This is a genomic window from Polaribacter sp. Hel1_33_96 (assembly GCF_002846595.1).
Lineage (GTDB): Bacteria > Bacteroidota > Bacteroidia > Flavobacteriales > Flavobacteriaceae > Polaribacter.
Genome location: NZ_PJMV01000001.1, coordinates 1,261,200 through 1,376,542 on the forward strand (window position 1 = coordinate 1,261,200; position 115,343 = coordinate 1,376,542).

Genomic DNA, 115,343 nt, shown 5'->3' on the forward strand with positions numbered 1-115,343 from the left:
TTTTCACTCATATAAATTATAATACGGTAACTCTTACTTTTTTCTTTTTTAAACGGGTATTGTTTAATTTTTCGACCAAATCATCTGCAAGTGCTAAAGGAATTGCAACAAAAGCGCAATCTGGTTTCAACTCAATAGCACCTAATTGATCTTTAGAAATACCTCCTTGTTTAAAGAATAATCCTGCGATATCACCTTTAGATATTTTATCTTTTCGTCCACCAGAAATAAACAAAGTTTCCCAATATTGAGGCACATACTCTGCTTTTTTGGAGATGTTTATCCCTTTACTAGTTTTAATAAAATCTGGTAAACGTTCATTCTCCCATTTTAAAATATAGGCCGTTCCTTTTTCATTGACTCTTGCAGTTCTTCCATTTCTGTGGATAAACTCCTCCTCATGTTTTGGCAATTCGTAATGAATAATAAATTTCATTTCTGGAATATCTATTCCTCTCGCCGCTAAGTCTGTAGCAATTAATAATTGACAGGTTCCGTTTCTAAATTTAATTAAAGCACGTTCTCTGTCTTTTTGCTCCATTCCTCCAGAGAAACAAGCATGACTTACTTTGTGTTGGTCTAAAAAAGCACTTAATTGTGTAATGGTATCTTTTAAATTACAGAAAACAATACCAGGTTCATTCCCAATATGTTGTACTACATCTACCAAGGTTCTCATTTTGTTTTTATTAGGAGAAACCACTGTTTTAAAAGTTAGTTGAGAGGTTCTTTTTCCTTTTAAGTAATTGATAATTCTAGGCTCCTCTAATTGCACAAAATCAGGTATCTCAACACCTTGGGTAGCAGAGGTTAAAATGCGTTTATTTACAGTAGATAATTGATTAATTATATTCCGCATTTCATACTCAAAACCTACTTCTAAAGACTTGTCAAACTCATCTAAAATTAAGGTTTTTATATTGTTTTTAGAAAAACGATCGTTTGCAAAGTGATCAGATATTCTACCTGGTGTTCCTATTAAAATAGCAGGAATATGTTTTAATTCAATTTTATCTTTAGACATTGGTCTACCGCCATATACCGCGTTAACTTTATATCCAGATCCCATAGAACGAATAACTTGTTCTATTTGTATGGCCAATTCTCGAGACGGCACTAATATTAATGCTTGTAGGTCTTTACATTCAGGATCTAATGATTTTAACAAAGGCAGAGAAAAAGCCAATGTTTTTCCGGTTCCTGTTGGAGATAATAAGATGGTATTAGCATTCTTTTCAATTACTGAAACAGCCTCAATTTGCATAGGGTTCAAAGCTTCTATTTGTAACTTTTCTAGAATATCCTGTTGCGTTTTTATAATATTTGCCATACTTATTTCTTTTTCTTCTTTTTAGATACTTCAGGTTTTGTTTTTGCAGTCGCAGTTTGTGCTAAGTAATATGCAAGTATTTTATCCACCAATTCTTCTTTTGTTAAATGATGAAATATTGTTTTTATCTGCGCTTTAAAATCTTCAGATACATCGCGATTTGGTTTAATTTTAAATATTTTTTTAGCCCACAGCAAACCATTGTTCTCTTCAATACTTTGTGCATCTGCCTTTTTATATTCTTTAAAAACCAACCCTAAATCTTCTTCAAATTCAGGAATCTCTTCCAATTCTTCTTTTTGTATGATACTTAAAGAAAGCCCTTCTGCTACTGCCCTCGCAGTACGACCACTTCTATGCACATATGTATCATATCTATCTGGTAAATGATAATTGACCACATAAGATATTTCTTTTACATCTATTCCACGGGCAGCTAAATCTGTCGCTACTAAAATATCGATATGACCTTCTCTAAATTGCCCCATAATACGATCTCTTATCCCTTGGGTTAAACTGCCGTGTAAAGCTCCAGAAGAGAATTTGTTAATGGCTAAGTTTTTTGCTAATTTATTAACAGCAGCCTTCGTTTTACAGAAGATAATTCCACGTTCTCCTTCTTTAGAAGATAAGAAATGAAGTAAAATATTTAGTTTTTCTATGGGTTCAACGACCACATATTGATGGTCTATTCCTTTATGCCCTAAAGTTGCCATATCTGCTTCTACATGTACAACATGTTTCGACATATAGTTTTGTACTAATTGCTTGATAGCACCGGGCATTGTAGCCGTAAACAAGAATGTTCTTCTAGTTTTAGGAATCTCTTTGATAATGGTATCTACTTCTTCTTTCAAGGCACTAACCATTTCATCTCCTTCATCTAGGATAAAATAGTTGATGTTTTTTATATCTATAACGCCACGCTCTACTAAATCAACCAAACGTCCTGGTGTTGCAACAACGATATGAATCGTTTCTTTTAAACGTTCTATTTGAGATTTTATAGGGATACCTCCGCATATAGAGGCAATTGTTGCTTTTTGATCTTCTGCAGCAAAGGATATTAGGTTATCGTATATCTGATGTCCTAATTCTCTCGTTGGAGCTAGTATTAATGCTTGTATATCTTTACTTTCTGAATCTACTAATTGTAAAATAGGCAATCCAAAAGCAGCTGTTTTTCCTGTTCCTGTTTTTGCTAAAACCACAACATCTTCCTTTTTATGTAGAATTAAAGGAATAGTTTTTTCTTGAACATCTGTAGGTATAGAAATTTCTAATTTAGCTAAACTCTTCTGCAATGCTGCATGAATACCTAACTCTGAAAACGTTGTTGACATTAAATAAAATTTTTGCAAAGGTACTGATAACGTTCTTGTAAAATGGACAAATAATTACTTGTGAATTTAAAATGTTTCATTTGAAAATAAAATAACAATTATATACTTGCATTTCTTTTAGTGCAGCTTTTATGAATCCTTATATTTGTATTTATAAATCAATAGGAATAAAGGATTTGCAACAGATAAAAGCATACTTAGATCAAATAGCAACAATATCTAAATCAGATTGGGATTTTTTCACTTCAAAGTTACATCGTCGTGTCATTCAAAAAAAAACTATTTTTTTAAAACTAAATGAGATAGAAAATTACATTTCTTTTATTGAATATGGTGTTGTTCGATTATATCTTCCCAAAGAAAATCCAGAAAAAGAAATCACGTTTGGATTTAGTTTTAAAAATCAGTTTATTAGTGCTTATGATTCATTCTTAACACAAGAACCATCAGTATATCAACTACAAGCATTAACAGAAACAACCCTTTTAAGTATTACGTATGCCGATTTACAAGAAGTTTATAAAACAACTCAAATCGGTAACCTTATTGGCAGATTAACTGCAGAACGTCTTTTTTTAATAAAATCTAAACGAGAACAAAATCTTTTGAATCTTACTGCAGAAGAACGTTATCTGAAATTATTTAAAGAGCGTCCAGAGCTTTTGAAAGTTATTCCACTCAAATATATTAGTTCTTATATAGGAGTTACGGCACAGGCGTTAAGTCGAATTAGAAAACGAATTTAATTGATTTAGGTTCATTGTTTCGCTTATAGTGTCGAACTATCTTTGTCAAAAAAATAAAGAGATGCTTATTGTTACTTTCGTTTTAGTGCTTTGGTATGGAGGTCTGTTTTTTCAATCGTTCTTTTTACATCGGTATGCGGCACACCAAGTGTTTACCATGTCTAAAACCATGGAAAAAATTGCATTTATTTTAACTTGGATTTTTCAAGGGTCCAGTTATTTAAGTGCTTATGGTTATGGAATTATGCATCGTATGCACCATGCATATACAGATACGGAAAAGGATCCACATTCTCCATCGCATGATCCGAATTTGTTTGCCATGATGTGGAAAACAAAAAACACTTATCAAGACATCAATAATCAACGTATTTTTATTGATGAGCGTTTTACTAAAAATGTGCCTCAATGGAAATCTTTTGATTTGTTTGCTGGTTCTCGTTTTTCTCGCTTACTCTGGATTACGGGTTATATTTTATTCTTTGCATTCTTTGCGACCGCTTGGTGGCAATGGCTATTATTACCGATAACATTTTTAATGGCGCCGATCCATGGTGTAATCATCAACTGGTTTGGTCATATTTATGGTTATGTCAATTATAAAATGAAAAACACGAGTAAAAATCTCTTTCGTTTTGATTTTTTAATGATGGGAGAAGGATATCATAATAATCATCATAAACATGCCAGTAGGGCTAATTTTGGTGTAAAATGGTATGAGATTGATATAACTTATTTAATAATTAAACTATTAAATAGATTTGGTGTTATTCAATTAAAACCGATAAAACTTAAGAATTTAAAATAGTAATAATGTTTATTTTATTTATTTAAAAAAGACTTTAATATTGTTAGTCACTAGATTGTTTACAAACAATTTTAAGTAATACTAATTTTTTAAAAAAATATTTTTCTAAAAGAAAGAAAGCATAGTATTTTGTGTAATTAAGATATATAATTATGCTCTTTCTTGGTAATAATAGTATCTTGCACAAAAAAAGAAATGAAGTATATTTTAAGTATTGCATTTTTCTGCACTGTATTTCAAGGAGCCTCACAAAATTATTTTGATATTGCAAATTTAACATATATAGATACCCCAGCAAACAATTTTAAAGTATCAAATGACCAAACTGCAGTAAATGAGTTAAATTTAGAAGTTAATTTTCCAGTAGTACTGAGTAAAAAAACAATTTTATTAACAGGTCTTTTTGCAAACAAAACAAGGGTAAGTTTAGATGCTAATGTATCTAATTCAAATTTACAAGTTTTAGGGTTTAATCTAGGAATTAATAAAACGTTTAACGATAAATGGTCAGCTACATTTATGGCTTATCCTAAAATTTCCTCAGATAATCTTGCACTTTCTAGTGATAATTTACAGCTAGGTTTTTTATCTTTATTTATTAAAAAAAAGCGCACAAACTTAAAATATAAATACGGAGTATTTGTGAATACTGAAGAATTTGGATTAGCAGTAATTCCAATTTTTGGTTTATACTATTTAAGTCCTAATAAAAAATTTGAAACTAAACTCACATTGCCATTTCTAGCAGATATTAATTATGAGTTAAATAAGAAACTCTGGTTAGGATTTAGATTTGATGGCATAGGTACTAGTTATAATTTAAATAATCAAAATTACAGTAATAATGGTGCTTATGTTTCTAAAAATTCTATTGAATTTGCGCCCTATTTAAGATTTAAAATGAGTAAATCGTTATATTTAAATACTAAACTGGGATATGCTTTTGGAAGAAACTATAAAGTGTTTGATGCTGATGATAAAATAGACTTGGCTGTTACCTCTTTTTATTTTGGGGATAACAGAACACGGTTAAATGAAGGCTTTGCAGATGGCGCTATTTTTAAAATAGAGCTGTTTTACAGACTTCATTTTGATTAGAATAAACAATTTATGATACTGCATTCTTGATTATTTTTTAGTTAACTAACTAGTGATTAGTTCAAAATAAAATGAGTTTAATCTTGTTAAAAAATAATTTAAATATTATTAATTAATTACTGTTTAGTATTTTTTTCATTCTAGTATCTTCGTGCGCATTATGTGGATGTACTTAGGACTTTTAGCTGCTCTATTTTTAGGGTTACACAATTTATGTAAAAAGCATGCACTGCAGGGAAATGAAGTTTTTCCTGTTTTGTTGGGCACTATTTCTGCAGGTTTTATATTAATTGTTCCTTTTTATGTGGGGTCCATTTGGTATCCTGACTATATGCTGAAAATAGGTTTCTATATTACAGATATTACCTGGGAAACTCATGGGTTTATAGTTATAAAGTCTATGATAATGGCATCTTCTTGGATTTTGGCTTATCAAGCATTAAAACATTTACCCATCACAATTGTAACTCCAATTCGTTCTGCAGGTCCTTTTTTTACTTTTATTGGTGCACTAATTATTTACCAAGAAAGACCAAGTTATCTACAATGGATTGGTTTTATTCTTATTATAACATCCGTATTATTATATTCTAGAATAGGAAAAAAAGAAGGAATTCATTTTAAAAAGAACAAATGGGTTTATGCTATTATTGGGGCTACTTTTTTAGGAGCTTCAAGCGGTTTATACGACAAATTTTTAATTCAGAATTTAGCTTTAAATCCGCAAACATTGCAATTTTGGTTTTGCTTTTACACCATGCTTGTTTTATTTGTAATATTATCTTTGACATGGTTTCCTTTCGCTGCAAAAAGAAAAGTTTTTAAATGGAGATGGTCTATACCTGCAGTTGGAATATTATTGCAAACAGCAGATTACTTTTATTTTAAAGCGCTGCAGGACCCAGAGGCCCTTATATTATTATTATCTGCCATAAAAAGAAGTCAAATATTGATAGCTGTTGTTGCTGGTGGCGTCATTTTTAAAGAACAAAATAAGCGAAAAAAATTAGTTCCTCTTTTTGGGATTTTAATAGGTGTTTTTTTGATTCTATTTTCATAGTTACAAAAGCATAAAAGCTAAACACAAATTTATTCGAAAATGAATACCAATTTTAAGTGCATTCGGTTTTAATAGGAATTATAAGTATTTTCTATTTCCTTTTTCTAGAAGTAATAAAATAAACACCCGTCAATAAAACAATCGATGCTATGACGGATTGTGTTGATAAAACTTCATCTAAAAAATACCATCCCATAAACAAAGCAATGACAGGATTTACGTAAGCTGAAGTTGAAACCTTTTCTGGTGAAACTACTTTTAATAAATAATTAAAGGCTGTAAAAGCAAAAATACCTCCAAAAACAATTAGTATTAGCATTGATATTTGAACATTTGTACTCCAAGTTAATGGAGAGCTCCATTGTTCATTTAAACTAATACTAACTATGAATAAAATAAAACTCGCTGCTAACATTTGGTAACCCGTGCTTACCATAAAACTTTTAGGTAAATCCGCTTTTGAAACAAAAACACTACCATAGCTCCAGCTTAAGACGCAAGTTAGTATCATAAAAATACCCAGTAAACTTCCTTCAGAGGTTCTTAATTCTACCTGACTTACTAATAAATACATTCCTATCATGCCCAAAGCCACACCAATTAGTGATTTTTTTTGAAAGGGTTTTCTATCGATCAATCTTAATAAAAACAAAACAAATAAAGGCTGTGTAGATGCCAATAGTGCTCCAAAACCACTATCAACAAATTTTAGAGCCCAAACGAAAACACCATTTCCATAAACCATAAAGAAGAATGCTGCTATCACTGAGTTTGATAATTGCTTTTTAGAAATAGCTAATTTTTGCTTTGAAAGTAAAGCTAGACCAGACATTAATATGCCCGCAACAAAAAAACGAATGGAAGCTAAAAAGAATGGTGGTAATTCTGTAACCGCAATTTTATTAAATAAATAGGTAGACCCCCAAATAAAATAAATAGCTATAAACGCTAAAATTATAAGTGTTTTTGAATTTTTCAATTAATTAAATTGTTTTCACAAAAGTACTATTATTAAGTATTGTATTTAAAAAAAAATGTTAGTCCGAGAAGAATAAATTAAATTATGATTGAAAATGAAAATTATGATAAGTCAAGAGTCAAGAGTCAAGAGTCCATAGCTTTAGCGATGCAGTATTCTCCATTGCAATGACTTTATTAGTTCTTGAAGTATTTATTCCTAACTATAAAGAACTTCAAACTGGCAATACATTACAAATTTTACAAAATAGGATCCCCAGTTTTATTGGTTTAATTGTTAGTTTTATGGTTACTGCTTTATATTGGATTGCTAATATGAGAATTTTGTAAATTTGCATCTACAATAGATAGTAAAATATTGTGATATAACTTCTTACTTCTTTTTTTTATTGTACTACTACCATTCTCAACAGCGTTTTATGTAAAAGGGTTTACTTATCAAGGTTTATTTGCTTTTTGCTGTTTTAGTTTATCAGCAATCGGTTTTTTTAACCTATTGTTAAATATTTATATTGTTAAAAAAGAAAAAGGTAAAACAGGAATTACGCCAACATTAGGGAAATTCATGAAAATTGGTTTACAAAAAGAATTTAAAGGAAACTATCCAAACTTAGAGGTAATTCTAATGAATGAGTATTAAACTTTCTATTCTATTCAAAATTAGAAAACCCTCGCCAATGGCGAGGGTTGTTTTTTAAACCTCACAAGCCTACACTTATGAGGTTTTGGTTTACAAAACCATTATCAAACTAACTGTTTTCTTCTTCATTTTTAGCGTTGATAAAATCAATATCTCTAATATTTTTTTGAACCGTAATTGCACCAAAAAGACTCAAAAGAAACGAAATAGCATAAAATCCTTTTTCACTTAATAACAAGTCTGCATTTCGTAAACCTATAATTAATAAAAGTAAAGAAGTGATAACAATAACCCAGCTTATGCCATAATAAATATCACTTACTTTAATATTTTCGGCCTTGTCTCTAATTGCTTTTTGCAACGAAATAACAGCATAAATTCCCATTAAAAGAATGGCAAAATAATATCCTTTTTCGTTGAGCTCCATATTTGCGTTCCACAAACCAATACAGTAAGATAGCAATCCAATAATAACTACTCCCCAAGTTGCGCCAATATAGGCTGATGTTGGTTTCATGTTGAATTTGTTTTTTAATTTGTTTGTTTTTGTTTGTTTTTTTGTTCCTTCATTTGTAGAAGCTGTAGTTTGATAATCCATAATGTTTAGTTTAATAATTAGTAGTAATAATTTGATAATTAGTAATTAATAGTGATTCCCTTTTCAGAATTTTTACATATAAAATTGATGCCTTTTGATATTTGATTTTCAGTTGTTTTTTTAATGGAATTAAATCCTATAACACCTATTGCAAATGCCACGATTACGATTATTTTTTTTAGATCTTGTTTCATACTATTTGTTTTTAATTACACTACAAATTTGCGTCATATATACAACTCTGTAAAATCTATTTTTTAAAAATACTGACGAATTAAATAATAAATAATTTATAATTTACAAACTATATCATATATTTGATTAAATATTACTGACGATATAATGATTGATTTAAGAGAAATAATAAATTCATTTACTAAAGAACAACAACAAAATTTTGTCAGTTATTTGCATAAAAAGAATAAAAGAAAAGATGCAAAAAACGTACAATTGGTGCACCTTTTAATCAATTCAGAGGCATCTTCAAAAGAAATTTGTATTCAATTATATCGAAAGGATAATAAAGTAGCATTCCACGCTTTAAGAAAGCGTTTGTTTCAGTCTTTGATCGATTTTACTGCAAATTCTAGCTTAAAAGAAGAGAATTCTATTGATATACAACTCATTAAATTTATTTTATCTGCACGAACTTTTCTACAAAAAGAGCAATATGAAGTAGGCTATAAAATTTTAGAGAAAGCCGAAATTATTGCGAATGAGCATCAACTTTTTTCAATATTAACTGAAATTTATCACACAAAAATTGAGTATACGCATCATATTTCAACGTTAAATATAGATGATTTAATAGAAAAATTTAAGGAGAATCAAAAACAACATCAGTTAGAAGAATATTTAAATATTGCATATGCTAAAATTAGAATTCTATTAAATCAAGTAAATCATCAACATAAAATTATCGACATAAAATCAATGATTAAAGAGGTTTTAGAAGAGAGTTCAATTACAATTTCTGATTCTTTATCCTTTAAATCGTTATATCAAATTATAGAAATTACCAATATCTCTTCATCTCAAAATTATGAATATTGGAATATTGAACCTTTTTTATTAGAAACATATGAAATATTAAAATATCATAAATCAAAAGACAAGCAATTGTATTACCATATAAAAGTGTTGTATGTAATTGCCAATACGTTATTTAGAAATAAAAAGTTTTTAGTTTCTTTGAACTACTTAGATTTGATGAATTTGTATATGCATAAAAACAGCAACAAATACTTTAAAGAGTTTCATTTAAAGTATCGATTACTGCTAGCTTTAAATCATAATTATATTCAAAATCAAGATTTTGCAATAAACCAATTAACACCTTTTATCAATAAAAAGAATATTGATATTGTTTCTCAACTAGATATTTATTTGTCTTTAATTGTGTTTTATTCTCAACAAAAAAAGTACAAAGAATCGCAGCGTTTATTTTCAAAATTTTATCACACAGATAAATGGTATATTGAAAAAGCTGGAATTTATTGGACTATTAAAAAAAGCATATTAGAAATTTTACTCCAAATCGATATAGGAAATATTGATATTGTAGACTCTAGAATTTTAAGTTTTAAAAGAAACTATTTTAAGCACCTTAAAGAAATTAAACAGGAAAGAGTTATTACCTACTTAAAATTGGTGGAAACTTATTATAAAAACCCTGAAATTGTGACTTCTGATGCGTTTCATAAAAAAGTAGAAGATTCTTTTGATTGGATTGAAAGAAAAAAAGAAGATATTTTTATAATGAGTTTTTTCGCTTGGTTAAAAGCAAAAATGACCAAACAGGATGTCTATTTGGTCACTTTAGATTTGATAAACTCCTAAGTTTATGCATGTATAAGCGTTGTCAAAAACTTTTTTTATTTATTAATCTTTCGATTGCGATCGACGTAATAAGCTGATTATTATTTATGTCTACCTTTTAACTCTGCCTCTATATCTTTTAAAGTGAACCCCTTGGCTTGTAATAGCATCAAGTAATGAAACATCAAATCTGCTGATTCATATAAAAACAACTCATCATTGTTATCCATAGCTTCAATAACTGTCTCTACAGCCTCCTCACCTACTTTTTGAGCTACTTTATTAATTCCTTTAGCAAATAATGACGCTACATAAGACTTCTGAGTATTTTTATTTGAAACTCTTTCAGTAATTACATTTTCTAACGTTGAAAAGAAACCGTAATTGGATTTATTTTCTTCATTCCAACAAGTATCAGTCCCTTTATGACAGGTTGGTCCATTTGGATTTACTTGAATTAACAATGTATCGTTATCACAGTCTAATTTCATGTCGACTAAATTCAAAGTATTTCCACTTTCTTCACCTTTTGTCCACAAACGATTTTTAGTTCTGCTAAAAAAAGTAACCAATTTAGTTTCTTTAGTTTTAGCAAAAGCTTCTTTATTCATATAACCGAGCATCAATACATTTTTTGTTATTGCATCTTGAATGATTGCAGGCACTAATCCGTCATTGTTTTTATTAAAATCTATATTCATTATTTTAATTTTAATTCCATTTTTATATCTGCTGTTACAAAGTGAGTATTTTTAACTTTTATATGTTGAAAACCGAATTTTTCATACATTTTTAAAGCATCTTTTAATTTACTGCTAGATTCTAAAATTATTGTTTTTACCTTATTTTGTTTGCATATATCAATGCCACAATTCATTAATTTTTTTCCTATTCCTAAGCCTTTATAACCATCTATAACTGCAAATTTTAAAATTTCATTTGAAGTTTTTTCAATTGGATTGACACAAATAGTACCTACAATTTTGCTATCTAAATGAGCCAATAATATAGTTGCACCATTTTTAATGAATACCTCTGGATGATTTAATAAAGCATCATCTGCTTTTTCATAAAGTTCGAATTTATTTAACCAATGTAAGTTGATTTTTTTAAAATCTTTATGATATTTATCTTCATAAGGTCTAATTTCTAAATCATTCATTTATACAGTTTTGAAATTAAATTCGGATAGGAATATTATTTTCTTTTAATTCTTTTTTTAATTCCATAATTGGAATTTCACCAAAGTGAAAAACACTTGCTGCTAACGCTGCGTCTGCTTTTCCTTCTTTAAATGTATCTACAAAATGCTCGATAGTTCCTGCACCTCCAGAAGCAATTATTGGAATATTTAATAATTCTGATAAACGAGCCAAAGCTTCATTTGCAAAACCAGTTTTTGTTCCATCGTTATTCATTGAAGTAAATAAAATTTCACCTGCTCCACGTTCTTCTACTTCTTTTGCCCATTCAAATAACTTTATATCTGTAGGAATTGTTCCTCCTGCCAAATGCACAAACCATTCTCCATCAATTTGTTTTGCATCAATAGCCACAACCACACATTGACTTCCGAATTTTTCTGCTAATTCGTTTACTAGTTCTGGTCTTTTTACCGCAGATGAGTTGATAGATACTTTATCTGCGCCCCATTTCAATAATTCATTTACATTTTCTACGGATGAAATTCCTCCACCAACGGTAAACGGAATATTTACTTGCTCGGCAACTTGATGTACCATTTCTATCATGGTTTTTCGGCCTTCTAAAGTAGCAGATATATCTAAAAAAACCAATTCGTCTGCTCCTAATTCAGCATATTGCTTTGCTAAAACCACAGGGTCTCCCGCATCAATTAAGTTCACGAAATTAACTCCTTTTACAGTTCTTCCGTTTTTAATATCTAAACAAGGTATTATTCTTTTCGTTAACATTTTTTGTTCATATTTGTAATTTCGAGGAAGAATGACGAAGCAATCAATCTATAAATAACGAGATTGCTTCGGTTCCATCAATGACATTTAGTTTGTTAATATAAAATTTTCTAACTGTTTTAAGCTTATTCTATTTTCATAAATTGCTTTTCCAATAATAACTCCTTCACAGCCCATTTCTGCTAATTTAGGAAGTTCATTAAAAGTTGAAATTCCTCCTGAAGCAATTAGTTTTATATCTTTCACTTCTGATAATATTTCTTGATATACATGAAAACTTGGACCTTGTAACATGCCGTCTTTAGAAATATCTGTACATATTACATATTGAATTCCTTTTTGCTGATATTCTTTTATAAAAGGAATTAATGCTAAAGAACTTTCTGCTTGCCAACCATTTATAGCTATTTTTCCTCCTTCAGTATCTGGGTAAAAGTCAGCTCCTAAAATAATTTTTTCCGAACCAAATTTTTCAATCCAACTTTCAAAAATTGTTGTATTTTTCACAGCAATACTGCCACCCGTTATTTGACTAGCACCAGAATTAAAAGCGATTTCTAAATCTTTATCAGATTTTAATCCACCACCAAAATCTATATTCAAATTGGTTTTTAAAGCAATTTTTTCCAGTACTTTGTAGTTGATAATCTGATTCGCTTTTGCCCCATCTAAATCTACCACATGCAAGTATTCTATACCTGCATCTTCAAATTCTTTCGCAACCTCTAACGGATTTTCATTATAAATTTTTTTAGTAGTATAATCACCTTTGGTTAAACGAACACATTTTCCGTCGATTATATCTATTGCTGGAATAATTCTCATATTATAATTCTAAAAAATTTTTTAATAATACCTCACCCTTAAGTCCACTTTTCTCCGGATGAAATTGTACTCCGTAAAAATTATTATGCCGCAATGCAGATGCATAATTTAATCCATAATCTGTCGCTGCAATAGTTTCTTTACAATGCTCTGCATAAAAACTGTGTATCAAATACATAAATTCATTTTCATTTATTCCTGAAAATAAACTAGATTTTAAACCCTTGATAACATTCCATCCCATATGAGGAACTTTAAGCTCATTTGAAAACTTTTTCACAGTAGTATTAAAAATACCTAGGCCTTTCGTGTTTCCTTCTTCAGATGAATTACACATTAATTGCATTCCTAAACAAATACCTAAAACAGGTTGTTTTAAAGTAGGAATTATTTTATCTAGTCCACTTTCTTTGAGCATTTTCATTGCTGAGCTTGCCTCTCCAACTCCCGGAAAAATTACTTTATCGGCATGTTTTATTTCATCAATATTATTTGACAAAACAGCATCTATACCCAAACGCTTAAAAGCAAACTGAATACTTTTAATGTTACCTGCTCCATAATCTATAATGACTAATTTCATCTATAACATTCCTTTTGTTGATGGTAAAAACATTTTATTAGCATCCCTTTTAACGGCCATTTTCATTGCTTTTGCAAACGCCTTAAAAATACCTTCTATTTTATGATGTTCGTTTACTCCTTCAGCTTTTATATTTAAATTACATTTTGCGCCATCTGTAAAAGATTTAAACAAGTGAAAAAACATTTCTGTTGGCATATCACCAACTTTTTCTCGTTTAAATTTAGCATCCCATTCTAACCAATTTCTACCACCAAAGTCAACCGCAACTTGCGCCAAACAATCATCCATGGGTAAACAAAAACCATACCTTTCAATACCTAATTTATTCCCAAGTGCTTTGTTGAATAATTCACCAAAAGCAATCATGGTGTCTTCTATTGTGTGATGTTCATCAACTTCTAAATCTCCATCAACTTTTATGGTTAAATCCATAGCACCATGTCTTCCAATTTGATCGAGCATATGGTCGAAAAATGATAAACCAGTACTGATATCATTTTTACCCGAACCATCTAAATTTAATTTTATATAAATTTTGGTTTCATTGGTGTTCCTTGTGATTTCTGCAACTCGATCTTTTAATTTTAAAAACTCATAAATTTCAGCCCAATTCTTACTAGTTAAAGCGATGCAATCTGAAATTTCTTGTTTTGAAGTTTCTATTTCATCAAATCCTAATAAAGGGTTTTCAGATAAATAAATTCCCTTAGACCCTAAATTTTTAGCCAATTCCATATCTGTAATCCGATCACCTAAAACGAACGAATTTTCTAAATCATACTCTTCAGAAAAGTACTTGGTTAACAAACCTGTCCTTGGTTTTCTAGTTGCAGCATTTTCATGCGGAAAAGTCTTATCAATGAGAACATCAGAAAAAATCACGCCCTCTTTTTCAAAGGCACTCATCACTTTATTTTGCGCTGGCCAAAAAGTATCTTCGGGAAAAGAGCTTGTACCCAAACCATCTTGATTTGTAACCATTACCAATTCATATTCCAATTCTGAAGCAATTTTTGCCATGTATTGAAATACTTTTGGGTAAAATTCTAACTTTTCTAAACTATCTAATTGATAATCTACAGGTGGCTCAATAACTAAAGTTCCATCTCTGTCAATAAATAATACTTTTTTACTCATTTTATTTTCTTTAATAACTCCGAGGCATGCTCGGAATAATGCTTTATGATATGGATTTTAAAGTTCTAATCAAACGTTGATTTTCTTCAAAAACTCCAACACTTATACGTAAACAATTATCACATAAAGGCTGTGTCGTTCTATTTCTTATGACAATTCCATAGGCTATTAATTCATTGTAACGTTTTGTAGCGTCGTCAACTTTTATTAATAGAAAGTTACCATCTGAAGGATATACTTTTTCAATAAAAGGAACACAATATTCCAACTCTTTTTTCAGGCGTTTTCTTTCACTAATTAATTGAGCAATTTCATTTTTAATCTCAGTCATTTTTTGCAATCTTATCATTGCTCTTTGCTGGGTTAGCTCGTTTATGTTATAGGGCGGTTTTATATTATTTAAAATTTTAATAATTTCTTTTGAAGCATAACAGATCCCCAAACGTATTCCTGCAAGACCATAGGCTTTTGATAAAGTTTGTGTTATTATTAAATTAGGAAATTCGTCTAATTTTGTTAACCAAGTTTCTTTATTTGAAAAATCAATATAAGCTTCATCTAAAACCACTAAGCCATTAAAATTTAAAAGTAATTCTTCAACGGCATCAGCAGTAAAACTATTTCCTGTGGGATTATTTGGAGAACACAAAAACAAAATTTTACTATTTGAATCCGCTGCCTCTATAATCTGACTCACTTTAGGCTGAAAATCTTCGTTTAATAAAACGGTTCTGTTTTCAATAGCATTTAAATTTGCCAAAACGCTATACATGCCATAAGTTGGAGGTAACGTGATAATATTATCTCTATTTGGCTCACAAAAGGCTCTGAAAATTAAATCTAAAACTTCATCACTACCATTTCCTAATAACATGTTTTTCTTGTCAATTCCTTTAATTTCAGATAACAAATCTTTTACCGTATGTTGTTGTGGGTCTGGATATCGATTTACACCGTTTTGAAATGGATTCTCATTTGCATCCAAGAAAATCATTTCAGCAGCAGATACATCCTTATACTCGTCTCTTGCAGAGGAATAAGGTTTTAGAGATTTAATATTTTCTCTAATTAGGTTGTTGATGTTAAAAGTTGTTTTCATATTAATAAAAAAAGTTAGACAAGCTTAGCATTACAATTAAGATGTTACTTTAAATCTTTTAAACGAATTGAAACTGCATTCTTATGAGCTTGTAATCCTTCTGCCTCTGCCATTACTTCAATAGCCTTTCCTATATTTTTTATTCCTTCTTTAGATATTTTTTGAAATGTAATACTTTTTGTAAAACTATCTAAATTTACACCCGAATACGCTTTAGAAAATCCGTTTGTTGGCAATGTATGATTTGTGCCTGAAGCATAATCACCAGCACTTTCTGGAGTATAATTTCCAATAAAAACAGAACCTGCATTTTCTATATTATCAATATAAAAATTATTGTTATTCGTACAAACAATGAAATGTTCAGGACCATATTCATTAATTAGAGCTAAAGCAGTTTCATCATTCTCAACAAAAATAGATTTTGAGTTCGCGATTGCTTTCTGTGCAATGTCAACTCTGGGCAATTCTAAAAGTTGTTTTTGTATTTCTATTGAAACTTTATCTATCATCTTTTTTGAAGTAGAAACCAAAATTACTTGGCTGTCTGCTCCATGTTCTGCTTGACTCAATAAATCTGATGCAACATAACTTGCGTTTGCGGAATCATCGGCAACCACCAACAATTCACTTGGGCCAGCAGGCATATCGATTGCAACACCATATTTTGTTGCTAATTGTTTAGCGACCGTTACAAACTGATTTCCTGGCCCGAATATTTTATATACTTTTGGAACTGTTTCTGTACCAAATGTATAGGCTGCAATTGCTTGGATTCCACCAACTTTTATAATTTTTGTAACGCCACACAAATCAGCAGCATACAAAATTGCAGAATGAATTTTTCCTTCTTTATTTGGTGGAGAGCATAACACAATTTCTTTACAACCTGCAATCGTAGCAGGAATAGCTAACATTAAAACAGTGGAAAACAATGGTGCTGTTCCTCCAGGAATATATAAACCAACCTTTTGAATGGCTTTTTTTTCTTGCCAGCAAGAGATTCCGTTTGCAGTTTCTACAAATAATTTATCTGTTTTTTGAGCTATATGAAACTTGGTGATATTGTCTTTTGCAAGTTTTATAGCTTCCTTTAATTCTTGTGAAACTTCTGTAATTGCTTCATCAATTTCTTCAACAGAAACAATGTTATTTTCTAAAGAAACACCATCGAATAAGTCTGTATATTTTTGTACTGCAGCATTTCCATTTCTAAGAATATCCTCAAAAATTTGATTCACAGTCTTTTCAATATCATCAACCGTTTTTGTTGGTCTTTCTAATATTTGAGTCCAATCTTTTTTTGATGGGTTTTTAATTATTTTCATTTTATAATACCATTTTTTCAATAGGACATACTAAAATACCTTCCGCTCCATTAGCCTTAAGCTCGTCTATAATTTCCCAAAATTCATTTTTGCTAATTACGGTGTGTACTGAACTCCAGCCTTTCTCAGCTAATGGTAATACCGTAGGGCTTCTCATTCCTGGCAACAGTTTCAGTATACTCTCTAATTTATCATTAGGTGCGTTTAGTAAAACGTATTTAGAATTTCGTCCTTTTAAAACCGACTGAATTCTAAATTGAATCTTTCTTAAAATAGCCATTTTGTTCTCAGATATTTGCGAAGAAACGGCTAAAACTGCTTCTGACTTTAGTAGAACTTCTATTTCTTTTAATCCGTTTTTAAAAAGTGTAGAACCACTTGAAACAATATCACAAATTCCATCTGCTAATCCAATATTTGGCGCAATCTCTACAGAACCATTTATAATATGTAATTCTGCCTTTATATTTTGCTCTTTTAAAAACTTTTTTACAGTTTCTGGATACGAAGTAGCAATTCTTTTTCCGTCTAAATCTTTTAAGGAATTCGCCTCGGATTCTTTTGGTACTGCAATAGAGACTTTACATTTTGAAAAGCCTAAACGTTCAATAAACTGAATATCAGCTCCTTTTTCAATTAAAACATTCTCACCAATAATAGCTGCATCAACCACTCCATCTTTTAAATATTGCGGAATATCACCATTTCTTAGGTAGAAAACTTCTACCGGAAAATTTCTAGCGGATGCTTTTAATTGATCTTTTCCATTGTCTATAGCGATACCAATGTCTTTTAAGATTCTCATTGAATCTTCATTTAATCTTCCTGACTTTTGTACTGCAATTCTTAAATTACTCATTTTTGTTTTATTTTATGCCTGAGCAAATACGGTTTAAAATTAAAAAACCCGCTTGATTTGCTCAAACGGGTTTATAAATATCTTGATATTATTCAATACATCTTTAAATCGCTTGACTGCAATTGTAAAAATGATGATGATGTAATTGAATAAAATTCATGTACTGTTTATTTCTTTGCAAATATTCAAATTTAATTTTTAATTACACAAATAAACTTCTTAAAAATAATGTTAAACTTAAATATTTATCAACATTTAAGTATTTGTTTAAAATTTATTTGAGGGCATTTAAGTTTCAAATAATTACATGATAAAAATCAGATAAATATAGAATTTGCAGTCTTACATTTGTAAACGTATTATCTCCCAAAAAAAATGGCTTTTAGAATAGTTATATGTTTCAATGGTTACAAAATATAGCAGATTGGTTCGTTTATAATTTACTAAATTTAGAAAGAGGAGCGCATTTAGCAGAAGCGCTTAATTTTTTCATATATGATGTTGTAAAGATTTTAATACTACTTTTTTTTGTTATTTTTTCTATGGGAATTGTAAATAGTTACTTCCCCATAGACAAGGTTAAAAACTATTTATCTAGAAATAAATTACATGGTTTAGAATACTTAATGGCAAGTCTTTTTGGTGTTGTAACGCCTTTTTGCTCTTGCTCATCTGTACCCTTATTTATAGGTTTTGTAAGAGGTGGAATTCCTTTAGGAGTTACTTTTTCTTTTTTAATTACTTCTCCTTTAGTAAACGAGGTTGCCATTGGTTTGTTTGTTGGCTTATTCGGACTTAAAACCACCATTATATATGTAATTAGTGGTGTTTTATTAGGTACTATTTCTGGAGTTATTCTTCAAAAATTAAAATTAGATTCCTTTTTAACTCCTTGGGTAAAAACAGTATTAGAAAATGCACAAAAAGAGCAAGCTATTTTTGTTGTCCAAAAACAACCGTTATTACAAAGATTGCCTATAATTTGGGCTGAAGTTATAACGATACTCAAAGGCATTATACCTTATGTAATCATTGGAATTGCCATCGGCGGTTTAATACATGGCTATATTCCTGAAGGCTTTTTTGAAAAGTATATGGATAAAGATAATTTGTTCGCAGTTCCTATCGCTACTATTTTAGCTGTTCCTATGTATTCAAATGCTTCGGGTATTTTACCAATAGTACAAGTATTAGTAGCAAAAGGTATCCCTTTAGGAACCGCAATTGCATTTATGATGGGTGTAGTTGGTTTATCCTTACCAGAAGCAATGCTCTTAAAAAAAGTAATGACGTTAAAACTAATTGCCATCTTTTTTGGAGTGGTAACATTATGTATTATTATTTCTGGGTATTTGTTTAATCTACTTTTACAATGAATATAGATGTTAAACATTGCAGTTTATATAGTTTAGAGAATTTGGGGTCTAATATTTCTGAAATTGTTTTGGTTAAGAAGAAAAGGTTTAAATGCCTTTTTTATTAACGAATGATATCAAAAGATAAAAGAAATCATTACCGCAGAATGACAAAATGATCTTTTTTTTGTCAGTATTTAGCCTACTTCTAAAAATAAAAATAATTTATTACTTTTTAATAATTTTCGAAATAATAGATAGATGTAAGATATTACATAGTAGAGTACAACATATAGAAAATAATTACGCTTATTTTTTATCAAGATCAGTGACTATAAATTCATAATTTATATTCTTTTTAAGCTTGGTGTTTTGTCAACAAAATCTTCCAGAACTTTAAAGAAATTTAAGATGTCTTGTTTTTCATTGTTTGCATTAATGGTTACTAATCTAATAAAAGTATCTTCTTTAAAAGAACCAAAACCAACAACTGTAATTTGATGCTCATACAATGCAGTGCAAAGCGCCATTGGTTCAATGTTTTTATAATTAAAACAAATAGAAATCGAATCATCAAAACTATACAAAGTATAATTAGGATTGCTTCTAATATAGTCTAAAGCAACATTTGCTAAATCAAATTGTTGCTCTACAATTTTCTTTAAACCTTTTGTTCCAATAGATTTCCAAAGTGTCCAAAATTTTAAGGCATCGTTTCTTCTTCCGCATTGGAAAGAAGTTTTACCCAAGTTAAAATCATCACCATCCGTTTGATATAAATAATCTGCATCATTGCTAAATGAATCATGTAAATATTTTTTATCATTGACCAATATAATTGAACATGTTAAAGGTGTTCCGAGCATTTTGTGAGCGTTATAGCTAAAAGAATTTGATCTCTCTACTCCTTTTACAAGATGGTTATAATTATCACTAAATATTACACTTCCACAATATGCACCATCAACATGCAGCCAAATCTTATACTTTTCTGTAATATCAGCAATTTTATCAATAGGGTCAAAAGCACCTAAAACTGTCGTTCCAGCAGTTGCGTTTACATACGTTGGAATCTTGTCGTTTTGGAGATCTTCTAGTATCTGTTCTTCCAGTTTTTCTGGAATCAATCTTCCTTTAGAATCTGCTTCAATATAACGAATATTATTTCTTCCAATTCCAGCAAAACTTGCGTTCTTGGAATTAGAATAATGCGATTCTTTAGAAGTATAAATAACCATGGGTTTGGTCATTCCATTTAATCTACAAGAAGGATCTTTTGTGTCACGCCCCATGACCAAAGCCATATAATTACTCATAGAACCGCCAGTTGGAAACGTACCATTACTTTTTGAACCGTATCCAATTAAGTCGCAAGATTGTCTAATAATTTCTTGCTCAATTCCTACCTGTGGACCGGCTACTTTATATGTGTACATGCTGTTATTCAGAATAACAGCCAATAAATCTCCCAAAACTGCTTTACTCTGTCTTCCACCAAAAAGTTGATTAAAAAACAAGTTAGTTGCCGTTTTTGGAGTAGAAACAATAACATCACGCAGTAAGTTTTTAAACTCGTCATCAATCATTGCAGCATCATTCAGCGAAAGATCGACGGATTCGTACAATTTATTCGAATCTATTCTTTCTGCTACCGGGTTTTTTTCTTCTTCAGTAATTAAAACTTCTACGAGTTCATTAAATAAAGCTAGATCATTATTTATATTTGACATACTGTTTTTTTCTGTTTTATTATTGATTATGCAATGGTATCATAACCCAAATCTTTATTCACAAAAGCTTTTGATTTTTCATCAAATATTCTGCACTTACGAATTGGTTTTGCATAAAGGTGAAGTGACATGCTTCTTTTATTAGAGACATTTTCTAATCTATGGAATCCCATAAAATCTTTCATATAAGTAACTTCATTCGGTTTTGAAATAGAAGTTTTTAAAATATTCAGCTCGCCTTTATCATCTTCTTTGTAAATCGTTTCTTTGAATTCACCGTTGATTACTTTTACCCAACATTCTTCTCCATCATGATCATGAATTGGCGTAACATGGCCCTCACACCAGCAGATTAAAATTATTTCAAAGTTGTCGTTATTTACAATGCAATTTCGGGTATAACAATCGTTAGACCAGGAAGCATAGTTCTCAAAAGTGTTTTCTTGAAATATTATTGAATGTATTATGTTGTTGTAAGTCGTCCTCTCTCCTTCTGAAAGAGCCGTTATTAAATCATTTAATGTTTTGAGTTCTGAGGTGCTATCTTTTTTAGAATTCACAATAATGTATCACTTTTTTTTGTTCATTTAATGTACAAATCCAAGGTCATTCCCCAAATCTAACTAAATAATTGAGTGAATTTATTAATTCATTTCAATGATTCAAATATAGTAAATTTTAAACTTTTTAATTCTGTTTAAATAATTATTCAAACGATTGAAGCAAAAAAACTGACTATTTCCTATTTATTTGACTACTTTTCATAAAAATAAAAAATAAGTTTGTTTTATTCTCTCTTTACAGACAAACCAAAAAGTTAATAACTATGCAAGACCAAAGTTTTATAATCAAAATAGCCATATTGGCAATTTATGTTGGAATTTTATTCCTAATTGGAATTTTAGCTTCTCGGCGCATAAAAAGTATGAGTGATTATTATGTTGGCGGAAAAAAAATGGGTTTTTGGGCTGTTGCTTTTTCTGCAAGAGCAACGGGAGAATCTGGCTGGTTACTTATAGGACTTACAGGAATGGGTGCTATGGCGGGATATTCGGGCTATTGGGTAGTTGTTGGAGAATTACTTGGTGTCTTCGTTTCTTGGCAATTTATGGCAAAACGTTTCAAAAAAAGATCTGATGCATTTGGTGCAATAACAATTCCTGATTATTTGAATAGTCATTTTAGATCAAAAACAAATACATTAAGAATTATATCTGCAGCAATTTTGGTTGTATTTATAGTTATTTACGTAGCCTCACAAATAGATGTTACTGGTGTTGCCTTTAACTCAATGCTGGGTATAGATTATAAACTGGGCGCATTAATTGGGTTTCTAATTGTACTCGCCTATATTTTTATCGGTGGTTTTGTAGCCGCTGTTTGGTCAGATTTATTTCAAGGTTTACTGATGTTTTTTGGATTGGTTTTATTGCCAATTGTTGTTTGGTTTTCTATGGATCATGGAGCTGGAGTTACTGCAGGGTTAAATGCTATTGATCCAACTTTAACGCAAGTAATGGGCAGAAGTACTGACGTATGGATGAATCTTTTTACAATTCTAGGATTCTCAATGATTGGTCTTGGTTTTCTTGGTTCGCCTCAGGTATATGTTCGATTTATGTCTATAAATGATGAAAAAGAGATAGATAAAGGAAAATGGGTGGCAACTACCTTTACATTATTAACAGATGCTGCAGCTGTAACCATTGGTATTCTTGCTCGTATCTATTTTACAAAAGAAGGACAAGATCCTGAAGCTGTTTTGGGAAATAATGGTGCGGATGTTTTAAGTATGGTTACAGAAGAGTTCTTACCCACAATCTTAGTAGCCATCTTTGTTGCCATAGTTTTATCTGCAATTATGTCTACCATAGATTCTCTTTTAATATTGGCATCAAGTGCGATTACGCGTGACTTTTATCAGAAAATATTTAGACCAGATATTAAAGACGAAAGTTTAACGAAAATTTCAAGAATAGCAACAGTTATAATGGCCTTTACTGCTTTAATAATTGCCATGGTTATGAATTATGTTTCTCCTGATAGGCAGATTTTTTGGGTGATTCTCTTTGGTTGGTCTGGCATTGCAGCCGCTTTTTGTCCAGTAATTATTCTTACACTTTTTTGGAAAGGATATTCTGAAAAAGGAGCTATTGCCTCTATGATATCAGGTTTTGCAGCTGTTGTATTATTCAATTTTGTATTTAAAGAAATAGAAAGTATAGGACAATACTTTGTTGCTATGGATGTCCTTTTTCCTTCTTTTGTCGTTGCAATGGTAGTTGGTTTTGTAGTCTCTAAAAAATATCCACCGAGAGCTGAAGCTATAAAAATGATTGAAAAAATTGATATCTCAAATGAATAAAAATGCACTTTATATAACTCCAGATAGAAAGCTCAATTTACTTGAGCTTTTTATTTTATTTTGATTTTAACAAAATTTCTGGTAATTTATTTTTAAAACTTGGGCTATTTTCTCGATACGAAACAGCTTTCTTTTTAGAAACCATTACTAATAAATCTTCGCTTAAAGTAAATAGGGTTCCAGCCCTAAAGGATACAATTAATAATTTTTCTAACTCAGTCTTTACGTCTTCTAAAGAAAATTGCTGATACTTTTCTTCTGTTGGATAACGATATTTTAACTGAAAAACTTCTTTTTTATCAACTACAAACAAACGTACATAGACATTTAACAAGCCTTCACTCTTTCTTAGTGGCTTACTTAACGTTAGCTTTACAAATTTGTTACTGGCTATACTATGTTCTAAAATATTGAAAAGATGCTTAAAATCACTCATATGGCAAAGATAAAAAAAAGCTCAAGTTTTAAACTTGAGCTTTTTGGTTTTATTATTAAATTCTGAAACGAGTACAGAATTACGAAATAGTTATTCTCTGTTATCCTTTAAAAGTAATCTTACGCATACGTAAACTTTCTGGCGTAACCTCTAAATATTCATCTCCTTTAATATACTCCATGTTTTCTTCTAGAGAGAAATCTACTTTAGGAGCAATTTTCATAGCGTCATCTGTACCTGATTTACGCATGTTTGTTAATTGCTTTCCTTTAATTAAGTTTACTGCTAAATCATCTGATTTAGAGTTTTCTCCAATTACTTGACCAATATAAATTTCTTGGTTAATATCGATAAAAAAACGTCCCCTATCTTGTAAACGGTTTAATGCATATGCTGTTGCTTTACCCGCAGCAGAGGATACAATAGCTCCTTTTATATCTTCAGTAAAGTCTCCTTTATAAGGACCGTATTCTGAAAAACGGTGGTTAATAATTGCTGTACCAGCAGTTGCAGTTAAGATTCTATTTCTTAAACCGATCAAACCTCTAGATGGAATAGAAAATTCTAAATGTTGTAGATCTCCTTTTGGCTCCATTATTAATAAATCTCCTTTTCTAAGAGATACTAAATTAATTGCTTTAGATGCTGCATCCTCAGGAACATCAATTGACAATGTTTCCATTGGTTCATGCTTCTTTCCATCAATTTCCTTTAAAATTACTTGTGGTCTTCCCACTTGTAATTCATATCCTTCTCTACGCATGGTTTCAATCAAAACTGATAAGTGTAAAACTCCACGTCCAAAAACATTAAATTTATCTTCAGAATCTGTAGTTTCAACTTTTAAAGCTAAGTTTTTCTCTAATTCTTTAAACAATCTGTCTCTTAAATGACGAGATGTTACATATTTACCTTCCTTACCAAAGAAAGGAGAATTGTTGATGGTGAACAACATACTCATTGTAGGTTGGTCAATTTCTGTTCTTGGCAATGCTTCTGGGTTTTCTAAATCAGCAATAGTATCACCAATTTCGAATCCTTCTATACCTGTAATTGCACAAATATCTCCACATGGAACTTTATCTACTTGAACTTTACCCATTCCTTCGAATACGTGTAGTTCTTTAATTCTTACTTTTTTAGTAGAACCATCTGCTTTACACAACATGTAATCTTTACCTACTTGTAAATCGCCTCTAAAAACACGTCCAATAGCAATTCTACCTGTAAATGAAGAGAAATCTAAAGAAGTAATTTGCATTTGTGGAGTTCCTTCATTGTATGTAGTTTCTGGAATAGATTCTAATACAGCATCTAGCAGAGGAATAATATTATCTGTTTCATTTCTCCAGTCTGTGCTCATCCAATTATTTTTTGCAGAACCGTAAACAGTTGCAAAATCTAATTGCTCTTCAGTTGCTTCTAAAGCGAACATCAAATCAAAAACTTTTTCATGTACAATATCTGGCGTACAGTTTTCTTTATCTACCTTATTTACAACAACAATTGGAGTTAATCCTAACTCTAAGGCTTTACCTAATACAAAACGAGTTTGAGGCATAGGCCCTTCGAATGCATCAACTAATAATAAAACTCCATCAGCCATTTTTAATACACGCTCAACTTCACCACCAAAATCGGCGTGACCAGGAGTATCAATTACGTTAATTTTTGTGTTCTTATAGTTTACAGATACGTTTTTAGAAAGAATAGTAATTCCTCTTTCTCTTTCTAAATCATTATTATCTAACAATAAATCTGTACGTTCTTTTCGATCGTCTAAAATTTTTGCTTGATCAATAATTTTATCAACTAAGGTTGTTTTTCCGTGATCTACGTGAGCTATAATAGCAATATTTCTAATTGGTTGCATGCGTGTTTCTTAAATTTCGTGCAAAAGTAATTGTTTCTATGGTATTTATACGGATTCTAACGATTTATTTTTATTTAAGAGTAATCGAATGAAGAACTGTTGGAACCTAAGAGTGATATTTATATCTTTTTAAAGAATTTTTATTTGTTGCAACATTCTAAAATATTAATCTTTTGAAACAAGAGTAAAATTTGAAAATAGTCTGAAAAATAATAATTTCCAGACTTTTTAGGAGTAATTTACCTTTCCGATAGTAAACAAATAACTCTTATTCTTCAAAATTTTCTTGAAAAGCAGACGGTAAAATATCAGGAATTAATTTTATTAAAAGCGGTAAGAGTAAAGCGCCGCCAGGGAGTAAAAAAACTGCCAATGCTGGTATTGCTTTACAAATATCTAACAACTGTATTTTAACCTTTTCTTTTTCTTCCTCTGTTAATGAAGAATGAGTCCCTTTTTTTATAAGAAACACAGCTTCTTTACTTTGCTTTAATTCTTGAGCAAGTCTTAATTTATTTCTATGAAGTAACGTTTTTATTTCTTCTATACTATTCATTATAATTTTCTGCGCTTTCTCTCCGTTTTTAAAAGATTTAGTTCTCTACTAGTTTGTCCAGCAACGGAAGTGTTTTCTTCCGCTCTTCTTATTAAATAAGGCATTACATCTCTAACGGGACCAAAGGGTAAATATTTTGCTACATTATAACCTTCGCTGGCTAGATTATAGCTAATATGATCACTCATACCAAATAACTGACCAAACCAAAGGCGGTTATCATCTACTTTAATATTGTGTGTTTTTGCTAAATCCATCACTAAATAAGAGCTATTTTCATTGTGGGTACCTGCAAAAAGTGCCATTTTTGGTTGTTCCATCATATATTTTATAGCAGTATCATAATTAAGATCTGTGGCTTTTTTGTCTGTGCAGATTGGAGAAGGATACCCTTTTTCTTCCGCTCTTTCTCGTTCCTTTTCCATATAAGCGCCTCGCACCACTTTTATACCAATATAAAAATTTTTCTCTTTTGCTCTTTTGTGAAGTTCTTTTAGGTAGTTCATTCTATCATGTCTATACATTTGTAATGTATTAAAAACAATAGCTTTTTCTTTGTTGTAGAGCTCCATTAATTCTTCAATTAACTCATCTGCAGATTTTTGCATCCAGCTTTCTTCTGCATCAATTAGCAAAGGAACATCTTTTTTAACGGCTAGTTTACATACTTTATGAAAACGTGCTACTACTCTATTCCACTCTTCTTCCTCTTTAGAGGTTAACTTTTTTCCTTCAGATAATTTCTGATATAAAGCAAAACGACCAAAGCCCGACGGTTTAAAAACGGCAAACGGAATGGATTGTTTTTCTTCACAAAAGTTAATGATTCTTATAATTTTTGCTAAAGCACCATCGAAACTTACTTCTTCATCTTTACCTTCTACGGAATAATCTAAAACACTATGAACTTTGCCGTTATTATACATATTATCTATAATTGGCAAACAATCATCTTCTGTTACTCCTCCGCAAAAATGATCGAAAACTGTTGAACGGATTAAACCTTCTATAGGTAAATGTGCTTTCAATGCAAAATTAGTAACTGCGCTACCAATTCTTACCATTGGTTGATTTTGTATCATCCTAAACAAAAAATAGGCACGCTCTAATTGGGAATCGGATTTTAAAGAAAAAGCAATTTCTGTATTATCAAAAAGTTTCATTCAAGGTCATTTTAGTTAAAACAAATATAACTATTGAATAGTAATAATTGAATTTTTTATTTTTAATTTGCATACCTAATAAATTACAAATGAAAACCATACAAGCAGTAACATATCCTGTTCATTTTCATAAAGATAGTTACCAAGAACTCTCTAAATTAATTGAAATAAAAAACTACTCTACAATCTTTATTTTGGTGGATGAGAATACTTTTGAGTATTGTTACCCAAAGTTTATTCAAAATTTATCTATTGATAAAACTATAGAATTGATAGAAATTGAGTCCGGAGAAATTAATAAAAATTTGGAAACATGCATTGGAGTTTGGAATGCAATTACTGAATTAGGTGGAGATAGAAAAAGTTTGTTAATCACCTTAGGCGGGGGTGTAATAACCGATTTAGGTGGTTTTGTTGCTTCTTGCTTTAAACGTGGAATTGATTTTGTAAATATTCCAACCACTTTATTGTCTATGGTTGATGCATCTGTTGGTGGAAAAACAGGTGTAGATTTGGGAGTATTGAAAAATCAGATTGGGTTGTTTGCTAATCCTGAGATGGTATTGGTAGATACTGATTATTTATCAACGGTTTCTGATAGAGAAATTAAATCTGGAACCGCAGAAATTATTAAATATGGTATTACTTATGATGTTAAATTATTTAAGGAGATAAAGAATAATAAGTATTTAAAAATCAGTGATTTAATATTTCGTTCTGTAGAGATAAAAAATGAAGTAGTTTTGCAAGATCCTAAGGAACAGAACATACGTAAAATTTTAAATTTCGGTCATACTTTAGGTCATGCAATTGAATCTTTTTATTTAGAATCTGATGAGAAAGAAAACCTGACACATGGAGAAGCGATTGCTATTGGAATGGTTTGTGAAAGTTACATGTCTTTTAAATTGTTAGGTTTTCCTAAAAAGAATGTAAATGAAATAAAAGAAGTAGTTCTATCCATTTATAATAGAACTATTTTATTAAAAAAAGATTTTTGTAACATTATGGAGTTGCTAAAACACGATAAGAAAAACATAAACGGACAAGTAAATTTTGTACTTTTAAATGATTTTGAAGACTTTAAGTTAGATTGTAAAGTTTCTGAAGATTTAATTATAGAAAGTATGGAGTTTTATAATTCTTAAAGCAATATATATACATATAATTAAAAAAACCTATTACTTTGGGCAGTAATAGGTTTTTTTAGTTATCACAGAGAAACTAGTATTCTCTAAATTTTCTTCACTTTTACTGCATTCATTCCACGCATGCCTTTCTCGAGTTCAAAAGAAACTTTATCATTCTCAGTAATTTCATCAATTAAACCACTAACATGAGTAAAATATTTTTCACCATTTTCATGGTCAATAATGAATCCAAATCCTTTTGAAGAATCGAAAAAGTTTACTTTTCCTTTTCTAACAGGATCTTCTTCTGGTAAATCTTCTTTTTTTGTTACTGAAATCTGAATATCTTCCAATTCGTATTCCACTTTTAAATCTGGATCTGGCGGAGTATCTGCTAAATTTCCATTATGATCTACGTAAGCAAACTGAATTCCTGTCGGTCCATTTTCTTCTTTTTCTGCTTTTCTAGCCTCCATTTTCTTTTGCTTGTCTAAACGTTTTTTTAAACGTTTTTTTTCTTTTTCACTTTTACTAAATGTTTGTTGCGATTTTGCCATTAAAAATATAAGAGTTTTAAATTATTGTTTCTGATAAGATAAAATACCTAACTGAAAATTTAAAATCAAACTAACGCTAACTAGTGTAATAACTGGAGTGTATTCTTTCTTACTCTGCAAATATACGATTTATTCAGGAATTATTCTTAATTGAAATGATGTAGATGTTAAATAATTATTAAATTTTAGTAATACTATTAATTTATAATAGTATTACTATTAGATTTGCTATAAATTATAAAGCATGAAAAATTTATTAACTGTCTTAAAAATTTCTGTTTCTGATAAAATTTTTATCAAAGATCCAGAAACATCAGAATTAGGAAAAAGAATCATTGAGCGAAGTATTATATTGATAAATGAGATTGGCTTTGAAGGTTTTACTTTTAAGAAATTAGGAATAAAAATAGGTTCTAATGAAAGTTCGATTTATCGTTATTTTGAGAGTAAACATAAACTACTTCTTTACCTATCTTCCTGGTATTGGGCATGGTTAGAATATCAATTAGTCATTGAAACTTTTAGTATTTCTAATCCTTTTAATAAGTTAGAAAAAGCAGTTACCATTGCAACAAGAATCATAGAGGATGATAATAATTTCTCTCACATTAACGAAACTTTATTATACAGAATTATTGTAAACGAAAGCTCTAAATCATTTTTAACGAAAGAAGTAGATACAGAAAATAAAGAAGGGTATTTTGAAGTTTATAAGAGAGTAATTATTAGAATTAGTGAAATGATTTTAGATGTAAAAAAAGAATATCCCTATGCGCTAAGTTTAGCAAGTACAATTATTGAAGGAGGTTTATATCAACATTTTTTAAACGAACATTTCCTATCAATTACCAATTGTAAAGAAGGAAAGACACCAACAAATTTCTTTATTGATTTAGTGAAAAATACTTTAAAATAATGATAATCTATTTATGGACTCTGGAAGAGAATTATAGACAGAAATAGAGTATTCTATAATAATAGAGATATCTCCTTTCTTTATATTTTTCTAATTAAATTCTAAAAAAGTAGTTGCAAAAGGTTGTCTTTTTTAAAAGAAATTATTCATAAATTAAAAGCTGTGATTTGTTACTTTTTTTATTCAAATAAAGCCGCAATAAATTCAGCAACACAAGCTGGTTTATCTTGCCCTTTAATTTCTATGGTGCATAGAAAGGTAACTTTAAATCCGTTGTTAGAAATCTCTTCTATGTCTTTAACCATCGAAATCATTCTTAATTGACTATTTACAGGAACTGGGTTTGGAAAACGAGCTTTGTTTAATCCATAATTTAAACCCATTTTTATACTTTTTACAGAAAAAGATTCTTCCAATAACTTAGAAATCATCGATACAGACATAAAACCATGAGCAACTGTACTTTTAAAAGGACTCTCCTTCTCTGCTCTATTTTCATCAACATGAATCCATTGTTTGTCTAAAGTAGCATTCGCAAAATCGTTAATCATTTGTTGTGTGACTTTATACCAATTACTTTCAGGCAGTGCCTTTCCTTTCATTGAAAGAAAGTCTTTCATAGAATTAAAAATTAATGTATTCATTAGAGTTATCTTTTTAGTAAAAATACAGTATTCGTTTCAAATTTAACATTGTGATTATAAGTTTATATATTAATTTGTTAGCTTAGCTAAAATTTACTAAAAATGAAAAAATTACTATTATTTTTATCTTTAATTGCATTCTCAATAAATGCTCAAGATAATCCACAATGGATGCGTTATTCTTCAATTTCTCCAGATGGAACTCAAATTGCATTCACTTATAAGGGTGATTTATATAAAGTGCCAACAACGGGTGGAAATGCCACTCAACTGACTTTTCATAAGGCTCATGATTTTATGCCAGTTTGGAATAAAAACGGCTCTAAATTAGCTTTTGCATCTGACCGTTATGGAAATTTTGATATTTATGTGATGGATTCTAATGGTGGGTCTGCTGCCAGAGTAACTTTTCATTCCACAAATGAATCTCCATTTTCTTTTTCTTCGAACGATAAAGAAATTGTTTTTGGAGCAATGCGTCAAGATGATGTAAATCATAGGCAATATCCTACTGCATCGCAACCAGAGTTATATAGTGTTCCCGTTAGCGGAGGAAAAGTAAAACAAATACTTACTATTCCGGCTGAATATGTTCAGTTCTCAAAGAATGGTAAGACAATGATTTATCATGATAAAAAAGGAGGGGAAAATGAATTCAGAAAACATCATACTTCTTCAATTACCCGAGATATATGGCTGTATGACCAAAAAACAGATACCCATAAAATGATTACTTCTTTTGGTGGAGAAGACAGACAACCAGTTTTTAGTGCTGATGAAAAAAGTATTTATTATTTAAGCGAAAAAAGTGGAACGTTTAATATTCACAAATTATCATTAGACAATCCAAATCAAGATCTGCAATTAACAGATTTTAAATTACACCCAATTCGGTTTTTAAGTTTTGGCAATGGAATTATATCTTTTGGATTCGATGGTGAATTATATACCATGAAAGAAAATGAAAAACCTAAAAAATTAAAAGTTAACATTAAAACTCAAAATATAGACAATGACGATAAGTTTATTTCTATAAATGGAGGAATCAATGAAATGTCAATTTCTCCTAATGGATTAGAGATTGCTTTTATTGCTCGTGGTGAAGTCTTTGTAACTTCTGTAGATAAAACCTTTACCAAAAGGTTAACTAATACACCAGAACGAGAACGTTTTGTTTCTTGGACGCCAGATGGAAAATCTGTTGTCTACAGCAGCGAAAGAAATGAAAAATGGAGCATTTTTAAAACGGAAAAAGTAAGAAAAGAAGAACCTTTCTTTTATGCCGCAACAGTATTAAAAGAAGAATCAGTAATTGAAAATAAACATGATAACTATCTTGCAGAATATTCACCTGATGGAAAAAAAATAGCTTTTGTTGAAGGAAGAAGAACTATAAAAGTTAAAGATATTGCAAGTAATAAAGAAACAATATTATTATCACCTAAAGATTTATATCATATGCGTGACGGTGATCAATATTTTACTTGGAGTCCAGACAGTAAATGGCTTTTAATTGATTGGGGAAAAACCTTAAGTAATGGTGAAGTATTATTAATGGCTGCTGATGGATCTAAAAGAATAAATTTGAATGAAAGTGGATATTATGATTCTAGTCCGAAATGGGTAAATGGTGGCAAACAAATGATTTGGTTTAGTAACAGAAATGGATTAAAGTCTTATGCTACCAGTGGTCGTTCTCAAAATGATGTGTATAGTATGTTCTTTACACAGGATGCTTGGGATGAATTTAATTTAAGTGAAGAAGATTATAAATTAATGCAAGCCATTAAAGACGAAGCTAAAAAGAATGATAAAAAAGATAAATCAGATAAAAAAGACACTAAAAAAGATAAAGATGAAAAGGATAAAAAAAAGGAAGTGAAACCACTTACTTTTGATTTTGATCATATGAAAAATAGGACAAAAAGGCTTACTATTCATTCTTCAAGTCTAGGGGATGCAGTACTTTCTAAAAAAGGAGATGAATTATATTATTTAGCAAGGTTTGAAGGTAAGATGAATCTTTGGAGCACTAATTTACGTACCAAAGAAACAAAAATGTTGATAAAATTAAACACCAACTTTGGTAGTTTAAAATGGGACAAAGAAGTAAAAAACTTATACCTATTAAGCAGTGGTAAAATTTCTAAATTAGATTTAAGTACTAAGAAGAATAAAGCTGTTAAAATTAATGGTGAAATGGAATTTAATGCAAGTGCAGAAAGAACTGCCATGTTTAATCATGTTTGGATACGTACAAAAGCTATTTTTTATGAACCAACTTTTCATGGAGTTGATTGGAATAAAATGAAGAAAGAATATACCAAGTATCTTCCGTCAATAGGAAACGCTCACGAGTTTTCAGAAATGTTATCAGAAATGTTAGGAGAATTAAATGTGTCACATTCAGGTTCAGGCTCAAGAGGAAATGGAATCTCCAATGGTGATGCAACAGCATCTCTTGGAATTTTTATGAATTATAATCATAAAGGTGATGGTATTTTAATTGATGAAATTATTTCTGGAGGACCATTAGATAAAGCAAAGTTTAAGATTGTTCCTGGAATGATTATCGAAAATATTAATGGAGAGACTATTGATAAAAATCAAGATGTTGCGAAATATTTAAACAGAAAAGTTGGTAAATTTATGTTATTAGATATTACAAATCCTAAAACTAAAAAGAAACAAACTATTACTGTGAAGCCAGTTTCTTTAAGAGATGAAAATCGACTTTTATATAAAAGATGGGTAAAAACTAACGAAAAAGAAGTTGACAAAAAAAGTAATGGCCAACTTGGTTATGTTCACATTCCAGGCATGGGAGATGGTCCTTACAGAAGCATTTATCAAGATATGATGGGAAAATATACGGATAGAAAAGGAGTAATTGTAGATACTCGTTTTAATGGTGGAGGTGATTTAGTAGCAGATTTAGCAATGTTTTTTACAGGTGTCCCTTTTATTACATATGAAACTGAAGATAAAGTTGTTGGTGGAGAACCAACTTCCAGATGGACAAAACCAACTTTATCAATTTTTAATGAAAGTATGTATTCTGATGGGCATTGTTACGCTTCTGGATATACTGATTTAAAAATTGGAAAAACTGTGGGTATGCCAGTACCTGGCACTTGTAGTTTTGCTGGTTGGGAAAGCCTACCGAACGGTTCTTATTGGGGAGTTGTTCCTGTAAGTGCTAAAAATAAAGCAGGTGAATGGATGGAAAATAACCAAACCGAACCAATGATAAAAATAAAGAATATGCCTAGAGTTATTTCTAAAGGAAGAGACCAACAATTAGAACGTTCTATAAAAGAGTTATTGAAAGATGTAGAATGATCGTTATAACTTTTCTGTGAAGTAAAAAAGTGAAGAGATAATTTTCGCTTTTTTATTTCCCAAAAATGTCGTTATTAATTTTTGGTAATTCTAATTTGTATTTTACAGCGACTAGCCTGATTACAAAAATCACTAATCCTGATAAAACAAATTGAATATTTTCGGATACATCAAGGAATCCTAAAGATAAATAGACGACACCACCTATTAAACAGGCTGAAGCATAAATCTCTTTCTTAAAAATCAAGGGTACTTTTCTAGTCAGAACGTCACGAATTACTCCACCAAAAACAGCCGAAACCATTCCCATAATTAAGGCTAAAAAAGGATGTAAATTATAGTCCAATCCTTTCTGTAAGCCAAGCAAAGTAAATACACTAATACCTATAGTGTCAAATAAAAATAAGGTTTTACTTAAATGGGCGACTTTGCTTCTGAATAAATACATTGTAAGGACAGCTATTAAAATTGTCCAAACATAATTTAAATCACCTATCCAATTAATAGGATGTGCATTAATTAAAACATCACGAATCATTCCTCCCCCAACAGCAGTAACAAAAGCGATAATTATTACTCCAAAAATATCAAATTGTTTCTTTTTAGCAACCTGTGCTCCGCTAATCGCAAAAGCAAAAGTTCCTAAAATGTCTAAAACATAAATCAGTTCCATTTACACTGTAACTTCTGTAAATTTAATATTTAATTCTTTTTGAATTTCATGAATTTTATCCAATTCTGAAGGTAAGATAAAAGCAATTGAAACTCCTGTTTTTCCTGCTCTAGCGGTTCTTCCGCTTCTATGTGTATAGTATTCTAATTGTTCTGGTAATTGATGATGAATTACAAATTCTAAACCACTGACGTCAATTCCACGAGCAGAAACATCTGTTGAAACTAAATACTGTAAATTCTCTTTTTTAAAAGCCCTCATCACTTTATCGCGTTCTTTTTGTTGCATATCTCCTTCTAAAGCGGCAGCAGAAAACCCTTCTTCAATTAAGTAATTGGCTAAGTTCTGTGCACCGGCTTTTGTTCTGCAGAAAATAATTCCTCTTTGAGCTTGTCTCTTCTCTAAAAATGAAATAATATCATTTGTCTTTTCTTTTAAGGTTGTTTTAGCAAAATGATGTCGAATATTCGCGTTGACCAAAGAACTTCTATTTATTTCTATTCTTGGAGCATTAGAATCCATATACGTCTTTACAATCCTTTTAATTTCTTCTGGCATTGTCGCTGAGAACAACCAAGTTTTTCTATCAGTTTTAGTCGTAAATTTTAGAATTCTATTCAAATCTTGTTTAAAACCCATGCTTAACATTTCATCGGCTTCATCTAAAATCACCGTTTTTACGTGACTAATATCGACACTTCCGCGTTCAATTAAATCAATTAACCTTCCCGGAGTTGCCACAACGATATGCGTGGTTCTTTTAAGATTATTCATTTGACGATCGATTTTTTCTCCTCCAAAAACAGCTTCTATGAAAATTTTATCTTCACTAAATTTCGTGAATTTAAATAATTGTTTTTTAATTTGCTGAACTAACTCTCTTGTAGGTGATAAAATTAACGCTTGTATATCGTTTGAACTAGCATCAATATGATGTAAAACTGGCAAGCCAAAAGCAGCAGTTTTTCCAGTTCCAGTTTGTGCTAAACCAATAAAATCTGTTGCAGAATTCAATAAAATAGGAATCGTTTTCTCTTGAATTTCTGAGGGTGTAGAAATTCCTAATTCTTTAATTGCTTTAATATAATTTTTATGAATTCCTAAGGAAGAAAAAGTTGACATTTTATCTAAATTTTGTGCAAATATACTTTTATTTAGGAGCTTGTAATACTTTTAAAACATTTTCTCTAATTCTTGCGGGCTTTAAAGTTTTGGAATCTAACATTGCCCAAATAGTTTTAGCTTTTACCAATAGCACATCCTTTTTATAAAACTCCATAAAACGAATAGAGGTGATACCTTTGGTCTCTCCTACCCATGTTTTTACAATAATTTCATCTCCTAAACTAGCTTGTTTTAAATAATCTATCTCATGCCTCATTACCACCCAAACGTACTGAGGTAAAGGATTATTTTTTGTTAAATGAGTCCAATGAGTAGTTGCAATTTTATCCATCCACTTTAAATAGACTAAGTTATTTACATGTTGTAAATTGTCAATATCTTCAGCAGAAACTGTAATTGTTAATATAAAAACGTTTTCCATTTTAATGAATTTGGACAAACTTATAAATTTTAATATATCTATAAGAATTATTGATGATAGTTTTACAATGAACTTCATATTTATGATAATCTTTACAAGATCTTATGACAAATTTAGCAAACGATTTAGGTACCGAAAAGATTACTAAATTACTTATTAAACAAGCGGTTCCTGCCACTATTGGAATTCTTGTAATGTCTTTAAATATGATTGTTGATACTATTTTTGTAGGTCAATGGATTGGTGTTTTGGCTATTGCAGCAATTACTGTTGTATTACCAATCGCTTTTTTAATTTCTTCTATTGGAATGGGAATTGGAATTGGAGGAAGTTCAATTATATCAAGAGCTTTAGGAGCTAAAAATTCTGAAAAAGCTTTTCTAACTTTCGGGAATCAGATTTCTTTAACAGTCATTTTGGCAATCCTTTTTGTAACTGTTGGAAACATTTACAGCTTGCCAATTCTTAATCTATTTGGCGCTAAAGGAGAGATTTTACCCATTGCTTCAGAATATTTTGGTGTCATTATTTATGGAGTTCCATTTTTGGCTTTTGCAATGATGGGAAATCCAACTATTAGAGCTGAAGGAAAACCAAAATTTGCCATGTATGCCATGATGGTTCCTGCTGTTTTAAATGTTTTGCTCGACATTTTATTTATCAAATTTTTTGGTTGGGGAATGTGGGGAGCTGGTTTAGCAACTTCTTTTGCATATGCAAGTTGTGGATTATATATTTTATATTTCTTTTTATCTTCAAAAAGTGAGCTGAGAATTATTCCTAAAAATTTTAAATTAGATTTTAAAATTGTTCTTGAGATTTTTCAATTAGGAGGGGTGTCAATCGTTAGACAAGGCACAATAAGTATTTTAATGATTGTTTTAAATTTTTCGCTTTTTAAATATGGAGGTGAAATATCCATTGCTGTTTTTGGTATTATTAATAGGGTTATGATGTTTGCTTTATCGCCCGTTTTAGGAGTTTGTCAAGGTTTTTTACCTGTTGCTGGTTTTAATATAGGAGCTAGAAAAAACAACAGAGTTCAAGAGACCATTAAAAAATCTATTTGGTTTGGTTCTATTTTAGGCTCTATTATTTTTATAGGGATTTTACTTTTTAAAGAAGAGGTTATTTGGGTTTTTACAAATGATACAACTTTGTTAAATAAAACACCTAATGCAATGTTTATTGTGTTTTTGGCAACGCCAATAGTCACGATGCAACTCATTGGTTCGGCCTATTTTCAGGCGGCAGGAAAAGCGTTACCGGCATTATTTTTAACACTTTTAAAACAAGGAATTTTCTTAATTCCTCTAGCCTATTTTTTACCAAAATATTACGGTATAGAGGGAGTTTGGTGGTCTTTTCCTATTGCGGATGTTTTGTCGACTATTATTACTGTTTTGGTATTAAAACGTGAAATTGATCAGAATTTAAAGTAGAGGAATGTTGATAGTTTATGCAGTCCACCTAAAGATTGAAGTTAGAGCTGTTCTAAGAGATTACGATTGATTTAATAATCATTTTATGATGAGTTCTTTTATCTTAATAAGTTTTAAAGAACAGAACAAAACAGAACAGAATATAAGATTCTTGTCTATACGTTTTCCGCATTATATTTACCGTCTAAATTAAAGATTCCCCGTTTAAATTAGTACTTAATATATCACTAAATAGATTAAAGAAAGGACGTAGAGCTCTAAAGCTTTCATCAACGCTATCTATGAAATCAGGAGATAATACTTCAGCATCGGAAAATTTTTTAGAGGCAATAAATCCCTTTTTACGTAATAAATTTATATTAGGATGCCCCTTATCAAAACCTCTTGGAGCCGTTTTTAATTCAGAAAAACTTTCGAACTTTCCTCCAAAATTTGTTTTATAATTTTCATCTTTTAAAATATCTTTTATTTCTGACGCATCTAGCTCTATTTCTTTTCTAATTCTGAATAAATCTTCCTTACTAGGTTCCCAAAACCCACCAGCCAAAAAAGATTCTCCTGGTCTAATTCTTAAAAAATAGCCTCCCCTTAATTCTTTGCCTAATCTCGAAAATGAATTTGCAAAATGAGCTTTATAGGGTGTTTTATCTTTAGAGAAACGCACATCTCTATAAATACGCATCATTTTAGATTTTTCAATTTTATCATGCTTTTGCAAGTTTGCATGAATTTCTACAAATATATCTTTCGCATTTTGCTGCCCTCTTAAATAAGTTTCTTTATGATCTGCAAACCAATCTCTATTATTGTTTTTTTGTAAATCTTGAAGGTACTTGAAAGTAGATTTTTCTATTTGCATTTTAATAAATTTTAAAAGTTCAATTTACAAAATAGATTTGTAACTTCGATTTTAAGATGTATCAAAAAAGAAAAGATATTCAGAAAAGATATGAAGGATTTTTGCAAACAAATTGTTTGTGGAATGGCGCTATTATCTATGCGTTAAATCAATTTGATATTGAATCAAAATCCACGAAAATCGATGCCGAAATAAATGAAAAATTACGACTTGGAAAATATATAGAGCGCCTCGTTTCTTTTCAATTAAAGCAAGAAGAGTCTATTTCTATTATTTGTGAAAATATTCAAATTCAACAAAATAAAATTACTTTAGGGGAATTAGATTGCATTATTAAAAAAGAGAATACAGTTATTCATTTAGAAATTATTTACAAATTTTATTTGTTTGATGAAAGTGTGGGAACAACCGAAATTGACCATTTTATTGGACCTAATAGAAAAGACTCTTTAAAAGAAAAACTAGAGAAGCTATCAAAAAAACAACTACCTCTACTCTATTCTGATGAATGCAAAACGTATTTAAACAGTATCAATTTAGAGGCTTCAGAAATGGAGCAACAAGTATATTTTAAGGCACAATTGTTTGTTCCTTTTCAACATCAAAATAAACTTTCAACTTTAAATAAAAATTGTATTGCTGGTTTTTATTGCAATTTAAAAGAATTGCATCAATTTACAGATTGTAAGTTTTATATTCCTATTAAAAAAGATTGGATAATTATACCTCACAAAAATGTTTCATGGTTAAAATTCGATGAATTTGATATTGAATTAATAGAATATATAAATAGAAAATTTTCTCCACTTTGTTGGTTAAAAAAACAAAATGGAGAAATTTTAAAATTCTTTATGGTTTGGTGGTAAAATAAAAAGACATTCCTTTTGGGAATGCCTTTCAATATTGAGCTTACTTTAATTATTAATTAAATTGATCTTCATCATCTTTTTCAGTTTTCTTGTTCCATACCTTTATTTCATCTTCCATGGTTAAACCTTTTATAATTTCAACATTAACGCCATCAGAAGTTCCTAATTCTATAAATTTCTTGTCAAATTTGCCTTCTGCATTTTTAATCTCTACAAAAGGTTTTTCTGTTTTTCTATCAAATTGAAGCAATGATTCTTTGATAGACATTACATTATCTTTTTTCTCTAAAACTATTTCTGCATTTGCACTGTAACCTGCTCTAATAAAATAATTTTCATCTAAAGCAACATCTGCTTTAATTTTAAATTGAACAGCACCAGCTTCTTCTGTTCCTTTTGGAGCAATAAAATTTAAGTTTGCTGGAAATTTTTTACCCTCAATTGCTCCTAAAGAAATTTCAATAGCTGTTCCATTTATTAATTTACCAACCTCAGATTCATCTACTTTACCTTCAAATATCATCTTATTCATATCAGCAATTGAAGCTATAGTGGTACCCGCATTAAAATTGTTAGATTGTATTACTTGATCTCCTTCTTTAACTGGTATTTCCAAAATAGTACCAGACATTTGTGCAATTATACTTGTATTGGCGGCACTTCCAGAACTTGCTGATCCTCTTTTAATAATCATGTAATCATTCTCAGCATTTTTTAAATCTTGCTTAGATTGATTGTAATTAAGTTCAATCTGTTCAAATTCTTGTCTGGAAATAACCCCTTTGTCAAAAAGGTTCTTATTTCTATTATACTGAATTTTAGCATTATTTACACGGATTTTAATATTGTTAACTCTACCTTTAGCACTAATTAAAGATTGCTCATTAGGCACTACTCTTACAGTTGCAATTAAATCTCCTTTTTTTACTTTTGAACCTTCTGTCAATAATATTTTATCAATAATTCCCGTAATTTGAGGTTTTATTTCAATTTCTTCTAGCGGAGTTACTTTACCAGTAGCCACAGATTTTTTTATAATAGTAGTTTTAAAGGCTTTTTCAGTTTCATAAGTTATTGGAGAGGCGCTATTTTTTTTACCAAACCATATTAATACAAGTATTAATGCGACTGCTATGCTTCCAAAAATTAATATTTTTTTCATGTTTATTTACTGTTTATTATTATTGGGTTGTTATTCTTCTCTTAGTGCGTCAATTGGTTTCACAATCGTTGCCATATATGCAGGGATAAAACCTATGAGTGTGCCTAAAAAGACTAATACACTATAAGCAATTAATATTATAGGGATGTTTACTGTTGGATTTGTGAGCCAATCTTGAGAATCAATTAACATCAATATTAAGCCTCCTGCAATTATACCTAAAGAACCCGCTAATAAGGTTAAGAACAGAGATTCTAAAATAATCTGTTGTCTTACTATACCTGGTGTTGCTCCTAAGGCTCTTCTTATACCTATTTCTTTTGTTCTTTCCTTAACAGTTATTAGTAGAATATTACCAATTGCAAAAACACCAGCAATTAAAGTAGCGATACCTACAAACCATGTTAAAAATTGCATTCCTGTTAAAAAACCTGTAACTTTTGATATTTCTTTACCAAGATTAAATCCCCTAAAAGCTCTATTATCTTTAGGGTGTATATTATGAATATTTTTTAAAAGTAGTTTTACATCTGCTTCTACTTGAACAATATCAAATTCTTGTTTACCAGTAACCACCATCCATTGAAATTTATCTCCTTGGTTATAAACCAATTTAAATGTGCTAAATGGAATGTGTAAATTATTTTTACCTTCAAATCGTCCTGATTTATATACGCCAACAACTTGATATGAAATATTACTGACTTTTAAATAAGTACCAACTGCCTCTTCATCTTTATCAAATAATTCTTTATAAATTCCATCAGAAATCACACAGACTTTTCTGTTTTCATTAATATCTTTTTGATTTAAAAATCGACCATCGGTAAGTTTTTTCTTCTGAACTTTATCCAATAAGGGAAAATCACCAAAAACTGTAAAATTACCAGTTTTAAACCCATTAGTAACTTGACCACCAGTTGCGTTTCTTGGAACTACAAACTGAATTCCTTTAATTTCACTTCTAATTAAATCAACATCTCTAGTTGTTAATTTTATTTGTCTACCTTCTTGAAATCCTTTAAAAGGCATAGAAGTTCTACTGCCACTAATAAAGACACTATTAGTAGCAAAGTCTCCAAACATGCTATTAAAGCTATTTTCAATTCCTTTTGCTGCACCTAATAAACCAACCAAAAGTAAAATACCCCAAAAGGCACCAAAAATGGTAATTGCTGTTCTGGTTTTATTTTTACGAATGCTTCCGTAAATTTCTTGCCAAGTGTCTTTTTCGAATAAAAATTTCATATTAATCTGCGCTTAATGCTACTACTGGTTTTATTCTTGCTGCTCTTTTTGCTGGTAAATAACCTGCAATCATACCTGCTATTATTAAAGTAATAGTTGCACCTATTACAACTGGCCTTGAAACTCCTGGATTTAGAATAAAAAATGACTCTAAACTAGGACCTGCTAATTCTAAAATCCCAACACCTAAAATTAAGCCCAAATATCCTGAGAGTGCAGTAATAAAAATCGCTTCTTGCATGATCATTGCAATGATTGCTTTCGGTGTTGCACCAACTGCTTTTCTTATACCTAGTTCTTTTGTTCGTTCTTTTACGATGTAAACCATTATATTACTAATACCAACTACACCTGCTATTAAAGTTCCAAATCCAATAATAAAAATCAGAATTCCTAATCCAACCATCATTCCTGAAACTTCTTTGTTACTAGAAGCATAATTGTTAATTCTTATTCCTCTTTGATCATCAGGAGAAACGTTATGTTTTTTCTTTAACTCGCGTTTGATTTTATTACCAAAGGCTATAGCTTCATTTATACTTAAACTCGGATTGTAGGTAATACCAAAATCATCAACATAATTATTATTACCATATAATCTTTGCATAGTTGTAAATGGTGTATAAATGTATCTCTCATCACTATCTCCTCCAGAATCAGAGAAGACTCCAATAATTTTATAAATAATACCTCCAATTTTTAAATCTTTGCCGAAGGCACTTAATTGACCAAATAAATCTTTTTCGACCATTTTACCAATTACTATTACTTTCGATCTTTCGTTAATATCTCTATAATTTAAAAATCTACCTTCATTCATTTCTACTGACTCCAAAACTTGGTATTCTGGATAAACACCTCTAATTGTGTAGTTGTCTTTTTCATTTTTGTAAACAACATTAACACCTCTTTGAATTCTTGGACTAATTGTTTGAATTTTGCTTCCAAAGTTTTCTTTTAAAAACTTAAAATCGTCATTTTTAAATTGAACTCTTTTGCCTATTTGATTTCCTTTGTATGCTATTGTAGTATAATTAGACCAAATGTAAATGGAGTTCATGGAATCACCAGCAAATTCTTTTTTAAATGTATTTTGAAGACCATTGCCAATACCAAATAATAATGTAAATAATAAGATTGCAAAAGTTACTGTAAAGCCAGAAAGTAAAGAACGTAACTTGTTTTTACTAATACTCTGAAAAATTTCTCTCCAACGATCTAAATCAAACATATGTTAGACGGCTTTAGCTACTTTAGTTAATTCATCACTAATAATAATACCATCCTTTAAGCGAACAATTCTTTTTGTTTGCTCTGCCACTTCTTCTTCGTGCGTAATTACAAAAACAGTCATTCCTTCATCATTAATATCTTTCAATAAATCCATCACAGAATCTGTAGTTGTAGAATCTAATGCTCCAGTTGGTTCATCTGCTAAAACAACTTTTGGCTTTGTAACTAAAGCTCTTGCAATTGCAACTCGTTGCTTTTGACCACCAGAAAGTTCGTTGGGTAAATGATTAGCCCAATCTTTTAAACCTACTTTATCTAAATAATCCATAGCTACTGTCAAACGTTCTTTTCTGGCCATTCCTTTGTAATATAAAGGCAATGCAACATTTTCTAAAGCTGTTTTGTATGATATTAAGTTAAATGATTGAAAAACAAATCCTAAAAATTTATTTCTAAGAATAGCGGCTTTTTTTTCATTTAAATCCCTAATCAACTGCCCGTTAAGGAAATAATTTCCTTCATCATGTCCATCTAATAAACCAACAATATTTAATAATGTAGATTTACCAGAACCAGAAGATCCCATAATAGATACAAATTCACCTTCTTTGATATGTAAGTCAATACCTTTTAATACATGTAATTTTTCTTTTCCTATGGGGTAAGATTTATGTAGCTTTTCTATTCTAATCATTCGTTGGCTATTTTTTATGCAAAATTACTGATAGCTTTTAATAGCAGTTATTAATTTTTTGTTAAATCAATTACCAATAAAATACAATCATAAGACGCTTCTAATTCTATTATGTTACAAGAAAACTAAAAAAAGATGAAGTATCTTTGTCAATAATAAAAATTATGAAGCTTAAATGATTGATATTCCAAAAAATAAGAAAATAATTTTGTTTGATGGTATTTGTAATTTGTGTAATGACGTTGTTTTAAAATTGATTAAAATCGATAAAAAGAACACTTTTATGTTTGCTTCTTTGCAGTCTAAATCAGGTCAAGAACTTATAAATTATTTAAATATTGATGTTTCTAAAGTAGATTCTATTATTTTGTTTGAACCTGGAGTTTCTTATGATATAAAATCTACAGCTGTTTTAAAAGTGTTGCATAATTTTGGAGGTCTTTGGCTTTTATCACAAACTCTCTTCGTTTTTCCTGAAGGATTGAGAAATTTGATTTATGATTTTATCGCTAAAAACCGTTACCAATGGTTTGGAAAAAGAGAAAGTTGTATGCTACCAACACCAGAAATAAAAGCTAAATTTTTAGAATAATTTATTGAAATAAATGAAACTACCAAAAGAAGTAAAATGTGTGATTTTTGACATGGACGGGGTAATTATAGATTCTGAAGAAATTCATAAAAAAGCCTATTATGAAACCTTTGGTTCTATTGGTGTTACTGTTTCTGACGATTTATATAAAACTATTACGGGTTCCTCTACTATCAATGCTTTTCAAAAATTAGTTACCTATTTTAATTTGACTTTGAATCCTGAGGATTTGGTTTTGGCAAAAAGAAAGCGTTATGTGAATTTCTTCGAAAATGACCCAACTTTACATTTGGTAAAAGGTGTTGAAGAATTAATTAAGCATTTTTATGATAAAGGTTTCACTTTAATTTTAGCTTCTTCTTCTGCGATGGTAAATATTGATAGGGTTTTTAATAGATTTAAGTTAAACACCTATTTTACAGCAAAAATTAGTGGAGCAGATTTAAAAGCTTCCAAGCCACATCCCGAAATTTTTGAAAAGGCTGCTATTTTAGGTAGCACACCAAAAGAAAACTGTATTGTTATTGAAGATTCTGATAATGGTGTAAAAGCGGCAAATGATGCTGGTATTTTTGTTTTTGGCTATAGAAATCCCATGGCTGAAGACCAAACTTTAGAAAATGCTGATTTTGTAATTGAGGAGTTTAATGAGATAAAAGAATTAATTTAAAGTTATAAATGTTCAATGTAACTTTTAATAAAAAAAATCTTATTGAGGTTTGACAATTTTTAAAAATTTAACCTGAAATTATGTTGAAACATTAGATTATTTCATTTTAGTATGTATACATATTTTAGAAGTTAATTTCCTTTTTCCTAAAGATCCAGGTTTTTCTTCAGTGTCAAAATAAGGATAAACTTTACAGACTTAAACAAGTTCATTTTTTTAAAATATTTAATCAATAATTTTCTTTAAAAGATGGAATACTTTTTTTTCAATTACATCGACAGAGCCATCAGCAAAAAAAACATTTTTGATATCTCTAATTAAATCATCTTTCTCTTTTTGATTAAACTTATTTTCTGATACATATTGTTGTATTTTATTTAAATTATTTTCATCAGAATCAACAACAACTTCTGTGTGTATTCTATGAAATGTTTTTTTATCAACCTTAGAAAAAATATATGCTTGTTCCTCTTTTGATTCAAAAAAATTGCAATGAGCTGCATATAAAAGCACATATGCTTCAAACTCTTTTCTAGTCCAATTTAGTGTTTTCATTTTATTTTTTTATTGGCAAACCTTCTGTACTTGACCATTCTGTCCAAGAACCATCATATACAGCGTGATTTTTAATTCCTGATAATTCTGCTCCTAATGCTAAAATTGAAGCGGTTATTCCTGATCCACAAGAAAAAATAAATGCTTTCTTTTTTTTGTTTAATGTATTAAAAATTAATTTTAGTTCTTTTTCAGATTTTAGCATTCCGTTTTCTATAATTTCCGTGTAAGGTAAATTTACGGAGTTAGGAATATGTCCCCCTTTTATAGTAAGTCTAGGCTCTGGTGCTTTTGTATAAAAACGTCCTTTAGAACGTGCATCTACTATTAAAATGGTTTTATTTTCAATAGCAGAATATACATCATTTGTGAATTTTATTCTTTGAGGTTGGTAACTTGCTGTAAAATTACCTTTTTTAGAGGGATAATTTTCTAGATATTCAGTTGGATATTTTTTATATTTCCAATGCGAAAAACCTCCATCTAAAACAGCTATGTTTTTAAAGCCCATTAATTGAAACATCCACCAAACTCTTGGTGAGGAGTAAATGCCTAAATCATCATATACAACAATACAACTATCTTTGCAAATACCTATTCTCTGGGCACTTTCTTCAAATTCTTTAGGTGATAATACAGTATTAGGAAATCCAGCCTTTTGGTCAGAAAATGTATTTTTTATATCAAAATAAATAGCTCCTTTAATACATTGCTTATTATAAGCCGAAATTTCTTCATTTCCAGCTATTACTTTCGAAATAGAAGCATCTAAAATAACCAGATTTTCATTGTTTAAGTTTTTAAACAACCAATCTGCAGAAACTAAAGCTTTATCAATTTTTAAAGACATTTTGTATGCTAACTGTTCATTTTATTTTACTTCATCATAATGATCGTCCCATTCTTTTGGCTGTGGATTATCATGTAATTTACCAACAGATTTAGCCACAAGTGATGCTACTGTTGCGTCTCCTGTTACATTTATAACAGTTCTGCACATGTCTAATGGCCTATCTACAGCAAATATTAAGGCTAAACCAATGGCTAATTTATCAGCAGGAAAACCTACAGATTCCAAAACTATAACTAGCATTACCATCCCAGCACCGGGCACTGCAGCAGAGCCTATAGATGCTAATAGAGCGGTTAAAATAATAGTTAATTGATCTGCAAAAGTTAAATCGAAACCTAAAGCTTGAGCAATAAAAACAGCTGCAACTGCTTGGTATAGAGATGTTCCATCCATATTTATGGTAGCGCCCACAGGCAATACAAAACTAGAAACTTCTTTGTCTACACCTATATGTTCCTCAACTCTTTCCATAGTTACAGGTAAAGTTGCTGCACTAGAACTCGTAGAAAAAGCTAATAATTGTGCCGGACTTAATTGTTTTAAGAACCAAAATGGATTCTTTTTTGTAAAAACACTCACCAAAATCATATAGAAAACCACCATTATCAATAAACCACCAACAACCGTAAATGCATATTTTAATAGTGCCAATAATAAATCTGGATCATTCGAAGAAACTACCACATTTGCCAATAATGCAAAAACAGCATAAGGCGCAAAAAGCATAATTAAATCGACCATTTTAAGAACTACCTCATTTAAAGAATCAAAGAAGTCCTTTAAAGGCTTAGATCTTTTTTCACCAATTAATAACATTGATATTCCAAGGAAAATAGTAAAGAAAATTACTTGTAACATTGATTTATTATTACTCATTGCTTTCATTGCATTATCTGGAACCATATCGACCATAAATTGCAATGGACCACTCCCTTTTTGTCTAGAAGCTTCAGCAATCTTAGATTGAACTCCTCCACTATTTGCATAAGTATCCGTTAGTTTGGTAATAGTTTCTTCAGAGATTCCTTCTCCAGGTTTTACAATATTAACTAATAACAATCCAATTGTAATAGCGATAACCGTTGTGCCAATATAAATCCCAATTGTTTTTAGCCCTATATTTTTAAATTTAGAAATATCTTTTAAATCGGAAATTCCTTTTACCAAAGAAGCAATAATCAAAGGCACAGCAATCAATTTCAATAATTTTACAAAAATATTTCCAAAAGGATTTATCCAATTAGAAACAAAAGTTGCTCCTCCATCAACACTTGTCATGGCTAACCCAAAAAGGATTCCAATAACCATTCCTATTAAAATTTTCCAATGTAATGCTAGTTTTCTCATCTATTAGTTTAAAATTATTTCGATGTTGAAAGGTAAAAAAATATTTAAAATTAAGGGTGACTTTATTTGTATATTGTGTCATATTTTTAGAAAACATTTAAATTAATTATTAAAAACATAAAATGTCAGGAATTTTAGATTTATTAAATAGTGATTTAGGAAAATCAATTATATCAGAAGTTGCAGGCTCTACAGGGAATGATTCGGATAAAACAAGTAGTGTTTTAACGATGGCTTTACCCGTTTTGATGAAAGCGATGGAGAGGAATGCGGCTACTCCAGAGGGTGCTGAAGGATTAATGGGAGCTTTATCAGGAAAGCATGATGGTAGTATTTTAGATAATCTTGGAGGATTGTTTAGCGGTGGCGTTGACGAAACTATTAAACAAGATGGAGCTGGGATTTTAAAACATGTTTTAGGAAATAGACAACAAGGAGTTGAACAAATTCTAAGCCAGAAAGCAGGTATCGATGCTGGTTCTGTTGCCAACATTTTAAAAGTTGCTGCACCTTTATTAATGGGGGTTTTAGGAAAGCAAAAGAAAGAACAAAACATTAATAGTTCTGGAGATATAACTGGACTTTTAGGAGGTTTGTTAGGAGGAAATGATAGTAAAAATGAACAAAATTTTTTAGAGCAAATTTTAGATGCAGACGGTGACGGAAGTGTTGTGGATGATGTTGCGGGTATGTTTTTAGGTGGTGCTAAAAAACAATCTGGTGGAATTGGTGGTTTGTTAGGAGGTCTTTTCGGAAAATAAATTTGAACTTTTCAGTATTAGAAAAGCTCAAAACATTAATTTTGAGCTTTTCTATTACACCTTAGTTTTGTAACAAGAATTATAAATCTCTTCGTAAACAGGTAAAATATTTTGCAAAGAAAACTTTTTTGTATGTTCTTTTGCATTCCTTTTAAATTGATCTAAAATAGCATCCTCTTTTAGAATAGAAATTGCATTTTTGGCCATATCTTTTATATCTCCTAAATCACTTAAAAATCCTGTTTTACCTTGAATATTAACTTCTGGTAAACCTCCAGTATTGGTAGAAATAACTGCAGTTTTTGCAGCCATCGCTTCTAATGCAGCTAAACCAAAACTTTCTGTTTGAGACGGTAATAAAAACAAATCTGTATAACATAAAATTTTAACAGTTTCTGTGCTATTTCCTAAGTAAAAAACGTTGTCTGTAATGCCTAGTTTCTTTGTTAAAATTTCTGCTTTTGCTCTGTCCGGACCTTCGCCAATCATCAATAATTTAGAAGGAATTTCTTTTTGAACTTCATAAAATATTTTTATAACATCTTCAACCCTTTTTACAGGCCTAAAGTTACTTATATGTGTTAAAATTCGTTCATTAGGTTTGGCTAAAGCATCTCTTTTACATTCTTGATTTTCAGCTTTATCATATTTTTCAATATCAATAAAATTATAAACAACTTGTATTTCTTTTTTAATCTTAAAAAGATGATTTGTTGTTTGCTTTAAACTGTTAGAAACTGCTGTAACCACATCAGAATTATTAATACTAAATTCAACAGCTGTTTTGTACGTAGGATGGCTTCCAACTAAAGTAATGTCCGTTCCATGCAAAGTCGTAACTACTTTTATAGAAATACCTTTTTCCAATAACATTTGTTTGGCCATAAAAGCGGCATAAGCATGAGGAATAGCATAATGTACATGCAATACTTCCAGTTCATGTTTCTCAACAACTTCTACCATTTTACTCGATAAAGCTAACTCATACGGTTGGTATTGAAATAACGGATATTCTTCAATTAAAACTTGATGGAAATGCAATTTATGTGATAAGAAATCTAAACGAACTGGCTGATTATAAGTAATAAAATGTACTTCATGGCCATTGTCAGCCAAAGCCATTCCTAGCTCAGTAGCTACTACTCCACTTCCACCAAAGGTGGGATAACAAACAATTCCTATTTTCATATTATAATTGAAATATTTACTATTTTAAAATTAAAAAACTTAATCCATCAAATGTAAAGATAGTAGTATTCTTACATTTTAATTCCAAATAAAAACATAAAAAAACCCACAATAAAAATTGTGGGCCTAGTTATAAATTATAAAAACCTTTCGACTGCTCTCAAGACAACAATTTTAATAATCTCCTAAAGTCGCAGGATTTTGTGCTAAAGCATTTTCTAACTGCTCATCACTTGGTGCTTTACCATGCCAAGCATGTGTGTGCATCATAAAATCTACTCCATTACCCATTTCTGTATATAGTAAAATACAAACTGGTTTCCCTTTTCCTGTTAACGCTTTTGCTTCCGCTAAACCAGCTAATATTGCATCAATATCATTTCCTTTTTTCACCTCTAGAACATCCCAGCCAAAAGCTTCAAATTTTGCTTTAATGCTTCCCATTGGTAAAACCTCATCAGTAGAACCATCAATTTGCTTTCCATTTAAATCAATTGTACAAATTATATTATCAACTTTTTTTGCTGATGCATACATAATTGCTTCCCAATTTTGACCCTCTTGCAACTCACCATCTCCGTGTAAAGTATATACCAATTTATCATCTCCATTTAATTTTTTAGCTTGTGCAGCTCCTAAACCTACAGACATTCCTTGACCTAAAGAACCAGAGGCGATTCTAACGCCAGGTAAACCTTCATGTGTAGTTGGATGTCCTTGCAAACGAGAATCTAACAATCTAAAAGTAGCTAATTCTGAAACTGAGAAAAATCCACTATGTGCCAAAACGCTATAAAAAACCGGAGAAATATGGCCATTGGAAAGAAAAAATAAATCTTCATTATTTCCATCCATATCAAAGTCTGTAGAATACTCCATTACCTCCTGATACAAACAAGTAATAAATTCCGCACATCCTAAAGAACCTCCTGGGTGACCAGAATTTACAGCATGTACCATTCTTAATATATCTCTACGAACTTGTTGTGTAAAATCTTGTAATTGTTGTGTTGTTGGCATTTTGTTTTTTAATTTGTTGACAAAAATACAAAAGTGAATGAATTTGTATTCAGTTTTATAATTATTTATTTGATAATTATTAACAGTAGATGCTTTACTAAAATATAATTAAGAAGTTTGGTTATTTAAACTGTAGTAAATCTTTTAGGCTAAAAGAGATTATATTGTTATTATTTTTTTTCTATTATGTTTTTTGCTTCTTTTTCTTTGCCGCAGGAAATAAAACGTTATTTAAAATCAATCTATAACCGGGTGAAGTTGGGTGCAAGTCTAATTCAGTTTTTGGATCACCTATTCTATGTGTGTAATCTTCTGGATCATGACCTCCGTAAAAAGTAAACATCCCTTTTCCTTTTGTTCCATGAATATAACGTGCTTCTCTATTCGTTCTGTTTTCTCCTAAAACCAGCACATTCGTTTTTACTGTATTTCTATCAAAAGAAGTAGTTTGTCCCATAAAACCTTTTACTAAAGTTGTGTGATTTTGAGTTAACATTGTTGGTACAGGATCCCATTTTGCTGAAAATTCTATTAATGAAAAATAATCTGAAGTTTTTGGAATTTTACGTTTAGATGTCATATCTATTGAAGAAAACTCATAAGTTGTTGGACTTCGAACCAAATCAAAATCTTTAAAAGCCATAGTTTTATTATAATTAATTTTAGATTGATAATTAGGTGTTGTTGCATCTCCATCAAACATAGCTTCTGCGATATCAATTCCTTCTGCAGACAAGGCGATATCAAAACTATCAGTAGCAGAACACATGGCAAACATAAAGCCACCACCTATTACATAATCTCTAATTTTTTTTGCAACGGCTAATTTTTCTTCAGAAACTTTAATAAAATCAAGCTCTCGAGCTAATTTTTCTGCATTTTGTTTTCTTTGGATATACCAAGGAGCAGTTCTAAAAGAGCCGTAGAACTTTCCATATTGGCCGGTAAAATCTTCATGATGTAAATGTAACCATTCGTATAATAAAAGTTTATCCGCTAAAACTTCTTTGTCATAAATTACATCAAAAGGAATTTCTGCATACGTTAAAACCATGGTCACAGCATCGTCCCAGGGCATTTTGTCTTTTGGAGAATACACCGCAATTTTTGGAGCTTTTTCTAAAGTAACAGCATCTTTATTAGAAGATGGTGCAGCAATTTCTTGCAGAATTATTTGTGCCTTTGCATCAGAAATTATTTGATAAGAAACGCCACGTATTTTACATTCATTTTCAACAATTTTATTATTTTCTATTAAAAAAGCACCACCATCATAATTTAATAACCATTTAGATTTTAAGCCAACTTCTAGTGAGAAAAAGACAATTCCGTAAGCTTTTAAATGGTTTTTTTGATTATTATGATCCATAGGAACATAAATAAAAGAAGCCCAAATTGAGTTTGAGATTAGAAGAAAAGCAAGTATTGTTAGAAGTTTTTTCAAAGTAAAATTATCTATTTAGTTTGTTATTTTTGATATTTTTTAAACCAAGCCAAGGTATGAGAAACTTTACTGATTAAATTACTCGGTTTTCGAGCGATTCCATGAGATGCTTCAGGAATTTCTACTAAAACAGTTTCAATTTTCCTCAACTTTAAAGCATGGTATAGCTGTTTTGATTCACTTGGTGGGGTTCGTAAATCATCCATACCTACCATAACCATCGTTGGTGTTTCTATATTACCAACCAAAGATAATGGAGAAAACTTCCAGTAAGTTTCAAAATTTTCCCAAGGTTGACCTGGATAACGAGAATTCGCATATCGGAAATAGTTATCAGCAACTAGTGTTTTACTAATCCAATTCATAACTGGCTTTACAACAACTGCTGCCTTAAATCGATTGTTTTTACCGATTATCCAAGCGGTCATTATACCTCCTGCACTTCCTCCTGTAACATATAATTTATGAGTATCAACCACCCCTTTTTTTATTAAATAATCAACACCATCCATTACATCGTTATAATCTTGACCCGGGTAATTATGATACAATAAATTTGCAAACTCTTCTCCATAACTTGTACTTCCTCTCGGATTTGGGTAAAAAACCAAATATCCCTCTGCAGCATATAATTGTATTTCAGCAGTAAAACGGTCTCCATAATTTAAAATCGGACCACCATGATTTTCAACCAAAAGTGGATATATTTTTGACGCATCATAAAAAGGTGGCTTTACAATCCAACCCTGAATATCTCTTCCATCAAAAGAAGATTTGTACCAAACTTCTTCTGTTTTTCCAAGTATTTTATGACCTAAAACATCGTCATTTAAATTGGTAATAAGTTTTGTTCTTTTTTTATCTTGAATTACCGCCAGCTCTGATGGATATTCAGGTCTTGTTTGAGTATAAACTAGAGTACCGTTATTAGCAACAGAGTAAGAGCCAGAAGCATAAGGTCTTCCTATGGTTGTGCCTCCTAAATTATCTGCTAGTTTTGATATTTTTCCGTTTAAGGTTATATAAGCTACTTTTGAATTTCCTTTTTCGTCATAGGTGCAATACAAGCCTTTGCCTTCTCTATCCCATGCAATATTTGAAAGACTGTTGTCAAAATTATTGGAAATTGCCCTTCGATTCTTACCATTAGAATCCATTAAATATAAAATTCTATTTTGATGAGCTTGCACCTTATCTTTAAATCCTAAAAAAGCTACTTTATTGCCATTAGGAGAAACTTTTGGAGAAAAATCTGGTCCTTTTTGAGAAGTTAAAACCGTGATTACTTTCGTTTCTATGTTTACTTTATAAATTTCACTATTTCTAAAATCGTATTCCCAATCTTCAATACGATTTGCAGAAAAATAAATAGAGTTATCGCTAGGTGAAAAAGACAAACTACCACTATGATTGTAATTATCACTAGTTATTTGCCTAGGAGTACCACCTTGAGCAGGAATTATAAAAATATGTGTAAAACCAGGTTTCATATAGCCTCTACCATCCTGTTCATGTTTTAATCTATTTGTAATTCTAGCAGGTTTTGCCCAATTAGCACCTTTTGGCTTTGCTGGCATTTTTACAATAACCGGCGGCTTTTCTGCCTTAAACATGGTGAAAGCAATCTGCTTCCCATCTGGTGACCAAGTTATATTTCCCGGAGACATTTCTAACTGAGAAAGTTTAGCAATTTGTCCTGTTTTAACCCAATACATATAGAGTTCTGAACCTTCATCCGTAGAACTTACAAAGGCAATTCGATCTCCATTTGGTGACCATTTTGCTTGTGATTCGTTTACTTCTCTAGAGGTTAATTTTCTATGTAAAGAACCGTCACTGTTAAGAATCCACAGATTACCTTTAGGGTTATCTTTCATAATATCAAATCCGTTTCTTCTGTATATAATTTGAGAAGCATCTGGCGATATTTGAGGATTTGATGCCCATTCTAAAGAAAATACATCTAAAGAGTGAAAAGCTGTTTTTTGTTCTTGTGATGATACAATTTGGAAACTTATAAAAAATATTATGAAAATTAGAAAACGTTGCATAAAACTAGTATTAATGAGATGATTCTTCGATTATTCTACTTTGGATTAAAAAAATGTGAGTGTTTTTTTATTTAAAAACTAAAATACACAATTACTTTGAGGCAATTGTGTATTTGTAAAATTAGATTTTTTTTTAATGCTTAAAAAGGAACATCCTCACCACCAAAAGCATCTTTAGGCTCTATTCTTTGATCTGGAAAAACATCATCAGGGAAATCTGCATTCATAGAAGATTGAAATTCTGAACTAAAACCTTCTTCTAAGTCAGAGAACTTTGCTAAATGTCCAGTAAATTTTAAACGAATATTATCCAATCCACCGTTTCTGTGTTTTGCAACGATAAATTCACCTTGTCCTTCACATGGCGTATGTTCATCGTCATCCCATTCTGTCATTCCATAATACTCTGGTCTAAAGATAAAGGATACAATATCCGCATCTTGCTCAATGGCACCAGATTCACGTAAATCTGACAGTAATGGTCTTTTACTACCTCCACGAGTTTCTACTGCTCGCGATAGCTGTGAAAGCGCAATTACAGGAACTGCTAGTTCTTTAGCCAATGCTTTTAAATTTCTAGAAATCATAGAGATTTCTTGCTCACGATTCCCTCCTGATTTTCCCCCGGCTGTCATTAATTGTAAATAATCAATTACAATAATTCTAACATTGTGCTGCGAGACTAATCTTCGTGCTTTAGCACGTAAATCGAAAATTGAAAGTGATGGGGTATCATCTATAAAAATGGGTGCATCAGAAAGCTTTTTAACTTTTACATTTAATTGTTCCCATTCATGAGGTTCTAAATTTCCTTTTCTTAATTTCTCTGATGTTAAGCCAGTTTCTGAAGAAATCATACGTGTAATTAACTGCACAGAGGACATCTCTAAAGAAAATACAGCAACACCATGATTAAAATCAATCGCCATATTCTTTGCCATTGAAATTACAAATGCTGTTTTTCCCATACCAGGACGTGCAGCAATAATCACTAAATCTGATGGTTGCCATCCAGAAGTTAAGGCATCTAATTTTGTAAAACCGGTTTGTAAACCAGACATTCCCTCTTGATTACCTATTTCTTGAATTTTTTGAAGTGCTTGTTTTACAAGAGAACCAGCATCTTCAGAACTCTTTTTTAGGTTTCCTTGTGTAACTTCAAAAAGTTTGGCCTCAGCATCATCCAACAAGTCAAAAACATCGGTACTTTCATCATAAGCGTTTTCTATAATCTCACTTGAAATTGAGATTAATCTCCGCTGAATATACTTTTGTAAAATGATTCTAGCATGGAATTCAATATGTGCGGAAGAAGCTACTTTTTGAGTTAAACGAATTAAAAAGAAATCACCGCCCACAAATTCTAACTTTCCATTCTTTTTTAGTAAATTAGAGACTGTTAAAAGATCTATGGGTTCCGAGTTTTGGAATAATTCATAAATTGCAGCATAAATTTCTTTATGTTTCGAATCGTAGAAAGCGTCAGAACTTAAAATGTCTATAACATCGTCAATTCCTTTTTTATCAATCATCATTGCTCCTAATACAGCTTCTTCTAATTCTACTGCTTGTGGAGGAATTTTTCCTTTTTCAAGACTAATTAATCTCGATTTATCTATCTTTTTGCCTGATATAGGAGTCGTTTTTTCCATCTATACAAATGTACTTTTTTAGGTTGGATGTACTTTCTAAAAACGAACTTTAATTTGTGAACATATTTTGTAAACAAAAATGTTATTATCTTGTTAATAACCAGCCATCTTCTAAATTGAATTCCTATTTTTACTTCGTCAAATTCATTTTTTTCAAGGTTATTAAATCTTTTTCAAAATAAAAAAATAAAAAGTATAGCTAAATTTTACTGTTTGAAACTTAACAAAAAACATATTGTTTTAACCATTTTTCTACCAATTCAGATTCTTTTGTTGCAATTTGCTGCAAGTAATCCTGCATTTATAGAGTTTTATTACTCCAATGGAATTTATCCGGTTATTTCATCCTTTTTTAGAATTATTTTGGGTTGGATTCCTTTTTCAGTGGGAGACCTATTAGTAGCTTTTGGCTTATTTATTTTTATTCGGTTTTTAATTAGATTGATAAAAACTAGATTTAAAAACTTTATTCCTAAAATTATTCATTTTACAGCAGTTCTATCTGTCATTTATTTTTGCTTTTATCTTTTTTGGGGATTAAATTATTATCGAGAAAATTTGACTAAAACTCTAAAGTATGAACAACAAGAATATACCACAGAACAACTTCAAAAAGTTACTGAACATATTATTAAAAAACTTAATTACTATCAGCATAAAATTACAGAGAGCGATACTTTAAAAGTTGAGAACCCTTATAAGCAAAAAGAAATGTATATAATGGCTGCTACTGGATATGATAACCTGTCTAAAGATTTTCCGCAGTTAAAATATCAATTTAAATCTGTAAAAAGTTCTTTAATGAGTTTATTACAGACGTATAACGGGACCTCTGGTTATTTGAATCCCTTGACCGGTGAAGCGCAGGTTAATGACAGAATTCCTAAAACAAGTTACCCTACCACTACCTGTCATGAAATAGCACATCAAATTGGTTTTGCGGCAGAAAATGAAGCAAATTTTGTTGGGTTTCTAGCAGCAAATTATACAAATGATCTTTATTTTAAATATGCAAGTTATAGAATGGCTTTTGGGTATTGTATTTCTGAAATGAGAAAACGTGATAGAAATATTTCTAAAGAGCTTTGGAAAACTGTAAACAAAGGAATTGCTAAAGATTTTAATGCAAGTTATCAGTTTTGGCAAGTTTATAAAAATCCTTTTGAACCTATTGTAAAAATGGGCTATAATGCATACTTAAAAGCGAATAAGCAATCCAAAGGTGTACAATCTTATAACTATGTAGTTGACCTATTAATTTCTTATTTTCAAACTTCAAAGAATTTCTAGCTTCTTAAAATTTTGTTAAAACCTTAAGAATTAACTTTTATCAAAAAAGGTATCTATAAATTGAACCCTAATTCAAATATTTCAAACTACATGAAAAAAATATTATTCTTACTCTTTTTCTTGTCGCTTTCTGTGATGCATGCGCAAGATTATTTCCCAACGGATGCCGGAGTAAAAACTGTAGAAAACACAGTTTTCGCATTTACAAATGCAAACATTTATGTAACGCATGACGAGGTTATTAAAAAAGGAACTTTACTTATTAAAGACGGTAAAGTAATCAGTATTGGTAAATCTATAAAAATACCGAAAGGCACTCCAACCACAGATTTAAACGGAAAAAATATTTATCCATCTTTTATTGATATTTATTCTGATTTTGGAATTGCAAAGCCAAAAAGACAATCTAGATCTAGAGTAAGACAATACGAATCTGAACGTGAGGGCTATTATTGGAATGATCATATTAGACCCGAAACAAACCCTATTCATGATTTTAGGTTTGATTCAAAAAAAGCTAAAAGTTTTATTGCTGCCGGTTTTGGAGTTGTAAATACACATTTACAAGACGGAATTATTCGTGGAAATGGTTTATTAATTGCTTTAAATCCCAATTCTTCAAATGCTTACAGAATTTTAGAGACAAAATCTGCACAATATTTTTCATTCTCTAAAAGCGCAAAATCTAAACAAGCGTATCCATCTTCAAGAATGGGAGCTATGGCTTTATTGCGTCAAGTTTATAATGATGCAGATTGGTATGCGAAAGGTAACATGAAGAATAAAGATTTGGCTTTAGAAGCTTTAAATGGAAATAAAGATTTAATTCAAATTTTTGAAACAGATAATGTTTTAGATGCTTTAAGGGCAGATAAAGTTGGTGATGAATTTGGTGTTCAGTACACGATTGTTGGAAGCGGTCTGGAGTTTGAAAGAATAAATGATATTAAATCTACTAATGCAAATTTTATTATTCCTATTAATTTTAGTGCTGCTTATGATGTTGCAGATCCTTTATTAGCGCAACATATTTCTTTAGGAGATATGCGTAAATGGAATCAGGAGCCCTCAAATTTAAGTGTGCTTTCTAAAAACGGAATTAATTTTGCTTTAACAACTCACAAATTAAAGGATGTTAAATCTTTTCATAAAAACTTGCAAAAGGCTGTTGAATATGGTTTAAATAAAGAAAAAGCATTAGCTGCTTTAACTTCAATTCCTGCAAATATTATTGGAAACAAAAAAATAGGAAATTTAAAGGTAGGTAGTTATGCAAACTTTATAATTACTTCTGGAGATGTTTTTGACGCTAAAACTACTATTCATGAAAATTGGATTCAAGGAGATAAAAATGTAATTAATGAAATGAATATTAAAGATATTACTGGTGATTACTTTTTAAATGTGAACAACAAAAATTATGGATTATCAATTTCAGGAAAAGGAGCTAAGCAAACTGGAGTTATTAAAATCGGAGAAAAAAAAATTAAATCTAAATTCTCTTTTAAAAATAATTGGATTTCCATCACCTTAAACGATGAGGCTAATTTTACACGAATGTTAGGTAAAATAATAAACGCTTCAAATGTTATGGAAGGTGATGCTTTTGATACTGAAGGAAGGAAGTCTTTTTGGTCTGCAAGTAAACAAGTTAAGAAAGATGTCAAGAAAAAATCATTAAATAAATCAAAAAAAACAGGCATTACAGTTTTACCTATTACTTATCCTAATATTGGTTTTGGAAATTATGTACAACCTAAAACACAAACTATATTAGTTAAAAATACTACTGTTTGGACGAGTGAAGATGAAGGAATTTTAGAAAATACAGATGTACTTTTGAAAGATGGAAAGATATTTAAAATTGGAAAAGAATTGCGAGAAAGAGGTGCCACAGAAATTGATGGATCTGGCAAACATTTAACTGCAGGTATCGTAGATGAACATTCACATATTGCAGCATCAGCTATTAATGAAGGAGCACAAAACTCATCTGCAGAAGTAACTATTGAAGATGTTGTAGATCCTAATGATATTAATATTTACAGAAATATTTCTGGAGGAACTACTTCTGCACAAATTTTACACGGGTCTGCTAATCCAATCGGCGGGCGCTCAGCAATCATCAAACTTAAATGGGGAGAAAATGCAGATAATATGCTGTATAAAAATTCTCCAAAATTCATAAAGTTTGCTTTAGGTGAAAATGTAAAACAGTCTAGAAGTCCAAATGGAACGCGTTTTCCACAAACAAGAATGGGTGTTGAACAAATGTTTGTAGACTATTTTACGAGAGCTAAGGAATATGAAGTTAAAAAGAGAAGTGGAAAGCCATATAGAAAAGATGCAGAAATGGAAACTTTGGTTGAAATTTTAAACGGAGAACGTTATATATCTTGTCATTCTTATGTGCAATCGGAAATAAATATGCTGATGAAAGTTGCAGATAAAATGGGTTTTAAAATAAATACTTTTACTCATATATTAGAAGGTTATAAAGTTGCTGATAAAATGGCAAAGCATGGCGTTGGAGGATCAACTTTCTCAGATTGGTGGGCTTATAAATACGAAGTAAATGATGCTATTCCTTTTAATGCGGCAATCATGCATAATGCGGGAGTTACTGTGGCTATAAATTCAGATGATAGAGAAATGTCTAGACGTTTAAATCAAGAAGCTGCTAAAACCATAAAATATGGTGGAATGTCTGAATTAGAGGCTTGGAAAACGGTAACTATTAATCCTGCAAAATTATTACATATTGATGATAAAGTTGGAAGTATTAAAATAGGAAAAGATGCGGATGTTGTTCTTTGGAGCGATCACCCGATGTCTATTTATGCAAAAGTTGAGAAAACAATTATTGAAGGGAAAGTATTCTTTGACAGAGCTGAAGATGCTAAAAAACGTACAGCAATTAAAAAAGAAAAAAGCATATTAATTAATATGATGTTGAAAGAAAAAATAGGCGGAGGAAAAACCAAAGCACCTATGAAAAGAAAGGACAGAAACTTTCAATGCGATACTTTAGAAGAACTTAAAAGTTAGAAATGATGAAAAAAACAATATATAGTTTACTATTTTTCTTTTTAATAGGGAATTTAAATGCACAACAAACTCCAGCTGACAAGCAAAGCACAGCAATTTCTATTGAAGGTGCAACAGCCCATATAGGAAATGGACAAGTAATAGAAAATTCATTAATAATATTTAATGATGGTAAAATAACATTTGTAGGTTCTGCAATGGCTAAAATTGCAAGGCAAGGAAAAGTTATGAATTCCAAAGGGAAACACGTTTATCCTGGTTTTATTGCTGCAAATGCTTCACTTGGTTTGGTAGAAATCGATGCTGTAAAAGCTAGTGCAGATGCGGACGAAATAGGTGTAAATAACCCTCATATAAGAAGTTTAATCGCTTATAATGCCGAGAGTAAAATTGTCGAATCCATGAGGCCAAATGGTGTATTAATGGCACAGATTACACCTAGAGGAGGAACTATTTCTGGAACCTCATCTATTGTGCAATTAGATGCTTGGAATTGGGAGGATGCGGCAATTAAAGTAGATGATGCTATTCATTTGGAATGGCCAAGTAGCTTTTCAAGTGGCAGATGGTGGTTAGGAGAAGATCCTGCTTTAAAACCAAACAAAAACTATTCTAAAAATATAGGGAACATAAAATCTTATTTTATGAATGCAAAAAATTATTTAGGAAGTAATAATGCAAAGAAACATCTGCCTTATGAGTCTACAAAAGGTTTATTTGCAGGTTCTCAGAAGTTGTTTGTTCATGTTAATGGACAAAGAGAAATTACGGATGCAATTTCTCTTTTTAAAGAATTAGGTATTACAAAAATTGTAATAGTTCATGGAAATGAAGCTGAAGAAATTTCAGATTTATTAGTAAAAAATAATATTCCTGTTATCATAGATAGACCACATAGAAACCCAAATAGCGAAGATGATGCTTACGATTACACCTACACAATTGCTAAGGTTTTAACTGATAAGGGAGTTTTGGTAAGTCTAGGGATGGAAGGACAAATGGAAAGAATGAATACTAGAAATTTACCTTTTTATGCAGGCACATTAGCAGCTCATGGTTTAGATAAAGAAGTTGCTTTAAAATTGCTAACCTCTAACACCGCAAAAATTTTAGGAATAGATGATTTCGTTGGAACTTTAGAAGTTGGAAAAGATGCAACGTTATTTATTTCTGAAGGCGATGCTTTAGATATGAGAACAAATATTTTATCGGATGCTTTTATACAAGGAAGAAAAATTAGTTTAGAAACACATCAAACAAAACTTTGGAAACGGTATTCAAAAAAATACAAAACGAAATAAAAAAACGAAAATTAATATAAAAAAAAGTCTTGAAATCATCAAGACTTTTTTTTTATTTAATTTTTTATTAAATTTAACACACTAAGTAATAAATAAATAACCTAAATATGAAAAATAAAATACTATTTATCTGTTCAGTTTGCCTAATAGTTTTTGCTTTTATTGAACTCTCATTTCTTTCAACTTTAGGAGTGCCTACTGTTGAAGATGTTTATGGAGGAAGAATAAAAGCCATTAATGGATATTCATTTCATCCTGATTCTACAAGAATTTTTGTAGCAACGAAAAGTGCAAATTCAGTCTTTTATGCCGATGTTTTAAGCAACAGTGCTACTCCAAAAATTGAACAATTTAAGGTCGTTGAAAGTTTAGACAATATGAATAATTTTGGATCTGGTATTCAAAATGTGCAAATACATGAATTATCAGAAAGTATTTATTTTATAAACTCTTCTAATGAGTTATATACAACAAATATAAGTTTGACTTCAGCAAATAACACAGGATTTTCTTCAGTTAATCAATTACTAATACAAGATAATTATATTTTTGCAGCAGGTGCAGGACAGCTTAATTTTGGAACATTAGATGTTTCGAATAATTATACAGCTGGGTCTGGTTCTTCAATTTCTTTCCCTTCAGTTACAAATATATTTTACTTTATAATTCATCCTATTTCAAACAAAATGTATATTTTTAGTAAAGGGACATCGCCTCAACTTTTTGTTTCATCAGATACTTATGATAATTTTTCAGGAGCAACAACATTTTCAGATATCTCTCCTACTCTAACAAGTGCTTCTGTAAATTGGACAGGTTTTGGTATAGGTCCTGATGGAAGATTCTTTGTAGGTGGAAATGATAATTCATCAAAATTCATTGCTTATTCTGATGATAGTGGTGCAACATATTTAGAATATAATTCTTTTATTATTGGAACGTCAGGAACTAATTTTGATTTTTCAGGGACTTCAACTTCATATCATGTGCTTTTTGCATCTATGTTCAGTAACAATAACGGGATTGATGGTACTTGGTCAAAATTTGGAACATCATCGCATTATACGCACCCTAATGATGGTGTTGTTTTTGTAGACCCAAATAATTCAAATATTTATTATTCGACATCAGATCAAGGATTGGGAATTTCATATAATCAAGGACAAAATGTTTCAAGCGCAGATGATGGTATTGAAGCCGTTCAGGTGAATGATATGGAAATGACTTCTGACAAAAAAACAGGTTGGATAGCGTCTAAATCTGGAATCAGAAAAGTAACAAATTATGATACATCTCCAGTATGGACAAATTCACTTTGGCCAAATAGTGATGGATCTAGTTATTATTCAATAGCAATGAAACCTTCTGATGATGCCACGGCGTATGCCGGTAATGTTAGAGTTTACAAAACCAGTAATAATGGTGTAAATTGGACAAAAGTATTTACCCCAGAAAATTCACCATACAACTATCCAAATGTTGGTACACAAATAAAAGCTTTAACAATCTGTCCTTTTGACGAAAATATTGTGTTTGCAGGAGTAGAAATTCAAGGAACAGATAAAGGGGGGGTATTTATTTCTGAGGATGCTGGAAATACTTGGTCACAAGTTTTATTACATTCAACATCTGGTAGCAAAGATGTTGACGTTAGAGCTATTTCTTTTACAAATGAATATGGTACAATTAATGCTTATGTAGGTGTTGATTATACTGGAGCTGGTTCAGGATATAGTATTTATAAAGTTACTCAAACTTCTGGTGGATGGAGTGTGTCTCAAGATATGAGTTCATCAGGAACAAGCACAGGATCAGTTATTGTTGTTACTATTAATGATTTAGATTATAATGTTAATACCAATACAATTTATGCAACTGGAACAGATGCAGGAACAAATCATCCAGTTTCATATTACAAACCTTTAGGAGGTACTAATTTATGGACAGTAAATACCTCTTCTGGATTTCCAACTTCAACAGCTACAATAAATAAACAAGGAAAAGCTATTGTTCATGACGGAACAAATACTTTATATTGTGCAGTAGATCATGAAATTTATTATTTAACTAGCAGTTCTTCTTCATGGACATTAGGCTATTCTTACCCCGTAGGAACAGAAATTAATTGTTTATTTTATGATGAATTATTGGTCGGTACTGATACGGGATTATATGCACAAGCAGATCCAAGTAATACTGCAAGTATTGATGATTTTGAGTCTAATTTAATAACGACCTATCCAAACCCTGTAAATTCAGAGAACTATCTTAGTATAACATATGATTTTGAAATTCAAAATCCAACATTTAGAATTACTTCTCTACAAGGAAAATTGATAAAGGAATATCAAAAAAACTACGTTGTTAACTCTAATAATAAATCTAAAATCAAAATTGAAAATATCAGTAAGGGTGTTTACTTACTTTCCATGTATTCTAAAAAGAAAAAAATAATTACTAAAAAAATAATCATTGAATAAACAAAAAGGCCTAAAATTATTGGCCTTTTTTTTGAAGCTTATTTTGGTATATTTGTGATAATGAAAGAAATTACAAGTATTCAAAACTCATATATAAAAAGCTTGCTAAAACTACAAGATAAATCTCGTGAACGAAAAAAACAAGGTTTATTTATTATTGAAGGGAAACGTGAAATTTCTTTAGCTATCTCCTCAAGATATGAATTTGATACTATTCTTTTTTATCCCGAAATTATTTCGGAAAAAGAAATTTTACACCTTTTTAATGCGAATGTAAATAGAATTGAAATTTCAAAAGAAGTGTATCAGAGATTAGCATATAGAGATTCTACGGAAGGAATTATAGCTGTTACGAAAGTAAAAGATTTCTCTTTACTAAATATTCAATTTAAAAATAACAATCCTTTAATATTAGTTGCTGAAAGTATTGAGAAACCTGGTAATATGGGTGCTTTATTAAGGACTGCCGATGCTGCAAATGTTGATGCTGTTTTTATTGCAGATGCTAAAAGCGATTTATATAATCCTAACATCATTCGCTCGAGTGTAGGCTGTGTTTTTACCAATCAAATTGCAATGGCAACATCCAATGAAATTATTGATTTCCTGAAAGAAAAAGATATAAACATATATGCTGCTACTTTGCAAAATTCAAATGAATATCATAAAGAAAATTACACAAATGCTTCTGCAATTGCAGTTGGAACGGAAGCAACTGGTTTATCAGAAATTTGGAGAGAAAAAGCTACTCAAAATATTAATATTCCAATGCAAGGAAAAATAGATTCTATGAATGTTTCTGTTGCTGCAGCAATTATAGTTTTTGAAACAAAAAGACAAAGAGAATTTAAATAATTATTAATGAAAGTATTAGGAATAGACATCGGTGGATCGGGAATTAAAGCGGCAATTATAGACACAAAAACAGGGAAATTACTTTCCGATAGACATAGAATAGCCACTCCAAAACCCGCTACACCTGAAAATGTTGTAAAAGTTATCAAAGAAATGATAGTTCATTTTGATTGGAAAAAAGCCGTTGGTTGTAGCTTTCCTACCACTATTGTTGACGGTAAATGTATTCATTCTGGAAATTTAAGTGAAAAATGGCTGAATGTAAAAGTTGATAAACTATTCAAAAAAGAATGTAAACTACCTTTTTATGTAAGTAATGATGCAGATTTAGCTGGAGTTGCAGAAGTAAATTTAGGAGCTGGAAAAGGTGAAAAAGGAGTTGTAATTGCAATTACAATTGGAACCGGCATTGGTTCAGGCCTTTTTTTTAATGGTAAATTAATTCCGAATTTAGAAATAGGAAAAATGCTACACACAGATGGAAGAATCATTGAGTACTTTACTGCAGATTCTGTGAGAAAAAGAGAAGAATTATCATTAAAACAATGGGCTTTGCGTTTTGATATATTATTGAATTATGCTAGAATTGTATTTTCACCAAGTTTAATTATTTTAGGTGGTGGTATCAGTAAAAAATATAATGAATTTAAAGAATACTTAACTACAGATGTTAATATAAAAGTAGCTGAATTTAGAAATAATGCTGGTATAATTGGTGCTGCAATGTATGCTAGTAAGAAGGAAAACAAATAATGCAACATACTACCCTATTTTACATTTTAATAACAATTATAATCATCAGTTTTATTATTGACAAGGTTTTAGATACCTTGAATTCGAAACACTTTGATGATGAAATCCCTTATGATTTAAAAGATGTTTATGATGAAGATTCATATAAAAAATCACAAGCTTATAAAAAGACAAACGCTAAATTTTCTATTCTTACATCGACCTTTTCAATAGTACTAACACTCATTTTCTTTTTTGCCAACGGATTTAAATTTGTAGATATTTTTGCAAGAAACTTTTCAGATAATTCAATTTTAATAGCATTAATATTTTTTGGTATTATTCTTTTTGGTTCAGATATTTTAACAACTCCTTTTTCTTATTATAAGACATTTGTGATTGAAGAAAAATTCGGATTTAACAAATCAACAAAAAAAACATTTTGGTTAGATAAATTAAAAGGATGGTTCATGGGTATTCTTTTAGGTGGTGGAATCTTATCATTAATCATGATGTTTTATCAATTTACTGGTAAAAATTTTTGGATCTATGCTTGGATTTTAATAGCAGCTTTTTCATTATTTATGAATCTATTTTATGCAAAACTGATAGTTCCTTTATTTAATAAACAGACTCCTTTAGAAGAAGGAAAATTAAAATCAGCTATTGAAAATTATGCAAAAAATGTTGGTTTTAAATTGGATAATATTTTTGTTATTGATGGTTCTAAACGATCAACAAAAGCAAATGCTTACTTTTCAGGATTTGGTTCTCAGAAAAGGATTACACTTTTTGACACCTTAATAAATGATTTAGAAACAGATGAAATCGTAGCTGTTTTAGCGCATGAAGTTGGGCATTATAAAAGAAAGCACATCATTTTTAATTTAGTAACCTCCACTCTAATCGCAGGTTTTACCTTGTATATTTTATCATTATTTATAAACTCACCATTTTTATATAAAGCATTAAGTGTTTCTAAACCAAGTTTTCATATTGGCTTAGTTGCTTTTGGAATATTATATTCCCCAATTTCAGAAATTACAGGTTTATTTATGAATTACGTTTCGCGTAAATTTGAATATCAAGCAGATGATTTTGCAAAAGAAACATTTGCAGGGAATCCGTTAATTACTTCACTCAAAAAACTATCTAAAAATAGTTTGAGTAATTTAACGCCTCACCCAGCCTATGTTTTTATGCATTATTCACATCCCACTTTGTTGAAAAGAATTAATAATTTAGAAAATTAATATTTAATTTTTCTCTACTACCGATTGTACTATTTTTTCAAGCATGCGTTTATATTCGGCATCGGCTTCAACTTCTAATAAAGTAGTTATCATAATAGTAGATTTTTCATTATATTGAATACAGTAATTTTTATTTACAAAGTCTATTCCATCTTTATTTATAGTACCTTCAATAGAAAATACTTTTTTACTAGCAATCATTTTTTCTTCCTTTTTATCAAACTTTTTATCATAGAAAAATTTAAGCATTTTACTTTTGCCATTCATATAAGAATTCTCAACAAGCGCTGATAAAAAAAGTGATTTAGGCTTGCCGGACATATAAGTATTGGTATTCACTTTAGGAAAAATAGTTTCATCAATGTCTATTTTTATTTCCCTCTCAACTTGTTTAAAATGATCATCTCCAATTCCGGAGTGTTGAGAATGAATACTGCTAGATAAAAACAATACTACGAATACTAAAAAAGCTTTTTTCATGTTGTAAAATTAACCAAAAAAATTAAAAATTTAGAAAAGTAATTTCTTGTTTGTTAAAAATGTTTGTTCTAACTTCACTTTAGATTTTTAAAATATATCTGAATTGCAATTTATGGAGTATGAAGCAACGATAGAAGAAGAAAATAAGGAGATTACTCATCGTTACAAAGAGTTGTTAAAAGGTACTTATGAAGTCTTGTCAAAAAAAGATAAAGAATTGATAAGGAAAGCTTTTGACGTTGCCTTAGAAGCACACTCTAAACAACGAAGAAAAACTGGTGAACCTTATATTTTTCATCCAATTGCTGTTGCAAAAATTGTTGCTACAGAAATTGGTTTGGGAGCCACTTCTATTGCTGCAGCTTTGTTGCATGATGTTGTAGAAGATACAGAGTATACAATAAACGATATGGAGCAATTGTTTGGAGAAACTATTGCAAGAATTGTAAACGGATTAACTAAAATTTCACGTTTAAATAAAGAACAAGATGCTTCCATACAGGCAGAAAATTTTAGGAAAATGCTTTTAACATTAAATGACGATGTTAGAGTTATTTTAATAAAAATTGCAGATAGATTGCATAATATGCAGACTATGGATGCTATGCCAGATCATAAACAGGTTAAAATTGCTTCAGAAACTTTATATATTTATGCACCTTTAGCACATAGATTAGGTTTATATAATATTAAAACAGAGTTAGAAGATTTAGGCTTAAAATATACAGAACCAGAGGTTTTTTTAAGTATTGTTGATAAAATCAAAGAAAGTAAAGAAGAACAACAAAATTATTTAAAACGATTTTCTGATAAACTTAAAAGTGGTTTAGATAAAGAGAATTTTACGTATGATATTAAAGGTAGATTTAAATCTATTTATTCTATCAGAAAAAAAATGCGTAACCAAAATGTAACTTTTGAGGAAGTGTATGATAAGTATGCCATTAGAATTATCTATTCTCCTTCTTCAAACGATGATAAATTTGATGCTTGGAAGATTTATACAATTGTTACAGATTACTTTAAACCAAACCCAGCACGTTTACGTGATTGGATATCACAACCAAAATCTACTGGCTATGAGGCACTTCATATTACCGTAGTTGGACCCGATGCAAAATGGGTAGAAGTGCAAATTCGATCGGAAAGAATGAATGAAGTTGCCGAAAAAGGATATGCCGCACATTTTAAATACAAGCAAGGAAATGAAAACGAAAGCGGGTTAGAAGGTTGGTTAAACAAATTGAAAGAGACATTAGAAAGCCAAAGTATAAATGCAGTTGACTTTGTTGAAGATTTTAAACTGAACTTATACTCTAAAGAGATATATGTTTTTACTCCCAAAGGTGAATTAAAATCGCTTCCTAAAGATGCTTGTGCATTAGATTTTGCTTTTTCAATTCATACTGATGTTGGTTTAAAATGTAGAGGAGCAAAAGTAAATGGTAAGTTGGTTCCTTTAAGTCACACCTTAAAAAGTGGAGATCAAATAGAAGTAATAACGAGTTCTAAAAATAAACCAAACTCGAGGTGGTTAGATTTTGTAATTACAGCTCGGGCTAAAACAAAAATTAGAGCTGCCTTAAAAGATGACGAAAAACAAATAGCAGAAGAAGGAAAATCAGTTTTAACCCGTAAACTTCGTCATTTAAAAATCCCTTTTAATGAAAAAACTGTTAATGAATTAGTACTTTACTTTAATTTAAGAACTAGCTTTGATTTATTTTATAGGTTAGGAAATGGAGCGATAGATAATACGCAGTTAAAAGGATATGTATCGCAAAGAAATAGCACAATTTTAAATTTCTTTAAAACCAAGTTACGAAGATCTAATACAACTACTGATATAGCCGAGAATACAAATGAAGTAACGCATCATTATGACGCTTTAGTTTTTGGTAAAGAAGAAGAAAAGTTAGATTTTACACTTTCTAAATGTTGTAACCCAATTGCTGGAGACAAAGTTTTTGGATTTTTAACCATTAATGATGGTATAAAAATTCACAAAAAAAATTGTCCCAATTCAATTTCTTTGCAGTCGAATTATGCCTATCGAATTATGTTGGCCAAATGGATTGATTCTACAAAGCAAGACTTTAAGGTTATATTGCATATTAGTGGTGTTGATAATAAAGGTATTATAAACAATGTAACCCGAATCATTTCTAATAATATAGGTGTTCTAATACATGGAATAAATATTGCTGGAAATGAAGGTGTTTTCGAAGGAAAAATATCATTAGGAGTAAAGAATATCTCGCAATTAAATAGGTTAATTAAAAGTATTCAAAAAGTAGATGGAGTGAAAAAAGTAGAACGTGTTAATACTTTGTAAATATCATTTATATAAAAATCAATTTTTATTCAGAAATAACTGTAAATTTGTTTTTTCGTAAAAATAAAAACCATGAGTAATTCTCTTGATAATCAAGAAGTAGTTAAAAAAGTTTTTACCTCATATTTGCAAGAGCATAAGCACAGAAAGACTCCTGAACGTTATGCCATACTTCAAGAAATTTATGATGCTGATGAGCATTTTGATATAGAATCTTTATATATTAAAATGAAGAATAAAAACTACAGGGTTAGTAGGGCAACACTTTATAACACTATCGATTTATTATTAGATTGTAACTTGGTTAGAAAACATCAATTTGATGGGCAGTCAATGGCTCGTTATGAAAAAAGTTATTTTGATAAAAACCATGATCATGTAATTTTTACAGATTCTGGTGAAGTAAAAGAATTCTGCGATCCAAGAATTCAAATTATCAAAAAAACGATTGAAGAGATTTTTGATATTGATATTCAAAATCATTCTCTGTATTTTTATGGAACAAAAAAGAAAAAATCTTAACAAACAATACACAACTAAAAACAACAAATTAACACAACTAATGGCTGTAGATTTATTACTAGGATTGCAATGGGGAGATGAAGGTAAAGGTAAAATTGTAGATGTTCTTACTTCCAATTACGACATCATTGCGCGTTTTCAAGGTGGCCCGAATGCAGGACACACTTTAATTTTTGATGGATATAAACATGTTTTACATACAATTCCTTCAGGTATTTTTCATAAAACCGCATTAAACGTCGTTGGAAATGGAGTTGTTATTGACCCCGTTATCTTTAAAAAAGAACTAGAAAACTTAGACAAACATAAAATTGATTATACCTCTAAATTATTAATTTCTAGAAAAGCACATTTAATACTACCAACTCATAGATTGTTAGATGCAGCCTCAGAAACCTCTAAAGGAAAGGCTAAAATTGGCTCTACATTAAAGGGTATTGGTCCAACTTACATGGATAAAACAGGTAGAAATGGAATGAGGGTTGGTGATTTAGAATTAGAAAACTGGAAAGAAAAGTATGATGCTTTAACAGCAAAACATATTAAAATGTTAGCCTTTTTTGATGTTCAGGTTGAATATAATTTAAAGGAGTTAGAAGCAGAATTTATTAAAGGCATAGATAAATTAAGAACATTAGCATTTATTGACAGCGAAGAGTTTTTAAATCGAGCAATAAAAGACAAAAAGACAATTTTAGCTGAAGGTGCACAAGGTTCATTGTTAGATATTGATTTTGGTACGTACCCTTTTGTAACTTCTTCTAATACTACGGCAGCAGGTGCTTGTACAGGTTTAGGTGTTGCGCCTAATAGGATTGGTGAAGTTTTTGGAATTTTTAAAGCATATACTACACGTGTCGGCTCTGGACCTTTTCCTACAGAATTATTTGATAAAGATGGGGAAGAAATGGCAAGAATTGGAAATGAATTTGGAGCAACTACTGGTAGGCCTAGAAGATGTGGTTGGCTAGATTTAGTTGCATTAAAATATGCTGTAGATGTAAATGGAGTTACACAATTAATGATGATGAAAGGAGATGTTTTATCTGGTTTTGAAACCTTAAAAATTTGTACTACATATAATTACAAAGGACAAGAAATTAGTCATTTACCTTATAATATAGAACCAGAAAATGTTTCTGTAAATTATACTGAATTTAAAGGTTGGAATGAAGATTTAACAAAAATGACTTCTGCTGATCAATTACCACAAAACTTGCTAGACTATGTTGCGTTTATTGAAAAAGAAACTGGTGTTCCTGTATCTATTGTTTCTGTAGGTCCTGATAGAAAACAAACAATTATGAGATGATTTTTTTATTATTTTAATATACTAGTAAAGAGCATCTTTTAAGAAATTAAAAGATGCTCTTTAAGTTTACTCAATTATTTAAATTTTGCACATTCTCGAGAATATAATGTAATTGTTTTTTTGTACATCTAAAGTATTCAAGAAAGCAACTCATTTTTCTTTAGACGAGAATAATTTATATACTATTATTCCTAAAATCTTCAAAAAAAATACTTTTGATAAAGACCTATTGAAATTTTTAATCCTTCCAATTTATTTCAAAAATACGTCCACAAGATATTTAGTTCTTTGCTAGGAATAATATTTGAATACTTATTTTTCATAGTAGAAAACTCTTAACTTTAAATTGTTATAATGTTCTATAATATTCTAAAACTTGTCTCGCTTCCTTTCTAGATAAATTTTGGTTAACCATAGGTGCGCCATTGAATTTAATTAACAACTCTTTAGCTATGGGATCATTTTTCACCATCTCTTCAGGATTCAAAATCATATTCATTACCCATTCTGGAGAACGTATTTTTAAAATACCTGTAGGGTTTGGTCCAATAAATTTTCTATTTGTTTTATGGCAAGAAGAACACTTGTTTTTGAATATTATTTTCCCTTTGTCTGCCATGGCTTGATTTATAGTAGAACTAATTTCCACAACTTTAATAGGACCAATACCTTTATTCTTTAAATCTACTGTTACCATTTGTTCTACTTTTTTAACAGCTTCTTTTTTAACACTTGAAGGATTGTATGATCGTACTTTCTTTTCTTTGCCGCCACAACTCATAAATAATGCAATGAGCATTATCATTGCTACATTTTTAAATTTCATTTTTGTTTTTATTTTAATTATTATTTGTTTTTTAAATATTAATCCTTTTTCCAGAGCATGTAATCCAAATTATGAACTAAAACTGATTTTATTTTTTACTTAAATAAATAAGCAATCTTCTTTTTTAAAAATTTTAAATATTGGATTGCTATAGATGACTGACTCTTGTTTTACTTTTTTATATAAAATTAAAGCAACTATTAAAACCTCATTAATAGCCTAATTAAATAAACTTATTTACCAATTGTATAGCTACTTTATTATTTTTGTTATGAATATAACAAAAATAAAACTCTACTTTTTTTAGGAGCTTAAGTACGATTATATGTTTAAATGAATTTATGAAATTATTTCAACCTATAAAAACAAAGTAGTCTAAAATTTATCTAAAAATATAATATGGTTGTTCAAGTTTATTTTATTTCTTTTGTTTGCATATCTCTGATTAAAACTATTTTTCCAACTCCTTTAAAATCTTTTTAGCAAATGAATTGCATTGATTTAGAGTTTCCCTAATATGATTTATTGTTGTTTTTGGATTTATTAAACACATTCTAATCACAATTTGATTTTGTAAAACTGTTGTAACTAATAGGGCTTCTTCTTATGCCACTACTCTAGCAGAAATTTCTTGATTTAATTTGTCCAATTTTTCATCAGATAAATTAAATCCTAAAGGATTATATCTAAAATTATTAATAGCCAATGTTGCCTGAGAAACAATTTCCCAGTTTTTACTTTTTCTTAATAAGTCTTCAGTTTATCCTGCTAAATCAATATTGTAAGAAATGGCTTCTTTAAATGTTTCTAAACCATATGTTTTAATAGACATATAAAGCTCTAAACCTTCTTGTTAATTGAATTCCATAATCATAAAAATTAATTTCAGATTCATTTCCTTCAATATCTCTTAAATATTCTGGTTTTTCACTAAAAGTATTACTTAACCAAGAAGCCTCTTTAACCAATAAGCAGCCAATTTCATAAGGCTGGAAAAACCATTTATGAGGATCAACAGTTAAAGAATCTGCTCGCTCAATTCCTTGTAAAGTTCTACTTCCTTTTTTTGATAAAATAGCTGCTCCTCCATAAGCACCATCAATATGGTACCACAGGTTTTCTTTATCACAAATATCTGCTAATGTATCTAAAGGATCTACTGTGCCAGTATTTGTTGTGCCTGCTGAAGCTATAATACAAAAAGGTTTTTTACCTTCTAATTGATCTTTTGCGATTTCATTTTTAAGTTTATTAATGCCAATTTTAAATTCTAAATCTGTTGGTATTATTTTTACTTGTTTTTTTTTAAATCCTAAATGGCTTTTATGTTTGAAGAATGAGCTTGGTCTGATAAGTAAATAACCGCTTTAGAAAAATCATTCCCACATTTAATTCTTCTAGCTGTTGCTAAAGCCGTTAAGTTTGCCATAGAACCACCACTTGTAAAAATACCACCACCCTTTTTCACAGGGAAATTAAACATTTTTAGCAACCAATTTATAGTTACAATCTCTAATTCGGCTGAGGCAGGAGAAACAATCCAACCACCAGAAAAAATATTAAACCCCGTTGCTAGAGAATCTGCCATTGTGCTAATAAAATTACTTGGTCCTGGAACGAAAGAAAATGCTTTGGGATGGCTAGAAATATTACTATTTGGTATTACTTTATGCATAACAAAGTCTAAAACTTTATCTACTGGCATTACTTTTTCAGGTGCTTCTTGTAAAAAAATACTATCCATTTCTTGCCTAGAAGCAATAGTCACAGGTTTTTTATTTTCTAGTTCATGATAGTGTTCAGCTATTAAATCAACAATTTTATAGCCATAAGATTTCATTTCTTCTACTGATAAATCAAAAAATGGTTTCATTAATTTATTTTTCACAAAATTACAAGATGTCAAGATTCTGTGAGTAATAAAAACGAATTATTTAAAGGTATATCTTCTGGAACTTACTCGTATGACCTTTATCATTTTATATAATGATAAAAGGCCTCAAATTTGTTGTTACTAAAAGAAATAAAATGGAAAGTATAAGAAACAAAACTGTTGCGGACTTTGTAACAGAAAACATACATACTTCGAACATTTTTAAAAAGTACGGAATAGATTTTTGTTTTAATGGGAAAGTTTCAATCGAAAATGTATGTTTTAAAAATGATTTAGACTATCATGAATTAGAAAGTGAATTGGAAAAGATACATTTTAAAACTAATTATTTAAATGATTTTAATAAGTGGGCATTAGACTTTTTAATGATTTTTATTGTGCATATCCATCACAGATATATAAGAAAAAACATTCCTCTTTTAAAAAAATATGGAGAAAAATCGGTAAAAATTCATGGTCATAATTATTCTGAGTTAACAGAAATTAACAACCATATTAAGGAGTTGTCAAATGAATTGAAGGTTTACATGTTTAAAGAAGAAACCTTTGTTTTTCCTTATATTAAAAAGCTTTTTAAAGCAAGCAAGAAGCATACAAGTTTTCGTTCTAAAAATTCAAATTTTATAAATAATTCTCTCAAAATAATGGAGGAACATCATGATAAAATAGGAAATGTTTTTAATAGAATTTCTGAAGTATCCAACAGTTATAGAATACCAGAAAATGCTAGCACTGCTTTTAGAAAATTGTATTTAAATCTACAAGAATTCGAAGATGATTTTCAGCAACATGTTCATTTAGAAAATAATATATTATTTCCAAAAACTTTAAAGCTTGATTTTAAAACACTTAATAATTAAATTATTTTAACTTTCACTTTTCTTTAGTACTAAGCAATTTTCTTTTCATTATTTTTGCAGAAATATATATATCTTGAAAAGAGTTACATTTATATTACTAATAATTTTTACTTCAATTTCTTTTTCTCAAGAAAAAAGAAAAATTGAGTATCAGGCTGAAATTCAGGAAGCTGACGAAGAAAGATATCCAGGAGCAAGCATACTTATTGGTAATGTTAAGATGAATCATGAGGGTATTAAATTAACATGTCAACAAGCACTATATTATAAAAAACAAAATTTTTTTAAAGCGATTGGTAAAGTTCTTATAAAACAAGGAGATACCATTACACAAACTAGTGATTATGCAGATTATGATGCCAATTCTAAACAAGCGCTTTCTTGGGGAAATGTAGTTCTAAAAGATCCTACAATGACCTTGACAACAGACACTTTACAGTTCGATAGGTTAAACCAAAAATTGTATTATAAGAGTTACGCAACTATTAAAGATACTACCAATACCTTAAGAAGTAAAATAGGAAATTACTATTTAGAAAAGAAGAAATTTATAGCTACAACAAGAGTAACAGTAGTAAACCCTGATCACCATTTAGAGTCTAATCATTTAGATTACTATACTAATTCTGGTTACACTTATTTGTATGGACCTTCTACAATCACGAATAAAGAAAACGAAAATAAAATTTATTGTGAAAGAGGGTTTTACAATACAAAGACAGACATCTCTCATTTTGTAAAAAACGCAAAATTATATCTAAAAGAAAGAACTGTTGAAGGTGATAGTTTGTATTATGACAAGAGAAAGGGTTTTGCTTCTGCAACCAATAATATACAAGTAATTGATACTATTCAAAACTTTATTACTAAAGGAAATTATGCTGAAATTTTTGAAAAAAAAGACTCTCTTTTTGTCATTAAAAAAGCAGTAGCTATTTCTATTGTAGATCAAGATTCTACTTTTATTCATGGGGATACTTTGTTGGTGACTGGAAAAGTAAAAGAACGTATTATTAGAGCGTATCATCATGTAAAAATATTTAAGTCAGATTTACAAGGAAAATGCGATTCTATTCATACAAATCAGCAAACAGGATTTACAAAATTATATAGAAACCCAGTTATTTGGTCTGATAAAAATCAAATTACAGGTGATTCTATTTATTTAAAATCTGATATTGAAACAAAAAAATTAGATTCTTTAAAAGTATTTAACAATTCATTTATTGTTTCGAAAGATTCATTATCAGAAAATGATTTCAACCAAATTAAAGGAAGAAATATGTATGGCAAATTTCAGGAAAATAAGTTGAGAAATTTATTAGTAAAGGGAAACGCAGAATCAGTTTATTACAATAGAAATGAAGAAACTAATATTATAGAAACCATTACAAAAGAAATTTCTAGTAATATTGATTTTATTTTAGCGAAGGGAGTTATAGAATCTATTAAGTATTTAAAAGCATCTGATGGAAAAACTTATCCCCCATCGATGTTACCTGAAGCCGTAAAAAAATTAAAAGGTTTTATTTGGCGAGAAAGTGAACAACCCAAAAAAATGGAAGATATTTTTATTAGAGATAGTGTTGAAAAAGATATCCCGATAAAGAAAAAGAAAAAGAAGAAGAAGAAGCAAAAAAATATTCCTTTAAAGCTGGATGAAAAAATAGTATTAAAGCGTAAAAAAATAGCTACTTTTAAAAAGGAATGACTTTGAAATCTGATTTTTTTAAACATCAAGCACAAACTTCGCCCTATCCACTATGTATAGAGATTTCTCATGCAAAAGGAAGTTATATTTATGATATAAATGGAAAAAAACACCTAGACTTTGTAGCTGGTGTTTCTGCAAATAGTTTGGGACATAATCATCCAAAAGTTTCTGGAGCGATTAAAAATCAAATTGACAACTATGCCCACGTAATGGTATATGGTGAGTTTATTCAGCAACCACAAGTTAATTTATGTAAGTTATTAGCTTCTACTTTGCCCAAAAGTTTAGCATCTGTTTACATCACAAATTCTGGAACAGAAGCTACAGAAGGTGCATTGAAATTAGCAAAAAGAATTACAAATAGATCAGAAATTATTGCGGCAAAAAACTCTTATCACGGAAATACGCAGGGTGCTATGAGTGTTTCTGGAGTTGAAAAACAAAATGCAGCCTTTAGACCTTTAATTCCTGGAATTAAATTTATTGTCTTTAATGATGAATTGGATATTGCGAAGATCACCAAGAATACGGCTGCAGTAATTTTAGAAACGATTCAAGGAGGAGCAGGATTTATAGAACCAAAAAACAATTATTTAGCAAAGGTAAAAAAACGCTGTAAAGAAGTGGGAGCGCTTCTAATTTTAGATGAAATTCAAACAGGAATTGCAAGAACAGGAACTTTCTGGGGATTTGAGAATTACAACGTAATTCCTGATATTATTATTGCGGGAAAAGGTTTAGGTGGTGGAATGCCAATTGGTGCTTTTATTGCTTCTTATGAACACATGAGTTTGTTAAAAGACAATCCTAAGTTAGGCCATATCTCAACTTTTGCCGGACATCCCGTGATTGCTGCTGCTGCCAATGCAACAGTAAAAGAAATTCTTGACAAAAATTTACTTTCAGAAAGTTTGCGAAAAGAGAGTATTATTAGAAAACATTTACAACATCCATCAATAATCGAAATTAGAGGAAAAGGTTTGATGCTAGCTGCACTTGTGGAAACACCAGACTTAGCAGCAAAAATTATTCTAAAATGTTTAGATAAAGGTTTAATTTTATTCTTCTTGTTATTCGAAGGAAGAGCCATGCGAATTACTCCGCCTTTAACTATTTCTGATGAAGAGCTAATTGCTGGTTGTGATATTATTTTAGATGTAATTGAAGAATTAGTGTAGCCTGTTTTTTAAAATAAAAAAATATAGCTTTACTAACATCTATTTTGATTCATGAGAAAGATTATCTTATCATTTTGTATTATGTAATTTTTTTTGACCCATTAAAAATATTTAAAGAATAAAAAATCATAAATCACTTTAGCTCAAATTTATAAAATACCCTAAAAAACTAGCAGCTATACCCGTAAACAATAGAAATGAATGAACTTTTAGATTATTTGAAAAAAGATAACTCAATTTCGTCGGAAATAGAAAATAAACTGAATGGAATTATAACAGAAAAATTGTTAGTCAAAGGAGAACTAGTTCTTACTGATAACTCTATAAAAAAAGAACATATTTTTGTGGCAAGAGGTTGTTTACGTTCTTTTTACAAGACGGAAGACGGAAAAGAACACACTATACAATTTGCTATTAAAAACTGGTGGATAAGTGATTATATCACACTTTATACAAATAATAAATCTATTGTATCCATAGAAAGTATAACCCATTCTAAAATTTTGGTTATTGATAATAGCAAGATTAACGAGTTCTACGATGAATATCCGCAATTTGAAACCTTTCAGCGTAAAAATTTTGAAAAGCGTATTGCTGCTCTTCAAAATAGAATTCTAAGTCTATTAACGCTTTCTGCATCTAAAAAATACCATCAATTTATTAAAGACTATGCAGATTTTGAGAAAATAATACCGAACTATCAGATAGCTTCTTATTTAGGAATAACTCCACAAAGTTTAAGTAGAATAAGAAAAGAAAGAATTAAAAAATAATAATTTATTACCATAGATTCATTTTTGCTATTTAACCTTCTTTTACTTTTGTAGTATAATTAAAAAATAAAATCATGAGTTTTTTAGATATATTAAATAAGCGTTATGCTACTAAAGCCATGAATGGCAAAGTAGTTCCTCAAGAAAAAATAGATAACATTTTAGAAGCAGTTAGATTAGCTCCAACATCAAGCGGATTGCAACCTTTTGAAGTTTTTGTTGTTACCAAGGATGAAACTAAGTCTAGCATCAGAGAAATCGCATGGAATCAATCACCAGTAACTGATTGTTCACATTTATTGGTATTTGCTGCTTGGGATAACTATACGGTAGATCGTATTAATCATATGTTTGATTTAACCAACGAAATTAGAGGGTTCAAAAATGAAGGTTGGGAAAACTATCGTCAAATGTTGCTATCAGGTTATCCGCAACGTCCTCCAAAAACTAATTTTGAACATGCTGCACGACAAACTTATATTGCATTTATGGCAGCTATTACTCAAGCAGCTTTAGAAGGTTTAGATAGTACACCAATGGAAGGTTTTGATGCGGATTCATTAGATAAAATTTTAGGATTACGCGAAAAAGGTTTACGAAGTACATTATTATTACCCATCGGTTATAAAGATGTAGATAATGATTGGTTGGTGAACCTTGTAAAGGTTAGAAAACCATTAAAAGAATTAGTGACATTTATTAAATAAAAAAACAACTATTATGAAAAAAACATTAATTGGATTAGCAAGTATTCTAATACTCATTGTTATTACGTTATACATAACAACAAGACCTGCAAAAACAGCAAATGGTACTTATAGTCCATCACCATTAGCTCTAAAACTAGCAACATCTTCTACAACTAACTTTGATAACACAATTTACGAAAATAAGTATACAGGAAATAAAAAAGTGTTGATGATTTGCACAGAAGAAAGAAACATGACAATGGCGAATGGAAAAAAATTCTCAACAGGAAACCATCCTGTAGAAATGTTATTGCCTGTTCTTCATTTAAAAAATGCGGGTTTTGATGTGGATGTTGTAACACCAACAGGTAAGCCGGTTGCAGTAGAAATGTGGGCAATGCCAGAAGATGATGAAAATGTTAAGAATATATATGCTGAATTTAGAAATAAATTAGAAAAACCAGGTAGTTTAGCTGATTTTGTTACAAACTCATTGATAGATAGCACCAATTATGTAGCAATATTTTTCCCTGGTGGTCATGGAGCCATGCTCGGTTTACCAGAAAACAAAGATGTAAGTAATTTAGTAAATTGGTCTTATAAGAAAGGTTTATTCACTCTTGCCATTTGTCATGGTCCTGCTGCATTATTAGCTGCAAGTTTAGAGGTAAACGGAGATGATTTTATTTACAAAGGATATAAGATTGCTTCATTTCCAGATGCTGTAGATGCACAAGGACCAATGATTGGATATACACCTGGAAAAATGCCATGGATATATGGAGAAAAATTAAACAAATTAGGTGTTACTATTATTAACAAAGAAGCTGATAATACGGTAAATATAGATAGAAAATTAATTACAGGAGCGAGTCCTCAAGCCGCAAATGATTTTGGTAAATTAGCTGCAAATGAGCTACTTAAAGAAGTAAATAGATAAAAACACTGTAAACGATCTAAATTATTAATTTCACTAATAAATTTCCTAATTGTTCTCGCAAAGTCTGAAGTTTTTATTGGTTGTTTTCTTTTACATATTTCATTAGTAAATAGGTGAACTTACAAATCATATGTATATAAATAAAACCAAGCAAAATTGCTTGGTTTTATTTATACAAGAAAAATGAATACCTACCTTCTACTGTAATTAGGCGATTCTTTTGTAATTGCTACATCATGCGGATGGCTTTCATTAATTCCGCTGGCTGTAATTCTTACAAATTTCCCTGTTTCTTTAAGTGTTTCAACATCTTTTGCTCCACAATACCCCATTCCCGCTCGTAAACCTCCAATAAACTGATGAATACTTTCAGCTAATTCACCTTTATAAGGAACACGTCCTACAATTCCTTCTGGAACTAATTTTTTGATATCATCTTCAACATCTTGAAAGTACCTATCTTTAGAACCTTGTTTCATAGCTTCAACAGATCCCATTCCTCTATAAGATTTAAACTTTCTTCCTTCATAAATAATGGTTTCTCCAGGAGACTCTTTTGTTCCCGCTAATAAAGAACCCAACATTACAGAATCTGCTCCAGCTGCAAGCGCTTTAGGAATATCTCCTGTATATCGAATTCCACCATCAGCAATAACAGGAACGCCACTACCATTAATCGCAGCTGCAACTTCTAAAACTGCAGAAAACTGCGGAAAACCAACACCGGCAACAACTCTTGTTGTACAAATAGAACCAGGACCAATACCTACTTTTACAGCATCTGCTCCGGCATCTACTAAATATTTAGCAGCTTCGCCCGTAGCAATATTACCTACTACAACATCCAAGTCAGGAAACTTTGCTTTAACGGCTTTTAAAACAGTAACCACGCCTTTCGTATGTCCGTGAGCAGTATCTATGATAACAGCGTCAACTCCAGATTTCACTAAAGCTTCTGCCCTATCAACGGCATCAGCAGTAACCCCTAAAGCTGCAGCAACTCTTAATCTTCCATAAGAATCCTTATTCGCCATTGGTTTTTGAGTTACTTTAGTAATATCTCTAAACGTAATTAGTCCCTTTAATTTATAATCTTCATCAACAATTAATAGTTTTTCGATTTTATAATTCTGAAGAATTTTTTCAGCGTCATTTAAAGAAGTTCCAACAGCGGCAGTAACTAAGTTTTCACTCGTCATTACTTCAACAATGGGTCTTTGATTATCATGTTCAAAACGTAAATCTCTATTGGTAACTATTCCTTTTAAAATTCCATGTTCATCAACAATAGGAATTCCACCAATGCCATGCTCTTTCATGTTTGCTTTTGCTTCGAAAACCACAGCAGTTAAAGGCAATGTAACAGGATCTAAAATCATTCCGCTTTCTGCACGCTTTACTTTTCTAACTTCTTTTGCCTGTTGTTCTATAGACATATTTTTATGCAAAACACCTATTCCTCCCTCCCTAGCAATTGCTATGGCTAAAGCAGATTCGGTTACCGTATCCATAGCTGCCGAAGCAATTGGTACGTTTATCGTGATATTTTTAGTAAATTTTGTTTGAATACTTACTTCTCTAGGAAGTACTTCTGAAAAGGCTGGAACCAATAAAACATCATCATATGTTAAACCTTCTCCTAAAATTTTGTTGTTGTGTGCTATCATTTTGCAATTAAAATATAATTGCGTACAAATTTACAATTAATTATTGAATTTAAATAAGTTAAAGTGGCTTATTAGATTTTTGCTATATAAGGAAGGAAATATTTTCTTTATTCATTTTAAAACATTGATAATGTATCTTTTAAAATATTATTTTTATTTATTCTAAATAATGTTTGATAATGTAATGTTCATTTGTATATTTGCACCCGAAAACAATATTATTCATAATTAGTCTAAATAAAATGAAGAGAACATTACTTACTATATCTATCTTATTAACAATGGGTTTAAGCGCTCAAAAAAAAGAAAAAAACGAAGACGTATCTTCTTTAGATTCCATACAAAAGCTGGATGAAATTGTACTTTCTACTAGTATGATTTTTGGAAATAAATATGTTGCAAAACATAGAACTGGTTCAGCATATTATTTATCACCAAAAGAATTGCAAAAATTTAGCTTTACAGATGTAAATAGGGTTCTACGAAGCGTTCCTGGAGTTACTATCTATGAAGAAGATGGTTTTGGATTAAGACCAAATATTAGTTTACGAGGAACCTCTCCAGAGAGAAGTTCTAAAATAACATTAATGGAAGATGGTGTATTAATTGCACCTGCTCCTTACAGCGCATCTTCTGCCTATTATTTCCCTACAATAGCTAGAATGGAGGCTGTAGAAGTTTTGAAAGGAAGTAGCCAAGTACAATTTGGACCTTCCACAACGGGTGGTGCTATTAATATGATTTCTGCTCAAATACCTTCTAAATTTAGTGGAAAAATAAGTGCAAGCTATGGTAGTTTTAATTCAAATCAATTGCACGCTAAAATTGGCGGTGGCAGTAGTTCATTTGGTTATATGTTAGAATATCTAAACTATGGATCTGATGGTTTTAAAACTTTACCAAGTGGAAAAAATACTGGTTTCCATAAAAATGATTTCGTGGCTAAATTTAAAATAAACTTATTTCCAAATGCAGCTATAAAACAATCTTTAAAATTTAAATTTCAATATGCAGACGAAGTTGGTAATGAAACTTATTTAGGGTTGTCTCAAGCAGATTTTAATGTAAATCCATTTTCACGATACTCGGCCTCGAATAATGATAAAATGACCACCGATCATTCGCAGTATATGTTAACCCATAAATTAGATTTTTCTAAAAATTTCAGAGTGACCACTACTGCTTATCAAAATAATTTTTCAAGAAATTGGTACAAATTAAATGATGTAACTTTTAATGGAGAGAAAAAATCTATCGCAAATGTTTTAGAGGATCCAATAACACTTTCAAATCATTTTTCTATTTTAAATGGCGTTGTTAATTCTGAAGCAGATGCATTAGGTGTAAAAGCTAATAACAGAAAATATTATTCACAAGGAATTCAAACAAAATTGGATTACCATTGGTATAAAGGCGATTTATTTCATGATATAGAAATTGGTTTTCGTTATCATTACGATGAAGAAGATAGGTTTCAATGGGTTGATAAATACAGTATCTCTAATTCAGGAGATTTAAATTTAACAACAGCTGGAGTTCCAGGTACAAATGCGAATAGAATTGCCAGCGCCAAGGCATTTGCTTCTTATATTACTTATAAATTAAAAATTGATAATTGGACGTTTACACCTGGAGTAAGATTTGAAAATATACTATTACAAAGAGAAGACTTTGGTAAAAATGATATTACAAGAACTGGTGTTGATTTAGCTACAAGAGAAAATTCTGTGAATGTTTTTATTCCTGGAATGGGCGCAAATTATAAATTCAATAATGATTTTTCATTATTTGGTGGTATTCATAAGGGGTTTTCACCTCCGGGAAATCAAGACGGACAAGAATCTGAAGAGAGTGTTAATTATGAACTAGGTACTCGTTTTAACCTAGGTAAATTAACAGGCGAATTCGTTGGTTTTTTTAATGATTATTCAAATCTTTTAGGAAGTGATTTAGCAGCAACAGGAGGCACAGGTTCTTTAGAACAATTTAATGCGGGTGAAGTAAATGTAAACGGAATTGAAGTCTTATTAAATTATAATTTAGCGAAAGAAGGTTCAAAAATTTCTATGCCTATTTCTTTCGGATATACTTTTACGAACTCAGAATTTCAAAATAGTTTTGATAGTTCAGATGGTTTGTGGGGAACAGTTGCTGTTGGCGATGAAATGCCTTATATTCCAAAACACCAATTTAATGCTGCCCTTTCTTTAGAGTATTCATCTTTTGAAATTAACTTAAATGCTAGATATAATGGGGAGTTTAGAACATTAGCTGGTACAGGTAATATTTCGGAAAATGAAAAAGTATCCTCTAACTTTATTGTAGATATTTCCGGTAAATATTATGTAAACAAAAAACTTCGCTTAACAGCAAATATTATAAATTTATTGGACAATACTTATGCAGTTTCAAGAGTGCCAGCAGGATTAAGACCAGGGCATCCATTTGGTTTATATGCTGGTGCTGAGTTTAGCTTTTAAAATTATTTTTAAAAACCAATTTTATAGCTCGAATAGTTTAATACATTATTCGAGTTTTTTGTTTCTTGAGAAAAGACTAAACTTATAGATGAGCTATTTTCATTGATCAGTGCTGTATAACAATTAGAAAAATAAAATTTCTACATATTCGACACACTGGGGATTGAATTTAAATAATTGCCAGAAAAAGCAAGGAATTAAAAAAAAATGAAAGCGGTTCAAGTACTTTCTTCTAGAATTTGCCTTTCGTTTTTTAATCTAAATTTAATTACATCCTTAAAACAATAATGAACTGACAGATATCATAATATTCTATGAAATATCAATATAAATTTGTCTATTACAAACTGAAAGATGAAAATATATTATACTTATCAAAAAAAGTCATAATACTTACATTTATTGACCTTAACTCTCAATAACAACGATAGAAATGAAGAAAAAGACTGAGGAATTAGATAATTATCTAGAACATCACTACATACACCGGAGTAATTGGCTGAGAGCAGCAGTTCTTGGTGCAAATGATGGAATTTTATCTACTGCTAGTTTAGCTATTGGTATTGCCGCAGCAAGCGATTTAAGAGAGCCTATTATTTTAGCAACTTTAGCTGGTTTGGTGGCAGGAGCATTATCCATGGCAGCTGGAGAATATGTATCTGTAAGTTCTCAAACAGATGTTGAAAAAGCAGATATAGAAAGAGAAATTATTGAATTAAAAGAAATGCCAGATATTGAATTACAACGATTGGCACAAATTTATGAAAATAGAGGACTAAAAAAAGAAACAGCTTTGCTCGTTGCTAAAGAAATGACGGAAAAAGATGCTCTTGGGGCGCATGTTCGAGATGAATTAGGAATAAATGAAATGAACCAAGCAAAACCTATTCAGGCCGCAGTGGCATCAGGAGCCGCATTTACGATTGGCGGATTACTTCCTTTTCTCGTGACTCTTTTTCTTCCCTTAGAACATATCGAATATTCCCTTTATGGTTTTGCGCTATTTTTTCTAATAGTTTTAGGAGCGTTATCTGCTAAAACGGGAGGTTCAAACATTGGAAAATCAATTTTAAGAATTGCTTTTTGGGGCACAGTTGCCATGGGACTAACCGCTTTGGTTGGATATCTTTTTAATGTCAATATGATATAACATAGATATATCATATAATGTCAGTTAAATAATATTTTATAATCAATCAAAAGAATTAGATTAAGTTATGAATTGATGCTTTTTCAACTACATCTGTATCTTCACTGAAGTGAAAATTTATTAAGTTAAACTCATAATAAAAGTATGTTAAAAAACACCATACTGACAAGTCATTTATATTTATTAAAAGTTGTTATAAAATAAATTATACAAAAAAATGTGATTTAAGTCATATTTTTAAATAATTGCAGGTATTATATTTGTTATTTGAAGTAACAATATAAATATGATAATTAAAATACTAGGAACGGGATGTGCAAAATGTAAAGCAATGACAAATGTGGTTCAAGCTGTGGTTATCAAAAACAACTTTGATGTAACCATTGAAAAAATTGAAGATATAGCAGAGATTCTGAAATTCGATATAATATCAACACCTGCTCTAATTATAAATGATGATATCGCCATAATAGGAAGAATACCTTCAAAAGAAGAAGTACTAAAACTTCTAAATAAACAAATATGATAAAGTATCACATCAAAGCTTCCTCCATTTCAAAACAAGAGGGTATTATTCAGGTAAAACAATCGACTATAAATTTTGGAACGACGAGTTTAACTTCTGAAAACTTGCCAAATCCTGCCGAGTTGTTTTTGAGTTCTTTTGCTTCTTGCATATTAAAAAATGTTGAGCGTTTTTCAGTGATGTTAAAATTCAATTATTTAAAAGCTAATGTTGAAGTTTATGCCATGCGTCTTGAAAACCCACCTCGATTAGATAATATCAGATATAATTTAATAGTTTACAGCAGCGATAAAAGACTGAATATTGATTTATTAAAAAAGAATATTGAGAAATTTGGTACTATCTACAATACAATAAAATTGTCTTGCACTATTTCTGGAACAATTCTTAATTTCCAAAATATTTAAGTTGGTACTAAAATATTCATGATAGCTTTGTTTGTATTCGCTGCGTTTTAAGAAAAGAATAATCTTTTATTGATTTTTGAACTTTTTTCTTAGATCATAGTGCAAAGCTTCAAAAGTGTATTTTATTTAGTTTTCACTTTTAGAAACCATTGAAATCAAAAATATTTCTAATCTAACTTTCATTCAATAGATGTAACAAAAAAAATCTGTTAGAGTTTTACTTAGAGATATGTGATTCCAAAAAAAGCCAAATACTTTGGATATTATTACGAATACTCAAAAAAAATTGGCTTTTATGATTTAATAGAAAAATATCTTCATTTTAGTTTTTATATACTCTTACATAATCTATTTCCATGGCAGCCTCTTTAAAATCAGGGTCAATTGTAAACCAACTGCCTCCCATTGCTAAATTCAATATAATAAATTGATCAGCGCTATATGGCCAATTACGTGTGTCTTTTGGTGAAGGATCATACGTATATTTTAATTCATCATCAATTAAAAACTGAATTTCATTTTCATTCCATATCATGGAATATACATGAAATTCATCATTATAATCGGAAATAGCAGTTTTCCCTACGGTAACACCCGAACAATCACCAGAACAAGCGGTGTTGTGAGTAGCACTCGAAACAATTGTCGGTTCATGCCCCCAGTGCTCCATAATATCAATTTCACCGCATGCTGGCCAACCAACGCTATTTATATTCGAACCAATTGTCCATATTGCAGGCCATGTGCCGCCTCCTTTTGGTAGTTTAGCTTTAACATCAATACGTCCGTAGGTAAATGAAAATTTAGAATTTAAACGTGCTGAAGTATAATTTTTTGTCGAACCTTGAAAAGTATAAACTTCTTTTTTTGCTACAATTTTCATGGTACCGTTAGAAATATAAGTATTATCTCTTCTACCTGTGTAGTGTTGTTCTTCACCATTCCACCAACTTCCGTTGTTAGGTGGTATAATTTCAAATGTCCATTTACTAGTATCCAAAGCTCCATCAATATCAAATTCATCAAAAAAGATTAAATCACCGCTAGCTGGTGGCTCTTCAATTATTTCTGGAGGAATAATATTACCTTCATCTTTGCTGCATTCTATAAAAAAAACAGTTAATATTATTAAAAATATTATATGTACTACTCTCGTTTTCTTTCTCATTTTAGTATAATTTTTGATTAATTTAAAGCAAGCGAAATTAATATTAAATTATTTAAAATCTATTAAAAACACCAATACATAAACACATCAATTAGTTTTTTAACGATAAAAAACAGAATCTAAAAAATAATAAATTTAAAATAAAATAGGTAAAAATATAAATGAATAATAATTGTATTTAGGCCTTTACTCCGTTTACATTTTGTTACATCACCTAGAATACTAAGAAAAATTTTATCAGATTTACATTCTGTTTATATTCATAATCAGATAGTTAAGTAATTCACTTAATTTTTTATCTAAAAATTATTAATTAACCGGAGTATTAAGATTCTTTAAAAATGAGGGATTCTATAAAATTTATTTTATGTTAATACTTGAAATTTTTTTTAAACAAAAAAAACCGAGCAGTTAGCTCGGTTCATAAATATATATGTTAAAAAACTATACTATAGAAGCTGCTATTTTTTTATAGGTTCCATTTTCTAGCAATTTTCGAATCGCAGAAAATGCTGTAATTGTTTCATCTATATCTTCTTTTGTATGAGTTGCTGTCGGTATCAAACGTAAAATAATTAACCCTTTTGGTATTACAGGATATACCACAATAGAACAAAAGATTCCGTGATTTTCACGCAAATCATTCACCATTGCCATTGCTTCCGGAATTTCTCCTTTTAAAAATACTGGGGTTATGCATGTTTGCGTAGTTCCTAAATCAAAACCAGCAGCACGCAACCCAGATTGTAGACCATTTGTGTTTGCCCATAGTTTTTCTTTTAGCTCAGGCATGGTACGCAGCATGTCTAAACGCTTTAAAGCACCTTTAACCATTGCCATTGGTAAAGATTTTGCAAACGTTTGAGAACGCATATTATATTGTAAATATTGAATAACGTCTTTATTACCTGCCAAAAAAGCACCAATACCTGCCATAGATTTTGCAAAAGTTGCAAAATATACATCTATATCATCTTGCACTCCTTGTTCAAAACCAGTACCTCTACCGCCTTCTCCTAGGGTGCCAAATCCATGTGCATCGTCTACTAAAATTCTAAAGTTATACTCTTTTTTAAAAGCGATAATTTCTTTTAAACGGCCCTGTTCTCCTCGCATTCCAAAAACACCTTCAGAAATCACTAAAATTCCTCCACCCGTTTTATCTGCCATTTTTTTAGCACGCTTGATGTTTTTCTCAAAACTTTCCATATCGTTATGACGATATACAAAACGTTTACCAGCATGCAAACGAACACCATCTATTATACAAGCATGTGTGTCCATGTCATACACAATAATATCATTTTTGGTTACCAAAGCGTCTATTGCCGACATAATTCCTTGGTATCCAAAATTTAATAAATATGCTTTTTCTTTGTCTACAAAGGAAGCACATTCTCTTTCTAATTGTTCATGCTTAGGAGTATGACCAGACATCATTCTTGCTCCCATTGGGTAAGCCATTCCGTGCTCCGTTGCTGCTTCTCCATCTACTTTTAAAATCTCAGGATGGTTCGCAAGACCCAAGTAGTCATTGATGCTCCAAGTAATCACTTTCTTTCCATTAAAAGACATTCTATTAGATATTGGGCCTTCTAATTTAGGGAAAACGTAATAGCCTTCGGCTTGCTCAGCCCATTTACCTAAAGGTCCTTTATCTTCAATTATTCTTTCAAATAAATCTTTCATCGTGTACTCTATTTTTAATTTTTCTTCGAAATGCAAAGTAACCGTTTTTTTTGCAGTTTATCAAATAGTGAAGTATACAATTCTACTTATAGAAAATCATTTTGTTTCATCCAGTCATCACTATAAATTTTGTTCATATAACGAGATCCATGGTCTGGAAAAATTAAAACTACAAAACTATCTTCTGTAAACATATCTTTAGCCGCATATTGTTTTGTAGCTTTCATAACAGCACCACTTGTATACCCCGGAAACATTCCTTCTTTTTTCACAATATTTCTGGCTTCTAATGCAGCATCTTTGTCAGATACTTTTTCATAAATATCGATCACATCAAAATCTGTAGCTGTCGGAATTAAGTTTTTGCCTAAACCTTCAATTTTATAAGGCTTTATTTCATTTAAGTCGAGTTCTCTGGTTTCATGGTATTTTTTTAGTACCGAGCCAAAAGCATCTACTCCTAAAACTTTAATATTTGAGTTTTGTTCTTTTAAGTACTTTCCTGTCCCAGAAATAGTACCTCCTGTGCCACTTGCCACTACGACATGAGTAACTTCCCCTTGAGTTTGCTCCCAGATTTCTGGTCCGGTAGATCGGTAATGTGCTTCTATGTTAAGCTCGTTAAAATATTGATTAATATATACAGAATTCTTCGTTTTCTTGTGAATCGTTTTAGCTACTTCGTAGTATGACCTTGGATCATCTGGTGCAACGTTCGCTGGGCATACATGAACTTCTGCCCCCATAGATTTCAATAAATCTATTTTATCTACGGAAGATTTATCGCTCACCGCTAAAATACATTTATAACCTCTAACAATACTAATCATAGCCAAACTAAAACCTGTGTTACCTGAAGTAGTTTCTATAATCGTAGCTCCTTTTTTAAGAATCCCTTTTTTTTCTGCATCTTTTACAATATGCAAAGCAATTCTATCTTTTGCAGAATGTCCAGGATTAAAAGCTTCAAATTTTGCATAGTAAGAACCTGGCAGATTTTTAGTAATCTTATGCAGCTTAATTAGCGGGGTTTCGCCTACTAACTCTAAAATTGAATTGGTGATTCCTAGGTGTCTTGTCATGTTAATTTCTTTAAAAAAGGAAACGTCATTGCATTGAAAAAGTATAGAAGTAACCTAATTAATTTAAATAAAGATTGCTTCTTAACTTCTGCAAAGACGTTTCCCTTCTTCTGAACACAAAAATACACTTCCTTGCGGAATTATAAAAGTCATTTTAAGGCTTAATTGGCTATACCTTTAATTTGTTTTCAAGCGCTAAAAAGAAAGTGTAATCTTTTGCTGTTTCTTTTAATGCTTCAAAACGTCCAGATGCTCCTCCATGACCGGCATCCATATTGGTATCTAACATTAATAAATTGGTATCTGTTTTTAGCGCTCGCATTTTCGCGACCCATTTTGCAGGTTCCCAATACTGTACCTGAGAATCATGATACCCCGTGGTCACTAACATATTTGGATATGCTTTTTCAGTTACCTGATCATAGGGTGAATACGATTTTATATAGTCGTAACTATCTTTGTTATTAGGGTTACCCCATTCATCATATTCTCCTGTGGTTAATGGAATACTATCATCTAACATAGTCGATATGACATCCACAAATGGCACGGCGGCAATAACACCATTGTATAATTCTGGATTCAGGTTAACAACAACACCAATTAATAATCCTCCGGCGGAACCTCCCATGGCGTATAAATGTTTGGCAGAGGTGTACTTATTATCAATTAAATATTTAGAACAAGCTATAAAATCAGTAAACGTATTTTTTTTGTGAAACATTTTACCATCTTCATACCAATCTCTTCCTAAATATTGACTTCCTCTAATATGCGCGATTGCAAAAACAAAACCTCTATCTAATAAACTTAAACGTGTGGTTGAAAAACTATCTGGAATTGTAGCTCCATAAGAACCGTATGCATATTGTAATAATGGTGTATTTTCATTTAACTTAGTATTTTTATGATATACTATAGAAATAGCCACTTTTTTACCGTCTATTGCAGTTGCCCAAATTCGTTTGCTTTTGTAGTTTTCTTTTTTGAACTTTCCGCCTAACACCTCTTGTTCTTTTTTAACCTCTTGCGATTTATCTCTGATGTTGAAGTCAATAACAGAACTTGGCGTTGTAAACGAATTATAGGAATACCTTATAACGTTTGTATCAAATTCTGGATTAGGAAATACACCAGCAGCATATGTTTCTTCATCAAAAGGTAAATAAAAATCTTCCTTTTGATCCCAACGTTTTATGCGTATTTTATTCAATCCATTGGTACGTTCTTCAATTACTATAAAGTCTTTAAATATGGAAAAATCTTCTAATAAGGTATCTTCTCTATGTGCAATAACATCTACCCAATTTTCTTTACCTGTGGCTAAAACAGGTGTTTTCATCATCTTGAAATTGGTAGCACCATCTTTATTGGTTAATAAATAAAAATGATCTTTATAATGCGCAACATTGTATTCTAACTCTTTTTCTCTTGCTTGTAAAATGGTGAATTTTCCGTTTGGATTGTTGGCGTCTAAGAACTGTGCTTCTGTAGATAATGTACTATAAGAACCGACGATTATAAAGTCATTAGATTTCGATTTAGTTACATACGTACCAAAAGTATCATCTTTTTCATGAAAAACTTCTACATCTTCTGAAGTTGGTGTACCTAATACATGTCTAAAAACCTTTTCGCTTCTCAAGGTTTCTGGATTTTTCTTTGTGTAAAAAATGGTTTTGTTATCATTTGCCCAAACAGAACCACCTGTGGTATTTTTAATTATATCTTTATAAATTTCTCCTGTTTCTAGGTTTTTAATGCGTAAAAAATATTGTCTTCTACTCACCGTATCGGTTGCAAAAACCATGAGTTTATTATCTTCAGAAATATTTAAACCACCTAATTGAAAATAATCATACCCTTCGGCGGCATCATTTACATTAAAAAGGATTTCTTCTGCTGCATCTAAAGTTTCCTTTTTTCGGCTATAAATTGGATATTGCTTTCCTATTTCATAACGTGTTATATAAAAATAACCATTTTCTTTATAAGGTACGGAAGTATCATCTTCTTTAATTCTACCTTTCATTTCTTCAAATAAATCTTTCTGAAAGTCTTTAGTATAGTCCGTTACTTTATTGTAATAGGTATTCTCTGCTTCTAAATAATCAACTACTTTTCGGGTTTGCTGATCTTTCTCTGTAGCATTTTTTTGAGCATCCGTTAAACGCATCCAAAAATAATTATCCATTCTAACATCTCCGTGTTTTTCTAATTTTTCAGGCTGCCTATCAGCAACAGGGTACTTTGCATCTGTACTCTTCATATCTTTAATTTCATTTATACAAGCACTTGCAAAAATAAGACTTAAAAGCATTGAGATAAGCAATAATTTTCTCATTTTTTTGTAGTTAGCATTCCAACACAATTCACTAATTTTGATTTAAATTTAATTGTAAATAAAACAGCTATGTTTGGAGACCTTTCTGGAATGATGAATAAACTAAAAGAAGCACAACAAAAAGTGGAAGAAACCAAACATAGATTGGATACTGTTATGTTAGATGAAGTGAGTGCAGACGGTAAAATAAAAGTAACCTTAACAGCCAATAGAGAAATAAAAGCTATTGATATTGATAAAAGTTTATTCACAGATGCTGAAGAATTGGAAGATTATTTAATTTTAACCTTAAATAAAGCACTTCAAAAAGCTTCAAAAATTAACGAAAATGAAATGGCAGTAGCTGCTAAAAGTGGGATGCCAAATATTCCAGGAATGGATATGTTTAAATAATTTTATCACATATTGTCAATTCCAAAATATTGTATTTTGGAATTGAATAAAATATGCATCAATGATAAGACTTTTAATGCTTAAGCAAGCTATCGAAAAAAAACATTAAAAATTATTTCAACTTACATTTTAGAAAATACTTTCAAATAAAATTAAACAATTTGTTTACATAATTTAAAAATACTTTTGAAGATAGAAGACTACATGTTACCCTGCTTAAACAAACAATTTTTCGGAATTGATTGTTTAGGTTGTGGCATACAAAGAGGATTTATTCATTTGGTAAAAGGGGAGTTTATTGCTGCTTTTAAGAGCTATCCTGCAATTTACACACTCGTACTTTTTGCATTTTTTTTATTACTGGATTTTGCATTCAAGTTTAAAAAAAGTCGAAAAATTATTATTATTTTTGCTGCCATAAATGTCTTGGTCATCGTAATTAGTTACTTTATCAAAATGAAATATCTATTTACACGCTAAAAAAACATAAAAAATGGAAAGACAAAGTTTACCAAATGCAACCACATCGCTCATTTTAGGAATCTTATCAGTAGTAACTTGTATTTGTTATGGAGTAATCGGTTTGCCTTTAGGTATTATCGCTTTTGTTTTAGGAAACAAAGCTTTAAAAGTGTACCATGAAAATCCTAAAGACTATAAAGGTTCAGGGAATGCAAATGCGGGTAAAGCATTAGGTGTTGTGGGCATCATTTTAAATCTAATTTTTATAATCTTCATTATTCTGGCATTTTACAAAATTGGATTGGAAAACTTACAAAATCCAGAATTAATGCAACAAAGAATGAATGAGGTTTTGGGTGAATAAAGAGTATTAATCAACATTATCTATTAATGCAATTCCATATGGAGTTGCATTTTTTTTTACTAATAGTTTTATAATTAATGTTACAAAAACAATATCAGAATTCATAGTTTTCATAAATATAAAAGAAGCTAATGCTAATTTAGCAAAGTTTTTTATTGAAAAATAAAATTAATTAATAAGAGTAATAATAAACTTAAAGGCATCATCAATATTGGCTCCAAAAAGATTGAGACAAAAGAACAAGGAATTCTCGAAAATAAAATTAAATCGGTTTTAGGAGGTATATTTGCAAAGAAAAAGGATACTACTAATCAAAAAACAATAGAATTTTATATTTATAGTAGCCTATAATGCTCCCATCATTGCAACAATAGCTAATAGCACATATAAAGAAATAGTAATAATTGTAAACACTCCTATAAACTTGTAATGCGATTTTAACATTTCAAAAGCTTTTGCTAAAATCTCATCATTTTTTGTAGACAATGCTTTTTTTAGTTGGTTAGAAAACTTTAATAAATAATATACTGGAAAAAAGTAAATAAAAGCTAATAGCAAATAGGTAATCATCATTACTAATCCTAAACCTCTTGGTAAATCTGGTTTTATTATCACGGCATATTCATAAATAGTAGTTGTAAATATTGCTAACACGAGCATAAAACCAATGAACACAAAACCAAGAATTGCTAAAAACTTAGTCCATTTAGCCGTTTCTTTTAAAAAAGTTTTTGAGGCACCAGTTAACGTTAATTGCTCTAATTCTGTTATTGGATTATGTATCATTTTATAAGCACTATAATTTTATTACTTCAAAAATAAACAAAAAAAAGAAGCCCTATAATCACAAATTTAATTTTATGATTATAGGGCTCACATTTTATTGGTAGTAACTGATTATTTAAACTCAGTAATTGTTTTCTTAATAATGGAAATACAATCCATTAATTGTTCTTTGTTCATTACTAAAGGTGGTGCAAAACGAATAATATTTCCGTGCGTTGGTTTTGCTAATAAGCCATTGTCTTTTAATTTCATACAAATATCCCAAGCAGTAGAGCTTTCTTCTGTATCATTAATTAAAACAGCATTTAACAAACCTTTACCTCTTACAGATTTTACCAGATCATTTTCATTAGCAAAAGCTGCTAATTCTTCTCTAAAAATAATTCCTAATGCATCAGCATTAATAGCCAATTTCTCATCAGCAACTACTTCTAACGCAGCCATTGCAACTGCTGCGGCAATAGGATTTCCACCAAATGTAGAACCATGATTTCCCGGCTGAATTACATCCATAATATGATTGTTTGCTAAAACAGCAGAAACTGGATATGCTCCTCCGCTTAAAGCCTTTCCAAGAATTAAAATATCTGCTTTGACTTCTGGAGTTCCAGAACAGTTTTTTTCTTCACAAGAACAATTACCACAAGTTGCTAAAAGTCTGCCCGTTCTTGCTATTCCCGTCTGCACTTCATCGGCAATAAACAATACATTATGAGCTGCACACATTTTTTTTGCAGCTGCTAAATATCCTTCAGAAGGTACATATACTCCAGCTTCACCTTGAATAGGTTCTACTAAAAATGCGGCAATATTTTGATTACTTTCCAAAGCTTCTTGCAATGATTGTAAGTTATCATATTCAATTTTTATAAATCCTTTTGTATACGGTCCAAAATTCTTTCTTGCTACAGGATCATTAGAAAAAGAAATTATGGTCGTTGTTCTTCCATGAAAGTTGTTTTCACAAACGATAATTTCAGCATTGTTTTCGTCGATTCCTTTTACTTCATAGGCCCATTTTCTTGCTAACTTTAAAGCAGTCTCTACAGCTTCTGCTCCTGTATTCATGGGTAATAGTTTGTCGAAACCAAAAAGTTGCGTTGCAAATTTTTCGTATTTTCCCAACATGTCATTATAAAAAGCACGTGATGTTAGGGTTAAGGTTTTTGCTTGCTGTACCATGGCATCTATAATTTTAGGATGGCAATGCCCTTGATTTACAGCAGAGTATGCTGATAAAAAATCATAATACTTTTTACCTTCTGCATCCCAAACATATACACCTTCACCCCTACTTAACACCACTGGTAATGGGTGATAGTTGTGTGCGCCATAGTTGTTTTCTAATGCAATTGCTTCTTCCGAAGTTAACTTGTCTAAAACAGTCATTTTTTTCGTTTTAAATGTTTATAATTAAATAACCATTCCTGTTCTACCTTTATCCTTTCAGTAAAAACTGAAAATTCAGCGTGGGAAAGAAATCATCCCCGAAGTTTTACAAAAGTAGTGAAATATCTGGAAATGAAATAAATTCTTATCTGATAGACTATGCATTAAATTTTCTTAATTTTGCGATTCATTAAATTTGAAAGAATGCCACGCAGAGAACGAAATAAATTTGTAAAAAAAAATCAAATTTTAGAATTAAAAATTGAGGATTACGCTTTTGGAGGAAAAGGAATTGCAAGAATTAAATCCGAGGAAGGTAGTTTCGTTGTCTTTGTTCCTAACACTTTACCTGGCCAATTGGTGAAAGCGCAAATAAGTAAGTCTAGTAAAAATTATGCAGAAGCTAAATTGATTGATGTTTTAGAATCCTCTGAAAATGAGGTAGAAGTACCGTTTCAAGACATTCCAGGTGCACCCTATATTCAATTACCAATAGAATTTCAGCATCAATATAAAAAAGAAAGTACGTTATCTCTTTTTGAAAGAATTGGTAAAGTAGAAAATATAAAAAATCTATTTGACGAATTTATTACGTCTCCAAATGTATTTCATTATCGTAATAAAATGGAATATGGTTTCTCTGCTATTGGGTACGATAGAGTTTCAAAAAGAGATAAAGATGAATTTACATTAGGTTTTAAAAGACGTGGTGTTTGGTGGATGGGCGATAATTTGGAAAAAGATTCTGGTCTGTTTGATAAGCAAATGGAAGACAATTTAAAGAACATAAGATCGTATTGTATAAAAACAGGTTTAGAACCTTGGCATGGACCAAAAAAAGAAGGATTTTTTCGATATTTTGTTGTTCGTAAATCCTTCAAAACAGATGAGTTATTATGTAATTTAGTTACTACATCTCCCGATTTAGAAAAATTTGATCTACAAAAATTTGCGTCCTTTTTAAAAGGTCTTTTTGGAGAACGTTTAGCAGGTTTGTTACATACCATAAACGATGAAACTGGAGATAGAACAATTGCGACTTCTGGAAGTATAAATTTGGTTTACGGAAAAGACAAAATTGTTGAAGAACTATTAGGTTTAAATTTTGAAATTAGTATGAAAAGCTTTTTTCAAACAAACCCAAAATGTGCAGAAAAATTATATAACAAAGTAGTAGAATACGTTTTAGAAGATAAGTCTAAAGTAGATAATACAGTGGTTATGGATTTGTTTTGTGGAACAGGAACTATCGGACAAATTGTTGCTTCTAGAAGCGATAATGCTAAGATTGTAGGCGTAGATATTGTTGCTTCTGCCATAGAGGATGCACAAAAAAATGCCAAAAGAAATAAGATAGAAGGATTACAGTTTTATGCAGCAGATGTTGGTAAATTCCTAACGAATCACCCAGAATATGAAAGTAAAATAAAGACGATAATTTTAGATCCTGCAAGAGCAGGTATTGCACCAAAAACTTTACAAAAAATAATCAATTTAAATGCAGACAGAATGGTGTATGTTTCTTGTAACCCTGCGACACAAGCAAGAGATACAGAGTTATTAAGAGAAGCTGGTTATCAACTAAAAAAGATAAGTTTGGTAGATCAATTTCCTCATACTGCCCATATAGAGACTGTCGTTTTATTTGAAAAATGTTAAATGAATTTATAATTTATAAAGAATTTGGTTTTATTTATGAAAATGCGACTATTTTAGCAGGACAAAAAAAACAGATAAGTTTAAGAATACATTAAATTCATATACGAACCCGTAATTAAAATCATAAGTGATTGTAAATTTTTAGTTAAACGGATCTAGAAATAAACCTTTTTAAGAGTATAAAAATCAAAAAGATGAAAAAATTAACAGACTTTGAAATTAGTAAAAGATTAAAATCTCTGCAAGATTGGGATTTTTATGATGATGCATTACACACAGATTTTGAGTTCGATAATTTTAAAGATTGTATGTCTGCCATGAATAGAATTGCTTTTGAATGTGAAGCCTTAAATCATCATCCAGAATGGACAAATATCTATAACACTTTGGATATAACTTTAAAAACACATGATGCACAGGGTGTTACAGCATTAGATTTTGAATTAGCAGAAGCGATTAATAAAATTGTAGAAGTTGAAGATTAGTTTTATGAGGAAAATAATTATATTTATTTTTTTATCAATCATTATTATTTCTGCTTGTGAGAAAGATGATTTTTGTGTTCAAAATCCGATTACTCCAAATTTAGTGCTACGTTTTTATGATGCAAACAATAGAGAAGCCTTAAAAAGTGTGAGTTCTTTTTATATTTGGGCGGAAGGAAAAGATACTATTTTCGAAGACATTAGTGCAGATTCTATATACATACCATTAAATAGTTTAGCTACAGAAACAGTGTATAATTTTTCAAAAGGAAATACGATTAATCAATTTACCATAAAATATACCCCGGAAGATGAGTATATTTCTCGCTCTTGTGGTTTCAGAGCTATTTTTAATGAGGTGACTTTTTTATCAGATAATACCTGGATTTCAGATTTTACGCCAGAAGCAGTTACCACTATCGATCATCAAAATGAAGCGCATGTGCAAATATTTCATTAGTTTTTATTTTCTTTTTGTTTTTGTGAATGGGTTTTCTCAAGAACAAAAGACAACCGTTAAGGAAACTGAAAAAGACACAATAATCTATAAATCACCTTACGGAATTCGTATTGGAATTGATATTAGTAAACCCATATTGTCGAGTATTAATGGTCTATACAGTGGTTTTGAAATTGTTGGAGATTATAGAATTTCTAAACGTTTTTTTATAGCCACAGAAATGGGTTATGAAGAAAAGACATCAGAAGAAGATTATACAAATTCCACTTCAAAAGGAAGTTATTTACGTCTTGGTTTTAACTACAATGTTTATGAAAATTGGTTAGATATGAATAATGAAATCTTATTGGGATATAGGTACGGATTTAGTCTTTTTGATCAAACTTTAAATAGTTACACTCCCAATGTAAATAGCACTTATTTTCCTTCAAATAGCATAAATACGCCAATTACGGCATCTAGTTTGAATGCACATTGGTCTGAATTTGTATTTGGAATTAAAGTAGAAACTTTTAAAAACCTTTTTTTAAGTGCCAGTGTTTCCTATAAAGTCTTAATGAGTGCGAAAGAACCAGAGAATTTTAAAACTTTATTCTCGCCAGGATTTAACAGAATCTTCGAAAGTAGCACTGGTTTTGGTTTTAATTATACCATAAGTTACTTAATTCCTTTTAAGAGGAAATAAAACCTACTATTTGTTATTAATTTTTAGTAGATTTATATGACATTTTTAAAATTATAAATAATGGACAAAATACCTAGCGTTAATTTAACCGACTTTTTATCTAATGATGAAAGTAGAAAGCAAAAATTTATTAATGAAATTGGACATGCTTATGAAAATATTGGTTTTGTTGCTTTAAAAGGTCATTTTTTAGATGAAAAATTAGTTGATAACCTTTATTCAGAAATTCAAAACTTCTTTGATTTACCAACAGAAATAAAAGAACAATATGAGATTCCAGGAATTGGAGGCCAAAGAGGATATGTTTCTTTTGGAAAAGAATCTGCTAAAGGAAAAAAAGAAGGAGACTTAAAAGAGTTTTGGCATTTTGGACAATATGTGAATGAAAATTCTAAATACGCAAAAGAATATCCCAAAAATATAGATGTAGAAGAGTTGCCTAAATTTAATGAAGTAGGAAAACAAACCTATAAAATGCTAGAAAAAACAGCAAAATATGTGCTGCGGTCTTTGGCTTTGCATTTGGGTTTAGAAGAAACCTACTTTGATAATTATATAAAAAATGGAAATAGTATTTTGCGCCCAATTCATTATCCGCCAATCAAAAGTGAACCAAAAGGTGCAGAAAGAGCAGCAGCGCATGGAGATATAAATTTAATTACTTTATTAATGGGCGCTCAAGGAAAAGGCTTACAAGTTCAAAATCATAAAGGAGATTGGATTGATGCCATGGCAGCGCCAGATGAAATTATGATTAATGTGGGTGATATGCTTTCTAGACATAGCAACAATAAATTAAAATCTACAATTCATCGAGTTACAAACCCACCAAAAGAAATGTGGGGTACTTCACGATATTCTATACCATTCTTTATGCATCCTGTATCCGATATGAAACTTGATGTGTTAGAAAATTGTATTGATGAAAATAATCCTAAAAAATTTAAGGATATTACTGCTGGTGCATTTTTAGAAGAACGTTTAAAAGAATTAGGCTTAAAGAAGTAAAATGTTTATAATTATCTATAAGCAAAGAAGGCATAAATAGATAAAAAATTATTACTTAAAATATAAATCAAAACATTCGATTTGAATTGCTTCCTTTTTGGGAGCTGAAGAAGGGCTAGTATGGATTTTAAAGATCAATTAAAAAATTTGTTTCCTGAGCATCAAGAAACTGCCGAACCTGTGATCAAGAAACCAAGTATTTGGTTACAAGATGCTCCAATACTCTGTAAATATGAAAAACGAAAAGGAAAACCAATTACAATATTAGAGGGCTATACTGGAGCAACTTCAGATTTTAAGATGCTTGCTAAAGAAATTAAAACAAAATTAAGTGTTGGTGGCAGTTTTAAAGATGATAAAATTATTATTCAAGGAGATTATAGAGATAAGATTATGGATATGTTAAAAGAAAAAGGTTTTAAAGTAAAAAGAGTTGGAGGTTAATTATGTACCATGCAAAAATATATTATTGTCCTATTTACAGTATTTTAAACTGAATTAATTAAAGTAAAAAGATAGTTTTAAAAATTATTAAAAAAAACAATAGTCAATAATTTCTAAACTTATATAACTTGAAGAAATCTATAATTTTAAAGATTTTCAAAGGGTGTCGTATGGAAACTTTCAAGAATTTACCTACTACTTTAAGCCCCATAAAATTATCGCGATAAATTAAGTAATTATTAGAAATCAAATCAATTTTATAGGAACAGAAGAAATCTTATTTCTTATCTTAGAGGTTCTAATATACACAGTTTTTTATCTTATAATGAGGGAAAAATGTTACAAATTATATCTTAAATGAGTATTCAACAATCTGAATTAATCTTAAATCCTGATGGAAGTATTTATCATCTAAATTTAAGGCCAGAAAATATTGCCGATAATATTATTTTTGTTGGTGATCAAGATAGAGTAGATAAAATATCTAAACACTTTGATTCAATAGAATTCACCACTCAAAAACGTGAATTTAAAACCACAACAGGAACTTATAAAAAGAAACGATTTTCAGTTATTTCTACTGGAATTGGTCCCGATAATATAGATATTGTTTTAAACGAATTAGATGCTCTTGTAAATATTGACCTAGAAACAAGGCAACCAAAAGAAAAATTAATTTCTTTAAATATTGTTAGAATTGGTACTTCTGGATCTCTACAAGCAGATATTCCTGTAGATTCTTTTGTGGTAAGTTCTCATGGATTAGATTTAAATGGTTTGCTTCACTCCTATCAAATTGACGAAATTTCAAATATAGAAATAGAAAAGGCTTTTGTAGCACATACAAATTGGAGTTCTAAAAAAGCACATCCTTTAGTCATTCAAAATTCTAGTGAGTTAGGAAATAAAATTACTTCAGAAAAAACATATACAGGAATTACAGCGACTGCTGGTGGATTTTATGGACCTCAGGGGAGAGTTTTAAGGTTGGCGTTGCAAGACCCTGATTTAAACCATAAAATAGATAGCTTTCATTTTAAAGAAGATAGAATTACCAATTTGGAAATGGAAACTTCTGCTATTTATGGTTTATCGAAATTGTTAGGTCATAAGGCTTGCTCTATCAATGCAATTATTGCAAATAGAGCTAATGGAACTTTTAGTAAAAATCCAGGGAAAGTCATAGCCAATCTAATAGAATATACACTTGAGAAACTAGCTGAGTAAATGACAAACCTAAAAGTTGGTGGTGTTCCAGAGCATTTTAACTATCCATGGTATGTTACCTTAAAAAACAAAGAATATAGTAATCATAACATCAACTTACGTTGGCAAGATTTTCCAGGAGGAACTGGAGAAATGTGCGCAGCATTGCGTTCTGGGGAAGTTGATATAGCTATTGTATTAACAGAAGGAATTATTAAAGATATTGCTGAAGGCAATCCATCTAAAATTGTACAGACCTTTGTAAAAACGCCTTTAATTTGGGGGATTCATGTGGGTGAAAAATCATCATTCAAAAAAATTAATGACTTAGAACATGCTGTAATTGCTATTAGTCGGTTTGGATCTGGATCTCATTTAATGGCTATTGTAAATGCATACAACCAAGGTTGGGATATTACTGGCTTAAAATTTAAAGTAGTTGGTGATTTACAAGGCGGAATTAATGCACTCACCAGCGGTGAAGCAGATTATTTTATGTGGGAACATTTTACCACAAAGCCTTTGGTAGACCAAGGAGTTTTTAGAAGAATTGATGATTGCCCAACTCCTTGGCCTTGTTTTGTTGTCGCAGTTAGAAATGAAGTTTTAGAAAATAATTTTGAGGATGTAAAAAAAGTTTTAGATATTATAAATTTTGAAACAAAATACTTTAAAAAGAGGTTTGCCATTGATCAAACTTTGGCAAATAGATATGAGCAACAATTAGAAGACATTCAGCAATGGTTAAAAATTACAGAATGGAATGATGGAAAACCTATTACCAAAAATTTAATAACACGAATACAAAATAAAATGGTTCAATTTAACGTTATGAAAGAAAAGCAAATCTCGGGCAATTTCATAAAAAATATGTATGTTTAACTTGTAAAAAAATTACCATGAAAAAAGCAGTATTTATTGCAGTTTGTATTATCGGAATCATTTGTTTTTCATCTTGTAGAAGCACATCACAATCTTGTGGTTTAGCAGATAGTATAACTATTCAAACAACATTACAACAAGTTGATCTATTATAAAATTTACTTGTTTCTTAATTTTAAATTCAATTAATCCGCTTTTTAAGCGGATTTTTTTTTACCAGTCAATTTCCTTTTTTCCATTAAATTTCAAATATTCATTGGTTTTAGAGAAATGTTGACTCCCAAACCAACCCCTCCAAGCACCTAAAGGTGAAGGATGCGGAGCAATATACACTTTATGTTTGTCCATGTTTATTAATTTTATTTTACTTTCTGCAAATTTGCCCCAAAGTAAAAAAACTACATTTTCTTTTTCATCAGAAACTTTCGAAATTACTTGATCCGTAAAAGTTTCCCAACCATGATTTTGATGACTTCCAGCTTCATGAGCTCTTACGGTTAAAGTGGCATTCAAAAGCAAAACTCCTTGTTTTGCCCATTTTTCTAAATTTCCACTTTGTGGATATTTTTTACCTACATCTGTAGCAATCTCTTTTAAAATATTTACTAAAGAGGGTGGATGCTTAATTCCGTCTTTTACAGAAAAACACAAACCATTTGCTTGGTTTTCTCCATGATAAGGATCTTGACCAATAATAACTACTTTCAGGTCGTTCAAAGAACAAAATTTAAATGCAGCAAAAATGTCTTCTTTTTTTGGAAAACATTGATGATGATTATATTCTTTTTCTACAAAATTGATTAAATTTTTATAATATGGTTTTTCACATTCGTTTTGTAAAATATTTTTCCAGCTAACAGCCATTTTTAGCGTCATTGTTTCTTATTTTTGTTACAAAGATTAATAATTATATACAATTTCTTTTAGAGTGACGTGGAAAGTTGTTTTTTATTTATTTTAACGATACTCGAACTTACAATCTTTAATATATCAAAATTACGAATTTGAGCACTAATATTTCAGAAAAAACATTACAGGATTTAGAATTTTTGACTGTTTTACAGCATGTATCGGAACATTGTATTTCTGGTTTAGGAAAAGAAAGTGTGCGTGAAATTCATCCCATAAGTAGCAGAAAACAGCTATTTGTAGAGTTGCATTTGGTAAATGAATACCTATCTTCTTTTCAAAGTGAAAATAGAGTGCCAAATCATGGTTTTGACAATATTACAGAAAGTGTAAAACGTTTGGCAATAGAAAATAGTTTTTTAGATACAGAAGCCTTTTTAAAAATTGCAACTACTTCTTTAACCGTAAATGAATTAATAAAATTTTTCAAGAAATTTAAAATTCAGTTTCCTACTTTTTATGAGCTTTCTCAAAAAATAGAATTTACGTCTTATATAGATGACGAAATTAAAAAGATCATTGATATTTCTGGTGAAGTAAAAAACAATGCTTCTTCTGTTCTAAAACAAATTAGAAGAGACATTAATAATATTCGTGGTAAAATTGGTGCTAGTTTTTCAAGTGCTTTGTCAAAAGCTATTGCAGCAGGGTATTTAGATGATATTAAAGAAACCATTGTAGATAATCAACGTGTTTTAGCCGTTTCTGCAATGCATAGACGTAAAATTGCGGGAAGCTTGTTAGGATCTTCAAAGTCTGGTAATATTGTATATATAGCGCCACAAGCAACACTTGCCTATAGCAGAGAATTTCAAAATTTAGTGTATGAAGAAAAGCAGGAAGTTGTTAAAATATTACGAACACTAGCCGAAACTATTCGTCCTTTTACACCTCTTTTAGAAGAATATTTGGTTTTTTTAGTGCACACAGATTTAGTAGGTGCGAAAGCAAAATATGCACGAGAAATAAATGCTATTTTACCTTTAATTACGAAAGAAAAAAGAGTTTTTTTTAAAAATGCATTGCATCCAATTTTATGGAGAAAAAATAAAGAACAAAATTTAGAAACTATTTCCCAGTCTATAGAGTTGAATGAAAAACAACAAATTATTGTTATTTCTGGTCCAAATGCTGGGGGAAAAAGTATCACTTTAAAGACGATTGGTTTATTACAATTAATGTTGCAAAGTGGTATTTTAATTCCCGTGGACGAACGCAGTCAAACCTATATTTTTGATACTATTTTAACAGATATAGGAGATAATCAATCTATTGAAAACCAATTAAGTACCTATAGTTATCGTTTAAAAAATATGCGTTATTTTTTACGCAGATGTAATGAAAAAACACTTTTTTTAATTGATGAATTTGGTACAGGTTCAGATCCTGAATTGGGTGGTGCATTGGCAGAAATTTTCTTAGAAGAGTTTTATGAGAAAAAAGCTTTCGGAATTATAACAACCCACTACTCCAATTTAAAAGTATTAGCAAACGAACTAGAGAATGTTACCAATGCAAACATGCAGTTTGATGAGCACAGTCTGGAACCTTTGTATAAATTATTTATAGGGCAAGCTGGAAGTTCTTTTACGTTTGAAGTGGCGCAAAAAAACGGAATTCCTTTTAGCATTATCAATAAAGCAAAAAAACGTGTAGATACTGAAAAAGTCCGTTTAGATAAAACCATTTCTAAATTGCAAAAAGAAAGAACCAAATTACAGAGAAATTCTGATAATTTAGAAAAGCAGAAATCGAAGGGACAAGAGCATTTAGAAAGTTTACAAGAAAAGGAAGATAAAATTCAGTTAAAATTAGCGGGATTTCAAGAATTATATGACAATAACCAAAGAATGCTTTCTTTAGGAAGAAAAATTAATGAATTTTTAAACAAATACTTTCAGAATAACAACAAGAAAGAACTGAATACCAATTTTAATAAATGGGTGGTTGATGAAAAGGTTAAATATGCGAAAAAAAATCCTTTAAATCCGAAAACAAAATCACAGAAACAAAAAGCTAAGTTTGTTGAAAAACAACTTCAAGATGTGATTAAAAAAGTAGAAAAAGAGGTTTTAGAAAAAGTGGTTGAAGTGCGCAAGGAAAAGAAACAAGAAGAAGTAAAAATAGCCAAAGAAAAAGCAACCTATATTTATAAAATAAATGACAAAGTAAGAATTATAGATTCAAATTCTGTTGGTACCATTGATAAAATTGATAAAAAAAGTATCACCATTAATTACGGTATTTTTACAACCAAAACTTCTTTAGAAAAAATAGAGCTCGTTCAGAAAGCAAAATAGTTTTATAGTTGTTTATTGATTTATGGATTATTAAAATATTTATTTCTATATTTAAACAAAAATAGACTGTCTATGAAACCAATAAAGTAATTTATCATTACTCATTGAATCTCGTACATTTCGTCAATAAATATAAAATTCAAACAATAAGTAACAATTACTAATCTCCTAATTTAAAAAAATGACTAAAAGCAAATTATTTCTTTGTTCAATAATATCAGTATTCTTATTTTCTTTTTCAATTAAAAACAATAGTGAAATTTTTGAAAAAAAAGGGTTCATTTATAAAGTTCAATTAAATGTCGATGAAGATTTGATGGAGCGTGCTTTGGTTAAAAATGCTGATAACTCAATTTTTATGCATAAAATGGGGTATGCTATGTATAGGGATAAAGTTGATGAAAGATTTCTAGAGAGAAATCGACTTGATAACCCTAATAATGTAAATACTTATGAAATGTTTAATTCCAAAGAGACCGATAAATTATTATCAGGCTTATCTGCAATCATAGCAACCAATACAGATGCAGAAACTGTGAATTATTTTAAAAAGAAATCAAAGGCAGGTAAAATGTTCGGTAAAGCTTTGGGTATGATGGGTAATGTAGTCACAAATGCTACTGGAAAAAATAAACTATCCTTTTCTTTGCCAAATAAAAAACTAAAAAGGGTCAAATTTAAAGCTGATGAGTATTATGAAATAAAAATACATTTCGATAACTTAGGAATCTCAAAATTTACAGCAAAAGTCCATAAAAATAATAAGATAAAATCTATACAATTCAAAGTGAAAATAATGATTATAGCCTCTAATAAAAAAGGAAATGTACTTTGGACTAAAGAAAAAGAGATAAAAGATTTTTCACCTGTATTTAATGCCTCTGACATAATTGAAGATACAAAAGGAGCATTCTTTAATTTAAAAAGATTTACTAGATACTATAACCCAAATAGGCACAAAGGAATTGGAGATTTTCTTTCTTTATCTAAGGAAGAATTCGAAAAGTGTATTAATTTTTCACTACAACAAGTCTTAACTAAATAACAAGACTACTTAGTCACTTCTTTTTTTGACTTGTAATATGTTAATGAAAAAAGTTAAATATCTGTTTTTTACTATCGATTTTATTTTTGATAAATTAAAGGTTAATAAAATATAAACTAGTTGCATTAAAAGGAATGAAAAATCTATAAAATACCTTTGAAAATTAATGCTAAATAAATTTAACAACTGGTTGTTTAGTTGTTGCGAAATTTTAGTTAGAACTATGTTGGCATTTTTTATTTGCATAAAAAAACTCCTGAATTTCTTCAGGAGTTTCTATATCAAAATATTTTATTTTAAGCGTTTTGCTTTTTAATTAGATTTAACGCGGACCCTTCATTATACCATTCTATTTGTCCTTTATTATAAGTGTGATTTGCTATTATCATGTCTTTGCTTCCATCAGCATGGACAACTTCTAGGTTTAATGGTTTCCCTGGAGTAAATTCATTTAAATCTATAAAATTAAAAGTATCGTCTTCTTGAATTAAATCATAATCAGCTTCATTAGCAAAAGTTAACCCTAACATACCCTGTTTTTTAAGGTTTGTTTCGTGTATTCTAGCAAAAGATTTTACCAACACTGCGGCAACACCTAAATGACGTGGCTCCATAGCTGCATGTTCCCTAGAAGAACCTTCACCATAATTATGATCTCCAACTACAATTGTATTAATTCCGGCAGCTTTATAGGCTCTAGCTGTTTTTGGGACAGCATCATATTCTCCATTTAACTGACTTTTTACAAAGTTGGTATTCATGTTATAGGCATTTACTGCACCAATTAAGCAATTGTTAGAAATATTATCTAAATGACCTCTGTAACGCAACCAAGGTCCAGCCATAGAAATATGATCTGTTGTACATTTTCCATGCGCTTTTATTAATAATTTCACTCCAGATAAATCATTTCCTAAAGGAGTAAAAGCTGTTAATAATTCTAACCTTTCAGAATCTGGATTTACATTAATATCAACTCCACTTCCATCTTCTTCTGGCGCTAAATAACCATCATCTTTTACTTCAAAACCTTTTGGAGGCAATTCCCATCCCGTTGGTTCATCTAACATTACTTCTTCCCCATTTCTGTTTATTAATTTATCCGTCATCGGATTAAAATCTAATCTTCCAGCAATAGTAATGGCTGCAACCATTTCTGGTGATGCAACAAAAGCATGTGTATTAGGATTACCATCTGCACGTTTTGCAAAATTTCTATTAAAAGAATGAATTATTGAATTCTTAGGTGCATTTTTAGGATCCTCATAACGAGCCCATTGACCAATACATGGCCCACAAGCATTTGTGAAAATTTTAGCATTTAAGTTTTCAAAAACTTCTAAAATACCATCTCTAGAGGCTGTATAACGTACTTTTTCAGAACCCGGATTAATTCCAAATTCAGCCTTTGTACCTAAACCTTTATCAATTGCTTGTTGGGCTATTGAAGCAGCTCTAGATAAATCTTCATAAGAAGAGTTTGTACAAGAACCTATTAAACCCCATTCTACTTTTAATGGCCAATCATTTTTATTCGCAATAGTAGTCATTTCTGAACCTACTTTTGTAGATAAATCCGGTGTAAATGGTCCATTTAATAACGGACTTAATTCTGATAGATTAATTTCGATAACTTGATCAAAATATTGTTCTGGATTTGCATATACTTCAGCATCACCAGTTAAATATTCTTTAACTTTATTAGCCGCATCAGCCACATCATCTCTGTCTGTAGCGCGCAAATAACGTTCCATAGACGCATCATACCCAAAAGTAGAAGTTGTTGCTCCTATTTCTGCGCCCATATTACAAATGGTACCTTTTCCGGTACACGACATTCCTTTTGCGCCTTCACCAAAATATTCTACAATAGCTCCAGTTCCTCCTTTCGCTGAAACAATACCAGCTACTTTTAAAATAACATCTTTTGGTGCAGTCCAACCGGAAAGTTTCCCAGTTAACTTTACTCCAATTAGTTTTGGAAACTTTAATTCCCAAGCCATACCTGCCATAACATCCACAGCATCTGCACCACCAACTCCAATTGCAATCATACCTAATCCTCCAGCGTTCACTGTATGTGAATCTGTACCGATCATCATTCCTCCTGGAAATGCATAATTTTCTAAAACTACTTGATGTATAATTCCAGCTCCTGGCTTCCAAAAACCTAAACCATATTTATTAGAAACAGACTCTAAAAAATTAAATACTTCATTACTGGTATTTAAAGCTGATTGTAAATCTGTACTTGCTCCGTTTTTAGCTTGTATTAAATGATCACAGTGTGTCGTTGTAGGGACTGCTACTTTGCTTTTACCTGCTTGCATGAATTGCAATAATGCCATTTGTGCAGTAGCATCTTGCAAAGCAATTCTGTCTGGAGCAAAATCCACATAATCTTTTCCTCTTACAAATGCTTTTTCAGGATTACCATCCCATAAATGAGTGTATAAAATTTTCTCAGAAAGCGTTAAAGGTCTTCCTGTAATTTCGCGAGCAGCGTCAACACGTTCTGACATAGAAGCGTACACTTGCTTAATCATATCAATATCAAAAGCCATATTATATATAAGTTTTTAAGAGGTTTGAAAAACAAATTTACAGTAATAAAATCAATTTTAAACTATAAATAATAGATTGCAGTAATTTATCAATAAATAAAACTTATTTTAAATAATACTGAATTTAATTTAATTAAAATCCATATTTTGAGGTTTTTTATGCGAATTTCATAAAATAAAAGTAAAAAGCAGACTTGTAAGCCGAATTCTGTACCCTAAAATAAGGTTCTTATCATTTATCTAGTTCTAAAATTACTTTCAGAATCTATCTGCCTACCCTTTAGAATCGAGCGAGTAGCTCTCAAGCTCTAATTTACATGGCATTGCACCTCATAGAGTTTACCTGGTTTCACTACAGCCGAACTGTACTTGCTTTCTGTTGCACTTGTCCTCAACTTACGTTGGACGGATGTTATCCGCTATGATTACTCCATGGTGTCCGGACTTTCCTCCCTGAATCAAGTTCAGGGCGATAAGATAAGTCTGCTAATATTATTTTAACTTTAAAAAACCCACTCAAAATAAAATTTTGAGTGGGAAAAATTGCTATGAAAAAGAAAAAGTGTTATCGATTTCTCAATAACAATACAAATATATATTAAAATGAGTTACCAGAAATATTTTAATAGAATAAATGTACTTTTTTAAGAAAACATATCGTTTACTTTTTCAAAAAATGATTTATCTGATGTATTTGGATTTGGTGTAAAATTTTCATCATCCGACATTTTTTCAAAAAACTGCTTTTGTTCTTTGTTTAATACTTGAGGCGTCCAAACATTTATGTGAATTAAGAAATCTCCTGTCCCATAACGCTCTATACTAGGTAAACCTTTTCCTTTAAGTCTTAAAATTTTCCCAGATTGAGTTCCTGCTTCGATTTTAATTTTCACTTTACCAGAAACTGTCTCAACTTCTTTATTCGTTCCTAAGACTGCATCAGAATAATTAATATATAAATCGTAATGAATATTGGTTCCTTCTCTTTTTAAAGTTTCGTGCTGAATTTCTTCAATTAAAACTAATAAATCTCCTGAGATAGCGTTTTTTCCAGGTGCGTCATTTCCTTTTCCGCCAACTTTTAATTGTACACCTTCAGTTACACCTGCAGGAATATTAATTGAGACTGTTTCTTCTTTTACTATTAAACCCTGTGAATCTGCTCCGCTAGGCTTACTACTTAGAATCTCTCCTGCTCCAGAACAAGTACTACAAGTAGTGGCAGTTTGCATTCTACCTAGAATGGTATTTGTAATCCGCATTTGCTGACCAGAACCGTTACATGTAGTACAGGTTTTATAAGTAACCCCATCTGCTTGTACTTTTCTGCGAACTTTTACTTTCTTTTCTACACCTTTTGCGATTTCTTCTAATGTTAGTTTTACACGAATACGCATATTACTTCCTTTAACTCTTGCTTGACGCTGTCCGCCGCCGCCAAAGCCGCCGAAACCGCCTCCGCCGCCGCCAAATATATCTCCAAATTGACTGAATATGTCATCCATATTCATACCACCTCCACCAAAGCCTCCTCCTCCTTGAGGGCCATCAAAAGCAGCATGACCATATTGATCATAACGTGCTTTTTTATTTTCGTCGCTTAAAACTTCATAAGCTTCAGCAGCTTTTTTGAAATTTTCTTCAGCATTTTTATCATCCGGGTTCTTATCTGGATGATATTTGATTGCCATTTTTCTGTATCCCTTTTTAATTTCTGCTTGAGAAGCAGATTTTGAAATGTTTAATATTTCGTAAAAGTCTTGTTTTGCCATATTGTTTAATTTGGTTCTTTAATATTTAATCTTCAGTCAACGGCTGTAAACTAAGTACTAAAAAACTTAGTAACGAATTACTGTCCTATTACTACTTTTGGATATCGAATAATTTTATCTCCCAATTTGTATCCTTTTTCAACACAATCAATTATTTTTCCTTTTAAATCTTCTGATGGAGCAGGAATTTGTGTAATTGCTTCGTGAATTTCAGCATCAAACATATCTCCTTGTACAGTTTCTATTTTTGATAAGCCTTTCTGCTCTAAAGTATTGTAGAATTTTTGATAAATTAATACGACACCTTTTCTTAACTCTTCTAATTCTTGACCATCTTCAATATGTGGCAGCGCACGCTCAAAATCATCAACAATTGGCAGTAAAGATGTCATTAATTCTTGTCCGGCAGTTTTAAATAATTCTATTCTTTCTCTAGATGTTCTTTTTTTATAATTTTCAAACTCAGCAAACAAACGTAAAAATTTATCTTTTTCAGCTTGAATTAATTCATCTTGTGTAGGCTCTTCTTTTACAATTTCTACTTCAACTTCTTGATTTTCCTCAATTTGAACAGTTTTTTGTTCGTTATCTATTTCTTCTTCTTGGATATTTTCTTTTTTACTCATTTCTTTGTAATCGTTAAATTATACACCATTAATAGGCAAAAATGTTGCCAACAAAAAAATAGTGTCAATCTGACACTATTTTAATACTTATATTATCATGAAAGTCTTAATCTTCTATTCTTTCAATTTTAGCACCAATAGATTTTAAACGAGCCTCTATGTTTTCATAACCTCTATCTATTTGCTCAATATTATTGATGATACTTGTTCCATTTGCAGATAGCGCAGCAATTAATAATGAAATACCAGCTCTAATATCTGGTGAAGTCATTTTGGTTGCTTTTAATGCACTCTCAAAATTTTGACCAATAACTGTTGCTCTATGAGGATCACATAAAATAACTTTAGCGCCCATATCTATTAATTTATCTACGAAAAACAAACGGCTTTCAAACATCTTTTGATGTATTAAAACAGTTCCCTTTGCCTGTGTTGCAATCACTAAAACAATACTCAATAAATCGGGCGTAAATCCTGGCCAAGGAGCATCTGAAACTGTCAAAACAGATCCATCTATATAATTCTGAATCTCGTAAGATTTTTGTTCTGGAATATAAATATCATCCCCTCTTTTTTCAAATTGGATTCCTAGTTTTCTAAATACATTTGGAATTTGGCCTAAGTTTTCCCAACTTACATTTTTTATAGTCAATTCAGACTTTGTCATTACTGCAACACCAATCCAAGACCCAATTTCTATCATGTCTGGTAAAACTGTATGCTCGCAGCCCATTAGCTTCTTAACACCTTCAATTTTTAACAAATTAGAACCAACCCCTGTTATAGTTGCTCCCATAGAATTCAACATTTTACATAACTGTTGAATATATGGTTCACAAGCAGCATTATAGATGGTTGTAGTTCCTGTTGCTAAAACTGATGCCATTAGAATATTAGCAGTACCTGTTACAGATGCTTCATCTAGTAACATCTCTGTTCCAAATAATTCATCTGCTTCCACTCCATAAAAATATTCTTCTTTGTTATATCTAAATTTTGCTCCTAATCTAATAAAACCTTCAAAATGGGTATCTAAACGTCTGCGACCAATTTTATCTCCTCCAGGGCGCGGAATATAACCACGTCCGAAACGAGCCAGTAACGGACCAACTATCATAATAGACCCTCGTAATGAACCTCCATCTCTTTTAAAATCAGCAGATTCTAAATAGTCTAAATTAATTTCATCCGCTTGAAAAGCATAAGAGTTTCTATTTAATTTTTCAACTTTTACACCTAACTCTCCTAGTATAAAAATTAATTTATTTACATCAATAATGTCAGGAACGTTATTTACGACTACTCTTTCTGGAGTAAGTAAAACTGCACAAAGTATTTGTAAAACCTCATTTTTTGCTCCTTGTGGAGTAATTGTTCCTTTTAATTTATGACCGCCTTCAATTTTAAATGATGCCATATACTAATATTTTTTTCTGTTTTTGTGCTGGTTATTATGTGTTGGTTTCTTATGAGAACTTTTAGAACTATTGTGACCCTGTCCTTGTGTGCGAGGCTTTCTTAATAAATTTTTACTCTCAGAAAGTGCTTCTTTAGTATTTCTTAAATCTAACTTTCCATCAGATAAATCAAATAAATGCTTAAAAATTACAGCATCATCAACAGTATCTTTATTCCAGTTTAAATAACATTTTTTCATGTGATTAGCCACTGTAAATACGAGCGCTTCTTTTTTCTCACCATCTTCCCAACTCAAAGCAATATCTATCATTGTTTGAATGTTGTTTCCATAATAACGATATCTTGAAGCTGATTTTGGATATGCTAAGGCTTCCGGCTTTTCTCGCAACTCTTCCTTAGACGGCTGAGGATAGGGAGATTCTACATCTAATTTAAAATCTGCCATAATGTATAATTGATCCCAAAGTTTGTGCTTAAAATCTGGAACATCTCGTAAATGTGGTTGTAAATTCCCCATCACATCTACAATAGCTTTCGCCATTTTATCACGCTCTTCTTTAGTTTCTATAGCCAAACAGTGGTCTACTAATTTTTGAATATGTCTGCCGTATTCTGGTATAATCATTAACGGTCTTTCTGAATTGTACTCTAAATCGAATGTCATTTATTTATTTTTGAGAAGTATTCTCTATGTATTTTCTTTGTTCATTTTAATCACAAGAAAACACTAGAACTGACAAGTTATAATTTGTAGTTATTTAATGTTGCAAAATAACGATTTATTTTTAGTTTTATTAAAGATTTCTAACCAATCACTTTTAATTTTGCAAATTGCAATAATAGTTTCTTTTTTCCAACAGTTCCAAATTTAATTTCTGCCTTTTTATTTGGCCCATTTCCTTCTAAAGAAATCACTTCTCCGCTCCCAAATCTATTATGCTCAACAATATTTCCAACAACAATATTGCCATCAAATAAATTAGTTTTTGATGAAGCTTGCGATACTTTTTTTAAATTTTTAGGAATTATAATTTCCTTCTTTTTTGACAAATCACGCTCCATCTTTTTACGCTGAATCGGTTTTTGAAAACGAATTCCTTTTGGTGCGTCCTCAAAAATACTTTTATCTATAAACTTATTTATGGATGATTCAGGAGTTTTTTGGGCGATATAATGTAGATATTGATCATCTATTTCTTCTAAAAACCTACTCGGTTCTGCATCTACCAGTTTCCCCCATCGGTAACGAGTTTGTGCATAACTTAAATAAGCAACTTTCTCTGCTCTTGTTAAAGCTACATAAAACAATCTGCGCTCTTCTTCAAGTTCACTTCTTGTGCTCATACTCATTGCTGATGGAAATAGATTTTCCTCTAA

At 30.4% G+C, this 115,343-nt stretch carries 107 protein-coding genes, 1 other RNA gene and 1 pseudogene (2 of these 109 cut by a window edge); 51 read left to right on the forward strand and 58 right to left on the reverse strand.

Going from position 1 to position 115,343, the window contains the following annotated elements; all coding sequences use genetic code 11:
• The 3 genes in view from ATE90_RS05635 to ATE90_RS05645 are tightly spaced (at most 5 nt apart) and all read right to left on the reverse strand, a layout consistent with a single transcriptional unit that may run on beyond the window.
• On the reverse strand, positions 1 to 11 hold the beginning of the coding sequence (locus ATE90_RS05635; protein WP_036786423.1) for an SDR family NAD(P)-dependent oxidoreductase. It extends 1,525 nt beyond the left edge of the window; 11 of the gene's 1,536 nt are visible here — the first part of the coding sequence; the start codon lies at positions 9 to 11; its stop codon lies beyond the left edge, outside the window.
• A gap of 5 nt (positions 12 to 16) precedes the next feature.
• Positions 17 to 1,330, reverse strand: a complete 1,314-nt coding sequence (locus ATE90_RS05640) for a DEAD/DEAH box helicase (protein ID WP_101451013.1) — start codon at positions 1,328 to 1,330, stop codon at positions 17 to 19.
• A 2-nt stretch (positions 1,331 to 1,332) separates the two neighbouring features.
• On the reverse strand, positions 1,333 to 2,673 hold the full coding sequence (locus ATE90_RS05645; protein WP_101451015.1) for a DEAD/DEAH box helicase: 1,341 nt from the start codon (positions 2,671 to 2,673) through the stop codon (positions 1,333 to 1,335).
• Between the two features lie 176 nt (positions 2,674 to 2,849).
• Between ATE90_RS05645 and ATE90_RS05650 the strand changes: the two genes are divergently transcribed.
• The 4 genes from ATE90_RS05650 to ATE90_RS05665 all read left to right on the forward strand — a co-directional run bounded on the left by ATE90_RS05650 (position 2,850) and on the right by ATE90_RS05665 (position 6,385).
• The gene (locus tag ATE90_RS05650) at positions 2,850 to 3,419 is read left to right on the forward strand and encodes a Crp/Fnr family transcriptional regulator (protein ID WP_101451515.1); all 570 of its coding nucleotides are present in this window, start codon (positions 2,850 to 2,852) and stop codon (positions 3,417 to 3,419) included.
• 61 nt (positions 3,420 to 3,480) lie between these two features.
• The gene (locus tag ATE90_RS05655) at positions 3,481 to 4,227 is read left to right on the forward strand and encodes an acyl-CoA desaturase (protein WP_101451017.1); all 747 of its coding nucleotides are present in this window, start codon (positions 3,481 to 3,483) and stop codon (positions 4,225 to 4,227) included.
• A 195-nt stretch (positions 4,228 to 4,422) separates the two neighbouring features.
• Entirely contained in the window at positions 4,423 to 5,325 is a 903-nt protein-coding gene (locus ATE90_RS05660; protein WP_143741106.1) for a DUF6268 family outer membrane beta-barrel protein, read from the forward strand.
• 160 nt (positions 5,326 to 5,485) lie between these two features.
• Complete coding sequence (locus tag ATE90_RS05665; RefSeq protein WP_036786413.1) at positions 5,486 to 6,385, forward strand: EamA family transporter; 900 nt, start codon at positions 5,486 to 5,488, stop codon at positions 6,383 to 6,385.
• A gap of 91 nt (positions 6,386 to 6,476) precedes the next feature.
• On the opposite strand, the gene ATE90_RS05670 is transcribed toward ATE90_RS05665, so the two are convergent.
• Entirely contained in the window at positions 6,477 to 7,364 is an 888-nt protein-coding gene (locus ATE90_RS05670) for an EamA family transporter (protein WP_036786412.1), read from the reverse strand.
• 140 nt (positions 7,365 to 7,504) lie between these two features.
• Here ATE90_RS05670 and ATE90_RS13820 point away from each other — a divergent pair.
• Together ATE90_RS13820 and ATE90_RS13525 are read left to right on the forward strand one after the other, a co-directional pair.
• Positions 7,505 to 7,693: pseudogene (locus ATE90_RS13820) on the forward strand (TMEM175 family protein); the annotation flags it as partial.
• Between the two features lie 166 nt (positions 7,694 to 7,859).
• Positions 7,860 to 8,003: a hypothetical protein gene (locus ATE90_RS13525; RefSeq protein WP_156105383.1), complete on the forward strand. Its 144-nt coding sequence runs from the start codon at positions 7,860 to 7,862 to the stop codon at positions 8,001 to 8,003.
• A 109-nt stretch (positions 8,004 to 8,112) separates the two neighbouring features.
• Here ATE90_RS13525 and yiaA read toward each other — a convergent pair whose 3' ends face one another.
• Positions 8,113 to 8,601 carry an inner membrane protein YiaA gene (gene yiaA, locus ATE90_RS05680; RefSeq protein WP_036786410.1) on the reverse strand — a complete coding sequence of 163 codons (489 nt, stop codon included), beginning with the start codon at positions 8,599 to 8,601 and terminating at the stop codon, positions 8,113 to 8,115.
• A gap of 38 nt (positions 8,602 to 8,639) precedes the next feature.
• Complete coding sequence (locus ATE90_RS13530; protein ID WP_156105382.1) at positions 8,640 to 8,795, reverse strand: hypothetical protein; 156 nt, start codon at positions 8,793 to 8,795, stop codon at positions 8,640 to 8,642.
• Positions 8,796 to 8,943: 148 nt separating this feature from the next.
• On the opposite strand from ATE90_RS13530, the gene ATE90_RS05685 reads away from it, so the two are divergent.
• Positions 8,944 to 10,440 carry a hypothetical protein gene (locus tag ATE90_RS05685; RefSeq protein ID WP_101451021.1) on the forward strand — a complete coding sequence of 499 codons (1,497 nt, stop codon included), beginning with the start codon at positions 8,944 to 8,946 and terminating at the stop codon, positions 10,438 to 10,440.
• An 80-nt stretch (positions 10,441 to 10,520) separates the two neighbouring features.
• Here the strand turns inward: ATE90_RS05685 and hisIE are convergent, their stop codons facing one another.
• The 9 genes from hisIE to hisG form a co-directional block, all read right to left on the reverse strand.
• Positions 10,521 to 11,120 carry a bifunctional phosphoribosyl-AMP cyclohydrolase/phosphoribosyl-ATP diphosphatase HisIE gene (gene hisIE, locus ATE90_RS05690; protein ID WP_101451023.1) on the reverse strand — a complete coding sequence of 200 codons (600 nt, stop codon included), beginning with the start codon at positions 11,118 to 11,120 and terminating at the stop codon, positions 10,521 to 10,523.
• Positions 11,120 to 11,581, reverse strand: coding sequence for a GNAT family N-acetyltransferase (locus ATE90_RS05695; RefSeq protein ID WP_101451025.1), 462 nt, complete (start codon positions 11,579 to 11,581; stop codon positions 11,120 to 11,122). The genes hisIE and ATE90_RS05695 overlap by 1 nt, the downstream gene beginning before the upstream one ends.
• Positions 11,582 to 11,597: 16 nt before the next feature.
• Complete coding sequence (gene hisF, locus ATE90_RS05700) at positions 11,598 to 12,353, reverse strand: imidazole glycerol phosphate synthase subunit HisF (RefSeq protein WP_101451027.1); 756 nt, start codon at positions 12,351 to 12,353, stop codon at positions 11,598 to 11,600.
• Positions 12,354 to 12,440: 87 nt separating this feature from the next.
• Positions 12,441 to 13,178: a 1-(5-phosphoribosyl)-5-[(5-phosphoribosylamino)methylideneamino]imidazole-4-carboxamide isomerase gene (gene hisA / locus ATE90_RS05705; protein WP_101451029.1), complete on the reverse strand. Its 738-nt coding sequence runs from the start codon at positions 13,176 to 13,178 to the stop codon at positions 12,441 to 12,443.
• Between the two features lies 1 nt (position 13,179).
• Positions 13,180 to 13,761, reverse strand: a complete 582-nt coding sequence (gene hisH / locus ATE90_RS05710; protein ID WP_036786399.1) for an imidazole glycerol phosphate synthase subunit HisH — start codon at positions 13,759 to 13,761, stop codon at positions 13,180 to 13,182.
• The gene (gene hisB / locus ATE90_RS05715; RefSeq protein ID WP_036786397.1) at positions 13,762 to 14,901 is read right to left on the reverse strand and encodes a bifunctional histidinol-phosphatase/imidazoleglycerol-phosphate dehydratase HisB; all 1,140 of its coding nucleotides are present in this window, start codon (positions 14,899 to 14,901) and stop codon (positions 13,762 to 13,764) included.
• Between the two features lie 43 nt (positions 14,902 to 14,944).
• Positions 14,945 to 16,000, reverse strand: coding sequence for a histidinol-phosphate transaminase (hisC, locus tag ATE90_RS05720; RefSeq protein WP_036786395.1), 1,056 nt, complete (start codon positions 15,998 to 16,000; stop codon positions 14,945 to 14,947).
• 44 nt (positions 16,001 to 16,044) lie between these two features.
• A complete protein-coding gene (gene hisD / locus ATE90_RS05725) occupies positions 16,045 to 17,328 on the reverse strand; it encodes a histidinol dehydrogenase (protein WP_036788207.1) in 1,284 nt (427 codons plus the stop codon).
• Position 17,329: 1 nt separating this feature from the next.
• On the reverse strand, positions 17,330 to 18,187 hold the full coding sequence (hisG, locus tag ATE90_RS05730) for an ATP phosphoribosyltransferase (RefSeq protein WP_036786393.1): 858 nt from the start codon (positions 18,185 to 18,187) through the stop codon (positions 17,330 to 17,332).
• Between the two features lie 395 nt (positions 18,188 to 18,582).
• Between hisG and ATE90_RS05735 the strand changes: the two genes are divergently transcribed.
• On the forward strand, positions 18,583 to 19,563 hold the full coding sequence (locus ATE90_RS05735; RefSeq protein ID WP_036786391.1) for a permease: 981 nt from the start codon (positions 18,583 to 18,585) through the stop codon (positions 19,561 to 19,563).
• A gap of 326 nt (positions 19,564 to 19,889) precedes the next feature.
• On the opposite strand, the gene ATE90_RS05740 is transcribed toward ATE90_RS05735, so the two are convergent.
• Together ATE90_RS05740 and ATE90_RS05745 are read right to left on the reverse strand one after the other, a co-directional pair.
• A complete protein-coding gene (locus ATE90_RS05740; protein WP_101451031.1) occupies positions 19,890 to 21,272 on the reverse strand; it encodes a pyridoxal phosphate-dependent decarboxylase family protein in 1,383 nt (460 codons plus the stop codon).
• 26 nt (positions 21,273 to 21,298) lie between these two features.
• Positions 21,299 to 21,832, reverse strand: a complete 534-nt coding sequence (locus ATE90_RS05745; protein WP_036786387.1) for a cysteine dioxygenase — start codon at positions 21,830 to 21,832, stop codon at positions 21,299 to 21,301.
• Between the two features lie 266 nt (positions 21,833 to 22,098).
• Here ATE90_RS05745 and ATE90_RS05750 point away from each other — a divergent pair, with 266 nt between their 5' ends.
• Positions 22,099 to 23,637 (forward strand): sodium/proline symporter, encoded by a 1,539-nt coding sequence (locus ATE90_RS05750; RefSeq protein WP_036786385.1) that lies wholly within the window; start codon positions 22,099 to 22,101, stop codon positions 23,635 to 23,637.
• Positions 23,638 to 23,692: 55 nt separating this feature from the next.
• Here the strand turns inward: ATE90_RS05750 and ATE90_RS05755 are convergent, their stop codons facing one another.
• The 4 genes from ATE90_RS05755 to ATE90_RS05770 form a co-directional block, all read right to left on the reverse strand.
• Complete coding sequence (locus ATE90_RS05755; RefSeq protein ID WP_036786383.1) at positions 23,693 to 24,073, reverse strand: hypothetical protein; 381 nt, start codon at positions 24,071 to 24,073, stop codon at positions 23,693 to 23,695.
• Between the two features lie 100 nt (positions 24,074 to 24,173).
• The gene (gene typA, locus ATE90_RS05760) at positions 24,174 to 25,946 is read right to left on the reverse strand and encodes a translational GTPase TypA (RefSeq protein ID WP_036786381.1); all 1,773 of its coding nucleotides are present in this window, start codon (positions 25,944 to 25,946) and stop codon (positions 24,174 to 24,176) included.
• A gap of 268 nt (positions 25,947 to 26,214) precedes the next feature.
• The gene (locus tag ATE90_RS05765; protein ID WP_036786379.1) at positions 26,215 to 26,502 is read right to left on the reverse strand and encodes an LETM1 domain-containing protein; all 288 of its coding nucleotides are present in this window, start codon (positions 26,500 to 26,502) and stop codon (positions 26,215 to 26,217) included.
• Positions 26,502 to 27,665 carry a proline dehydrogenase family protein gene (locus tag ATE90_RS05770; protein WP_101451033.1) on the reverse strand — a complete coding sequence of 388 codons (1,164 nt, stop codon included), beginning with the start codon at positions 27,663 to 27,665 and terminating at the stop codon, positions 26,502 to 26,504. Before ATE90_RS05770 ends, ATE90_RS05765 begins: the two co-directional genes overlap by 1 nt.
• Positions 27,666 to 27,754: 89 nt before the next feature.
• Between ATE90_RS05770 and aroB the strand changes: the two genes are divergently transcribed.
• Positions 27,755 to 28,813: a 3-dehydroquinate synthase gene (aroB, locus tag ATE90_RS05775; RefSeq protein WP_036786374.1), complete on the forward strand. Its 1,059-nt coding sequence runs from the start codon at positions 27,755 to 27,757 to the stop codon at positions 28,811 to 28,813.
• Between the two features lie 86 nt (positions 28,814 to 28,899).
• Here aroB and ATE90_RS05780 read toward each other — a convergent pair whose 3' ends face one another.
• Positions 28,900 to 29,352 (reverse strand): cold-shock protein, encoded by a 453-nt coding sequence (locus ATE90_RS05780; protein ID WP_091954039.1) that lies wholly within the window; start codon positions 29,350 to 29,352, stop codon positions 28,900 to 28,902.
• Positions 29,353 to 29,596: 244 nt separating this feature from the next.
• Here ATE90_RS05780 and ATE90_RS05785 point away from each other — a divergent pair, with 244 nt between their 5' ends.
• Positions 29,597 to 30,268 (forward strand): TetR/AcrR family transcriptional regulator, encoded by a 672-nt coding sequence (locus ATE90_RS05785; RefSeq protein ID WP_036786372.1) that lies wholly within the window; start codon positions 29,597 to 29,599, stop codon positions 30,266 to 30,268.
• Positions 30,269 to 30,447: 179 nt separating this feature from the next.
• Here the strand turns inward: ATE90_RS05785 and ATE90_RS05790 are convergent, their stop codons facing one another.
• Entirely contained in the window at positions 30,448 to 30,912 is a 465-nt protein-coding gene (locus tag ATE90_RS05790; protein WP_036786370.1) for a MaoC family dehydratase, read from the reverse strand.
• A 102-nt stretch (positions 30,913 to 31,014) separates the two neighbouring features.
• Here ATE90_RS05790 and ATE90_RS05795 point away from each other — a divergent pair, with 102 nt between their 5' ends.
• Positions 31,015 to 34,254: a S41 family peptidase gene (locus ATE90_RS05795; RefSeq protein ID WP_101451034.1), complete on the forward strand. Its 3,240-nt coding sequence runs from the start codon at positions 31,015 to 31,017 to the stop codon at positions 34,252 to 34,254.
• A gap of 52 nt (positions 34,255 to 34,306) precedes the next feature.
• Here the strand turns inward: ATE90_RS05795 and ATE90_RS05800 are convergent, their stop codons facing one another.
• Genes ATE90_RS05800 through ATE90_RS05810 form a run of 3 tightly spaced genes read right to left on the reverse strand, consistent with a single transcriptional unit; the run spans position 34,307 to position 36,473 of the window.
• Entirely contained in the window at positions 34,307 to 34,927 is a 621-nt protein-coding gene (locus ATE90_RS05800) for a trimeric intracellular cation channel family protein (protein ID WP_036786366.1), read from the reverse strand.
• Positions 34,928 to 36,049, reverse strand: coding sequence for a DEAD/DEAH box helicase (locus ATE90_RS05805; protein WP_036786364.1), 1,122 nt, complete (start codon positions 36,047 to 36,049; stop codon positions 34,928 to 34,930).
• Positions 36,050 to 36,077: 28 nt separating this feature from the next.
• Positions 36,078 to 36,473: an acyl-CoA thioesterase gene (locus ATE90_RS05810; protein ID WP_036786362.1), complete on the reverse strand. Its 396-nt coding sequence runs from the start codon at positions 36,471 to 36,473 to the stop codon at positions 36,078 to 36,080.
• A 104-nt stretch (positions 36,474 to 36,577) separates the two neighbouring features.
• Here ATE90_RS05810 and ATE90_RS05815 point away from each other — a divergent pair, with 104 nt between their 5' ends.
• Positions 36,578 to 37,915, forward strand: a complete 1,338-nt coding sequence (locus ATE90_RS05815) for an MATE family efflux transporter (protein WP_036786360.1) — start codon at positions 36,578 to 36,580, stop codon at positions 37,913 to 37,915.
• Positions 37,916 to 38,099: 184 nt separating this feature from the next.
• On the opposite strand, the gene ATE90_RS05820 is transcribed toward ATE90_RS05815, so the two are convergent.
• The gene (locus ATE90_RS05820) at positions 38,100 to 38,774 is read right to left on the reverse strand and encodes a DUF2461 domain-containing protein (protein ID WP_036786358.1); all 675 of its coding nucleotides are present in this window, start codon (positions 38,772 to 38,774) and stop codon (positions 38,100 to 38,102) included.
• A gap of 56 nt (positions 38,775 to 38,830) precedes the next feature.
• Here ATE90_RS05820 and ATE90_RS05825 point away from each other — a divergent pair, with 56 nt between their 5' ends.
• Positions 38,831 to 39,640, forward strand: coding sequence for a DUF1853 family protein (locus tag ATE90_RS05825; protein ID WP_036786356.1), 810 nt, complete (start codon positions 38,831 to 38,833; stop codon positions 39,638 to 39,640).
• A 55-nt stretch (positions 39,641 to 39,695) separates the two neighbouring features.
• Here the strand turns inward: ATE90_RS05825 and ATE90_RS05830 are convergent, their stop codons facing one another.
• The 4 genes from ATE90_RS05830 to ATE90_RS05845 are packed head-to-tail and all read right to left on the reverse strand — an operon-like array spanning position 39,696 to position 43,980.
• On the reverse strand, positions 39,696 to 40,805 hold the full coding sequence (locus tag ATE90_RS05830) for an efflux RND transporter periplasmic adaptor subunit (RefSeq protein WP_091954026.1): 1,110 nt from the start codon (positions 40,803 to 40,805) through the stop codon (positions 39,696 to 39,698).
• Between the two features lie 30 nt (positions 40,806 to 40,835).
• Complete coding sequence (locus tag ATE90_RS05835; RefSeq protein WP_036786351.1) at positions 40,836 to 42,053, reverse strand: ABC transporter permease; 1,218 nt, start codon at positions 42,051 to 42,053, stop codon at positions 40,836 to 40,838.
• Position 42,054: 1 nt separating this feature from the next.
• Positions 42,055 to 43,284: an ABC transporter permease gene (locus ATE90_RS05840; protein ID WP_036786349.1), complete on the reverse strand. Its 1,230-nt coding sequence runs from the start codon at positions 43,282 to 43,284 to the stop codon at positions 42,055 to 42,057.
• Between the two features lie 3 nt (positions 43,285 to 43,287).
• A complete protein-coding gene (locus ATE90_RS05845; protein WP_036786347.1) occupies positions 43,288 to 43,980 on the reverse strand; it encodes an ABC transporter ATP-binding protein in 693 nt (230 codons plus the stop codon).
• Between the two features lie 175 nt (positions 43,981 to 44,155).
• Between ATE90_RS05845 and ATE90_RS05850 the strand changes: the two genes are divergently transcribed.
• Positions 44,156 to 44,572, forward strand: a complete 417-nt coding sequence (locus ATE90_RS05850; RefSeq protein WP_036786345.1) for a thiol-disulfide oxidoreductase DCC family protein — start codon at positions 44,156 to 44,158, stop codon at positions 44,570 to 44,572.
• Positions 44,573 to 44,585: 13 nt separating this feature from the next.
• Entirely contained in the window at positions 44,586 to 45,242 is a 657-nt protein-coding gene (locus ATE90_RS05855; RefSeq protein WP_036786343.1) for an HAD family hydrolase, read from the forward strand.
• A gap of 225 nt (positions 45,243 to 45,467) precedes the next feature.
• Here ATE90_RS05855 and ATE90_RS05860 read toward each other — a convergent pair whose 3' ends face one another.
• The 3 genes from ATE90_RS05860 to ATE90_RS05870 are packed head-to-tail and all read right to left on the reverse strand — an operon-like array spanning position 45,468 to position 47,997.
• Positions 45,468 to 45,797 (reverse strand): hypothetical protein, encoded by a 330-nt coding sequence (locus ATE90_RS05860; RefSeq protein ID WP_091954019.1) that lies wholly within the window; start codon positions 45,795 to 45,797, stop codon positions 45,468 to 45,470.
• 1 nt (position 45,798) lies between these two features.
• Entirely contained in the window at positions 45,799 to 46,647 is an 849-nt protein-coding gene (locus ATE90_RS05865; protein WP_036786339.1) for a sulfurtransferase, read from the reverse strand.
• A 21-nt stretch (positions 46,648 to 46,668) separates the two neighbouring features.
• Positions 46,669 to 47,997: a dicarboxylate/amino acid:cation symporter gene (locus ATE90_RS05870; protein WP_036786337.1), complete on the reverse strand. Its 1,329-nt coding sequence runs from the start codon at positions 47,995 to 47,997 to the stop codon at positions 46,669 to 46,671.
• Positions 47,998 to 48,119: 122 nt separating this feature from the next.
• Between ATE90_RS05870 and ATE90_RS05875 the strand changes: the two genes are divergently transcribed.
• Positions 48,120 to 48,758: a DUF937 domain-containing protein gene (locus ATE90_RS05875; RefSeq protein ID WP_036786335.1), complete on the forward strand. Its 639-nt coding sequence runs from the start codon at positions 48,120 to 48,122 to the stop codon at positions 48,756 to 48,758.
• A gap of 54 nt (positions 48,759 to 48,812) precedes the next feature.
• Here ATE90_RS05875 and bshA read toward each other — a convergent pair whose 3' ends face one another.
• From bshA to dnaB, 5 genes are all read right to left on the reverse strand, one after another.
• Complete coding sequence (gene bshA / locus ATE90_RS05880) at positions 48,813 to 49,946, reverse strand: N-acetyl-alpha-D-glucosaminyl L-malate synthase BshA (protein ID WP_036786333.1); 1,134 nt, start codon at positions 49,944 to 49,946, stop codon at positions 48,813 to 48,815.
• 174 nt (positions 49,947 to 50,120) lie between these two features.
• A complete protein-coding gene (locus tag ATE90_RS05885; RefSeq protein ID WP_036786331.1) occupies positions 50,121 to 50,966 on the reverse strand; it encodes a transketolase in 846 nt (281 codons plus the stop codon).
• Positions 50,967 to 51,150: 184 nt separating this feature from the next.
• Entirely contained in the window at positions 51,151 to 52,335 is a 1,185-nt protein-coding gene (locus ATE90_RS05890; protein WP_036788205.1) for a hypothetical protein, read from the reverse strand.
• A 98-nt stretch (positions 52,336 to 52,433) separates the two neighbouring features.
• Positions 52,434 to 54,461, reverse strand: coding sequence for a S9 family peptidase (locus ATE90_RS05895; protein ID WP_101451035.1), 2,028 nt, complete (start codon positions 54,459 to 54,461; stop codon positions 52,434 to 52,436).
• Between the two features lie 140 nt (positions 54,462 to 54,601).
• On the reverse strand, positions 54,602 to 56,113 hold the full coding sequence (gene dnaB / locus ATE90_RS05900; RefSeq protein ID WP_036786327.1) for a replicative DNA helicase: 1,512 nt from the start codon (positions 56,111 to 56,113) through the stop codon (positions 54,602 to 54,604).
• 213 nt (positions 56,114 to 56,326) lie between these two features.
• Here dnaB and ATE90_RS05905 point away from each other — a divergent pair, with 213 nt between their 5' ends.
• From ATE90_RS05905 to ATE90_RS05935, 7 genes are all read left to right on the forward strand, one after another.
• The gene (locus ATE90_RS05905) at positions 56,327 to 57,403 is read left to right on the forward strand and encodes a DUF3810 domain-containing protein (protein WP_101451036.1); all 1,077 of its coding nucleotides are present in this window, start codon (positions 56,327 to 56,329) and stop codon (positions 57,401 to 57,403) included.
• Between the two features lie 90 nt (positions 57,404 to 57,493).
• On the forward strand, positions 57,494 to 60,451 hold the full coding sequence (locus ATE90_RS05910; RefSeq protein ID WP_180335179.1) for an amidohydrolase family protein: 2,958 nt from the start codon (positions 57,494 to 57,496) through the stop codon (positions 60,449 to 60,451).
• A 5-nt stretch (positions 60,452 to 60,456) separates the two neighbouring features.
• The gene (locus tag ATE90_RS05915; protein ID WP_036788203.1) at positions 60,457 to 61,752 is read left to right on the forward strand and encodes an amidohydrolase family protein; all 1,296 of its coding nucleotides are present in this window, start codon (positions 60,457 to 60,459) and stop codon (positions 61,750 to 61,752) included.
• A 107-nt stretch (positions 61,753 to 61,859) separates the two neighbouring features.
• The gene (locus ATE90_RS05920; protein ID WP_081958167.1) at positions 61,860 to 64,232 is read left to right on the forward strand and encodes a T9SS type A sorting domain-containing protein; all 2,373 of its coding nucleotides are present in this window, start codon (positions 61,860 to 61,862) and stop codon (positions 64,230 to 64,232) included.
• A gap of 60 nt (positions 64,233 to 64,292) precedes the next feature.
• A complete protein-coding gene (locus tag ATE90_RS05925; protein WP_036786319.1) occupies positions 64,293 to 65,087 on the forward strand; it encodes a TrmH family RNA methyltransferase in 795 nt (264 codons plus the stop codon).
• Positions 65,088 to 65,093: 6 nt separating this feature from the next.
• Positions 65,094 to 65,840: a polyphosphate--glucose phosphotransferase gene (gene ppgK / locus ATE90_RS05930; protein WP_036786317.1), complete on the forward strand. Its 747-nt coding sequence runs from the start codon at positions 65,094 to 65,096 to the stop codon at positions 65,838 to 65,840.
• Positions 65,840 to 67,072, forward strand: a complete 1,233-nt coding sequence (locus tag ATE90_RS05935) for a M48 family metallopeptidase (protein ID WP_036786315.1) — start codon at positions 65,840 to 65,842, stop codon at positions 67,070 to 67,072. The genes ppgK and ATE90_RS05935 overlap by 1 nt, the downstream gene beginning before the upstream one ends.
• A 3-nt stretch (positions 67,073 to 67,075) precedes the next feature.
• On the opposite strand, the gene ATE90_RS05940 is transcribed toward ATE90_RS05935, so the two are convergent.
• Complete coding sequence (locus tag ATE90_RS05940) at positions 67,076 to 67,552, reverse strand: hypothetical protein (protein ID WP_036786313.1); 477 nt, start codon at positions 67,550 to 67,552, stop codon at positions 67,076 to 67,078.
• Positions 67,553 to 67,664: 112 nt separating this feature from the next.
• On the opposite strand from ATE90_RS05940, the gene ATE90_RS05945 reads away from it, so the two are divergent.
• The 3 genes from ATE90_RS05945 to ATE90_RS05955 all read left to right on the forward strand — a co-directional run bounded on the left by ATE90_RS05945 (position 67,665) and on the right by ATE90_RS05955 (position 71,721).
• A complete protein-coding gene (locus ATE90_RS05945; RefSeq protein ID WP_036786310.1) occupies positions 67,665 to 69,887 on the forward strand; it encodes a RelA/SpoT family protein in 2,223 nt (740 codons plus the stop codon).
• Positions 69,888 to 69,959: 72 nt separating this feature from the next.
• Complete coding sequence (locus tag ATE90_RS05950) at positions 69,960 to 70,409, forward strand: Fur family transcriptional regulator (RefSeq protein ID WP_036786308.1); 450 nt, start codon at positions 69,960 to 69,962, stop codon at positions 70,407 to 70,409.
• Between the two features lie 40 nt (positions 70,410 to 70,449).
• A complete protein-coding gene (locus ATE90_RS05955; RefSeq protein WP_036788201.1) occupies positions 70,450 to 71,721 on the forward strand; it encodes an adenylosuccinate synthase in 1,272 nt (423 codons plus the stop codon).
• Between the two features lie 349 nt (positions 71,722 to 72,070).
• Here the strand turns inward: ATE90_RS05955 and ATE90_RS05960 are convergent, their stop codons facing one another.
• From ATE90_RS05960 to ATE90_RS13830, 3 genes are all read right to left on the reverse strand, one after another.
• Positions 72,071 to 72,547, reverse strand: a complete 477-nt coding sequence (locus ATE90_RS05960) for a c-type cytochrome (RefSeq protein WP_052107546.1) — start codon at positions 72,545 to 72,547, stop codon at positions 72,071 to 72,073.
• Between the two features lie 821 nt (positions 72,548 to 73,368).
• Positions 73,369 to 73,899 (reverse strand): pyridoxal phosphate-dependent decarboxylase family protein, encoded by a 531-nt coding sequence (locus ATE90_RS13825; RefSeq protein ID WP_366517375.1) that lies wholly within the window; start codon positions 73,897 to 73,899, stop codon positions 73,369 to 73,371.
• Positions 73,860 to 74,420: a pyridoxal-dependent decarboxylase gene (locus ATE90_RS13830; protein ID WP_368073603.1), complete on the reverse strand. Its 561-nt coding sequence runs from the start codon at positions 74,418 to 74,420 to the stop codon at positions 73,860 to 73,862. The genes ATE90_RS13825 and ATE90_RS13830 overlap by 40 nt, the downstream gene beginning before the upstream one ends.
• A gap of 155 nt (positions 74,421 to 74,575) precedes the next feature.
• Between ATE90_RS13830 and ATE90_RS05970 the strand changes: the two genes are divergently transcribed.
• The 6 genes from ATE90_RS05970 (at position 74,576) to hchA (ending at position 80,595) form a co-directional block, all read left to right on the forward strand.
• Complete coding sequence (locus ATE90_RS05970) at positions 74,576 to 75,301, forward strand: DUF542 domain-containing protein (protein WP_036788197.1); 726 nt, start codon at positions 74,576 to 74,578, stop codon at positions 75,299 to 75,301.
• Positions 75,302 to 75,374: 73 nt separating this feature from the next.
• Positions 75,375 to 77,012, forward strand: coding sequence for an OstA-like protein (locus ATE90_RS05975; RefSeq protein ID WP_180335180.1), 1,638 nt, complete (start codon positions 75,375 to 75,377; stop codon positions 77,010 to 77,012).
• Positions 77,009 to 78,193 carry an aspartate aminotransferase family protein gene (locus tag ATE90_RS05980; RefSeq protein ID WP_036786306.1) on the forward strand — a complete coding sequence of 395 codons (1,185 nt, stop codon included), beginning with the start codon at positions 77,009 to 77,011 and terminating at the stop codon, positions 78,191 to 78,193. Before ATE90_RS05975 ends, ATE90_RS05980 begins: the two co-directional genes overlap by 4 nt.
• Positions 78,194 to 78,390: 197 nt before the next feature.
• Positions 78,391 to 78,966, forward strand: a complete 576-nt coding sequence (locus ATE90_RS05985) for a Crp/Fnr family transcriptional regulator (RefSeq protein ID WP_036786304.1) — start codon at positions 78,391 to 78,393, stop codon at positions 78,964 to 78,966.
• A 74-nt stretch (positions 78,967 to 79,040) separates the two neighbouring features.
• Positions 79,041 to 79,673, forward strand: a complete 633-nt coding sequence (locus tag ATE90_RS05990; RefSeq protein ID WP_036786302.1) for a nitroreductase family protein — start codon at positions 79,041 to 79,043, stop codon at positions 79,671 to 79,673.
• 13 nt (positions 79,674 to 79,686) lie between these two features.
• A complete protein-coding gene (gene hchA / locus ATE90_RS05995; RefSeq protein WP_081958166.1) occupies positions 79,687 to 80,595 on the forward strand; it encodes a glyoxalase III HchA in 909 nt (302 codons plus the stop codon).
• Between the two features lie 191 nt (positions 80,596 to 80,786).
• Here hchA and guaB read toward each other — a convergent pair whose 3' ends face one another.
• The gene (gene guaB / locus ATE90_RS06000; RefSeq protein WP_036786301.1) at positions 80,787 to 82,262 is read right to left on the reverse strand and encodes an IMP dehydrogenase; all 1,476 of its coding nucleotides are present in this window, start codon (positions 82,260 to 82,262) and stop codon (positions 80,787 to 80,789) included.
• 242 nt (positions 82,263 to 82,504) lie between these two features.
• Between guaB and ATE90_RS06005 the strand changes: the two genes are divergently transcribed.
• The 4 genes from ATE90_RS06005 to ATE90_RS06020 all read left to right on the forward strand — a co-directional run bounded on the left by ATE90_RS06005 (position 82,505) and on the right by ATE90_RS06020 (position 86,825).
• A complete protein-coding gene (locus ATE90_RS06005) occupies positions 82,505 to 84,742 on the forward strand; it encodes a TonB-dependent receptor family protein (protein WP_036786300.1) in 2,238 nt (745 codons plus the stop codon).
• A 433-nt stretch (positions 84,743 to 85,175) separates the two neighbouring features.
• Positions 85,176 to 85,892: a VIT1/CCC1 transporter family protein gene (locus ATE90_RS06010; RefSeq protein WP_036786299.1), complete on the forward strand. Its 717-nt coding sequence runs from the start codon at positions 85,176 to 85,178 to the stop codon at positions 85,890 to 85,892.
• A gap of 286 nt (positions 85,893 to 86,178) precedes the next feature.
• Positions 86,179 to 86,418: a thioredoxin family protein gene (locus ATE90_RS06015; protein ID WP_036786296.1), complete on the forward strand. Its 240-nt coding sequence runs from the start codon at positions 86,179 to 86,181 to the stop codon at positions 86,416 to 86,418.
• Positions 86,415 to 86,825, forward strand: coding sequence for an OsmC family protein (locus ATE90_RS06020; RefSeq protein WP_254712298.1), 411 nt, complete (start codon positions 86,415 to 86,417; stop codon positions 86,823 to 86,825). Before ATE90_RS06015 ends, ATE90_RS06020 begins: the two co-directional genes overlap by 4 nt.
• Positions 86,826 to 87,147: 322 nt before the next feature.
• Here the strand turns inward: ATE90_RS06020 and ATE90_RS06025 are convergent, their stop codons facing one another.
• From ATE90_RS06025 to ATE90_RS06040, 4 genes are all read right to left on the reverse strand, one after another.
• Entirely contained in the window at positions 87,148 to 87,993 is an 846-nt protein-coding gene (locus ATE90_RS06025) for a glycoside hydrolase family 16 protein (RefSeq protein WP_081958165.1), read from the reverse strand.
• A 444-nt stretch (positions 87,994 to 88,437) separates the two neighbouring features.
• A complete protein-coding gene (locus ATE90_RS06030; protein ID WP_036786294.1) occupies positions 88,438 to 89,682 on the reverse strand; it encodes an aminotransferase class I/II-fold pyridoxal phosphate-dependent enzyme in 1,245 nt (414 codons plus the stop codon).
• Between the two features lie 86 nt (positions 89,683 to 89,768).
• Positions 89,769 to 90,764, reverse strand: coding sequence for a PLP-dependent cysteine synthase family protein (locus ATE90_RS06035; protein WP_036786292.1), 996 nt, complete (start codon positions 90,762 to 90,764; stop codon positions 89,769 to 89,771).
• Positions 90,765 to 90,933: 169 nt separating this feature from the next.
• Positions 90,934 to 93,033: a S9 family peptidase gene (locus ATE90_RS06040; protein ID WP_036788188.1), complete on the reverse strand. Its 2,100-nt coding sequence runs from the start codon at positions 93,031 to 93,033 to the stop codon at positions 90,934 to 90,936.
• A gap of 144 nt (positions 93,034 to 93,177) precedes the next feature.
• Here ATE90_RS06040 and ATE90_RS06045 point away from each other — a divergent pair, with 144 nt between their 5' ends.
• From ATE90_RS06045 to ATE90_RS06055, 3 genes are all read left to right on the forward strand, one after another.
• A complete protein-coding gene (locus ATE90_RS06045; RefSeq protein WP_036786289.1) occupies positions 93,178 to 93,501 on the forward strand; it encodes a YbaB/EbfC family nucleoid-associated protein in 324 nt (107 codons plus the stop codon).
• Positions 93,502 to 93,705: 204 nt separating this feature from the next.
• Positions 93,706 to 93,981, forward strand: coding sequence for a DUF2752 domain-containing protein (locus tag ATE90_RS06050; RefSeq protein WP_036786287.1), 276 nt, complete (start codon positions 93,706 to 93,708; stop codon positions 93,979 to 93,981).
• Between the two features lie 13 nt (positions 93,982 to 93,994).
• Complete coding sequence (locus ATE90_RS06055) at positions 93,995 to 94,327, forward strand: CCC motif membrane protein (RefSeq protein ID WP_101451037.1); 333 nt, start codon at positions 93,995 to 93,997, stop codon at positions 94,325 to 94,327.
• A gap of 345 nt (positions 94,328 to 94,672) precedes the next feature.
• Here the strand turns inward: ATE90_RS06055 and ATE90_RS06060 are convergent, their stop codons facing one another.
• Positions 94,673 to 95,113: a DUF5362 family protein gene (locus ATE90_RS06060; RefSeq protein ID WP_235317732.1), complete on the reverse strand. Its 441-nt coding sequence runs from the start codon at positions 95,111 to 95,113 to the stop codon at positions 94,673 to 94,675.
• A gap of 111 nt (positions 95,114 to 95,224) precedes the next feature.
• Positions 95,225 to 96,502 (reverse strand): ornithine--oxo-acid transaminase, encoded by a 1,278-nt coding sequence (gene rocD, locus ATE90_RS06065; protein WP_101451038.1) that lies wholly within the window; start codon positions 96,500 to 96,502, stop codon positions 95,225 to 95,227.
• A 204-nt stretch (positions 96,503 to 96,706) separates the two neighbouring features.
• Between rocD and rlmD the strand changes: the two genes are divergently transcribed.
• From rlmD to ATE90_RS13535, 9 genes are all read left to right on the forward strand, one after another.
• Positions 96,707 to 98,161 (forward strand): 23S rRNA (uracil(1939)-C(5))-methyltransferase RlmD, encoded by a 1,455-nt coding sequence (gene rlmD, locus ATE90_RS06070; RefSeq protein ID WP_036786282.1) that lies wholly within the window; start codon positions 96,707 to 96,709, stop codon positions 98,159 to 98,161.
• Between the two features lie 194 nt (positions 98,162 to 98,355).
• Complete coding sequence (locus tag ATE90_RS06075; protein WP_036786280.1) at positions 98,356 to 98,646, forward strand: 4a-hydroxytetrahydrobiopterin dehydratase; 291 nt, start codon at positions 98,356 to 98,358, stop codon at positions 98,644 to 98,646.
• A gap of 4 nt (positions 98,647 to 98,650) precedes the next feature.
• Positions 98,651 to 99,106, forward strand: a complete 456-nt coding sequence (locus tag ATE90_RS06080; protein WP_036788184.1) for a DUF6452 family protein — start codon at positions 98,651 to 98,653, stop codon at positions 99,104 to 99,106.
• Positions 99,087 to 99,791 carry a DUF6048 family protein gene (locus ATE90_RS06085; RefSeq protein WP_036786278.1) on the forward strand — a complete coding sequence of 235 codons (705 nt, stop codon included), beginning with the start codon at positions 99,087 to 99,089 and terminating at the stop codon, positions 99,789 to 99,791. Before ATE90_RS06080 ends, ATE90_RS06085 begins: the two co-directional genes overlap by 20 nt.
• Positions 99,792 to 99,851: 60 nt before the next feature.
• Entirely contained in the window at positions 99,852 to 100,799 is a 948-nt protein-coding gene (locus ATE90_RS06090) for an isopenicillin N synthase family dioxygenase (RefSeq protein ID WP_036786276.1), read from the forward strand.
• A gap of 120 nt (positions 100,800 to 100,919) precedes the next feature.
• Positions 100,920 to 101,243 carry a translation initiation factor gene (locus ATE90_RS06095; RefSeq protein ID WP_036786274.1) on the forward strand — a complete coding sequence of 108 codons (324 nt, stop codon included), beginning with the start codon at positions 100,920 to 100,922 and terminating at the stop codon, positions 101,241 to 101,243.
• Positions 101,244 to 101,600: 357 nt separating this feature from the next.
• Positions 101,601 to 102,470 carry a nucleoside phosphorylase gene (locus ATE90_RS06100; RefSeq protein ID WP_036786272.1) on the forward strand — a complete coding sequence of 290 codons (870 nt, stop codon included), beginning with the start codon at positions 101,601 to 101,603 and terminating at the stop codon, positions 102,468 to 102,470.
• A complete protein-coding gene (locus ATE90_RS06105) occupies positions 102,471 to 103,331 on the forward strand; it encodes a substrate-binding domain-containing protein (protein ID WP_036786270.1) in 861 nt (286 codons plus the stop codon).
• A gap of 17 nt (positions 103,332 to 103,348) precedes the next feature.
• Entirely contained in the window at positions 103,349 to 103,486 is a 138-nt protein-coding gene (locus ATE90_RS13535; protein ID WP_156105381.1) for a hypothetical protein, read from the forward strand.
• A gap of 58 nt (positions 103,487 to 103,544) precedes the next feature.
• On the opposite strand, the gene ATE90_RS06110 is transcribed toward ATE90_RS13535, so the two are convergent.
• Positions 103,545 to 104,207, reverse strand: a complete 663-nt coding sequence (locus ATE90_RS06110; protein WP_036786268.1) for a uracil-DNA glycosylase — start codon at positions 104,205 to 104,207, stop codon at positions 103,545 to 103,547.
• Between the two features lie 128 nt (positions 104,208 to 104,335).
• On the opposite strand from ATE90_RS06110, the gene ATE90_RS06115 reads away from it, so the two are divergent.
• Positions 104,336 to 106,540 carry an endonuclease MutS2 gene (locus ATE90_RS06115; RefSeq protein WP_101451039.1) on the forward strand — a complete coding sequence of 735 codons (2,205 nt, stop codon included), beginning with the start codon at positions 104,336 to 104,338 and terminating at the stop codon, positions 106,538 to 106,540.
• 181 nt (positions 106,541 to 106,721) lie between these two features.
• Entirely contained in the window at positions 106,722 to 107,585 is an 864-nt protein-coding gene (locus ATE90_RS06120; protein ID WP_101451040.1) for a hypothetical protein, read from the forward strand.
• Between the two features lie 296 nt (positions 107,586 to 107,881).
• On the opposite strand, the gene ATE90_RS06125 is transcribed toward ATE90_RS06120, so the two are convergent.
• The 7 genes from ATE90_RS06125 to ATE90_RS06155 all read right to left on the reverse strand — a co-directional run.
• The gene (locus ATE90_RS06125) at positions 107,882 to 110,149 is read right to left on the reverse strand and encodes an aconitate hydratase (protein ID WP_101451041.1); all 2,268 of its coding nucleotides are present in this window, start codon (positions 110,147 to 110,149) and stop codon (positions 107,882 to 107,884) included.
• A gap of 181 nt (positions 110,150 to 110,330) precedes the next feature.
• Positions 110,331 to 110,639, reverse strand: an RNA gene (rnpB, locus tag ATE90_RS06130) — RNase P RNA component class A.
• 154 nt (positions 110,640 to 110,793) lie between these two features.
• Positions 110,794 to 111,921, reverse strand: coding sequence for a molecular chaperone DnaJ (gene dnaJ, locus ATE90_RS06135; RefSeq protein ID WP_101451042.1), 1,128 nt, complete (start codon positions 111,919 to 111,921; stop codon positions 110,794 to 110,796).
• 77 nt (positions 111,922 to 111,998) lie between these two features.
• Positions 111,999 to 112,547, reverse strand: a complete 549-nt coding sequence (locus ATE90_RS06140; RefSeq protein WP_101451043.1) for a nucleotide exchange factor GrpE — start codon at positions 112,545 to 112,547, stop codon at positions 111,999 to 112,001.
• A 106-nt stretch (positions 112,548 to 112,653) separates the two neighbouring features.
• On the reverse strand, positions 112,654 to 113,964 hold the full coding sequence (gene murA / locus ATE90_RS06145; protein ID WP_101451044.1) for a UDP-N-acetylglucosamine 1-carboxyvinyltransferase: 1,311 nt from the start codon (positions 113,962 to 113,964) through the stop codon (positions 112,654 to 112,656).
• 3 nt (positions 113,965 to 113,967) lie between these two features.
• Entirely contained in the window at positions 113,968 to 114,630 is a 663-nt protein-coding gene (locus ATE90_RS06150; RefSeq protein ID WP_036786260.1) for a DUF4290 domain-containing protein, read from the reverse strand.
• A 140-nt stretch (positions 114,631 to 114,770) separates the two neighbouring features.
• Positions 114,771 to 115,343, reverse strand: the end of a protein-coding gene (locus ATE90_RS06155; RefSeq protein ID WP_101451045.1) for an ATP-dependent helicase. It continues 1,749 nt past the right edge of the window; 573 of the gene's 2,322 nt are visible here — the last part of the coding sequence; its start codon lies beyond the right edge, outside the window; it ends in the stop codon at positions 114,771 to 114,773.

Coding starts and splice junctions, on each gene's coding strand:
- ATE90_RS05640 (WP_101451013.1), bottom strand. CDS start 1,330: ATGGCAAATATTATAAAAACGCAACAGGATATTCTAGAAAAGTTACAA.
- ATE90_RS05645 (WP_101451015.1), bottom strand. CDS start 2,673: ATGTCAACAACGTTTTCAGAGTTAGGTATTCATGCAGCATTGCAGAAG.
- ATE90_RS05655 (WP_101451017.1), top strand. CDS start 3,481: ATGCTTATTGTTACTTTCGTTTTAGTGCTTTGGTATGGAGGTCTGTTT.
- ATE90_RS05660 (WP_143741106.1), top strand. CDS start 4,423: ATGAAGTATATTTTAAGTATTGCATTTTTCTGCACTGTATTTCAAGGA.
- ATE90_RS05665 (WP_036786413.1), top strand. CDS start 5,486: ATGTGGATGTACTTAGGACTTTTAGCTGCTCTATTTTTAGGGTTACAC.
- yiaA (WP_036786410.1), bottom strand. CDS start 8,601: ATGGATTATCAAACTACAGCTTCTACAAATGAAGGAACAAAAAAACAA.
- ATE90_RS13530 (WP_156105382.1), bottom strand. CDS start 8,795: ATGAAACAAGATCTAAAAAAAATAATCGTAATCGTGGCATTTGCAATA.
- ATE90_RS05685 (WP_101451021.1), top strand. CDS start 8,944: ATGATTGATTTAAGAGAAATAATAAATTCATTTACTAAAGAACAACAA.
- hisIE (WP_101451023.1), bottom strand. CDS start 11,120: ATGAATATAGATTTTAATAAAAACAATGACGGATTAGTGCCTGCAATC.
- ATE90_RS05695 (WP_101451025.1), bottom strand. CDS start 11,581: ATGAATGATTTAGAAATTAGACCTTATGAAGATAAATATCATAAAGAT.
- hisF (WP_101451027.1), bottom strand. CDS start 12,353: ATGTTAACGAAAAGAATAATACCTTGTTTAGATATTAAAAACGGAAGA.
- hisA (WP_101451029.1), bottom strand. CDS start 13,178: ATGAGAATTATTCCAGCAATAGATATAATCGACGGAAAATGTGTTCGT.
- hisH (WP_036786399.1), bottom strand. CDS start 13,761: ATGAAATTAGTCATTATAGATTATGGAGCAGGTAACATTAAAAGTATT.
- hisB (WP_036786397.1), bottom strand. CDS start 14,901: ATGAGTAAAAAAGTATTATTTATTGACAGAGATGGAACTTTAGTTATT.
- hisC (WP_036786395.1), bottom strand. CDS start 16,000: ATGAAAACAACTTTTAACATCAACAACCTAATTAGAGAAAATATTAAA.
- hisD (WP_036788207.1), bottom strand. CDS start 17,328: ATGAAAATAATTAAAAACCCATCAAAAAAAGATTGGACTCAAATATTA.
- hisG (WP_036786393.1), bottom strand. CDS start 18,187: ATGAGTAATTTAAGAATTGCAGTACAAAAGTCAGGAAGATTAAATGAA.
- ATE90_RS05735 (WP_036786391.1), top strand. CDS start 18,583: ATGTTTCAATGGTTACAAAATATAGCAGATTGGTTCGTTTATAATTTA.
- ATE90_RS05740 (WP_101451031.1), bottom strand. CDS start 21,272: ATGTCAAATATAAATAATGATCTAGCTTTATTTAATGAACTCGTAGAA.
- ATE90_RS05750 (WP_036786385.1), top strand. CDS start 22,099: ATGCAAGACCAAAGTTTTATAATCAAAATAGCCATATTGGCAATTTAT.
- ATE90_RS05755 (WP_036786383.1), bottom strand. CDS start 24,073: ATGAGTGATTTTAAGCATCTTTTCAATATTTTAGAACATAGTATAGCC.
- typA (WP_036786381.1), bottom strand. CDS start 25,946: ATGCAACCAATTAGAAATATTGCTATTATAGCTCACGTAGATCACGGA.
- ATE90_RS05765 (WP_036786379.1), bottom strand. CDS start 26,502: ATGAATAGTATAGAAGAAATAAAAACGTTACTTCATAGAAATAAATTA.
- ATE90_RS05770 (WP_101451033.1), bottom strand. CDS start 27,665: ATGAAACTTTTTGATAATACAGAAATTGCTTTTTCTTTAAAATCCGAT.
- aroB (WP_036786374.1), top strand. CDS start 27,755: ATGAAAACCATACAAGCAGTAACATATCCTGTTCATTTTCATAAAGAT.
- ATE90_RS05780 (WP_091954039.1), bottom strand. CDS start 29,352: ATGGCAAAATCGCAACAAACATTTAGTAAAAGTGAAAAAGAAAAAAAA.
- ATE90_RS05785 (WP_036786372.1), top strand. CDS start 29,597: ATGAAAAATTTATTAACTGTCTTAAAAATTTCTGTTTCTGATAAAATT.
- ATE90_RS05790 (WP_036786370.1), bottom strand. CDS start 30,912: ATGAATACATTAATTTTTAATTCTATGAAAGACTTTCTTTCAATGAAA.
- ATE90_RS05795 (WP_101451034.1), top strand. CDS start 31,015: ATGAAAAAATTACTATTATTTTTATCTTTAATTGCATTCTCAATAAAT.
- ATE90_RS05800 (WP_036786366.1), bottom strand. CDS start 34,927: ATGGAACTGATTTATGTTTTAGACATTTTAGGAACTTTTGCTTTTGCG.
- ATE90_RS05805 (WP_036786364.1), bottom strand. CDS start 36,049: ATGTCAACTTTTTCTTCCTTAGGAATTCATAAAAATTATATTAAAGCA.
- ATE90_RS05810 (WP_036786362.1), bottom strand. CDS start 36,473: ATGGAAAACGTTTTTATATTAACAATTACAGTTTCTGCTGAAGATATT.
- ATE90_RS05815 (WP_036786360.1), top strand. CDS start 36,578: ATGACAAATTTAGCAAACGATTTAGGTACCGAAAAGATTACTAAATTA.
- ATE90_RS05820 (WP_036786358.1), bottom strand. CDS start 38,774: ATGCAAATAGAAAAATCTACTTTCAAGTACCTTCAAGATTTACAAAAA.
- ATE90_RS05825 (WP_036786356.1), top strand. CDS start 38,831: ATGTATCAAAAAAGAAAAGATATTCAGAAAAGATATGAAGGATTTTTG.
- ATE90_RS05830 (WP_091954026.1), bottom strand. CDS start 40,805: ATGAAAAAAATATTAATTTTTGGAAGCATAGCAGTCGCATTAATACTT.
- ATE90_RS05835 (WP_036786351.1), bottom strand. CDS start 42,053: ATGAAATTTTTATTCGAAAAAGACACTTGGCAAGAAATTTACGGAAGC.
- ATE90_RS05840 (WP_036786349.1), bottom strand. CDS start 43,284: ATGTTTGATTTAGATCGTTGGAGAGAAATTTTTCAGAGTATTAGTAAA.
- ATE90_RS05845 (WP_036786347.1), bottom strand. CDS start 43,980: ATGATTAGAATAGAAAAGCTACATAAATCTTACCCCATAGGAAAAGAA.
- ATE90_RS05850 (WP_036786345.1), top strand. CDS start 44,156: ATGATTGATATTCCAAAAAATAAGAAAATAATTTTGTTTGATGGTATT.
- ATE90_RS05855 (WP_036786343.1), top strand. CDS start 44,586: ATGAAACTACCAAAAGAAGTAAAATGTGTGATTTTTGACATGGACGGG.
- ATE90_RS05860 (WP_091954019.1), bottom strand. CDS start 45,797: ATGAAAACACTAAATTGGACTAGAAAAGAGTTTGAAGCATATGTGCTT.
- ATE90_RS05865 (WP_036786339.1), bottom strand. CDS start 46,647: ATGTCTTTAAAAATTGATAAAGCTTTAGTTTCTGCAGATTGGTTGTTT.
- ATE90_RS05870 (WP_036786337.1), bottom strand. CDS start 47,997: ATGAGAAAACTAGCATTACATTGGAAAATTTTAATAGGAATGGTTATT.
- ATE90_RS05875 (WP_036786335.1), top strand. CDS start 48,120: ATGTCAGGAATTTTAGATTTATTAAATAGTGATTTAGGAAAATCAATT.
- bshA (WP_036786333.1), bottom strand. CDS start 49,946: ATGAAAATAGGAATTGTTTGTTATCCCACCTTTGGTGGAAGTGGAGTA.
- ATE90_RS05885 (WP_036786331.1), bottom strand. CDS start 50,966: ATGCCAACAACACAACAATTACAAGATTTTACACAACAAGTTCGTAGA.
- ATE90_RS05890 (WP_036788205.1), bottom strand. CDS start 52,335: ATGGATCATAATAATCAAAAAAACCATTTAAAAGCTTACGGAATTGTC.
- ATE90_RS05895 (WP_101451035.1), bottom strand. CDS start 54,461: ATGCAACGTTTTCTAATTTTCATAATATTTTTTATAAGTTTCCAAATT.
- dnaB (WP_036786327.1), bottom strand. CDS start 56,113: ATGGAAAAAACGACTCCTATATCAGGCAAAAAGATAGATAAATCGAGA.
- ATE90_RS05910 (WP_180335179.1), top strand. CDS start 57,494: ATGAAAAAAATATTATTCTTACTCTTTTTCTTGTCGCTTTCTGTGATG.
- ATE90_RS05915 (WP_036788203.1), top strand. CDS start 60,457: ATGAAAAAAACAATATATAGTTTACTATTTTTCTTTTTAATAGGGAAT.
- ATE90_RS05920 (WP_081958167.1), top strand. CDS start 61,860: ATGAAAAATAAAATACTATTTATCTGTTCAGTTTGCCTAATAGTTTTT.
- ATE90_RS05925 (WP_036786319.1), top strand. CDS start 64,293: ATGAAAGAAATTACAAGTATTCAAAACTCATATATAAAAAGCTTGCTA.
- ppgK (WP_036786317.1), top strand. CDS start 65,094: ATGAAAGTATTAGGAATAGACATCGGTGGATCGGGAATTAAAGCGGCA.
- ATE90_RS05935 (WP_036786315.1), top strand. CDS start 65,840: ATGCAACATACTACCCTATTTTACATTTTAATAACAATTATAATCATC.
- ATE90_RS05940 (WP_036786313.1), bottom strand. CDS start 67,552: ATGAAAAAAGCTTTTTTAGTATTCGTAGTATTGTTTTTATCTAGCAGT.
- ATE90_RS05945 (WP_036786310.1), top strand. CDS start 67,665: ATGGAGTATGAAGCAACGATAGAAGAAGAAAATAAGGAGATTACTCAT.
- ATE90_RS05950 (WP_036786308.1), top strand. CDS start 69,960: ATGAGTAATTCTCTTGATAATCAAGAAGTAGTTAAAAAAGTTTTTACC.
- ATE90_RS05955 (WP_036788201.1), top strand. CDS start 70,450: ATGGCTGTAGATTTATTACTAGGATTGCAATGGGGAGATGAAGGTAAA.
- ATE90_RS05960 (WP_052107546.1), bottom strand. CDS start 72,547: ATGAAATTTAAAAATGTAGCAATGATAATGCTCATTGCATTATTTATG.
- ATE90_RS13830 (WP_368073603.1), bottom strand. CDS start 74,420: ATGAAACCATTTTTTGATTTATCAGTAGAAGAAATGAAATCTTATGGC.
- ATE90_RS05970 (WP_036788197.1), top strand. CDS start 74,576: ATGGAAAGTATAAGAAACAAAACTGTTGCGGACTTTGTAACAGAAAAC.
- ATE90_RS05980 (WP_036786306.1), top strand. CDS start 77,009: ATGACTTTGAAATCTGATTTTTTTAAACATCAAGCACAAACTTCGCCC.
- ATE90_RS05985 (WP_036786304.1), top strand. CDS start 78,391: ATGAATGAACTTTTAGATTATTTGAAAAAAGATAACTCAATTTCGTCG.
- ATE90_RS05990 (WP_036786302.1), top strand. CDS start 79,041: ATGAGTTTTTTAGATATATTAAATAAGCGTTATGCTACTAAAGCCATG.
- hchA (WP_081958166.1), top strand. CDS start 79,687: ATGAAAAAAACATTAATTGGATTAGCAAGTATTCTAATACTCATTGTT.
- guaB (WP_036786301.1), bottom strand. CDS start 82,262: ATGATAGCACACAACAACAAAATTTTAGGAGAAGGTTTAACATATGAT.
- ATE90_RS06005 (WP_036786300.1), top strand. CDS start 82,505: ATGAAGAGAACATTACTTACTATATCTATCTTATTAACAATGGGTTTA.
- ATE90_RS06010 (WP_036786299.1), top strand. CDS start 85,176: ATGAAGAAAAAGACTGAGGAATTAGATAATTATCTAGAACATCACTAC.
- ATE90_RS06015 (WP_036786296.1), top strand. CDS start 86,179: ATGATAATTAAAATACTAGGAACGGGATGTGCAAAATGTAAAGCAATG.
- ATE90_RS06020 (WP_254712298.1), top strand. CDS start 86,415: ATGATAAAGTATCACATCAAAGCTTCCTCCATTTCAAAACAAGAGGGT.
- ATE90_RS06025 (WP_081958165.1), bottom strand. CDS start 87,993: ATGAGAAAGAAAACGAGAGTAGTACATATAATATTTTTAATAATATTA.
- ATE90_RS06030 (WP_036786294.1), bottom strand. CDS start 89,682: ATGAAAGATTTATTTGAAAGAATAATTGAAGATAAAGGACCTTTAGGT.
- ATE90_RS06035 (WP_036786292.1), bottom strand. CDS start 90,764: ATGACAAGACACCTAGGAATCACCAATTCAATTTTAGAGTTAGTAGGC.
- ATE90_RS06040 (WP_036788188.1), bottom strand. CDS start 93,033: ATGAAGAGTACAGATGCAAAGTACCCTGTTGCTGATAGGCAGCCTGAA.
- ATE90_RS06045 (WP_036786289.1), top strand. CDS start 93,178: ATGTTTGGAGACCTTTCTGGAATGATGAATAAACTAAAAGAAGCACAA.
- ATE90_RS06050 (WP_036786287.1), top strand. CDS start 93,706: ATGTTACCCTGCTTAAACAAACAATTTTTCGGAATTGATTGTTTAGGT.
- ATE90_RS06055 (WP_101451037.1), top strand. CDS start 93,995: ATGGAAAGACAAAGTTTACCAAATGCAACCACATCGCTCATTTTAGGA.
- ATE90_RS06060 (WP_235317732.1), bottom strand. CDS start 95,113: ATGATACATAATCCAATAACAGAATTAGAGCAATTAACGTTAACTGGT.
- rocD (WP_101451038.1), bottom strand. CDS start 96,502: ATGACTGTTTTAGACAAGTTAACTTCGGAAGAAGCAATTGCATTAGAA.
- rlmD (WP_036786282.1), top strand. CDS start 96,707: ATGCCACGCAGAGAACGAAATAAATTTGTAAAAAAAAATCAAATTTTA.
- ATE90_RS06075 (WP_036786280.1), top strand. CDS start 98,356: ATGAAAAAATTAACAGACTTTGAAATTAGTAAAAGATTAAAATCTCTG.
- ATE90_RS06080 (WP_036788184.1), top strand. CDS start 98,651: ATGAGGAAAATAATTATATTTATTTTTTTATCAATCATTATTATTTCT.
- ATE90_RS06085 (WP_036786278.1), top strand. CDS start 99,087: ATGTGCAAATATTTCATTAGTTTTTATTTTCTTTTTGTTTTTGTGAAT.
- ATE90_RS06090 (WP_036786276.1), top strand. CDS start 99,852: ATGGACAAAATACCTAGCGTTAATTTAACCGACTTTTTATCTAATGAT.
- ATE90_RS06095 (WP_036786274.1), top strand. CDS start 100,920: ATGGATTTTAAAGATCAATTAAAAAATTTGTTTCCTGAGCATCAAGAA.
- ATE90_RS06100 (WP_036786272.1), top strand. CDS start 101,601: ATGAGTATTCAACAATCTGAATTAATCTTAAATCCTGATGGAAGTATT.
- ATE90_RS06105 (WP_036786270.1), top strand. CDS start 102,471: ATGACAAACCTAAAAGTTGGTGGTGTTCCAGAGCATTTTAACTATCCA.
- ATE90_RS13535 (WP_156105381.1), top strand. CDS start 103,349: ATGAAAAAAGCAGTATTTATTGCAGTTTGTATTATCGGAATCATTTGT.
- ATE90_RS06110 (WP_036786268.1), bottom strand. CDS start 104,207: ATGACGCTAAAAATGGCTGTTAGCTGGAAAAATATTTTACAAAACGAA.
- ATE90_RS06120 (WP_101451040.1), top strand. CDS start 106,722: ATGACTAAAAGCAAATTATTTCTTTGTTCAATAATATCAGTATTCTTA.
- ATE90_RS06125 (WP_101451041.1), bottom strand. CDS start 110,149: ATGGCTTTTGATATTGATATGATTAAGCAAGTGTACGCTTCTATGTCA.
- dnaJ (WP_101451042.1), bottom strand. CDS start 111,921: ATGGCAAAACAAGACTTTTACGAAATATTAAACATTTCAAAATCTGCT.
- ATE90_RS06140 (WP_101451043.1), bottom strand. CDS start 112,547: ATGAGTAAAAAAGAAAATATCCAAGAAGAAGAAATAGATAACGAACAA.
- murA (WP_101451044.1), bottom strand. CDS start 113,964: ATGGCATCATTTAAAATTGAAGGCGGTCATAAATTAAAAGGAACAATT.
- ATE90_RS06150 (WP_036786260.1), bottom strand. CDS start 114,630: ATGACATTCGATTTAGAGTACAATTCAGAAAGACCGTTAATGATTATA.